Below are 115,343 nucleotides of genomic sequence, written 5' to 3' on the forward strand. Positions count from 1 at the left end.
AACCCGTTCTTTCCGTTCACCGAGACCGGCCAACTCGACCTGCCGTAGGCAATCGTGGACGCCAACCACTACCGGCTGACCTCGGTCTGGCCGCTCCCCGCCGAGCCGGTCCGGGTCTACCGCCTGCTCCGGGACGTCGAGAGCTACCCGCAGTGGTGGCCGCAGGTGCGCTCGGTGCGCCGGCTGACCGACCACAGCGGCGAGCTGGAGATCCGCTCGGTGCTGCCGTACGGGCTCCGGCTGACCGCCACCGAGCGGGAGCAGGACGAGGCGGGCCTGACCCTGGCCGCCGACCTGACCGGCGACCTGGTCGGCTGGTCCCGCTGGACGGTCCATCCGGCGGGTGCCGGCAGCCGGGCGGTCTTCGAGGAGGAAGTCCGCCCGGCGAAGGCCCTGATGCGCCGGCTCGCCCCGGTCGCCCGCCCGCTCTTCCTGGCCAACCACGCGGCCATGATGCGCGGCGGCCACCGGGGGCTCCGACGCCTGCTCAGCTGACCTCGCGTCAGCCGCTCTGCTGCGAGCGCGCCTTGAACGCGGCCTTCCGCGCTTCCTTGGCGACCGTCCGGTTCAGGTGCAGCTCGCCGATCGCCTCCAGCACGTCCCCCGTGTACGGGTGCCTGACCCGCCACAGCTCACCGAAGAAGCTGGCCGGGTTGTCGGTCACCGGCAGCTCGGCGATCAGCCGGTGCAGCACCTCGGCCTCGCCCTCGCTGGTCAGCAGCTGGGCCGCGAAGCCGTCCACCAGCGTCCACAGCACCATGCCGCGCTCCGGCGCCGTCACCTCCTCGCCCTGCCCGCGCAGCCAGGCCCGGGCCGCCCCGCCCAGCTCCGGGTCGTCCAGCACCTCGGCCACGGCCGGGCGGGCCGCCCCGCCGATCGCCTCCAGCGCCTGCATGCTGAGCAGCCGCCGGACCGGGCTGTACGGGTCGGTGCCCCGGGAGGCCGCCAGCAGCTCGCGGGCGGCGGTCTCCGGGTCGCGTCCGGCCAGCCAGACCAGCACCTCGCGCTCGGGCAGCACGTTCGCGGTCTCGGAGACCCCGCGCAGCAGGGCCTCGGCGTCGCCCTGGGCCAACTCGCCCACCAGCGGGGCGTCGTAGCCCTCCTCCAGCAGCCACTGCCGGACGCCGTACTGGCCCAGCGGGGTCAGCCGGACCAGCCCGAACCGGGCCGACTCCTCGTCGCTCAGCTCGCCCTCGCCGACCGGGGAGTCCTCCTCCTCGAACAGCTCGGGGTCGATCGGCTGGTGCTCCAGCAGACCGAGCTCCGCCAGATCGCCGAGCATCGGGTCCAGAGTGATCATCAGATCGGTGATGTCGCCGAGCAGTTCCTCGTCCGGCTCCTCGCCCTCCGGCACCACCAGCAGCGCGGCCAGCACACCCAGCGGCACGGTCTCCTCGCCCGGCTCGGCGAAGGCGGTGGTCTCGTAGAGCACCTGGAGCGCCTCGTCCAGCAGCTCGGCCGCCGCCTTGCGGGACTCCTCCACCGCCGCGAGCCGCTCCTCGTCGTCCTCCTCGGCCTCGGCCTCCTCGTCCGCCAGGTCCAGCGAGTCCGCCTCGGCGGCCAGCTCCCGGACGATCCCGGCGGCGGTCAGCCAGAGCTCCAGGACGGTCTCCTCGTCACCCGCCTCGGCCGGCTCCAGGTCCGGGCCCGGGATCGCCACGTGCTCGCCCGCCTCGGTGGTGCCGATCTCCACCAGGTCCAGGTCGCAGGCCAGCGACCAGGACCGCATCGCCTCGACCTCGGCCTCCTCGCCCTTCCCGAGACCGAGCAGCTCGGCGGCCGGCGCCCGGTCCTCGCCGAGCAGGTCACCGAACTCGTCCACCGGCCGGTGCGGCGCGGCCCAGCGGGCCAGCTTGAGCGCGGCGGCGATCAGCGGCACCGCGAGCGCGGCGTCGGCCAGCTCCCGCTCGGAGGGCAGCTGGATCGGGGGCACCAGCACCGCCGCGTCGTCCTGGTCCTCGTCCTGCCCGTGCGCGGCGAACGCCCCGTACAGGTCGGCCAGGTCGTAGTCGGCGGGCAGCAGGCGCTCGTCAGCAGCGCGGTCCGCACCGGAGCCGGCCGACGGGTTGTCAGGGGTGCTGCTGCTGCGTTCGGACATCGTTGCGAGGTCTCCCGTGGTGGCGGTGGTCACTGCCCGAAGGACCGTCTGGGTGGCGGTCCATCAGCTCAGCGTATCCGTACCGGCCCCGGCCCGCCGGAGCCGCACGCCGGAACGGCCCGCATCGGCGTCGCGAGCTGACGGAGTCCGTCCGGCACCTGCCGACGTGTCGGAGCCGACACCCTGGAGCGCACCTGCGCAGGTCAGTGACCACGTATCCTGCATCAGGAACGGTGCACAACCCTGGTACCGGCCATCGGGCAACGAAGCCCGCCCCGTACATCTCGCCCCACCAGGGCTCTCCGTCCGGCCACCACCCCAGGCCCGGTCCGGCCCACGGTGGTGCCCGGCCACACAGGAGACCCCTGCCATGGCGGACCTCTCCCCCGCCGGCGCCGGACTGTCCACCGCACAGTTCGAAGGACGCCGGCTCTCGGAGGCCCTGCTCCCCCTGGAGCTCGCACCACGCACGCAGCTCCAGCTCGCCGCGATCAGCCGCTGGAACGCGCTGCGCGGCATACGCGTCGGCCTGGTGGCCGCCGCCCTGCTGTTCCTGCTGGTCGGCGCCAATCTGGCGACCCCGATCTACCCGGTGCTCCAGCGTCAGCTCGGCCTGACCGCGCTCGACACCACCGTCCTCTTCACCGTCTACGTCTTCGCCCTGGTCCCGGTGCTGGCCGCGGTCGGCCACTGGTCCGACCACCTCGGGCGGCGCGCGATGATCCTGCCCGCCGTGGCCCTGGCGGCCGGCGGCGACGTCCTGTTCGCCACCGCGGGCAGCTTCTGGCAGCTGGCCCTCGGCCGGGCCGTCCAGGGCATCGCGGTCGGCTTCGCCACCGGCGCCGCCGGTGCCGCACTCGGCGACCTGCTGCCCGACCACCCGACGCTGGCCGCCAAACTCACCCTGGCCTGCTCGGCCGGCGGCGTGGCGCTCGGCCCGATCGTCGGCTCTCTCCTCTCCTCCGGCGAACACCCGCTGCTGACGCCCTTCCTGCTGCACGCCATCGCGCTACTGGCCCTGTGCGTCCCGCTCGCCCTGGTCCACCCCCGGATGCCCGGACGCCAACGGCCGCCCGCCGCCCCGCCGCGCATCACCACCCCCGCCCACCTGCGCCCGCAGCGCCTGCGGCTGCCGCGCACCGGCCGCCGCGAGTTCCTGCTCGCCTCCGCCGCGGGCTTCGTCTCGTACGCGGTCTTCGGGGTCTACCTCAGCCTGGCCCCGGCCTTCTCCGCCAAGCTGCTGGACACCACCTCCTCGCTGACCGGCGCGGTGGTCGCCGCCCTGCTGCTCGGCTCCTCGGCCACCGCCCAGCTGCTGGTGCCGCCCACCGCCGACCGCTTGGTGATCGCCCTCGGCATGGCGGGTCTGGCCGCCGGCCTGGCCCTGGTGGTCACCGCCCTCTACACCGGCACCCCGGCCCTGCTCTTCCTCGGCAGCGTGCTCGGCGGCGCCTGCCAGGGCGTGGCCTTCCGCTCCCTCTTCACCACCGCCGTCGCCGCGATGAACCCCGAACGCCGCGGCAGCGAGCTCTCCACCCTCTGGGTCATCGTCTACCTCGGCTCCTCCCTCCCGATCGTCGCCGTCGGCGCCCTGACCCAGCGGTACGGCCTGCTCCCGGCCGTCAGCGGCTTCGTCTGCGTCGCCGCCCTGGCCTGCCTCGGCCTGGCCGGAGCGGTCCTCCGGAAGCGGTAGCGGGCACGCGAAAGGGCCCGGTTCTCCGCGCGGAGAACCGGGCCCTTTCGGCTGTGTGACGGCTGATCAGACGTTGAAGCCGAGCGCGCGAAGCTGGTCGCGGCCGTCGTCGGTGATCTTGTCCGGGCCCCACGGCGGCATCCAGACCCAGTTGATCCGGAGGTCCTGGACCAGACCGTCGGTGGCGGTCTTGGCCTGGTCCTCGATCACGTCGGTGAGCGGGCAGGCCGCCGAGGTGAGGGTCATGTCGATGGTGGCCACGTCGGACTCGTCGATGTGGATGCCGTAGATCAGGCCCAGGTTGACGACGTCGATGCCCAGCTCGGGGTCGACGACGTCCATCAGGGCCTCGGTCAGGTCCTCGACGGAGACGGTGCCGGCCGTGGTGCCGACGATCACGGTCGGACCCTCGGTCGAGGGCGCCGCCGCCTCGGCCGGCGTACCGGTCTCGGTGTCGCTCATGAGTGCTTCCTTAAAGGTCGTCAGACGGCGGGGTGTTCGGCGAGCGCCTTGGCGGTGGCGTCCTTCCAGGCCATCCAGCTCAGCAGCGCGCACTTGACCCGGGCCGGGAACTTGGAGACACCGGCGAACGCGACCGCGTCCTCCAGCACCTCTTCGTCGCCGACGCCCTGGCCCTTGCTCTGCATGAGCTCCAGGAAGGCCTCCTGGATCGCCTGTGCCTCGCCCACGGACTTGCCGACCACCAGGTCGTTCAGCACCGAGGCGCTGGCCTGGCTGATCGAGCAGCCCTGGGACTCGTAGGAGACGTCCGCCACCACTGCGCCGTCGAGCCGCACCCGCAGGGTGATCTCGTCGCCGCAGGTCGGGTTGACGTGGTGCACCTCGGCGTCGCCGTCCCGCAGCCCCTTGCCGTGGGGGTTCTTGTAGTGCTCCAGGATGATCTCCTGGTACATCGAGTCGAGCTTCATTCCGCGCTCACCCCTCAGCCGAAGAAGTTCCGGACGTGGTGCAGGCCGTCGATCAGTGCGTCGACATCGGCCGGCGTCGAGTACAGGTAGAACGACGCCCGCGTGGTCGCCGGAATTCCGTACCGCAGGCAGACCGGCCGCGCGCAGTGGTGGCCGACCCGGACCGCGATGCCCTGCTCGTCGAGCACCTGGCCGACGTCGTGCGGGTGGATGTCGCCGAGCGTGAAGGAGATCGCCGCGCCGCGGTCGACAGCCGTGCGCGGGCCGATGATCCGCAGGTCGGGGACCTCGAGCAGACGCCGCACCGCGTACTCGGTGATGGTGTGCTCGTGCTGGGCGATCCGCTCCATGCCGATGGCCGACAGGTAGTCGATGGCCGCACCGAGCCCGACCGCCTGGGCGATCGGCGGGGTGCCCGCCTCGAACTTGTGCGGTGCAGGGGCGTAGGTCGAGGCGCCCATGGTGACGGTCTCGATCATCTCGCCGCCACCGAGGAACGGCGGGAGGTCCTCCAGCAGCTCCTGCCGGCCCCACAGCACGCCGATGCCCGTCGGGCCCAGCATCTTGTGGCCGGTGAAGGCGACGAAGTCGGCGCCCAGCTCCTGCACGTCCAGCACCATGTGCGGGGCGGCCTGCGAGGCGTCGATCAGCACCAGCGCGCCGACGTCCTGGGCGCGCCGGACGATCGCCTCGACCGGGTTGACCGTGCCCATCAGGTTGGAGACCAGCGTGAAGGAGACGATCTTCGTCTTCTCGTTGATCAGCTCGTTGATGTTCGACAGGTCGAGCCGGCCCTCGTCGGTCAGGCCGAACCACTTCAGCTTCGCGCCGGTGCGCTGCGAGAGCAGCTGCCACGGCACGATGTTGGAGTGGTGCTCCATCTCGGTGATGACCACCTCCGCGTCGGCGTCGACGCGGTACGGCTCGTCGGCCCAACCCAGCATGTTGGCAACGAGGTTGAGCGACTCCGAAGCGTTCTTGGTGAAGATCACCTCGTCCCGGCTCGGCGCGTTGATGAAGGCCGCGACCTTGTCCCGGGCACCCTCGTACAGCGCCGTGGCCTCTTCGGCCAGCACGTGCACACCGCGGTGCACGTTGGCGTTGTGCCGCTCGTAGTAGCCGTTCAGCGCGTCGAGCACCTGCTGGGGCTTCTGCGAGGTCGCCGCGTTGTCCAGGTAGATCAGGGGCTTCTCGTCGTGCAGCACGCGCTGCAGGATCGGGAAGTCCTTGCGGATCGCGTCGCCGAACTCCTGCGCCTCGGCCAGCGCCGAGTCATGGGTTGTCACTCGGAAGCGCCACCCTTCACATAGGACGCGTAGCCCTCGTTCTCCAGCTTGTCGGCGAGCTCGGCGCCACCGGACTCGACGATCCGGCCGGCCGAGAAGACGTGCACGAAGTCGGGCTTGATGTACTTCAGGATGCGGGTGTAGTGGGTCACCAGCAGGGTGCCCACCTCGCCGGAGGAGGCGACCCGGTTGATGCCCTCGGAGACCTGACGGAGCGCGTCGACGTCGAGGCCGGAGTCGGTCTCGTCGAGGATCGCGATCTTCGGCTTGAGCAGCTCGAGCTGGAGGATCTCGTGGCGCTTCTTCTCGCCGCCGGAGAAGCCCTCGTTCACGTTGCGCTCGGCGAAGGCCGGGTCCATCTGCAGGGCGGCCATCGCCTCCTTGACCTCCTTGACCCACAGCCGCAGCTTGGGGGCCTCGCCGCGGACGGCGGTGGCGGCGGTGCGCAGGAAGTTGGAGACCGAGACGCCGGGGACCTCGACCGGGTACTGCATGGCCAGGAAGACGCCGGCCCGGGCACGCTCGTCGACGGTCATCTCCAGCACGTTCTCGCCGTCCAGCAGCACGCTGCCGCCGGTGACGGTGTACTTGGGGTGCCCGGCCAGCGTGTACGCCAGGGTGGACTTGCCGGAGCCGTTCGGGCCCATGATGGCGTGGGTCTCGCCCTGCTTGACCGTCAGGTCGACGCCCTTGAGGATCTCGCGGGGGCCGTTCTCGGTCTCGACGGAGACGTGCAGGTCACGGATTTCAAGCGTTGCCATATGTACTCAGGACTCCTGGTAGACGGAGACGAGCACATCGTCCCCTTCGATCTTTACGGGGTAGACGGGGACCGGCTTGGTCGCGGGCAGGCCGGAGGGCTTGCCGGTGCGCAGGTCGAAGCTGGAGCCGTGCAGCCAGCACTCGATCGCGCAGTCCTCGACCTCGCCCTCGGAGAGCGACACGTTCGCGTGCGAGCAGATGTCGTTGATCGCGAACACCTCGCCCTCGGTGCGGACGATCGAGACCGGGACACCGTTCAGCTCGACGCGCTTGGGGGTGTCCTCCGCCAAGTCGGCCAGCGAGCAGGCACGGAGAAAACTCATCGGGTCAGACCGTCGCTTCCAGCTCGGCCTCGATCTTCTCCATGAGGTGGTCCTGGATCTCGGCGACGCCGATCTGCTGGACCAGCTCGGCGAAGAAGCCGCGCACCACCAGGCGCCGGGCGTCGTCGGCCGGGATGCCGCGGGACTGCAGGTAGAAGAGCTGCTCGTCGTCGAAGCGGCCGGTCGCGGAGGCGTGGCCGGCGCCGACGATCTCGCCGGTCTCGATCTCCAGGTTCGGGATCGAGTCGACCCGGGCACCGTCGGTGAGCACCAGGTTGCGGTTGTGCTCGTAGGTGTCGGTGCCCTCGGCGGCGGCGCGGATCAGCACGTCGCCGACCCAGACCGCGTGCGCGTCCTTGCCCTGCAGGGCGCCCTTGTAGACCACGTTCGACCGGCAGTGCGGGGTGTCGTGGTCGATCACCAGGCGGTGCTCGAGGTGCTGACCGGCGTCCGCGAAGTACAGGCCGTACAGCTCGGCCTCGCCGCCGGGGCCCGCGTAGTTGACCCGCGGGTGCAGCCGGACCAGGTCGCCGCCGAAGGTGACCACGACGGACTTGAGCGAGGCGTCCCGGCCGATCAGCGCGGTCTGCTGGGCGACGTGCACCGCGTCCCGGTCCCAGTCCTGGACCGAGACGAAGGTGAGCTTGGCGCCGTCGCCGAGCACCAGCTCGACGTTGGCGGCGCGCACGCCGGTGCCGGTGTGGTTGAGCACCACGACCGCCTCGGCGAACGGCTTGACCTCGATCAGCACGTGGGCGAAGGCGACGCCGCCCTCACCGTGCACGTCGATCTTCACCGGCTCGGTGAGCACGGCGTCCTGGGCCACCGTGACGACCAGGGCCTGGGTGAAGGCGCTGAATGCCTGCGCGGCGACCCGGTCGACCGGCTTGCCGGCCTTGCCGAGCCGGGCGTCGTCGCGCCCCACGGTCTCGGCGGTGACGCCCTCGGGCAGCCCGAGCTCGACCTTGTCGGTGCCCGACGCGCCCTCGGCGGCGGTGCCGTCGTGCAGCCCGCGGAGGCGGTGCATCGGCGTGAACCGCCAGTCCTCCTCGCGGCCGTGCGGCACCGGGAAGTCGGTCACGTCGTACGAGGGCTTGACCGCGACGCGGGCGTCGATCGGCTGCTGCACGGTGGCCCGGCCGGTGCCGGGACCGGCCAGCTGCGCGCCTGCGCCGGCGGTGCCGACCTCGATCGAACCGGCGGTCGTGGAGCCGGTGGTGTTCTGAACGTCAGCCATAGCTGTCGTAGTGCTCTCTTTCTGGAAAACGGACTGGACTACGAGCGGCTGGCGTCAGCCGACGGAGCCCTCCATCTGCAGCTCGATCAGCCGGTTGAGCTCGAGCGCGTACTCCATCGGCAGCTCACGCGCGATCGGCTCGACGAAGCCACGGACGATCATCGCCATCGCCTCGAACTCGGTCATGCCACGGCTCATCAGGTAGAAGAGCTGGTCCTCGCTGACCTTGGAGACGGTGGCCTCGTGGCCCATCGACACGTCGTCCTCGCGGACGTCCACGTAGGGGTACGTGTCGGAGCGCGAGATCGTGTCGACCAGCAGCGCGTCGCAGAGCACGTTGGACTTGGCGCCCTTGGAGCCCTCGCCGATCTCGATCAGACCGCGGTAGGAGGTCCGGCCACCGCCACGCGCCACCGACTTGGAGACGATGTTGGAGGAGGTGTTCGGCGCCATGTGCACCATCTTGGCGCCGGCGTCCTGGTGCTGGCCCTCGCCCGCGAAGGCGATCGACAGGGTCTCGCCCTTGGCGTGCTCGCCCATCAGGTAGACGGCCGGGTACTTCATGGTGACCTTGGAGCCGATGTTGCCGTCGACCCACTCCATGGTCGCGCCCTCGTACGCCACGGCGCGCTTGGTGACCAGGTTGTAGACGTTGTTCGACCAGTTCTGGATCGTCGTGTAGCGGCAGCGGCCGCCCTTCTTGACGATGATCTCGACCACGGCGCTGTGCAGCGAGTCCGAGGAGTAGATCGGGGCGGTGCAGCCCTCGACGTAGTGGACGTAGGCGTCCTCGTCGACGATGATCAGCGTCCGCTCGAACTGGCCCATGTTCTCGGTGTTGATCCGGAAGTAGGCCTGCAGCGGGATGTCGACGTGCACGCCCTTCGGCACGTAGATGAACGAGCCGCCGGACCAGACCGCCGTGTTCAGCGCGGCGAACTTGTTGTCGCCGACCGGGATCACGGTGCCGAAGTACTCCTTGAAGATCTCCGGGTGCTCCTTGAGCGCGGTGTCCGTGTCCAGGAAGATCACGCCCTGCTCCTCCAGGTCCTCGCGGATCTGGTGGTACACGACCTCGGACTCGTACTGCGCGGCGACACCGGCGACCAGGCGCTGCTTCTCCGCCTCCGGGATGCCGAGGCGGTCGTACGTCGCCTTGATGTCGGCGGGCAGGTCCTCCCAGGACTCGGCCTGCTTCTCGGTGGAGCGGACGAAGTACTTGATGTTGTCGAAGTCGATGCCGGTGAGGTCGGAGCCCCAGGTCGGCATGGGCTTCTTGCCGAACAGCTTCAGGCCCTTGAGGCGCAGGTTGAGCATCCACTCCGACTCGGACTTCTTCGCCGAGATGTCGCGGACGACCTCCTCGCTCAGCCCGCGCTTGGCGGTGGCACCGGCGGCGTCCGGGTCGGACCAGCCGTACTCGTAGGTGCCGAGACCATCGAGCTCGGGGTGCGAAACGGTGTCAGTCATGCGAGGTTCCTCCGCGCGGACGCAGGTTCGGATGGAGTAGACGTACCGGCAGTCGGCACTGCACCGGGCAGCGGACGGACGCCCGCTGACGATGCGGCACCGGGTGCCGGCACATAGGTGGTGCAGACCCCGTCGCCGTGGGCGATGGTGGCCAGCCTTTGCACATGGGTGCCCAGGAGCTGGGAGAAGACCTCGGTCTCCGCCTCGCAGAGCTGTGGGAACTGCTCGGCGATGTGCGCGACCGGGCAGTGGTGCTGGCAGAGCTGGGCGCCGGCCGGGGCCACCGAAGAGGCTCCCGAGGGCACTCGCCGCACCGTTGCAGCGTACCCGTCGGCACTCAGCGCCTGCGCGAGTGCCTCCGTCCGGGACTCCGTCGTGGCCTGCTCCAGGGCGTCGCGGTAGCGCTCGCCCTGGCGGCCGAACCGGGCCCGGGCGAAGGCGGTGACCGCCTCCTCGCCCGCCTTGCCGCCGCCGACCGCCTCGGAGATCCAGCGCAGCGCGTCGGCCGCGAGCTGGTCGTACGCCTGGTAGAAGGCGTCCCGGCCGGACTCGGTGAGCGCGAAGACCTTGGCCGGACGGCCCCGGCCCCGGCTGCCGTAGACCCGCTGCTCGCGGGCGTCGACCAGACCGGCGGCGGCCAGACCGTCCAGGTGCCGCCGGACGGCGGCGGAGGTCAGGCCGAGCCTGGTGGCCAGGTCGGCGGCCGAGGAGGGACCGTGGTCGAGGATCGACCGGGCGACCCTGTCCCGGGTGGCGCGGTGGCCGTCCCCCTCGGGCGCGGGCAGCACAGAACCGGGGGCCGACTCGGCCTCCGGCAGCTGGGCATACTCGCGCATGTTTTTCACAACACGATTGTTGCGTAATTCATTCCACAGGGACAACCCGTGATCCACGACGCATCGGTGGCGTCAATCACGCAGGCAAGCCTTACCTGACCTGCCGCCTGACCTGCGTAAACGATCAACCCGGCCCACGGCAGGGGTGGTAGGGGTCGGCAAATAGACTCCGGGGCATGCATAGCGAACCTGCGGTCGAGGTGACCGGCCTGGTGAAGCGGTACGGGCCGAAGACGGCGGTGGACGGGCTCGACCTGACCATCGCGCGTGGCACCGTGACCGCCGTGCTCGGTCCGAACGGCGCCGGGAAGACCACCACGATCGAGACCTGCGAGGGCTTCCGCCGCCCGGACGCCGGGACGGTCCGGGTGCTCGGCCTCGACCCGGTCGCCGACGCCCGGGCGCTCCGGCCCCGGGTCGGCGTGATGCTCCAGTCCGGCGGCGTCTACCCCGGCGCCCGCGCGGTCGAGATGCTCCGGCACACCGCGAAGCTGCACGCCCACCCGCTCGACGTGGACGCCCTGGTCGAGCGGCTCGGCCTCGGCTCCTGCGGCCGGACCGCCTACCGGCGGCTCTCCGGCGGCCAGCAGCAGCGGCTGGCCCTGGCGATGGCCGTGGTCGGCCGCCCCGAGCTGGTCTTCCTGGACGAGCCCACCGCCGGGCTCGACCCGCAGGCCCGCCGGGCCACCTGGGAGCTGGTCCGCGACCTGCGCCGGGACGGCGTGACCGTGGTGCTGACCACCCATCACCTGGACGAGGCCGAGCAGCTGGCCGACCGGGTGGCGATCGTGGACGGCGGCAAGGTGATCGCCGAGGGCAGCGTCGAGGAGCTCTGCCGGGGCGGCTCGGAGAGCAGCCTGCACTTCGACGGCCCGCCCGGACTCGACCTCGGCTCACTGCACAAGGTGCTGCCGGACGGGGCCTCGGCCACCGAGCCGAGCCCCGGCTCGTACCGGGTGGAGGCTCCGCTCGACCCGGCCCTGCTCGCCACCGTGACCGCCTGGTGCGCCGAGTCGGGCGTGCTGCCCGAGCGTCTGACGGTGCGTCGGCGCAGCCTCGAAGACGTCTTCCTCGAATTGACCGGACGGGAACTGCGATGACCACCACCTACGAGCCGAGGCCGGGCGCGGCGCCGGTCGGCCGGATGCTGCTGGCGCAGACCGCGTTCGAGACGAAGATGCTGCTGCGCAACGGTGAGCAGCTGCTGCTCACCGTGGTGATCCCGACCGTGCTGCTGGTGCTGTTCAGCGCCGTGGACGTGGTCGACGTGACGGGGCCCGGCAAGCGGGTCGACTTCCTGGCGCCCGGGCTGCTGGCGCTGGCGGTGATGTCCACCGCGTTCACCGGGCAGGCGATCGCCACCGGTTTCGAGCGGCGGTACGGCGTGCTGAAGCGGCTGGGCGCCTCGCCGCTGCCGCGCTGGGCGCTGCTGGCCGCGAAGACCGGCTGCGTGCTGGTCACCGAGGCGCTCCAGGTGGCGCTGCTCTCGGTGATCGCGCTCGGCCTGGGCTGGTCGCCGCAGGGCAGCCCGCTCGCGGTGGTGGCGCTGCTGGTGCTGGGCACGGCCGCGTTCTCCGGCCTCGGCCTGCTGATGGCGGGCACCCTGCGGGCGGAGGCCACGCTGGCCGCCGCCAACCTGGTCTTCGTCCTGCTGCTGCTGGCGGGCGGCGTGGTCGTCCCGCTGTCGAAGTTCCCGGCGGCGGTCCAGCCGGTGCTGGAGCTGCTGCCGATCAGCGCGCTCTCGGACGGCCTGCGGACCGTCCTGCAGGACGGCGCCGGGATGCCCTGGGCGGACCTGGGCATCCTCGGCGCCTGGGCAGCGGTCGGTCTCGGGCTGGCCGCCCGGTTCTTCCGCTGGGAGTGACCGCTGGCTAGCGCGAGCGGCGGCGGGTGAGCAGCACCAGCGCGCCGCCGATGACGACCACGCCGGCCCCGGCCGCCGCGATCACCCCGGCGTTGCTGCCGCCGCCGGTCTCGGCCAGCTGCGGTCCGGTGGGCTTGGGCGAAGGCGCCTTGCTCACCGGGGGCGTCGGGGTGGGGGTGACCACCTTCGGGGGCGGCGTCGGGGACGGCGACGGCGGGCAGGGCGTGACCGTGCCGGTCTTGGTGACCGGCTCCTTCGGCTGCTCGTCGGTGGTGATGATGAGCTCCACCGCCAGGTCCTTGGTGTGCGCCTTCACCGGGAAGTCCTGGCTGAACGAGGCGCCGAACTCCTTCTTGTCCAGCAGCTTCTCGCCATCCACCGTGAGGGTGATCCGGTTGGTGAACTGCGGGTTGTAGCTGGCCACCTTGAGGCTGACCTTGTCGCAGCTCAGCGTCCACTCCGAGGTGTGCGCCGCCGCGCTGCCGGCCAGCAGCAGCGGGGTGAGCGCACCCAGCCCCACCGCGCCCGCGACCAGCGTGCCGGGTATTCCGCGCAGCCGTGCCATCTTGTTCTTCCCTCCCGAACGGCCTTGTCCGACAAGGGTCTTGACCCTCGTACGGACCTTCGGGGGCGGACTCTACCCGCGGCCGCCGGACGACCTGCCGGACTTGACGAAAAACGCACACCCGCCGATCAGGACCGATCGGCGGGTGTGCGTACCGTACTGCCGAAGCGTCAGGCCCGGCGGGCGCCGCGACGGCGGACGGCCACCGCGATGCCGACACCGGCGCCGAGCACCAGCACACCGCCGACGGTCAGCGGCAGCAGGCCGCTCGCGCCGGTGAAGGCCAGGCCGCCACCGGGGGCCGACGGGCTCGGGACGGGCGTGCCGGGCGCCGGGGCGGACGGGCTGCCGCTGCCGCTCGGGGTCGGCGTACCGCTCGGGCTCGGCCTGCCGCTGGTGGACGGGGTGCCGGACGGCGTGCCGTTGGGGCTCGGCGTGGTCGGGACGCTCGGCGGGGTGCTCTCCACCACGGTGGTGGCCGGCAGGCAGCCGGTGAACGGGTAGTGGTGGGTCTCCGCGCCGCCCTTTCCGGTCAGCGACTTGGCGATCACCGAGCCGTTCACCGGGCCGCCGCTGCCCAGGTCGAAGGCCGCGTTCGGGGCGAGCACGCTGCCCGGCCAGGCGTTGCCGCTCTCCTTGACCACCTTGGTGGCGGTCGGGAGGTTCCACAGCAGCTTCTCGCGGATCCGGCCGCCCTCGGCGCTGCTGTTCTTGTCGTCGTGCACGTACGCGTTGGTCTTCGCGTCCCAGAGGTGGAACCCGGTGGTCCTGCCCTTGGTCTGGTCGTACGCGTCGCCGGTCACGGTGACCACCGTGACCGCACCGCTCGGGACCTTGAGGTAGACGTCCCCGGCCTTCTGCAGCAGCTCGGCGGAGACCACGAAGCTGTTCAGCTTGGTGTCGGTACCGGTCAGGGTCAGCTTGGCGCCGTCGGGCTTGACCTCGCCGCCGCCGGCCTTGGCCAGCTCGGCGGAGACCGCGCGCAGCTTGGCGAACTCGGCCGCGAAGTCGATCGGCGAGGGGCCGTGGACGATCTTGCCGGCGTGCGCCTCGGCGATGCCGGTGAGGGTGCCGCCGTAGATGCCGTTGCCCTTGATCACCCGGACCGGACCGGTCAGGTTGCCGCCGACCACCAGGGCGTTCCCGCCGGGGAGCTTCGCGATCTGTTCGGCCGTCAGCTCACTGCCCACCGTGAACGGGGAGAAGACGGCGTTGCCGCCGACCGCCACGGCCCCCTCGGCGTCGGGGGTGTGGGTGTCGTCCCCCTCGATGAACTCGCCGTAGAGGTCGGCCACCCCCAGCGTGGGGCAGGTGGCGGCGGGGACCGCGAGGGCCGTCGGGGCGACCAGCGCACCGAGGGCGAGGGAGCTGCCGAGGGCGAGCGCGGCGGCGGGTACGGATATGCGCATGTGCAGGATCTCCGCTGTGGGTGCGGCAAGACAGGTATGGGTCAGGGCGCACTCTGTCGAGCCGACCGGGCACTGGTCAAGACCAATGTCCGCTCCGCCCCTAACATCCCATTTCCACCAGGCACTCCGGGCGGGCGGCTGAAGGTGTACGTAATTTCAATCCGATTACAAGCTTGGAGCAGACCAGAACAGAACGGACATTGACACCGAATCAGGTCGCCGAGGTCGACTACGGTCGGCCGAGCAGGGCCCTGCTCGTGGTTGTCCCGACGCCTGCACCAGCCGTGAAGGGCCGGACCGCCATGCCTCCCGAGTTGTCCTCGTTCCCGCAGCACACCGAAACCGTCGAGCTGCGCATCCCGCAGCCCCGACTGCCGGAGCAGTACGAGGAGCAGCCCCCGGCCGAGCAGCCGCCCGCCCCGAAGCCCCGCTCCGGCGGCCGGGACCGCTACCTGGACCTGCTGCGCGCCCTGGCGCTGCTGCGCGTGGTGATCTACCACAACTTCAACTGGGCCTGGCTGCCGCTGGTCTTCCCCTCGATGGGCGTGATGTTCGCGCTGGCCGGCTCGCTGATGGCCCGTTCGCTCAGCCGACCCGCGCTCACCGTGATCCGCGGCCGACTGCGCCGACTGCTGCCACCGCTCTGGCTGTTCGGCGTGGTCACGATCGGCCTGAGTGTGCTCGACGGCTGGGGTCCGAACGCCGAGGGCCACCCCGGCTGGTGGTGGGGCAAGCTGGCGTTCTGGGTGCTGCCGCTGAGCACCCCGCCGTTCTCCGAGGGCGAGCTGCCCGGCTTCGGCGGCCTCCTGGAGCACGGCTGGGCCACCCAGGTCGGGGTGCCGCTCTGGTACCTGCGGGCCTACCTCTGGTACGTGCTGCTCTCGCCGCTGATGCTCAAGGCGCTGCGGCGCTTCCCGGTGGTCACCATCCTCACCCCGCTGGCCATGGCGCTCTGCTCCGGCCTGCTGCCGGAGGACGGCCGGATCTGGGAGACCTTCTCCGACTTCACCACCTTCGGCTCCTGCTGGGTCCTCGGCATGGCCCACCAGGAAGGGCTGCTGCGCAAGCTGCCGCAGTACGTCCTGCCCTCGATCGCCCCGCTTGTGATGGTGGCCGGCTTCTGGTGGCTGACCAGCCGTCCGGTGCTCGACCCGACCGAGGTCGGCGACCTGGAGAGCGTGCCGATCGCGCAGGCGGTCTGGTCGTTCGGCTTCGTCCTGCTGCTGCTCCACCTGAGCCCGTCCTGGCAGAACTGGCCCGGCCCGCTGCAGCGCTGGAACGGGCTGATCAGCCTGCTCAACGCCCGGGCGGTGAGCGTCTACCTCTGGCACACCATGGCGCTGGAGCTGTCGGTGCCGATCGTCGATCTGGCCTGGCGCAGCGACTGGGCGTCCGGGCACCTGGCCTGGCTGCTGAACACCCGCTACCCGCAGCTGATCGTGGCCCTGCCACTGATCGCCCTGTTCGTCCTGACCTTCGGCTGGATCGAGGACCTGGCCGCCGGCCGCCCACCCCGCCTCTTCCCCTGGCCCCGCCGCATCAAGGGCCGCCGCCGCGCCGCCGGCTGACCCCAGCCCCCCAGCCCCCGCAGGGGACACAGCGGAGGGGGGTGCGCATTGATCATCTGTCAGGCGAATTACAGTGATTCCCGTGCATACCCCCTCCTCCCTCCTCGCCGCCCGCTGGCAGCCGACCGCCGTGACCGTCCGGCGGGCCGCGCTCGCCGCCCTGGTGATGAGCGTGGTCATCGTGGTCACCGGCGGCGCCGTCCGGCTGACCGCCTCCGGCCTCGGCTGCTCGACCTGGCCGCGCTGCACCGCCGACAGCCTGACCCCGACGACCGAGATGGGCCTGCACGGGATCATCGAGTTCACCAACCGGATGCTCACGTACGTGCTGTGCGCGGCGGTCGCCTGGGTCACCCTGGCCGCCCGCTGTCACGTCCCCTGGCGACGGAGCATCACCAAGCTGGGCTGGGCACAGTTCTGGCTGGTGATGAGCAACGCCGTGCTCGGTGGCATCACCGTGCTGACCGGCCTCAACCCGTACATCGTCGGCGCGCACCTGATCGCCGCCATGGCCCTGGTCTGGGTGGCCCTGCTGACCTGGGAGCGGGCCAAGGAGGGCGACGGGGCGCCGGAGCCGCTGGTGGGCCGGCCGGTGATCCGGCTAGGCAACGTCCTGGTGCTGGTGATCGGTCTGCTGGTGGCGGCCGGGACGCTGGTCACCGGTGCGGGCCACCACCCGGGCGCCTCCAGCTCGGACGGCAAGCCGGTCTACCGGATCCCGATCGACTACGACCGGCTCGCCCAGCTGCACACCGACCTGGCGTTCCTGGCCTTCGGCCTGGCGATCGCGACGGTCTTCGTCCTCGCGGCGGTCAAGGCCCCGGCGGCCGCGAAGGCCCGGGCCAAGGAGCTGCTGATCGTGCTGCTGGCGCAGGGCCTGATCGGCTTCGTCCAGTACTTCACGGACGCGCCCGAGATCCTGGTCGGCCTGCACATGCTCGGCGCCGCCCTGGTCTGGATCGCCGCCCTGCGCGTCCCGCTGGCCCTGCGCACCCGGGCCGAGCTGCCCGCACCGGCCGTCCCGGCCCAGGAGCTGCAGCACGCCTGACCGCACGTCGAAGGCCCGGACCCGTCGCTCGGGTCCGGGCCTTCTCGTGTCGGGTCGTCAGCCGCCGAGCTGGATACCGGCCATCCGCTTCCACTCGTACGAGCTGGTGCGCACCTTGAGCGCCAGCTCGCCCTCGAAGTCCTCGTGCAGCTTGAGCCCGGCCAGCTCGGCCGCGCGCTTGCCGACGGCGTAGCTCGGGGCGACCTGGTCGCCCCAGGAGCCGTCCGCGCCGACCAGCACGATCCGGGTGGCCATGCCACCGACGTACTCGACGACGCCCTCGGCGCTGCCGCCGTGCTGCTTGGCGAAGCTCTCGATGTGCTTGGCGATGCGCTTGGCGCGGCGCTCGGCGCGGGCGTCCGGCGCGGCGGTGGTGGCGGTGTCTGCGCTGCTCATGTCCCGCATGCTACCGATGAGTAGTCGTACTGGCGACGGGAGCGGCGTGTGCAGCAGGCCACATAGGCTGGAGGTGTGACCTTCGAAGGCTGGCCCGCCGAGGCCCTTGAGTTCTACGAGCAGCTGGAGACCGACAACTCCCGGGTCTTCTGGCAAGCCCACAAGCAACGCTACGAGCAGGACGTCCGGGCCCCGATGGAGGCCCTGCTGACCGCCCTGGAGCCGGAGTTCGGCCCCGGCAAGATCTTCCGGCCGAACCGGGACGTCCGGTTCAGCGCCGACAAGTCGCCGTACAAGACGCACGTCGGCGGCTACCTGGAGGGCGGCGGCTACATCCAGCTCTCCGCCGACGGACTGGCCTGCGGCAACGGCATGTACCAGCTGGCCACCGACCAACTCGCCCGCTACCGCGCCGCGGTGGCCGAGGACCTCAGCGGCGCCGAGCTGGAGCGGGTGATCGCCGCGGTCGAGGCCGCCGGGCCCCGGGTGCACGGCCGGGACGCGCTGAAGACCGCCCCGCGCGGCTTCGCCAAGGACCACCCGCGGATCGAACTGCTGCGCAACAAGGGCCTGGTGGCCTGGCAGGAGTGGGAGCCGGCCGCCTGGCTGGGCACCGCGAAGGCGCTGGACCGGGTTGTCGGCTTCCTGCGCGCCTCACAGCCGCTGCGGGCCTGGCTGGACCAGCACGTCGGCCCGAGCGAACTGCCCGGCCGATGAGAAAGGGCCCCTGCCTCGACGAGGCAGGGGCCCTTCTCCGACGTTGCGTCAGGGATGTCAGGGGATGAACGGGTCCACCGCGATGACCACGAAGAGCAGGGTCAGGTAGGTGATCGACCAGTGGAACAGTCGCATCTCCTTGAGCTTGGCCCCGACCAGCCCGGCCTTGGCGCGGGCGTGCAGGCCGTGCGCCTCCTTGAGCCAGAGGGCACCGAGCAGCACCGCCGAGACCGGGTACAGCCAGCTGGTGTGGGCCAGCGGCCAGAGCGCCAGCGAGACCAGCACCATCACCCAGGAGTACGCCACGATCTGCCGGGCCACCGCGAGGTTGCCCTTGAGCACCGGCAGCATCGGGACGCCGGCCCGGGCGTAGTCGTCACGCACCTTCATGGAGAGCGGCCAGTAGTGCGGCGGCGTCCAGAAGAAGATCACCAGGAACAGCACCAGGGCGGACCAGGAGACCGAGTTGGTCACCGCGGCCCAGCCGACGAAGACCGGCATGCAGCCGGCGATGCCGCCCCAGACGATGTTCTGCGCGGTCCGCCGCTTAAGGCCCAGCGTGTAGACGAAGACATAGAAGAGCAGTGCGGTCAGCGCGAGCCCGGCGGCCAGCGGGTTGACCAGCAGCCAGAGCCAGACCGTCGAGGCGATCGCCAGCGCGATGCCGAAGATCAGTGCCTCGGGCGGCGAGACCATGCCGGTCACCAGCGGGCGGCGCTCGGTCCTGGACATCACCGCGTCGATGTCGCGGTCGATGTACATGTTGAGCGCGTTGGCGCCGCCGGCCGAGAGGTAACCGCCGATCACCACCCAGAGCACCAGCAGCAGATCGGGGACACCGCGCTGCGCCAGGAACATCACCGGCACGGTGGTGATCAGCAGCAGCTCGATGATCCGAGGCTTGGTCAGTGCGACGAACGCCCCGACACGGGCCCCGATCGGCCGGCGCGCGGGAGTTGTCCCCACCACCCCGGCAGGGCGGGATTCAACGGCGGTCACGGACACCCCAACTCACGATGAATCTTCACAGGCGTCCTCGGAACCAGATTGCGCCGATCCGTCCGCCATGCGCGTACCACGCCACCTTAGACGCTCCATATACCGCGACCGGCCCCGGGGTCCTCCGGCGAGGCGGAACCGCACACCGCCGGGTGAATCACCGCAAACCGCCCCGTCCCCCGTCTTGGTCCGTGGACGCGCCGGGCGGGCCGATCCGGGTGAGGGTAGGACGGGGCCGCAGGTGACACGGTCTTCGGGAATCCGAGCCGGAAAGTCCTGGTTGTCCCGCCACGCAGGGTGAAGGCCCGGCCGGGCGGTAGGCTCGCACAGAGAAGCGGGATCAACCCTCCGTGACCGGAACCAACGAGACGTCAGGACCACAGCGACGTGGCTGACCCGGTCCCTCACGGGGTCACTCTTCATATATGGAAGGAGCCCTGAGACAGGGTGAGCACCACGCCGAACGTTTTCGAGTGGACCGAGCTGGATCAGCGGACGGTCGACACCGCCCGGGTCCTGGCCATGGACGCGGTCCAGAAGGTCGGCAACGGACACCCGGGGACGGCCATGTCGCTGGCCCCCGCGGCGTACCTGATCTTCCAGCGCTTCCTGCGCCACGACCCCACCGACCCGGCCTGGGCGGGCCGGGACCGCTTCGTGCTCTCCCCCGGGCACACCTCGCTGACGCTCTACACCCAGCTCTACCTGTCCGGTTACGGACTGTCGCTGGACGATCTGAAGGCGTTCCGGGTCGCGGGCAGTCGCACCCCGGGTCACCCGGAGCACGGCCACACCGCCGGGGTCGAGACCACCACCGGGCCGCTCGGCCAGGGCATCGCCAACGCGGTGGGCATGGCGATGGCCGCCCGCTACGAGCGCGGTCTGTTCGACCCGGAGGCCGCCCCGGGCACCTCCCCGTTCGACCACACCATCTGGTCCATCGTCAGCGACGGCGACCTGGAGGAGGGCATCTCCGCCGAGGCGTCCTCGCTGGCCGGGCACCAGAAGCTGGGCAACCTGGTCGCGCTGTACGACGACAACCACATCTCGATCGAGGGCGACACCCACACCGCCTTCTCCGAGGACGTGCTGGCCCGGTACGAGGCGTACGGCTGGCACGTCCAGCGCGTCACCCCGAAGTCGGACGGCGACATCGACGTGCTGGCGCTGGCCAACGCGCTGGACGCGGCCAAGGCCGAGACCTCGCGCCCGTCCATCATCGCGATGCGCACGATCATCGCCTGGCCCGCCCCCGACGCGCAGAACACCGCGAAGGCGCACGGCTCGGCGCTCGGCGACGCCGAGATCGCGGCCACCAAGAAGGTGCTGGGCTTCGACCCGCAGAAGACCTTCGAGGTCACCGACGCGGTGATCAACCACGCCCGCGAGGTCGTGCAGCGCGGCAAGGCCGTCCGGCACGAGTGGGAGAAGGGCTTCCACGCCTGGCGCGAGGCCAACCCGGAGCGGGCCGCCGAGTTCGACCGGATCTCCGCCGGTGAGCTGCCCGACGGCTGGGAGAAGGCCGTCCCGGTCTTCCCGGCCGGCAAGGAGGTCGCCACCCGCAAGGCGTCCGGCGACACCCTCAAGGCGCTCGGCGCGGTGATCCCGGAGCTGTGGGGCGGCTCGGCCGACCTCGCGGAGTCCAACCTCACCACGATCGACGAGGACAGCTCCTTCCTGCCCGAGGGCAACCCGCTGAAGTCGGCCAACCCGTACGGGCGGACCATCCACTTCGGCATCCGCGAGCACGCCATGGGCTCGACCATGAACGGCATCGCGCTGCACGGGAAGACCCGCGTGTTCGGCGGCACCTTCCTGGTCTTCGCCGACTACATGCGCCCGGCGGTCCGGCTGGCCGCGCTGATGAAGATCCCGGTCACCTACGTGTGGACGCACGACTCGATCGGTCTCGGCGAGGACGGCCCGACCCACCAGCCGGTCGAGCACCTGGCCTCGCTGCGCGCCATCCCGGGCCTGGCCATGGTCCGCCCGGCCGACGCCAACGAGACCGCGGTCGCCTGGCACACCATCCTGGAGCGGCAGACCAGCCACCCGGGCCCGGTCGGCCTGGCGCTCACCCGGCAGAACGTGCCGACCTGGGACCGCGAGGTCTTCGGCTCCGCCGAGGGCACCGCCAAGGGCGGCTACGTGCTGGCCGAGGCGAGCGACGCGGCGCCGAAGGTGATCCTGATCGCCACCGGCTCCGAGGTGCAGCTCGCGGTCACCGCGCGCGAGGAGCTGGAGGCCGACGGCATCCCGACCCGCGTCGTGTCGATGCCGTCCATCGAGTGGTTCAACGAGCAGGACCAGGCGTACCGGGACAGCGTGCTGCCGCCGAACGTCCGGGCCCGGGTCTCGGTCGAGGCCGGTATCGCCCAGGGCTGGCGCGAGCTGGTCGGCGACGCCGGTCGGATCATCAGCCTGGAGCACTTCGGTGCTTCGGCCGACTACAAGGTCCTCTTCCGCGAGTTCGGCCTGACCGCCGACGCGGTGGCCAACGCCGCCCGCGCCTCGCTGCGCACCGTCGAGGCCATCTCGCGCTAGTCGTCCCCCGGGGGGTCGGGTGCCTCCGGGCGCCCGGCCCCGTCTGACTGTCCAACCGAAAAAGAGGAAGTAGCACCATGACTGACGCACTGAAGCGCCTCAGCGACGAGGGCGTGGCGATCTGGCTGGACGACCTGAGCCGGGACCGGCTGAACTCCGGGAACCTGGCCGAGCTGGTGCAGAGCAAGCACGTGGTCGGTGTCACCACCAACCCGACCATCTTCCAGAAGGCGATCGGCGGCGGCAGCGCCGCGTACGAGAGCCAGCTGCGCGACCTGGCGGTCCGCAAGGTCACCACCGACGAGGCGATCCGCATGATCACCACCTCGGACGTGCGGGACGCGGCCGACGTGCTGCGCCCGGTCTACGACGCCAGCAACGGCCGCGACGGCCGGGTGTCGATCGAGGTCGACCCGCGCCTGGCGCACCAGACCGCGGCGACCATCGCCGAGGCCAAGCAGCTGTGGTGGCTGGTGGACCGCCCGAACGTGCTCATCAAGATCCCCGCCACCAAGGCCGGCCTGCCCGCCATCGCCGAGGTGCTCGGCAAGGGGATCAGCGTCAACGTCACGCTGATCTTCTCGCTGGAGCGCTACCGCGCGGTGATGGACGCCTACCTGACGGGTCTCGAGACCGCCAAGGCCGGCGGCCTGGACCTGTCCCAGATCGAGTCGGTCGCCTCGTTCTTCGTGTCCCGGGTGGACACCGAGATCGACAAGCGCCTGGACAAGATCGGCGGGGACGCGAAGAACCTCCGCTCCAAGGCCGCGCTGGCCAACGCCCGGCTGGCGTACCAGGCGTACGAGGAGGTGTTCGGCTCTGCCGACCGATCGACCAAGCCCTCCGACCGCTGGAAGGCGCTGGAGGCCGCCGGTGCCAAGCCGCAGCGTCCGCTCTGGGCCTCCACCGGTGTCAAGGACCCGAACCTCCCGGACACCCTGTACGTCACCGAGCTGGTCGCCCCCGGCACCGTGAACACCATGCCCGAGGGCACCCTGGACGCCACCGGCGACCACGGTGTGGTCACCGGTGACACCATCACCCCCAACTACGCCGACGCGCAGGCCGTGATGGACGCCATCGCGGCGGCCGGCGTGGACTACGACGACGTGGTCCAGGTACTGGAGGACGAGGGCGTGGAGAAGTTCGAGCAGTCCTGGATCGAGCTGCTCGACACCGTCACCGCCTCGCTGGCTTCCTTCGCCGACGAGAACTGACACCTGCTCACAAGCACGTCCACGGAAGCGGAGCCCCAACAGTGAGCAACGAATACCCGGAGGTCGAGCAGGGCGATCCCCCGCTCATCCCCTCCAATCCGCTACGTGACCCCGCAGACCGACGGCTCCCGCGCATCGCGGGGCCGTCGGGCCTGGTCATCTTCGGGGTCACCGGCGACCTGTCCCGCAAGAAGCTGATGCCCGCCATCTACGACCTGGCGAACCGGGGCCTGCTGCCGCCGGGCTTCTCGCTGGTCGGCTTCGCCCGCCGCGAGTGGGAGGACGAGGACTTCGCCAAGGAGGTCCACGACGCGGTCAAGCAGCACGCCCGCACCCCCTTCCGCGAGGAGGTCTGGCAGCAGCTGGCCAAGGGCATGCGGTTCGTCCAGGGCACCTTCGACGACGACGACGCCTTCGACACCCTGCGCAAGACCATCGAGGAACTCGACCAGGCCCAGGGCACCGGCGGCAACTTCGCCTTCTACCTCTCGGTGCCGCCGAAGTTCTTCCCCAACGTCGTCCAGCAGCTCAAGAAGCACGGCCTGGCCGACCCGCCGCAGGGCTCCTGGCGGCGCGCGGTGATCGAGAAGCCGTTCGGTCACAACCTGGAGAGCGCCCAGGAGTTGAACCGGATCGTGCACGAGGTCTTCCCCCGTGACGAGGTCTTCCGGATCGACCACTACCTCGGCAAGGAGACCGTCCAGAACATCCTGGCGCTCCGCTTCGCCAACACCATGTTCGAGCCGATCTGGAACCGGTCCTATGTCGACCACGTGCAGATCACCATGGCCGAGGACATCGGCATCGGCGGCCGGGCCGGGTACTACGACGGCATCGGCTCCGCCCGTGACGTGATCCAGAACCACCTGCTCCAGCTGATGGCGCTGACCGCCATCGAGGAGCCCGCCTCGTTCCACCCCAAGGCGCTGGTGGCCGAGAAGCTCAAGGTGCTCAGCGCCGTCCAGCTCCCCGAGGACCTGGGCAAGCACACCGTGCGCGGCCAGTACGCGGCCGGCTGGCAGGGCGGCGAGGAGGTGGTCGGGTACCTGGACGAGGACGGCATCGACCCCAACTCCAAGACCGACACCTACGCGGCCATCAAGCTGGAGATCAACAACCGCCGCTGGGCGGGTGTGCCGTTCTACCTGCGCACCGGCAAGCGGCTGGGCCGCCGGGTCACCGAGATCGCGGTGGTCTTCCAGCGCGCCCCGTACCTGCCGTTCGACTCCTACGCCACCGAGGAGCTGGGGCAGAACGCCCTGGTGATCCGGGTGCAGCCGGACGAGGGCGTCACGGTGCGGTTCGGCTCCAAGGTGCCCGGCACCTCCTTCGAGGTCCGGGACGTCACGATGGACTTCGCCTACGGCGAGTCCTTCACCGAGTCCAGCCCCGAGGCGTACGAGCGGCTCATCCTCGATGTGCTGCTCGGCGACGCCAACCTGTTCCCCCGTCACCAGGAGGTCGAGCTGTCCTGGGACATCCTCGACCCGATCGAGCAGTACTGGGACACCCACGGCAAGCCCGCCCAGTACTCCTCCGGCACCTGGGGTCCGGCCGAGGCCGACGAGATGCTCGCACGAGACGGCAGGAGCTGGCGTCGCCCATGAAGATCGACCTGACCGACACCACGTCCAGCAAGATCAACTCCGCGCTGATGGACGCCCGCCGGGCCAGCGGCTCGACCGCCGCCGGCATGGTGCTCACCCTGGTGATCGTGACCGACGAGGGCAGCGCGTACGACGCCCTCAAGGCCGCCAACGACGCCTCCCGCGAGCACCCCTCGCGCACCCTGGCGGTCATCAAGCGGGCCGGGCGCTCACCCCGGGCCCGGGCCGAGACCAAGCTCGACGCCGAGATCCTGGCCGGCTCCGACGCGGGCTCGGGCGAGACCGTCATCCTCCGGATGCACGGTGAACTCGTCGCCCACGCCCAGTCGGTGGTGCTGCCGCTGCTGCTGCCCGACGCCCCCGTGGTGGTCTGGTGGCCGGAGAACGCCCCGCAGCACCCGGCGCAGGACCCGCTCGGCGCGATCGCCCAGCGCCGGATCACCGACGCGGTCACCGCCGAGTCCCCGGTCGGCCAGCTCGCCCAGCGGGCGGCCAGCTACACCCCCGGCGACACCGACCTCGCCTGGACCAGGATCACCGGCTGGCGCTCGATGCTGGCGGCTGCCCTGGACCAGCGTCCGGTCAAGATCACCTCGGCCGTGGTCGAGGGCGAGTCGTACAACCCGAGCGTCGAGCTGCTCGGCCTCTGGCTGACGACCCGTCTGCACATCCCGGTCGAACGGGTCGTCACCGGCGGCCCCGGCATCACCTCGGTCACCCTGCGGACCAAGGACGGCGACATCGTCCTGGACCGCCCGGACGGGCTGATGGGCACCCTCTCGATGCCCGGTGCGCCGGACCGTCAGGTCGCGCTCAAGCGGCGGGAGACCTCGGAGCTGATCGCCGAGGAGCTGCGCCGGCTCGACCCGGACGACATCTACGCGGCTGCCGTCCGGACCCCGGTGGAGCGGCTCAAGGAGCCTGCCTCGGAGACCGCCCCCGTGGTGGTCGAGGCGGCCGTGGCCGCACCGGCCCGGGTCACCGCGAAGGTGTCGGCCACCGGCGCTGCCACCGGCGCCGCCGCTGCGAAGAAGGCCGCACCGGCCAAGAAGGCGGTGGCGAAGAAGGCTCCGGCCAAGCGCGCCACCAAGAAGGCGGGCTCGTGACCGCCGTCCCGCAGCTCGTCGTCCACCGGGACAAGGAGCTGATGGCGCAGGCCGCCGCAGCCCGGCTGATCACCCGGATCGTGGACGCCCAGGCCGCCCGCGGCACCGCCTCGGTGGTGCTGACGGGCGGTCGGAACGGCAACGCCCTGCTCGCCGCGATCGCCGCCTCCCCGGCCCGCGACGCGGTGGACTGGGCGCGGCTCGACCTCTGGTGGGGCGACGAGCGCTTCGTCGCCGCCGACGACCCGGACCGCAACGCGGTCCAGGCCAGGGCCGAACTGCTCGACGCCGTCCCGCTCGACCCGGCCCGGGTGCACGAGATGCCCGCCTCCGACGGGGTGGACGGCTCGGACGTGGAGGCCGCCGCGGCCCGCTACGCCGAGGAGCTCGCCAAGGCCGCCGAACGCGGCCCGGTGCCCGCCTTCGACGTCCTGCTGCTCGGCGTCGGCCCGGACACCCACGTCGCCTCGCTCTTCCCCGGCCACCCCGGCGTCCGGGAGACCGAGCTGACCGTGGTCGGCGTCCGGGGCGCCCCCAAGCCCCCGCCCACCCGGATCTCGCTCACCCTCCCGGCCATCCGGGCGGCCCGCGAGGTCTGGCTGCTGGCCGCCGGCGAGGACAAGGCCGACGCGGTCGCCCTTGCCCTCACCGGCCCCGGCGAGATCCAGGCCCCCGCCTCCGGCGCATACGGCACCGCCCGCACGCTCTGGCTGCTCGACCGCGCGGCCGCCGCGAAGATCCCGCCCCAGCTCTACCCGCCCGCCTCCGCCTGAGGCAGCGCCAGGAAGGGCCCGGTTCCGCCTCGCGGGGCCGGGCCCTTTTGGTAGAACTCCCGGTATGGGGAACAGCATCAACGGCGGCGAGTTCGAGACGGTGATCCAGGGTCACACCGTCAACCTGGTCAACTCCCGCCGCCACCCCACCCCTTCGGGCCTGCCGGCACGCTCCCTCTTCGTCGGGCGCTCCGAACTGCTGGCCGAGATCACCGCCGCCTCTGGCACCTGTCTGCTCGCCGGTCTGGGCGGCATCGGCAAGACCGCCCTCGCCGTGGAGGCTGCGTACCGGCTGCGCGAGCAATTCCCCGGCGGCACCCTCTTCGTCGACCTACACGGCTACGACAACGCCCGGCTCACCCCGGAACAGGCGCTGGACACCCTGCTCCCCGCCCTCACCGACCTGCCTGCTCCCCCTGGCCTTGGTGCCAAACAGCAGCTCTACCGCTCCTTGCTGGCCACCCGCGAACCGGCCCTGATCGTCGCCGACAACGCGGCCACCCCCGACCAGGTCACCCCACTACTGCCGAACGACCCCCGCCACCGGCTGCTCATCACCAGTCGTCACCTGCTCACCGACCGCACCCTGACGCCCCGTCACTTCCCCGTCGACGTTCTGCCCGAGTCGGTCGCCCTGCTCACCGAGTTGGCCGGGCCTTCGGACCGCCACCCGGCGCTGGCCGAGCTCTGTGGCCACCTGCCGCTGGCCCTGCGAATCGCCGGCGCACTCCTCACCGAGCGCTCCCCCGAGGAGCTGGTCGATGACCTGACGAATACCCAGGAACGCCTCACCGAACTCGACTACGGCCCGGACCTCGCCGTCCGCGCCACCTTCGACCTCTCCCACCGCCAGCTCACCGATCCCGAGGCTCGCCTGTTCGCCCTGCTCGGCCGCAACCCCGGCCCGGACATCGGCCTCCCCGCCGCAGCCGCCCTCGCCGACCTCCCAGAACGCGAAACGACCCGCCTGCTGCGCACCCTAACCCGCGCCCACCTGGTCACCACCGAGCACAAGCGCTACCAACTGCACGACCTGGTCCGGCTGTACGCCGCCGAACTCCCTTGCGAGGAAGGCGGACTGGACCGGCTGATCGACCACTACCGAGAGCTCAGGACGACCGGCGCCGAGCACCCGAACCTGCTGGCCGTCGCCGAGGCCGCGCTGGCGACGGGCCGTCACCTGGACGCCGCGTACCTCGCACACACGGTGGTACAAGAAGGCCTGCTGCACCGGCGGCTGAACCCTGCAGCCGAGCAACTCTTCAATGCTGTCAGCGAGGCGTTGGGAATCCCAACGGACACGGCAGCTCCCACCTTCATCCCGTACAAGGAGGCATTGGCGGCGGCCAGGACACCCGAGGAGCAGCGAGCGGCGAACGAGCTCGGGCTTGAGGTGCTCCGCATGGAGTACGGCCGAAGCCAGGACTACTCCGATGGCTACCGGCGGGTCGTGCTCTTCCACATCGCCCTCGTGCTGGGCTGGCTGGAGCGCTTCGACGAGTCCCGGGCCACCCTGGAGGAGTGCCTGACGCTCAGCCTGGAGTTCGACGACGCCTTCCACCAGGGCCAGGTGCTGCTCCTACTGGAGCGCCCCGAAGAAGCGCTGGCCGCCTTCGAACGGGCCGACGCCACCGCCGAGGCCGCCGAGCTCCGGGCCCACCTGTACGGGCCCTGAGCCCGTTCCGCCCCAAGGAGCCGGGCCCGTTTGGTAGAACTCCTCTGTGGGCAACACCATCAACGGCGGCGAGTTCGAATCGGTGATCCAGGCCGACACCGTCAACCTGGTCAACCCCCGCCGCCACGTACGCCCCTGGGGCCTGCCCCCGCGCTCGCTCTTCGTCGGCCGGACGGACCTGCTCCGCGAGGTCATGGCCGCCGAGGGGGTCGTGCTGCTCGCCGGGCTCGGCGGCATCGGCAAGACCGCCTTGGCCGTCGAGGCCGCGCACCGGATGGCCGACCGCTTCCCGGGCGGGGTGCTCTTCGTCGACCTGCACGGCTACGACAACGCTCGACTGTCGCCGGAACAGGCCCTGGACGCCTTGCTGGCCGCCCTCGGCCAGGAGCACCCGCTCACCGGATTCGCCGCCAAACAACAGCGCTACCGTTCCCTGCTGGCCGCGCTCCCCGGCCCGGCGCTGATCATCCCTGACAACGCCGCTACCCCCGATCAGGTCAGTGCTCTGCTCCCTGGTGACCCCCGCCACCTGGTGCTGGCGACCAGCCGCCACCTACTCACCGACCGCGTCCTGACACCCCGCCACCTCCCGGTCGACGTCCTCCCCGAGTCGGTCGCCCTGCTCACCGAACTGGCCGGCCCCTCCGAACACCACTCTGCCCTGGCAGACCTCTGCGGCCACCTCCCACTCGCCCTGCGGATCGCCGCCGCCCTGCTCACCGAACGCTCCCCCGCCGAACTGATCGCCGACCTGACCGACGCCCAGGAACGCCTCACCGAACTCGACTACGGCCCCGACCTCGCCATCCGCGCCGCCTTCGACCTCTCCTACCGGCACCTGTCCGCGCCGGAAGCGCGCCTGTTCGCCCTCCTCGGGCAGAACCCCGGTCCGGACATCGGCCTCCCCGCCGCAGCCGCCCTCGCCGACTGCCCGGAACGCGAAACGGCCCGCCTGCTCCGCTTGTTGGCACGTGCGCACCTGGTGGTCATCGAGCAGAAGCGCTACCGGATGCACGACCTGGTCCGCCTGTACGCCGCCGAGCTCCCGAGCGACAGGGCCGCCTTCCACCGACTGCTGGAGCACTTCAAGGCCTACATGCTGGACACCTTCCGGAGCGGTGACCACCGCTCCCAGGCTGTCATCCGCTGGCAGGACCAGGAGGAGCGGAACCTGCTCGCCGTCGCGCGGTCGGCGGCGCAGGAGGCCCGGTACTCGGATGCGCTGCTGATGCTGTCGGCCGTCCATGACGTGCTGCTCCGCCATCGTCGACTGACCGAACTGGTGACCATCAGCGAACTGGCCGTCGAGACCGCCTGCCGACTGGACGATCCGAGGTTCACCAGCGAGGCCCACTACCGGCTCGGCTTCGCACTGGCCGAGAACGGGCAGTGCGCTGAAGCCGAGGCGGCCCTGCACAGGTCGCTGGCCCTTGACCGGGAGCGGGCCAACCAGGAGCACCAGGTCTCCGTGCTGGTGGCGCTGAGCGCCGTTCAACTCCGACTTGGCCGCACCGAGTCGGGCAGGCTGCATCTCCGGGAGGCCCTGCGCCTCGGCCCCACTGCGGTGAACGACGGCACGGTCGTGGCCCTCGTCAACGCGAGTCAGCTCGCGGTCGATACGGATCCCGGCCTGGCCCGGCAACTCTGCCGGGAAGCCTGCCGGGTGACGGCGGGGCGGGGCGACCAGGCAGAGCGTATGGCGCTCCGTGGACTGGGCCGGATCCTGCTGAAGCTACGGGAGTTCACCGCGGCGGTCGCACCGCTGCAGGCCAGTGTCGCTCTCAGCCGCGAACTGGGCGAGGCCTACCAGGAGGGTGTCACCGTCGAACTGCTCGGCCGGGCCTTCGCCGAGCTGGGGGACGACACCTCGGCACTGGACTGTGTGAGGCAGGCGGAGGCGCTCCTCCGGGAGAGCGATCCCGACCGAGCCGGGACCCTGCGATCCCTGATCGCGGCCGTCGAGGGCGCGGCACAGGGCGCCACCGGCACGCGGTGACGCCCTGTCGGAGCGGCTTGCGGTCAGATCTCGCCGCGGAGCTTGGCGAGCGCCTCGGCGAGGATCGCCTCGCCGTCGGCGTCGGTGCGCCGCTCGCGGACGTACGCGAGGTGGGTCTTGTAGGGCTCGTTGCGCGAGGGGGCGGGCGGGTTGTGCTCGTCCTGGCCGGCCGGGAAGCCGCAGCGGGGGCAGTCCCAGGTGTCCGGGATGACCGCCTCGGCGGCGAAACTCGGCTTGGTCTCGTGCTTGTTGGCACACCAGAAGGAGATCCGGTTTCGGGGGGCGGACTCGCCGCGCTCCGCCTCACCCATCGGCCCGGCGCCGACTCTGCTGCCACGGATGGCGTTGCCACTTGCCACGGTCTGACTCCCTGCGTGCTGGTGCGATGCGATCTCGGCCGCTGCCCGGAGAGGGCCGTTCACCCGTGCCCGGTGTCTGACGGCAGGACGGCAGCCGATATCCACTGCCGCCCGGCCGAGAGCCGGCGGACGGTGGCGAAGTCGTCCTAGTGTAAGCAGCGGTTAAGGATCTGTCCGCACCACCTCTGGCACTTCACCGTTCCGAGCATAAGCGGCGAAACGACGGAGCGTCAGATGTGTGCGAAAGCTTGACCTGTGGGCCGGGGCTCAGCTCTTGTACTTGAGCACCAGACCGAGCACCACGATGCAGGCGAACCAGCCGAGCGCGACGATGATCGTGATGCGGTCGAGGTTGCGCTCGGCCACGGCCGAGCCGCCGCCGGTGGACATCGCGCCGCCACCGAACATGTCGGAGAGACCGCCGCCCTTCCCCTTGTGCAGCAGCACCAGGAGGATCATCAGCAGGCTGAAGACGATCAGGGCAATCGTGAACCCGAGAACCACAGCGGGACCAATCTCTCGTATCTTCGGCGAAGGGGCCGGGCCGCTCCAAGCGGTCCGGCCCCAAAGACTACGTTGCCGGTGCGGCGTTAGCCTACTGCCTGCTCGCGGTAACGCACGATCTTGACGAACTCGTCGGCGTCCAGCGAGGCACCACCGATCAGCGCACCGTCCACGTCCGGCTTGGCCATCAGGCCGGCCGCGCTCGAGGACTTGACCGAACCGCCGTACAGGACACGGACCTTGTCGGCCAGCTCGGCCGAGTACAGCTCGCCGAGGCGGACCCGGATCGCGGCGCAGACCTCCTGCGCGTCCTCGGGGGTGGCCACCTCGCCGGTGCCGATCGCCCAGACCGGCTCGTACGCGACCACGATGCTCTCGGCCTGCTCCGCCGACACCTCGAGAAGCGCGCCGTCGAGCTGGGCCAGGGTGTGCTCGACGTGGGTGCCCGCCTTGCGGACCTCGAGCGGCTCGCCGATGCACAGGATCGGGGTGATCCCGTTGCGGTAGGCGGCCTTCACCTTGGCGTTGACGATCTCCTCGTTCTCGCCGTGGTACTGGCGGCGCTCCGAGTGGCCGATCGCCACGAAGGTGCACTTCAGCTTGGCGAGCATCGGGCCCGAGATCTCACCGGTGTAGGCACCGGAGTCCTGCGCCGAGAGGTCCTGGGCGCCGTACTTGATCTTCAGCTTGTCGCCGTCCACCAGGGTCTGCACGGAGCGCAGGTCGGTGAACGGGACCAGGACGGCGACCTCGACGGCCTCGTAGTCCTTGTCGGCCAGCGCGAAGGCCAGCTTCTGGGTGTGCTGGATGGCCTCAAGGTGGTTGAGGTTCATCTTCCAGTTGCCCGCCATCAGCGGGAGACGCTCGGTCATGTGCTCAGCCTTCCAGGGCGGCGAGACCGGGAAGGGTCTTGCCCTCCAGGTACTCGAGGCTCGCGCCACCGCCGGTCGAGATGTGCCCGAACTTCTTCTCGTCGAAGCCCAGGATGCGGACGGCCGCGGCGGAGTCGCCGCCACCGACCACGGTGAACGCGTCGCTGTCGAGCAGCGCCTGCGCGACGGCCTTGGTGCCCTCGGCGAAGGTCGGGTGCTCGAAGACGCCGACCGGGCCGTTCCAGAACACGGTCTTCGCGTCGGCCAGCTTCGAGGCGAACAGCTCCCGGGTCTTCGGGCCGATGTCCAGGCCCTCCTTGTCCGCGGGGATCTTGTCCGCGTCGACGACCTCGAAGTCCTCGACCGGCTTGTGCGTCTTGGTGTCCGGGAAGCTCGCGGAGATCGCGACGTCGACCGGGATGACGAACTCGACGCCGTTGGCCTTGCCGCGCTCCAGGTACTCCAGGACGACCGGGATCTGGTCCTTCTGCAGCAGCGAGATGCCGACCTCGTGGCCCAGGGCCGCGAGGAAGGTGTACGCCATGCCGCCGCCGATCAGGATGCGGTCGGCCTTGCCCAGCAGGTTGTCGATCACGCCGACCTTGTCGGAGACCTTGGAGCCGCCGAGCACCACCACGTACGGGCGCTCCACCTCCTCGGTCAGGCGCTTGAGCACGCCGACCTCGGTGGCGATCAGGTCGCCGACCGCGTGCGGCAGCCGGGCCGGGAGGTCGAAGACCGAGGCGTGCTTGCGGTGCACCGCACCGAAGCCGTCGCCGACGTAGAGGTCGGCCAGCTCGGCCAGCTGATCGGCGAAGGCGCCGCGCTCGGCGTCGTCCTTGGCGGTCTCGCCGGCGTTGAAGCGCAGGTTCTCCAGCAGCGTGACCTCGCCGTTCGCCAGGGCGGCGACGGTGGCCTTCGCGCTCTCGCCCACGGTGTCGGTCGCGAAGGACACGGACCGGCCGAGGATCTCGCCGAGGCGGGCCGCGACGGGGGCGAGCGAGTACTGCGGGTCGGGCTCACCCTTGGGGCGGCCCAGGTGGGAGGCGACGATCACCTTGGCGCCGGCCGCGACCAGCTTGGCGATGGTCGGCGCGACGGCGCGGATCCGGCCGTCGTCGGTGATCCGGCCGTCCGAGAGCGGCACGTTCAGGTCGGCGCGGACGAACACCCGCTGGCCGTTGACCTGGAGGTCTTCGATGGTCTTCACGGTCTTCGAATCTCCTGGGGAGAAAGAGTGGCGGAGGCACGGCGGCGGGCCACCGATGAAGCGAGAGGGAACGCAGAGCGAGGGCCCGAACGGTCGTCGTCCGGGCCCTCCCTCACATCACGTCAGCTTCCGCTGGGTTCAGAGCTGGCCACCGACGAGGGTGGTCAGGTTCACCAGGCGGTTGGAGTAGCCCCACTCGTTGTCGTACCAGCCGAAGATCTTGACCTGGTTGCCCTGAACCATGGTCATCAGCGAGTCGAAGATCGTGGAGAACGGCGAGTTCACGATGTCGGAGGAGACGATCGGGTCCTCGGTGTACTGCAGGATGCCCTTGAGGGAGCCCTCGGACGCCTTCTGGAAGGCGGCGTTGACCTCCTCGACGGTGACCTCGCGCTCGAGGGTGACGACCAGGTCGGTGATCGAACCGGTCGGGACCGGGACGCGCAGCGAGGTGCCGTCCAGCTTGCCCTTGAGCTCCGGCAGGACCAGCGCGGTGGCCTTGGCGGCACCGGTCGAGGTCGGGATGATGTTGATGGACGCGGCGCGGGCGCGACGCAGGTCCTTGTGCGGGAAGTCCAGGGTGACCTGGTCGTTGGTGAACGCGTGCACCGTCGTCATCAGGCCCTTGACGATGCCGAAGTTCTCCTGGAGAACCTTGGCCATCGGCGCCACGCAGTTGGTGGTGCAGGAGGCGTTGGAGATGACGGTGTGGTTCGCCGCGTCGTACTTCTCGTCGTTGACGCCCATCACGATGGTGACGTCTTCGTCGGTCGCGGGGGCCGAGATGATGACCTTCTTGGCACCGGCGGTGACGTGCTTCTTCGCAGCGTCGGCCTTGGTGAAGATGCCGGTGGACTCGATCACGATGTCCACGCCCAGCTCGCCCCAGGGCAGGTTGGCCGGGTCGCGCTCGGCGATCACCTTGAAGGTGTGGCCGTCGACGGTGATGCTGTCGGCGGTGTGGCTGACCTCGCCCTGGAGGGTGCCCAGGATGGAGTCGTACTTGAGCAGGTGAGCCAGGGTCTTGGTGTCGGTCAGGTCGTTGACACCGACGATCTCGATGTCCGCGCCCTGGGACTTAACCGCACGGAAGAAGTTGCGGCCAATGCGGCCGAATCCGTTGATGCCTACCCGGATCGTCACGAACCGATCTCCTCGTTAGGTGCGCCGGACTGTGCCGACGGGGTGGAAATGGGATGTCCCCGACCACCCATGACCCTACCCCTCCGACGGTGGCCTGGGCACATCGCCTCACCGTCGGCGGCTTGCCCCGGCGGCTCGAACACCCACGTTCGGGGCTTCGGTCCCTGCGCCGCAGGGGAGTTGGTCCCGCAGCCCGAATGGCCTACGGACGGGTAGCTCGAGCCGTTCGAACACGGAACGGCCGGTGCCCGCGATGCGGACACCGGCCGTTCGTCAGGTGAGACCCCGTCAGCTCATCGCCATCTCGTCGGTCAGGTTGGCCTCGGTGCTCGGCAGGCCGAGCTCGGAGGCGCGCTTGTCGGCCATCGCCAGCAGACGCCTGATCCGGCCGGCCACCGCGTCCTTGGTGAGCGGCGGGTCGGCCAGCGCGCCCAGCTCCTCCAGCGAGGCCTGCTTGTGCTGCATCCGGAGCTGGCCGGCCGCCGCCAGGTGCTCCGGCACCTCCTCGCCGAGGATCTCCAGCGCCCGCTGCACCCGGGCGCCGGCCGCGACCGCCGCGCGGGCCGAGCGGCGCAGGTTCGCGTCGTCGAAGTTGGCCAGCCGGTTGGCGGTGGCCCGGACCTCGCGCCGCATCCGGCGCTCCTCCCAGGCCAGCACCGACTCGTGCGCGCCGAGCCGGGTGAGCAGCGCGCCGATCGCGTCACCGTCCCGGATCACCACCCGGTCCACCCCGCGGACCTCGCGGGCCTTGGCCGGGATGCCCAGCCTGCGGGCCGCGCCGACCAGGGCCAGCGCCGCCTCGGAGCCCGGGCAGGTGATCTCCAGGGAGGAGGACCGCCCCGGCTCCGTGAGCGAACCGTGCGCCAGGAAGGCCCCGCGCCAGGCGGCCTCCGCGTCACAGGTCGCGCCCGAGACCACGGCCGGGGGCAGGCCCCTGATCGGCCGTCCTCGTCCGTCCACCAGCCCGGTCTGCCGGGCCAGCAACTCGCCGTCCTTCACCACCCGCACCACGTACCGGCTGCCGCGTCGCAGCCCGCCGGGGGCCATCACCACCAGATCCGAGGAGTGTCCGAAGATCTCCAGCAGGTCCTTGCGCAGCCGCCGGGCCGCAATGCCGGTGTCCAGCTCCGCCTCGATCACGATCCGGCCGCTCACAATGTGCAGCCCGCCCGCGAATCGGAGGATCGCCGAAACCTCAGCCTTGCGGCAGCAGGCCCGGGTGACGGGGAGCCGGCTGATTTCGTCCTTCACCGCTGCCGTCATCGCCATGGGCCGATCCTTCCATGTGTCCGGAAAATCCGGTCGTACGCAGCCGCCAGAAGCTCCCGGTCGTGTCGCGGCGTGCCGTCCGCGGCGGCGACCCGGTCGAGCACCAGGGCGGCACCCATCCGTTCGGCGGCCTTCTCGAGGCCGGCCAGGTCGGCCTGGCCGAAGGCGCCGCCGGTGACGGCGCGCTCGTCCACCAGGATCGCATCCACCGCGAGCTCCGGAGCGTGGTCGGCGACCACCTCCAGGTGACGCTGGGGGGTGAAGCCCTCGGTCTCGCCCGGCTGTGGGGCCAGGTTGAGGGTGAGCAGCCGGCGGGCCCGGGTCCGCACCAGGGCGTCGGCCAGCTCGGGGACCAGCAGGTGCGGCAGCACGCTGGTGAACCAGGAGCCGGGGCCGAGCACCACCCAGTCCGCCTCCAGGACGGCCTCGACGGCCTCCGGGACGGCCGGCGGCTGCTCCGGCAGCAGCCGGATGGACTGCACCGTGCCGGGGGTGACGGCCACGTTCGCCTGGCCCCGGACCGCGCTCAACTCGCCCGGCAGCGCCGGGTCGTGGCCGCGGACCATGGCCTCGATGTCCAGCGGGACGGCCGACATCGGCAGCACCCGGCCGTGCACGTTGAGCAGCCGGCCGACCCAGTTGAGCGCCTCCACCGGGTCGCCGAGCTTCTCCCAGAGCGCCACGATCAGCAGGTTGCCGACCGCGTGGCCGCCGAGCTCGCCGTCGCCGGTGAAGCGCAGCTGGAGCACCTCGGACCACGTCCGGCCCCAGTCGTCGTCCCCGCACAGCGCGGCCAGCGCCTTACGCAGGTCACCCGGCGGCAGGACGCCCAGCTCGGCACGGAGCCGGCCGCTGGAGCCGCCGTCGTCGGCGACGGTGACCACGGCGGTCAGCTCGGTGGTGAGCCGGCGCAGCGCGGAGAGCGAGGCGGACAGCCCCTGGCCGCCGCCGAGCGCAGTGATCCGCGGCGCGCCTCTGGTCCGGCCGTTGGCGTTCTGGGCCCGGTCGACGGTCTTGTGCTGCCGCGTTGGCGAGTATGCCGTCACACCGACCCCACGTTCTGCTCATCGGCGCCGCCCTGGATCGGCGGCGCCCCTTGTCTCTGTAAGAGCGACCGCCGGAGCTCCGCCGTCACTCCCCCCGGGTCACTCCCTGCCCATGTCGCGGTGGACCAGCACCGTCTCGACGCCGTCCGCGATCAGACGCTTCGTCAGCCGCTCCGACATCGCCACGCTGCGGTGCTTCCCACCGGTGCAGCCTACGGCAAGTGTCATGTACCGCTTGCCCTCCCGGCGGTAACCCTCGGTGATGATCCTGAGCAGCTCGGTGTAGCCGTCCAGGAACTCGTTCGCACCCGGTTGCTCGAAGACGTAACCGGCCACGTCGGGGTCGGTGCCGGTGCGGGCGCGCAGCTCGGGGACCCAGTGCGGGTTCGGCAGGAACCGGCAGTCCACCACCAGGTCGGCGTCGACCGGCAGGCCGTACTTGAAGCCGAAGGACATCACGGTGGCGCGCAGCTCGGGCTCGTCGTGGTCGGCGAACGCGGCGTCCAGCTTGGCCCGGAGCTGGTGCACGTTCAGGTCGGAGGTGTCGATCACCAGGTCGGCCTCGCCGCGCAGCTCGCGGAGCAGGTCGCGCTCGCGCTCGATGCCGTCCACGATCCGGTCGGCGGCCTGCAGCGGGTGCGGGCGGCGGACCGACTCGAAGCGGCGCACCAGGGCGTCGTCCGAGGACTCCAGGAAGACCACCCGGAGCCGGACGCCGCGCTTCTCCAGCTCGTCCAGCGAGGTCAGCAGGTCGTCGAAGAACTTCCGGCCGCGGACGTCGACCACCACCCCGATCCGGGGCACCGCGCCCTGCGAACGGGCGCCGAGGTCGACCATGGTCGGGATCAGGGCGGGCGGCAGGTTGTCCACCACGAACCAGCCCAGGTCCTCCAGGCACTTGGCCGCGGTGCTGCGGCCGGCTCCGGACATACCGGAGATGATCACCAGCTCCGGGGCACTCTCTCCCACGTCGGCCACTGTCACTTCTGATCCCCGTTCTCGGTGATTCCGCCGGAGCGCGGGACGGGCGGCGTCGACCGTCACGGCGTCTCCTCAGTACTGTCCTCAATGATCTCGCCGGTGGCGGTGTTCACCGCGGGAGCGACCGGTGTACGGGCAGCCAACGCCGCGACAACAGTCTCCGCCGTACGCAGGCCGATCCCCGGTACCTCGCAGATCTCCGCCACCGTGGCCGCCCGCAGCTTCTTCAGCGAACCGAAGTGCTTGAGCAACGCCTGGCGGCGAGTCTCGCCGAGGCCGGGGACCGAGTCCAGCTCCCCCGCCGTGAGCCGTTTGGCGCGCTTGGTCCGCTGGTACGTGATGGCGAACCGGTGCGCCTCGTCGCGGACCCGCTGGAGCAGGTACAGGCCCTCGCTGGAGCGCGGCAGCACCACCGGGTCGGTCGCGCCGGGCAGCCAGACCTCCTCAAGTCGCTTGGCCAGCCCGCAGAGTGCGACGTCGTCGATGCCGAGCTCGTCCAGCGCGCGGCGGGCGGCGGCGACCTGCGGCTGGCCGCCGTCGACCACCAGCAGCTGCGGCGGGTAGGCGAACCGCTTCGGGCGGCCGTCCTCTTCTCGGGGACCTGAGTCCTCCTCCTCGACCGCCCACTCGCCGGTCTGCTCGCGCTCCTGGAGGTAGCGGCGGAACCGGCGGGTGATCACCTCGTGCATCGACCGGACGTCGTCCTGACCGGCGAACCCCTTGATCTGGAACCGGCGGTACTCGCTCTTCCGGGCCAGGCCGTCCTCGAACACCACCATCGAGGCGACCACGTCCTCGCCCTGCAGGTGCGAGATGTCGAAGCACTCGATCCGCAGCGGCACCGAATCCAGCTCCAGCGCGTCGGCGATCTCCTGGAGCGCCCGGCTACGGGTCGTCAGGTCGGAGGCGCGCTTGGTCTTGTGCAGCACCAGCGACTGCTGGGCGTTCCGCTGGACCGTGGTCATCAGGTCCTTCTTGTCCCCGCGCTGCGGCACCCGCAGGTCCACCTGGGCACCGCGCAGGCCGGTCAGCCAATCCTGCACGGGGGCCAGCGGCTCCGGCAGCGCGGGCACCAGGACCTCGCGCGGGACGGACTCGGTGCCGCCGCCGTACAGCTGCTGGAGCGCGTGCTCGACCAGCCCCGCGGTGTCCACGTCCTCGACCTTGTCGGTGACCCAGCCGCGCTGGCCGCGCACCCGGCCGCCACGGACGTGGAAGATCTGCACGGCCGCCTCCAACTCGTCCTCGGCGAGGGCGAACAGGTCGGCGTCGGTGCCGTCGCCGAGCACCACCGCGTTCTTCTCCATCGCGCTGCGGAGCGCCCCGAGGTCGTCGCGCAGCCTGGCGGCCTTCTCGTACTCCATGTCGGCGGCGGCCTGCTGCATCTCCTGCTCCAGCCGGCGCAGGTGGTTGCCCGTCCGCCCGGCCATGAAGTCGCAGAACTCCTCGGCCAGTTCGACGTGGTCGGCCTGCGAGATCTTGCCGACGCAGGGCGCGGCGCACTTGCCGATGTACCCGAGCAGGCAGGGGCGGCCGATCTGCCGGGCGCGCTTGAAGACGCCGTTGGAGCACGTCCGGACCGGGAACACCCGGAGCATCAGGTCCACCGTCTCGCGGATCGCCCAGGCCTGCCCGTACGGCCCGAAGTAGCGGACGCCCTTCTTGTGCGCCCCGCGCATCACCTGGACCCTGGGGTACTCCTCGTTGAGGGTGACCGCCAGCTCCGGATAGCTCTTGTCGTCCCGGTACTTGACGTTGAACCGCGGGTCGAACTCCTTGATCCAGGAGTACTCCAGCTGCAGCGCCTCGACCTCGGTGGCCACCACCGTCCACTCGACGGCGGCGGCCGTGGTCACCATGGTCGCCGTCCGGGGGTGCAGGTTGGCCACGTCCTGGAAGTACGAGGACAGCCGGGGCCGCAGGCTCTTGGCCTTCCCCACGTAGATGACCCGCCCGTGCGCGTCACGGAACTTGTAGACCCCGGGCGAGGTCGGGATGGCCCCGGGTGCGGGCCGGTAGGTGGATGGGTCTGCCATGCCCCTACCGTACCGATCTGCCCTGACACCCGGGGCCGACGTGTCAGTTACGCCCGCTCCCGGCTACGCCCCGATCGCGGTCAGCACCTCCTTGGCCGCGCGGGCGCCTTCGGTGGCGCCGCCCTCCATGTAGCCCTGGAAGTCGTAGGAGGTGTGCTCGCCGGCGAAGTGCAGCCGGCCCTGGGCGGTGCCCTCGTAGCCGGCTGCCGTGGTGAGGTAGCCGACCGGCCAGCAGGAGTAGGCGCCGAGGGTGTTCGGGTTGAGGTGCCAGGCGGAGAGGGTGGCCCTTCCGGTCCAGGCGGCCTTGGTGCCGGGCCAGAGGCGGTCGATCTGGGTCAGGTAGCTGGTGGCCAGGTTGCGGGTGTAGCTGTTGGTGGCGTCGGTGAACGGGGCGCCCGGGGCGAGCGACCTGGCGGGGGTGCCGCCGTGGTACTGGATCAGCAGGCCGTTGGAGCCGGGCTGACCCTTCGTCACATCCCAGGCCTGCTGGAACGGCTGGTCGCTGAAGCACTCGCCGCCGGAGACGCCGGGCCAGGGTCCGGTGCCGGTCCACGGGCGGCTGCTGAACTGCATGTTGAGCTTGGTGCAGGCGCCCATCGTCATGTCGGTGAGCACCTTGCGCATCATCGGGTCGAGACCGGCGCCGGTCAGGTCCACCCGCTGCTGGAGCACCGGGAGCGGCAGCGCCAGGATGGTGTGGTCGGCGGTGACGGTCCTCGTCCCGCCGCCGTCCAGCTTGAAGGTGAGGGTCTGACTGCCGTCGGCGTTGCGGACCACCGCCGCCAGGGTGTGGCCGGGCTGGACGGTGCCGGCCGGGAGCGCCGCCGCGATGGCGCGCGGGACCTGGTCGTTGCCGCCGGTGACGTGGTAGCGCTCGTCGCTGCCGCCCCAGATGTTGAAGTTCCCCGGGTTGGCCTGCCAGGAGAGCATCAGCAGCAGCGCGTACGCGGACTGGGCGGTGGTGTCGGCGCCGTACTCGACCGCGTAGGCGACGTCGAGCAGCGCGCCGAGCCGGCTGGACGTGCCACCGGGGACCCGGGTGTTGATCCAGTCCCGGACCGACATCCGGTCCAGGGTGACGGCGGCCTGGTTGTGGTCGTTCCAGGTCGGCCCCGAGCCGCCGGCCTGGATGTCGTTCTTGATGGTCTGCCAGATCTGCTTGAACTCGGCGTCGGCGGTGGCGCGCGGGTAGTAGCCGCCCTGGAAGTGCAGGGTCTGCTCGCCCTCGGAGAAGTGCCGGATCGAGGTGGTGGAGAGGCCGAAGCGCTGACAGAGCTGGAGCATGGTGTGGTGGCCGGTGTCGATCAACTCGGCGCCGTACTCGGAGACCTGGCCCTGGGCCCAGTCGGCCTTGGAGTACATCCGGCCGCCGACCCGGGCGGGCTCGGCCTCGTAGACGGTGGCGGTGATGCCCTTGTCGGCCAGGGTGAGGGCGGCGTTCAGGCCGGAGATGCCGGCGCCGATGATCGCGATCCGGGGCATCGGGCCGGTGAACCTCTGCACCACGGCCGCCCGGGCCTTGGGGGCGGCCGAGATCCCGGCCAGGCCGACGCCGAGACCGAGGGCGGCGGCCCGGCCGAGCAGGGCGCGACGGGAGGGGCCGTCGGGCTCGGCGCGGGCGGCGTCGCGGAGGCCGGTGTACTCGTCGACGGGCAGCCGGAGCCGTTCGGCGGTGGCCTGGTCGGCGAGGGCGGAGCGGAGCAGGCGGGTGTACGGGGAGCGGGACATGTGGGGGTTCCCTTCCGGTTCTTGCGGGGGGCTCAGACGGCGGCGGGGGTGGGCTCTTCGGTGCGTTCCTGGGCGTCCTCGACCACCAGCCGGCCCATCACCTCGTAGCGGTCCGGGTGGCGGGCCCGCATGTAGAGCGCCAGGCCGATGCCGCCGAGGAAGACCGCGCCGACGATCCACGGGATCAGCTTGAAGAAGAAGATCTCGGAGGCGGCCCCGGCGGCGGTGTCCAGGTTGACCACCAGCAGCACGATCGCGGCGAACATGCCGAGCCCGCCGAGCAGCGGAGCGACCAGGGTGCGGAACCAGTGCCTGGACTCGGGGTGGTTGCGGCGGAAGTATGCGATCACCGCGAACGAGCAGAGCGTCTGCACCACCAGCAGCGCGAGCGTGCCGAGGATCGCGGTCAGCGTGTACAGACCGACGTACGGGTCCTGCCCGGTGAACCAGAAGCCGCCGACCACGAGCAGCGCGATGCCGGTCTGGGTGAACGAGGCGACGTACGGCGAACCGTGCTTCGGGTGGGTGCGGCCGAGCGCCGGGTGCAGGAAGCCCTCCCGGCCGATCGCGTAGAGGTAACGCGCGGCGCACTGGTGGAAGGCCATCCCGCAGGCGAAGGCGCTGGTGACCATCAGCCACTGGAACGCGGTGACCGCCCAGTCGCCCAGGTAGGTCTTGGCCGGGACCAGGAACAGGTCGAGCGGGGTGGAGCCGGTGGCGAGGCCGACGGCGGCGTCCGGGGTGTCGGCGGCCAGCACCATCCAGGTGACGAAGGTGTACAGCACGCCCAGGATGAGCACCGCGAGCAGGGTGGCGCGCGGGATGATCCGGCGCGGGTTGCGGGACTCCTCGCCGTACATCGCGGTGGACTCGAAGCCGATCCAGGACCAGAAGCAGAAGAACAGCCCGACGCCCGCGTTCACCCCGGCGAAGGCGCCGGTCGGGTTGAGCGTGCCCCAGTGCAGGCCGGTCGGGCCGCCGCCGTGCGCCAGCACCGAACCGGCCAGCAGCACCAGCATCACCACCTCACCGACCAGGAAGACGGCCAGCACCTTGGAGGCCACCTCCAGGTCGAAGTAGGACAGCACGGCGGTGATCGCCAGCATCACCAACGCGAAGACCTGCCACGGCAGATCGAGCCCGAACTGGGCCTCGAAGGCCTGCTGCGAGAAGTACGCGAAGATGCCCACGATGGAGGCCTCGAAGACCACGTAGGCGAGCACCGCGAGCAGCCCCGAGGCCATCCCGACCACCCGGCCGAGACCCTGCGAGACGAAGCCGTAGAACGCCCCGGCGGTGGTGATGTGCTTGGCCATCGACACGTAGCCGACGGTGAAGACGGTCAGCACCACGGTGACGAACAGGAATCCGGCCGGCGCGTGCACACCGTTGCCGCCGCCGACCACCACCGGAAGGTTGCCGGTCATCGCGGTGATCGGGGCCGCGGTGGCCAGCGCCATGAAGACCACACCGGCCAGGCCGACCGAGTTGGCTCTCAGTCGCTGCACCGGGGGCGGGGACTGCTGATCGGTTGGGGACACCGTGAACTCCCAGAGGGCACAAGGGGGATGGAGCGCCCAGTGTGCTGGCGGGCGCGGCTCCGGTGGGATGAGCAGGGTGTAGCCGGGACTGTTAAAGGATTGACGGCCTGTCATCTGTACGAAGGCCCGTTCGGTACGCGCCATTGACCGCGGGCGCGGCCGCCCCCACGCTGTGACCCGTCCGGGGACCCCACTCGTCCAGGAGGCGTACATGCGCGTTCCGTTCGACCGGCTCAGAACGCTCGGCACCACGGCGGCCCTGTTGGCCGCCGCCCTCGTCCCGTCCGCCCCGCCGGCCGTCGCCGCTGCTCCCCCGATGGAGGTGTACGGCGCCTGGCAGTGCAGCAACGACGCCTGCACCTGGGGCACCGTGCGGGACCTGACCGACTTCGACCACGCCAACCACTGGCTGGTGGACCGGGGCGACGGCCGCCCCTCGGTCAACCTGGTGGTGCTCAGCTTCGTCCACCCGCTCCGGCTGCTGGACGGCACCACCGACGCCCAGACCGTGGACGGCGTGCCGATCGGCATCAACCAGGCCGTCGTCGACTACTTCACCTCCCGGGGCATCCGGGTGATGCTCTCGATCGGCGGCATCACCTACACCGACGCCTGGAACCAGGCGCTGGCCGAGAACCCGGCCCTGTTCGGCCAGCGGGCCGCCGCGCTCGCCACCCGGCTCGGGGTCGGCATCGAGATCGACTACGAGGAGAACACCAGCCCGAACCTGACCGGCCTGCAGACCTTCGTGGACGCCTACCGCGCCGTGCACCCGTACGACGCGAGCGGCGCGGACCCGGCCGCCCGGCTCACCATCGACGTGGCGGCGGGCGACCGCTGGCTGATCGGCCTCAACCAGTACGCCACCGCGAACTGGCTGCGCACCGACCGGCCGGTGCTCGACTACGCCAACGCGATGGTGCCCGCCCGGCAGCCAGCCACCAGCGGCGCGATCGCCAACTGGCAGGAGCACCTGACCGGCAAGCCCACCTACAACCCGCCGGTCGGACCGCTGGCCCCGGCCAAGTTCACCGCGGGGCTGTACGTGGCGGAGGGCTCGAAGGTCCGCCCCGAGTGCAACAACTTCGCCGCCTCGCTGCAGAGTTCGACCGGCAGCTGGCTGCGGAGCGCCGCCCCCGACGGCGCCGGGACCAGCTCCGGCCTGCTCGGCTACATGTTCTGGGCGGCCGAGCGGCCCTCGGTGCGCGGTGTCACCACCGTGCCGCCGAACAGCTGTGAGGCCGGCGTGGGCGTGGGCGCGACCGCGCACTCGGTGGCGATCCCGATGCCGCCGCTGCGCCAGAGCTAGGGCCGGGAGCTAACCGGCCAGGTGTGCCCCGCCCGACCCGGGGCCGCCCGCCGTCCGGTTGAGCAGATCGATGCCGAGCGGGGTGATGGTGTGCAGCACCGCGCCGCCCCGGCGCTGAGTGGTGATCAGGTGCGCGTTGCGCAGCACCGTGGCGTGCTGACTGGCCGAGGCCGGGGAGACGTTGAGGCGCCGGGCCAGTTCGGTGGTGGTGCAGCCCTCGGTGACGATGTCCAGGGCGGCCGCCCTGGTGCGGCCGAGCAGCGCGGTGAGCGACTGCCGGGCCGTCGGGTCCTCGCTCCACAGCCGGGCACCGGCCAGCGGGTCCCGGACGGTGGGGAAGGCGAGCACCGCGGGGGCGTCCGGGTCCAGCGAGTCGGTCAGCAGCACCGGCGGATCGGCCAGGAAGACCATCGGGGCCAACACCAGCCCCCGGCCGCCGAGGTGGACGTCCACCGAGCGCGGGTAGCGGATCTCCAGCACCGGCGACCGCCAGCGGATCGTCGGGGCGCAGAAGGTGCCGAGCAGCTGCTCCACCCCGCCGGCCATCAGCGTACGGGCCAGGTCGGCCCTGACCGCGTCCAGGTGGGCCAGGATCCGGCCCCAGTACGGGCCGACGGTGAAGCGGTGACAGGCCGCCACCGAGTCGGCCAGCCGCTGACGGGCGGTCAGGTCACCCTCCATCAGGGCCCGGACCCAGCGCGGGTCGGCCCGGGGCGTGGAGACGTGGGCGAGCTCCAGCCGGACCAGCTCGTCCGGGGCGCCCAGCAGCTGCTCCAGGCCCGCCTCGACGGACTGACCGGTGCCGGTCAGCGCCCCCAGGTCGAAGCACGGGCCGGGGCCCGGGATCAGCGAGGCGAGCGGGCGGATCTCCTCGGCCAGCGGGCCACCGCCGAACTTCTGCCGCCAGGGCCGGAACTGGGCGCAGCCGCCGGGCCCGGTCAGCGCCTCCAGGCTGTGGTACGCCTCGGCCAGCGGCCCGACGGTGGGCGCCACCCGTACCCGGAGCAGGTCTTCGGTGGTCAGATGGACACGTAACACGGCTTCCCCCTGTCCGTTTCAGGCTGCACCTTTAAGCCACCCCTGAAACCCCTGTCCCCACCCCGTGCCCACCCCTCAGGATGATCCTCAGTGCCGGTGCCCGGTACGGGGGTCCGGGCACCGGAAAGACACTTCCGCTGCTACTTCGTCACCTCGAAGGCACCGTCCTTGACGGTGACCCGGTAGGCCGGCAGCGGGCTCGGGGCCGGGCCGTCCTTGACCGAACCGTCGGCAACGGCGAACTTGCTGTAGTGGCACGGGCAGTTGACGGTGCCGTCCTTGACCTCGTCCACCACGCAGCCCGCGTGGGTGCACTTGGCGCTGAACGCCTTGTACTCGCCGGCCGTCGGCTGGGTGACGACGATCTTCGCCTCCCGGTACACCTTGCCGCCGCCGACCGGCACGTCGGCCACCGCGCCGACCGTCACCGGGGCGGCGGCGGCACCGCCGGACCCGCTGTCGGAGGAGGTGGACGAGCCGCAGCCGGTCACCGCGACGGCCGCGCCGCCGGCGGCCAGCGCGGCGCCGCAGCAGAGCAGGGTCCGGCGGCTGGGGGCGGGCGTGGTGTCGGTCATCGGTGACGCTCCCTCGACGGGTACGGGCGGTCGGCCCCGCAGTCTACGTCGGAGTGCCGAAGGGCCGTCGTACCGGGATTGCCCGCCACGACGGCCCTTCCGATGCTGCTACTTCTTCTTCGCCGCCGCGCGCTTCTTCGGTGCCGGGGCGGCCGGGAGCAGGATGTCCCGGAGGAACTTGCCGGTGTGACTGGCCGTCACGGCCGCCACCTCCTCGGGGGTGCCCTCGGCGACCACCGTGCCGCCACCGTTGCCGCCCTCGGGGCCCATGTCGACCACCCAGTCGGCGGTCTTGATCACGTCGAGGTTGTGCTCGATGACGATGACCGTGTTGCCCTTCTCCACCAGGCCGTCCAGCACCTTGATCAGCTTGCTGATGTCCTCGAAGTGCAGGCCGGTGGTGGGCTCGTCGAGCACGTAGACCGTCCGCCCGGTGGAACGCTTCTGCAGCTCGGAGGCGAGCTTCACGCGCTGCGCCTCACCGCCGGAGAGGGTCGGCGCGGACTGGCCGAGCCGGACGTAGCCGAGGCCGACCTCGTTCAGCGTCTTCAGATGCCGGTGGATCGCCGGGACGGCCTCGAAGAAGTGCATGCCTTCTTCGATCGGCATGTCCAGCACGTCGGAGATGGATTTGCCCTTGTAGTGGACCTCCAGCGTCTCCCGGTTGTAGCGGGCGCCGTGGCAGACCTCGCAGGGGACGTAGACGTCGGGCAGGAAGTTCATCTCGATCTTGATGGTGCCGTCACCCGAGCAGTGCTCGCAGCGACCGCCCTTGACGTTGAACGAGAACCGGCCGGGCAGGTAGCCCCGGACCTTGGCCTCCTGGGTCTCCGCGAACAGCTTGCGGACGTTGTCGAAGACGCCGGTGTACGTCGCCGGGTTGGACCGCGGGGTACGGCCGATCGGCGACTGGTCCACGTGCACGACCTTGTCGACCAGGTCGGTGCCGGTGACCCGGGTGTGCCGGCCGGGGACGCTGCGCGCCCCGTTCAGCTCGCGGGCGAGGTGGGTGTAGAGGATGTCGTTGACCAGCGTGGACTTGCCGGACCCGGACACCCCGGTGATCGCGGTGAAGGTGCCGAGCGGGAAGGCGACCGTGACGTCCTGCAGGTTGTGCTCGCGGGCGCCGTGCACGATGATCTGCCGCTTCTTGTCGCGCGGGCGGCGGATCTCGGGCGTCGGGATGGCGCGGCGGCCCGACAGGTACTGGCCGGTGATCGACTCCTCGTTGGTGAGCAGCTCCTTGAGCGAACCGGAGTGCACCACCTTGCCGCCGTGCTCGCCCGCACCGGGGCCGATGTCGACCACCCAGTCCGCGGTCTTGATGGTGTCCTCGTCGTGCTCGACCACGATCAGCGTGTTGCCGATGTCGCGGAGCCGGACCAGGGTCTCGATCAGCCGGTGGTTGTCGCGCTGGTGCAGCCCGATCGAGGGCTCGTCCAGCACGTACAGCACGCCGACCAGGCCGGAGCCGATCTGGGTGGCGAGCCGGATCCGCTGCGCCTCGCCGCCGGACAGGGTGCCTGCCGCGCGGTTCAGCGAGAGGTAGTCCAGGCCGACGTCGACCAGGAAGCGGAGCCGCTCGTTGACCTCCTTGAGCACCCGCTCGGCGATCTGCTTGTCCCGCGCGTTGAGCTTCATCGCACCGAGGAACTCGGCGCAGTCCGCGATCGACATCGCGGAGACGTCGGCGATCGACTTGTCGAGAATCGTGACCGCCAGGATCACCGGCTTGAGCCGGGTGCCCCGACAGGTCGGGCAGGGCACCTCGCGCATGTAGCCCTCGAAGCGCTCGCGGCTGCTGTCGCTCTCCGACTCGGAGTGCCGGCGCGTCACGAACGGGATCGCGCCCTCGAACGGCGCGGTGTACGAACGCTCGCGCCCGTAGCGGTTGTTGTAGCGGACCTCGACCTGGGTCTTGTGCCCGTACAGCAGCGCCTTCTTGGCCCGCGCGGGCAGCCCGGCCCAGGGGATGTCGGTCCGGAAGCCGAGCTCGCCGGAGAGCGCGTCGGTGAGGCGCTGGAAGTACTCCTTGGTGTGGCCCTGGGACCACGGGTGGATGGCGCCCTCGTCGAGCGACTTCTCCTCGTCCGGGATCACCAGCTCCGGGTCGACCTCCATCCGGTTGCCGAGGCCCGAGCAGTCGGGGCAGGCGCCGAACGGGGAGTTGAAGGAGAACGAACGCGGCTCCAACTCCTCGAAGGAGACGTCGTCGTACGGGCAGTACAGGTGCTCGGAGTACATCCGCTCGCGCTCCGGATCCTCCTCCGGGAGGTCGACGAAGTCGAGCACCACCATGCCGCCGGCCAGCTTGAGCGCGGTCTCCACCGAGTCGGTCAGGCGGCGCTTGGCGCTCTCCTTGACCGTCAGGCGGTCGATGACCACCTCGATGGTGTGCTTCTCCTGCTTCTTCAGCGTCGGAGGCTCGGTCAGCTGGACCGTCACGCCGTCCACCCGGGCGCGCGCGTACCCCTTGGACTGCAGGTCGGCGAAGAGGTCGACGAACTCGCCCTTGCGCTCCCGGACCACCGGGCTGAGCACCTGGAAGCGGGTGCCCTCCTTGAGCTCCAGCACCCGGTCGACGATCGCCTGCGGGGACTGCTTGGCGATCGGGCGGGCGCAGTGCGGGCAGTGCGGCTTGCCGATCCGGGCGAACAGCAGGCGGAGGTAGTCGTAGACCTCGGTGATGGTGCCGACGGTGGAGCGCGGATTGCGGTTGGTGGACTTCTGGTCGATCGAGACGGCCGGCGAGAGGCCCTCGATGAAGTCGACGTCGGGCTTGTCCATCTGGCCGAGGAACTGGCGCGCGTAGGAGGACAGCGACTCGACGTAGCGGCGCTGGCCCTCCGCGAAGATCGTGTCGAAGGCGAGCGAGGACTTGCCGGAGCCGGAGAGGCCGGTGAAGACGATGAGGGAGTCGCGCGGGAGGTCGAGCGAGACGTTCTTGAGGTTGTGCTCGCGAGCACCGCGGACGATGAGGCGGTCGGCCACTGCTTCTGGCGCCTTTCTCCGGGGGAGGTGGCTGGGAAGGGCTGCGTGGCCCACTGCTGGGACCAACAAGCGCAATCGGATGAATTCTTCCAGTGTGCGCCCGTCAGCCTACTAGCTCAGGCGTTCGAATATCGAGCCTGTCCAGCCGAGTCCACCCGAACGGGTGACGACCGGCTCGATCCCGACCCGAAACCAGCCGGAAAACCCCCTGCTCAGCCCCGGGCACCCCGGTACCGTCACGGTGTCAACGAGCCACGCCCCGTCGGGGCAACGCCCGAGTGCACAACGAATCGGAGGCCGCAACATGACCGACTCCCACACCGACTCCGGCACGGCCGCCCACAGCGCGGCGGCGATCGCGGCCGCCCGCCTGCGGGCCGTCGAGGAGTCCACCGCGACCCTGCTGCGGGAGACCGGCGGGCTGACCCCGCAGGCCGTCACCGAACCCTCCGCCCTGCCGGGCTGGACCAAGGGCCACGTACTGACCCACATCGCCCGGAACGCCGACTCGCTGGTCAACCTGCTGAACGGCGCCCGGACCGGCGAGGACATCCCGCAGTACGCCTCCCCCACCGCCCGGGACGAGGACATCGCGCTCGGCGCGCCGCGCCCGCTGGCCGAGCAGCTGGCCGACCTGGCGGCCAGCCACGAGCGCTTCATGGCCGCCGCCGCCCAGCTGCCCGACGAGGCCTGGACAGTGCAGATCCGGCACCGCTCCGGCTACCTCTTCCCGGCCTACGAGCTGCCACTGAAGCGGCAGATGGAGATCGAGTACCACCTGGTCGACCTCGGCGCCGACTACACCCCCGGCCAGTGGCCCACCGGCTTCGCCGAGGAGGAACTCCCGCGGCTGGCCGAGCAGTTCGAGAAGACCGAAGGACTGCCGACGCTCACCCTGGCGGCCACCGACACCGACCAGCGGGCCGCCCTGGGCACCGGCCCGGAGCAGCTCACCGTCCAGGGCCCGGTCCGCGCCCTGGCCGCCTGGCTGTCCGGCCGCTCGGACGGCCACGGTCTGCTGGTCCACCGGGACGGTACGGAGCTGGACCACACCGCCCTGCCGCAGCTCCCGCCGATGGGCTGACCCGGCATGATGGCGGTTCAGGTTCAGGTTCAGGTCCAGTGCGAGCGAGGAGCAGCGGCGCGATGACGTACCACGGAGCAGTGAAGGTCGGCGGCCCGCCGGACGTGCGGGAGTTGGCCCATCTGATCATCACCAAGATCGCGGTCGGCCCGTACGAGAACAACGCCTACCTGCTGCGCTGCCGCGCCACCGACGAGCAGCTGCTGATCGACGCGGCGGCGGACGCCCCGGTGCTGCTGGAGTCGGTCGGCTCCCAGCTGGCCACCGTGGTCACCACCCACCAGCACGGCGACCACTGGGGCGCCCTCGCCGAGGTGGTCGCCGCCACCGGCGCCCGGACCGCCGCCGGCCGGATCGACGCGCCCGGCATCGCGGTACCGACCGACCTCCTGCTGGACGACGGCGACACCGTCCGGGTCGGCCAGGTCGACCTGACCGTCCGCCAGCTGACCGGGCACACCCCGGGCGCGATCGTGCTCAGCTACGACGACCCGCAGGGCCACCCGCACCTGTTCACCGGCGACTGCCTCTTCCCCGGCGGGGTCGGCAACACCTGGAAGGACCCGGCCGCCTTCGACAGCCTCTACCGGGACGTCACCGAGAAGCTCTTCGTCCTCCCCGACGAGACCTGGGTCTACCCGGGCCACGGCAACGACACCACCCTCGGCACCGAGCGCCCCCACCTGCCGGAATGGCGCGAACGCGGCTGGTGACCGTCGACTCCGAAGGCCCGTTCCCCCACCGGGGAGGGGGCCTTCGGTGTCGATCGGGAGATTTCATGCCGCCGCAACACCGCTGCCAGACCGGTGCGGGACGATGAACGCAATTCGAACCGCGTCACGAGAGACGAGAGAGGGGAAGACGATGACCCGTCGCTGTCCGCTTCCCCGCACGAGCTGCTGTTGTCGCCGCAGCCCGTTCGCCGTCTGACGTCTCGTTCGCTCGTTTCCCCCCACCCGCCCGGGCCGAATTCTCCTGCCCGGGGCGGGAGTTCTGCCGCACCCTGTTCTGGAGGACAGCCATGACCACCGTCGCCACCGAACTCCGTCTCACCCCCGCTGCCGGCCGGATCGGCGCCGTCGTGCACGACCTCGAGCTGAGCGGGTCGCTCGGTCCGGAGACCGTGGCCGCGATCGAGAGCGCGCTGTACCGGCACAAGGTGCTGTTCTTCCGGGGGCAGCAGCACCTGGACGACGCCGGGCACGAGGCGTTCGCGCGGCTGCTCGGCCACCCGGTGGGGCACCCGACGGTGCCGAGCGCGGACGGGCGGTACATCTTCGAGCTGGACGCCACCAAGGGGGTCCGGGCCAACAACTGGCACACCGACGTGACCTTCGTGCCGTCCTACCCGAAGGCGTCCATCCTGCGTTCGCTGGAGCTCCCGGAGGCGGGCGGCTCCACGGTCTGGGCGAACACCGCCGCCGCGTACGACGACCTGCCCGCGCCGCTGAAGGTGCTGGCCGAGAGCCTGCGCGCGGTGCACACCAACGACTACGACTACGCGGCCACCCTGGCGCTCACCCCCGAGCTGGCGGAGAACCGGGAGATCGCCGCGCTGTTCCGGCAGGTGTTCGTCTCCACCGCCTTCAAGACCGAGCACCCGGTGGTCCGGGTGCACCCGGTGACCGGCGAGAAGAGCCTGCTGCTGGGCGCCTTCGCGCAGCGCGTCCAGGGTGTCTCGGGCGCCGACAGCCGGGCGCTGCTGGAGCTGTTCCAGCGCTATGTGGAGCGGCTGGAGAACACCGTCCGCTGGGACTGGCAGGTCGGCGACGTGGCGATCTGGGACAACCGGGCCACCCAGCACTACGCCGTCAACGACTACGGCGACCAGCCCCGGCTGGTCCGTCGGATCACCCTGGACGGCGACCTGCCGGTCGGCGTGGACGGCACCCCGAGCCGGCTGCTCGAGCCCACCGAGCCCCCGGCGGTGGCCGGACTGGTCCCGGCCGAGCAGCTGGAGGCGTCGGCACTGAGCGCCGGCTGAGCATGCGGAAGGGGCGCCCCGTTCCGCCGGGGCGCCCCTCGCACTGAACGAACGTCAGGCGTCGATCTCGTCCTTCTGGGCCTTCTCGGCGGCCTCGGCCGCCTCCTGCTTCTTCGAGGCCATCAGGCTGGTGATGGTGGTGATCACCAGCACGCCGCCGATCACGCCGAGCGAGAGCGGGATGCCGATCTCGGGGACGTGCACGCCGCTCTCGTGCAGCGCGTGCAGCACCAGCTTCACGCCGATGAAGCCGAGGATCACCGACAGGCCGTAGCTGAGGTGGACCAGCTTCTTCAGCAGGCCGCCGATCAGGAAGTACAGCTGGCGCAGACCCATCAGGGCGAAGGCGTTGGCGGTGAACACGATGTACGGGTCCTGGGTCAGACCGAAGATCGCCGGGATCGAGTCCAGTGCGAACAGCACGTCGGTGGTGCCGATCGCGAGCATCACGATCAGCATCGGCGTCATCAGCCGCTTGCCGTTCTGCTTGATCGTCAGCTTGGTGCCGTGGTACTTGTCCGTCGACGGGAAGCGCTGCTCGATCGACTTGAGCAGGCGGTTCTCCTCGAACTCCTCCTCCTCGTCGCCACCCATCGCCTCCTTGACCAGCTTGTACGCCGTCCAGATCAGGAAGGCGCCGAAGATGTAGAAGACCCAGGAGAACTCGGCGACCAGCGCGGCACCACCGGCGATGAAGACCGCCCGGAGCACCAGCGCGATGATCACACCGACCATCAGCACGCGCTGCTGGTAGATCCGGGGCACCGCGAACTTGCCCATGATCAGGATGAAGACGAAGAGGTTGTCGACACTCAGCGACTTCTCGGTGATGTACCCGGCGAAGAACTCACCGGCCGGCTGCGAACCGCCGTACCACCAGAGGAAACCGCCGAAGAGCAAGGCCAGCGCGACCCAGACCGCGGTCCAGATCCCGGCCTCCTTGATGGAGACCTCGTGCGGCTTTCGGCCACCGATGAAGAAGTCGGCGACGACCAGGGCGATCAGAACCCCGATCGTGCCGACCCAAAGGCTTACGGAAACGTCCACTAGCTGCTCCTCCGGCAGGTAGGCGAGACAGACATCGTCACTGCCGGAGGTCTCTTCCGCCCGTCGGCCACGCTCGGCCGGACCGGACCAGCGCCCCGGGGCGCCGTGGAAGGGCACCCGTGATGACGGGAACGCTGCGGGGGAATACTCCCCTCCGCTGTTGTCGAGCCTAACAGAAAACCCAAGAGAAGGTAAAGAAGGTAAAGAGCCCGCCAGGGCCCGGCGTCAGAGGTACGGCTCGATCGCGGGCAGCATGTCCTGGAACGTCCGCGCCTTCGCCGGGGCGCCGATCGCCTGCATGCCCCAGCCGCCCGCGCCGTCCCGGTAGACCTTGGCCATGATCTGCCCGGTGTGCGGACCGCCGCCGGTCAGCTCGTAGCGGGCCAGCTCCTGGTCGGTGCCCGCGTCGACCAGCCGGCAGTGCGCCTGCTGGACCTCGGCGAAGCTCTGCCCGGTGTACGAGCTGACCGTGAACACCACCTGGGTGATGTGCGCGGGCACCTGCGCCAGGTCGACCAGAATCGATTCGTCATCCTCCGAACCCGCGCCGCCGACCAGGTTGTCACCGGTGTGCCGGACCGAGCCGTCGTTGCTGACGAGGTGTTGGAAGAACACCACGTCCGACGGGGTCTTCTCGGCGTACAACAGGGCCGAGGCGTCCAGGTCGATCTGCCTCGTCCGGGAGCCGAACAGCCCGCGCTTGGGCGCGGCCTTCCAGCCCAGGCCCATCCGGACCACCGTGAGCGACTCCCCCGAACTCTTCTGAAGACTGACCCGCTGTCCCTTGGCCAGATTCACCGACACGGTACTGCCCTCTCTCCTCAACCCCGGCCCTCACCAGGACCGGTGCAACGGCGGAACACCCCCTTGCCGTCCCCCGGCTGAGGCCCCCTGCACGGGCTTTGCCCACAGACCACCCTAGAGCCTGCGGGCACTCGCCCCACGCAAAGGACTACCCCGTGGCGCGGATCATGACTCCGGCCACGGGGCGTCCCCGCCTTGTGCTAGGTGTACTCGAACCGCCTGAAGACCGACCGGCCTAAGCCATGCCTGCTTCCCGCATCTGCCGGAGCTCCTTCTTGAGCTCGCCGATCTCGTCGCGCAGCCGGGCCGCGAGCTCGAACTGGAGGTCGGCCGCGGCCGCGTGCATCCGGTCGGTGAACTGCTGGATCAGGTCGGCCAGCTCGGCCGCGGGCAGGCTCTTGGCCGGCTTCCGGCCGGCGCCCAGCGCCGGGACGGCGGCCTTGCCCTTGCCGGTGTTCCGGTACCCGGTGGCGAGCAGCTCCTCGGTGTCCATGTCCTCCCGGGAGAGGGTGTCGAGGATGTCGCCGATCTTCTTCCGGAGCGGCTGCGGGTCGATCCCGTGCTTGGTGTTGTACTCCTGCTGGACGATCCGGCGCCGGTTGGTCTCGCCGATCGCCAGCTCCATCGAGGGGGTGATCCGGTCCGCGTACATGTGCACCTGGCCCGAGACGTTACGGGCGGCGCGGCCGATGGTCTGGATCAGCGAGGTGCCGGAGCGCAGGAAGCCCTCCTTGTCCGCGTCCAGGATCGCGACCAGCGAGACCTCGGGCAGGTCGAGGCCCTCGCGGAGCAGGTTGATGCCCACCAGCACGTCGAACTTGCCCGCCCGCAGCTCGCGCAGCAGCTCGATCCGGCGCAGCGTGTCGACGTCGCTGTGCAGGTACTGAACCTTGATGTCCAGGCCGAGCAGGTAGTCGGTCAGGTCCTCGGACATCTTCTTGGTGAGGGTGGTGACCAGGATCCGCTCGTCCTTCTCGATCCGCTTGCGGATCTCGTGCACCAGGTCGTCGATCTGACCCTCCGTCGGCTTGACGATCACCTCGGGGTCGATCAGGCCGGTCGGACGGATGATCTGCTGCACCGTGCCCTCGCCCCGGGCCAGCTCGAACTTGCCCGGGGTGGCCGACAGGTAGACCGTCTGCCCGACCCGCTCCAGGAACTCCTCCCACTTGAGCGGGCGGTTGTCCAGCGCGGACGGCAGCCGGAAGCCGTGGTCCACCAGCGAGCGCTTGCGGGAGGCGTCACCCTCGTACATCGCGCCGATCTGCGGGACGGTCACGTGCGACTCGTCGATCACCAGGAGGAAGTCCTCCGGGAAGTAGTCCAGCAGCGTGTTCGGCGGGGAGCCGGGCGAGCGGCCGTCGAAGTGCATCGAGTAGTTCTCGATGCCCGAGCAGCTGCCGATCTGACGGAGCATCTCCAGGTCGTACGTGGTGCGCATGCGCAGCCGCTGGGCCTCCAGCAGCTTGCCCTGCTTCTCCAGCACGGCGAGCCGCTCCTCCAGCTCCTTCTCGATGTCGTTGACCGAGCGCTCCAGCCGCTCCGGGCCCGCCACGTAGTGCGAGGCCGGGAAGACGTAGATCGACTTGTCCTGGCTGATGATCTCGCCGGTCAGCGGGTGCAGCGTGTAGAGCGCCTCGATCTCGTCGCCGAACATCTCGATCCGGACCGCGAGCTCCTCGTAGACCGGGAAGATCTCGATCGTGTCGCCCCGGACCCGGAAGGTGCCCCGGCTGAACGCGATGTCGTTGCGGGTGTACTGCATGTCGACGAAGCGGCGCAGCAGCGCGTCCCGGTCGACCTCCTCGCCGACGTGCAGCTGGGCCATCCGGTCGACGTACTCCTGCGGGGTGCCGAGGCCGTAGATGCAGGAGACCGAGGCGACCACGATCACGTCGCGGCGGGTGAGCAGGCTGTTGGTCGCGGAGTGCCGCAGCCGCTCGACCTCCTCGTTGATCGAGGAGTCCTTCTCGATGTAGGTGTCCGTCTGCGGGACGTACGCCTCGGGCTGGTAGTAGTCGTAGTACGAGACGAAGTACTCGACCGCGTTGTTCGGCAGCAGCTCGCGGAACTCGTTGGCGAGCTGGGCGGCCAGCGTCTTGTTCGGCGCCATCACCAGGGTGGGGCGTTGCAGCTTCTCGATCATCCAGGCGGTGGTCGCCGACTTGCCGGTGCCGGTGGCACCCAGCAGGACGACGTCCTTCTCACCTGCACGGATACGGCGCTCCAGCTCGGCGATGGCCGCCGGCTGGTCACCGCTGGGCTGGTAGGGGCTGACGACCTCGAAGGGCGCCACGGACCGCTCGATACTCGTGATGGGACGCACGAGTCCACCGTACGACTCCGCACTGACAACGCAGGCCTGCTTTTGCAGGGCGCTCAGTTGCACTATCCAGGGGCTCGGGGAACGGCGACGGTTCGTGGCTGGCGGGTATCACTGCAAAAGTGCCTGACCACCTACGCGACGATCACCTTTTTCGAGGTCGGCGTCGCAGTTCCCCGAGCCCCTGACCGTAAAGAGTGAGCCCTGCCAAAAGGTCGGCGTCGCCCACGCTGCGGAGCCGCACATCAGCAGAGCCCCGAGCCCCTGGTGGCTGAGCTCTAGCCGCCGGAGGGGAGCAGGTGGGTGGCGAGGTTGCGGGTGCGGAGGCCCCTGCTGGTGCGGGGCACCAGCAGGGCTGCGGCGCGGAGGACGTTGCGCTGGCGGGGGTCGACGAGGCGGCGGTGGGTGGTTTCGTAGTGGTGCAGGGCGGTGGTCGGTTCGGTGTGGTCGGCCAGGGCGGTGGCGAGGGTGTGGGCGCCGGCCAGGGCCAGGCTGGAGCCGTCGCCGAACAGCGAGACGGCTGACGCGGCGTCACCGAGCAGGCCGATCCGGCCGTGTGACCAGGTGTCCAGGCGGACCTGGGCGACCGCGTCGAAGTAGAACTCGTCGGCGGTGCGGGCCCGGTCGAGCAGTTCGGGCAGCCGCCAGGCGCCGGTGCGCTCGTCCTCGGCGTACGCCGCGCCGAGCAGGCGGCGCTGCCCGGCCAGGTCGCGGTGGTGGAGATCGGTCACCTCGGGGTGCCGGAAGGCGAAGAAGCCGAGCGAGCGGCCCCGGCCGGGGTGGACGGCGGCGGCCCGGCCGGGGGCGTTGTACATCCGGACGCCGTCGGCGGGGTCGTCCGGACCCGACAGCAGCGGCACGGTGGCGACGTACATCCCCAGGTGGCGGACGTGCACCCGCTCCGGGCCGAAGGCCAGCCGGCGGACCCGGGAGTGCAGGCCGTCGGCGCCGATCACCAGGTCGAAGCGCCGGGGCGGGGCGTGCTCGAAGGTGACGTCCACGCCGTCGGCGTCCTGGGCCAGCGTGCTGATGGAGTCGCCGAACAGGAACTCGGCGTGCTCCCGGGCGGCTTCGGACAGGAGGGCGGCGAGGTCACCGCGCGGCAGTTCGACCTCGCCGGCGCCCCGGCGGCCGCCGGTGGCGACCCGGCCGACCTGGCGGCCCGCGGCGTCGACGAAGCGCAGGCTGGTCACCCCCGTCCCGGCGGCCCGGAGCTGCGGGAGGACGCCCATCCGCTCGGCCACCCGGAGCGCCGGGCCGCGGACGTCCACCGGGCTGCCGCCCGGGCGCGCCGCCGGAGCGGGCTCCACCACCGTCGGCCGGAAGCCGTGCCGGGCCAGCCAGTACGCCAGCGTCGGCCCGGCGATCCCGGCCCCGGAAATCAGGACGTTCCTCATGCCCTTGCCCCCCATCGACTGACCATCGGTCAGTCGTGACCATAAGCTCCTGACCGTCGGTCAGGCAAGGACTAGACTCCGGCCATGACCGACCCCACCCCGGACACCCGGGCCCGGATCCTGCGGACCGCACTCGCCGAGTTCTCCGCCCGCGGCTACCACGCGACCTCGGTGCGGGAGATCGCCGAGCTGGTCGGGGTGACCAAGGCGGCCGTGCTCTACCACTTCCCGGCCAAGGCCGATCTGCTCGCCGCACTGGCCGAGCCGATGCTGGACAGCCTGGAAGCGACGCTCGCGGCGGCCGAGCTGCGGGCCGACTCGGAGGAGGCCCGGTGGGCGGCGGTGGAGGGCATGCTGCAGGTCTGGCTGACGCACCGTTACCTGCTCAGGATCAACCTGCACGATCTCGCACTGGCCGCTCCGGGCCCGGGATTCGACCGCTTCACCGCCGCCATGCTGAAGGCCGGGGCACTGGTCGCCGGCCCCGCCCCGGACTTCGCCGGACAGGTCAGGGCGGCCCAGGCGATCGCCATGCTGGCCGACCCGGTGGTGCTGTTCGCGGAGGCTCCGACGGCGGAGCTGCAGGCGGCGGTGCTGGACGGCGTGCGCCGCCTGCTGGGCCCGGCCGAGCGGCCGCCCACCGCCCGGCGCGGCCGGGGCCGCCCGAGTGCGGTCGGCCCGGAGATGGCCGCCACCGCCCGGCGGCTGTTCGAGGCCGGTCGGACCGCCGAGGAGGTCGCCGCCGAGCTCGGTGTCTCCCGGGCCACCGTGTACCGCAGGTTCGGCGGCACCGGGCAATAGTGAGACATTTTTGCGTCAATAGTGAGACGCGCTCGGTCGGTGCCCCCGGCCGTCACCGCCGCGGGCCCACCACGGCGTACAGCAGGGTGCCGACCGCCAGTAGCGCCCACGCGGTCCCGGTCGACACCGTGGTGGCGGGGGTCAGGGTCATCCAGCCGGCCGCCTCCCCGAGGGTGCCGGGCAGCGGCGGGGTGAAGAAGACCAACGCGAGCCAGCCGGTCGGCAGGGTCCACGCGTACTGCGCCCCGCACAGCGTGGCCCCGAGCGCGGCCAGGCCGACCAGACCCGCACAGGCCCGGACCACCAGCCCCGTGGTGGCGAGCTCCGGCCCCACCGCCTGGACCGCCAGCAGCGCCGCACCGGCGAACACGCCGACCAGCAGCACGTGCGCCGCCCGCCGGGGCACCCACCGGATCGCGGCCGTCCGGTCGAGCGCGGAATCCTGCCCGACCAGCCCGACGGTGGCCGCCGCCACGCTCGCGGTGAGCACCAGCAGCGCGACCGGCTGGTCCCCCGAACCGTCGACGCCACCGTCGACGAGGAACCGGACCAGCAGGGTGACGAGCGCGACCAGGGCGGCCGAGAGCGGTACCTGCCGTGAACGGGCGTACAGCGTCAGCCACCTCATCGGGACTCCTCCCCGGTCAGAACCGCCAGCCGCTGGTAGTGCGCGCAGGAGAGGGCGGCGGCGCGCACCTCGGCGATCCGCGTACGCTGCTCGGCCGGCGGCAGTGCCGTCAGCTTCGTCCAGGCGGCTTCGGCGTCCGCCCAGAGCTTGACCGAGTAGCTGTCGCTGCCCTTCTGTTCCAGCGGCTGGATCCGCGGATCGTGCAGCGCCCAGCTCGCGGCGATGCTCTGCAGGGCGACGTCGCCGCTCCCCCCACCCTCGCGGTCGTTGTTCCCGCCGCAGTTCGGTGCCAGCCCCTGGGCGATCAGCGCGCGGGTCAGGTCCTTGCCGGTCGCGGTGGCGAGCTGCCGTTCGTCGAAGTCGACCAGCACCATGTCGGCGGCGAGCAGGCGTTCGCCGCCCAGCACCCGCAGCGTGGTGTCCTCCCGCACCGACGTCGGCGCCTGGTCGCCCAGGACCTCGTGCAGCACGCGCAGCGCCTCCCGGCCGCTCGACGCGAGCTCGGGCAGACGGGACCGGTTCGCCTCCGTCACGCACACCGGACCGTCGCAGACCGGACTCGCGGCGGCCCGGTCGACCACATAGGTGTCGCGCGGGGCGGCCGGAAGAATCAGCATGGCCAGCGCCGCACCGGCCAGGACGGGCACCACCGCGAGCAGCCGGGCCCGTCGGGACACGGCCACCAGCAGCGCGAAGCCGGTGGCGAGCAGGCCGAGCAGCCAGAGCGTCTGGCCGAGGTGCACCGAGCCGGACAGGGTCAGCAGCATCTCCCTGGGCTCCACGGTCGTCGGCGACAGCAGACCGAGCCGGTTCGATCCGTGACCCGACGGCTGCAGTCCCTCGTTGTTCTGCCGCAGCAGGGCGCCCGTCATCGCCAGGAAGAACACCGCCAGGCCCGGCGGGGTGAGAACCGAGGGCAGAGCCCGCGCCACACCCATCCCGAGCAGGGCACCGGCGACCAGGGACAGCGCCGCCACCAGCGAGATCGGCAGCCAGCCCAGCGGCAGGTAGCTGGTGGCGCCGAGGCCCACCTGGACCCCGCCCACCAGAACCAGCAGACCGAAGCCCGCCACCAGCGAGACCGCCATCGCACCGGCGGGCAGCGCCGCACGGCGCCAGGCCGGCCGTGGTGTGGTCGACAGCAGTTCGGTCATCCGCGAGCGGGAGTCGCGCAGCCCGTACACCGCTCCGAGACCCACCACGAGGGGCCACCAGAAGCCCAGCAGGCTCCTGGTCCACAGCGCCATCGAGGTCCACTGCGCCGTCCACCCCGCGGTGCCCCGCCACCAGATCCCGTCGATCAGGCAGAACACCGCCAGGCTGCCGGCCAGCACCAGGACCCCGGGCCACGGGGCGGCCGAGCGCCTCAGCTCGATACCCAGTACGCGTCCGTTCACCAGGTCCCCCCGGGCTGCTCGGAGTGGCTGAGCAGCGCCGAGTAGCCGCGCTCCAGCGGGCTGTCGCCGGGGTGCTCGGGGCCGCCCGCCGCGGCCAGCACCTCCGGGGTGCCCTGGTAGACCAGGCGGCCGTCGGCGAACAGCACCACGTCGGAGCAGGCCGCCGCGACGTCCTCGACCAGGTGGGTGGAGACGATCACGCAAGCCTCCCGGCCCAGTTCCTGGAGCAGTTCGCGGAACCGGAGCCGCTGCGCCGGGTCCAGCCCGGCCGTCGGCTCGTCCAGCAGCAGCAGGTCGGGGTCGTTGACGATGGCCTGGGCGATGCCCGCCCGCCGCACCATGCCGCCGGACAGGGTCTTCATCCGGTGGTCGGCGCGGTCCGCCAGGCCCACCCGTTCCACGGCGCGCTGCACGGCCCCGGGGATGTCCGCCTTCGGAACCTCCTTCAACCAGGCCATGTACTCGACGAACTCACGCACCGTGAAGCGCTTGTAGTAGCCGAACTCCTGCGGCAGGTAACCGATCCGGCGGCGCAGCGCCCGGAGGTCGCCGAGGCCGCTCATCGACTTGCCGAGCAGCTCCAGTTCGCCCCCGGCCGGGCGCAGCACGGTGGCCAGCGCCCGGATCAGGGTGGTCTTGCCGGCCCCGTTGGGCCCCAGCAGGCCGTGGGCACCGATGCCCAGCGAGAGGTCGAGCCCGTCGACGGCCATCTTCTTCCGTCCGGCCCGCACCTGCAGGCCGCTGGCCCGGATCTCCCAGGCATAGGTCCTCGGCGCGAGGTCGGTCGCGCCCGTCGTGCGTGTCATACGAAGGTCCCTTTCGAAGGGCGGAGGGTCAACGAAGATTTCGCGGCACCGCGTACGCGCCCCTGCGGGCGATCACGGCGCCGCAGCCGAGCGCGAGGACCAGCCCCCACAGGGGCAGCTGCTCGGACCGCAGGGTGAGCGGAGCACTGCCGCCGGCCCAGACGGACACCGCGAGGACTGCACCCCAGGCGGCCACCAGCGCGGCGGCGGCCCGGGTCACCCCGATCACGCTGCCCAGCGCCAGGGCCGCCGAGGTGAACGCCAGCGAGGGCAGCAGCCACTGCGCGGCCGTCATGGCCCCGGTCAGCCGGCCCGCCACCAGCAGCAGCGGCAGGACGGTGACCAGGACCGCCGTGGTCCGTCTGAGCAGCAGCGGCAGCCCGGCCCGGGCGGTCGAGGCGGTGATTTCGTACGCCGGGTCCAGACCGCGCGACCAGGAGGCGGCCACGGCGCAGAGCGGCAGTACGGGGGCGGTCAGCAGCAGGAGCGGGGTGCCACCGAAGAGATCCAGTGGCCCGGCTTCGTCCAGCAGCAGCGCCAGCAGGGTGACGCCGACGGTCATCGCCAGCCACGGGGCCGGCACCGGTGTCAGCCAGGCCGACACCCATCGCGGACGCCGGCGCCGCGAGGGCGCCTGGACTGCCGCGGCCAGCTGCGGTTCCAGACCGGCCCGGACGGTGTCGAGCAGGGTGGCCAGGCCGGGTGCCTCGGTGGCCGCCAGACGGGCTCGGCACTGCGCGCACCCTTCCAGGTGGGCTTCCAGGGCCCACAGGGTGTCCGCGGGCAGCTCCGCCTCGCCGCGTACGTAGTCGCCGATCAGCTGCGCCGACGCGTGTTCCACGCTCATGCCAGTGCCTCCCGCATCGCGATCCTGGCCCGGCGGGCGCGGGTCTTGACCGTGCCCTCGGGGAGTCTGAGCAGGACGGCGGTCTCCCGGACGGAGAGCCCGTCGAGCACCGTGGCCTGCAGTACCTGCCGGAGCTCCGGCGCCAGCCGCCGCAGGGCGTCGCCGACGTCCCCGCCGACCGTCCCGGCCAGGGCTTCTTCCTCGGCCGCGGGCACCACGGCCCGTTCGGCGGCGGCGACCGGCGGCTCGGCGTGGTGGGCGCGGCGGCGGAACGCGTCGACGAGGCGGCGGGCCGCGATCGTCCACAGCCATCCGACGGCGCTCCCGCCGACCGCGCTGCCGGCGAACGCCCCGGCCGCGCGCCACACCGCCAGGTAGGTCTCCTGCATGACCTCGGCGACGACCTGCTCGTCCGCGCAGCGGCGGCGCAGCCGAACCGCCAGCCACGGCGACGTACGGCGGTACAGCTCGTCGAACGCCGCGCGGTCGCCTTTCGCGACCAGCCGGAGGAGGCGTTCCTCGTCCAGCTCGTCCAGTGCTCTCCTGCGTGTTCTCACACCAGCCAGACGCCCGATCCGAGCTGCGGGTTCTCGGTTCGTGGTGACGTACGTCACACCGCTGCGCCTGCGCAGGGCGCCCAAGCATCTACGGTCCAGGGGCTCGGGGAACTGCGAGGAGATCTGGCGTGCGGGTCACTGCGAAAGTGCCTGACCCGCTACGCATGGATCACCTTGCAAGGGTCGGCGTCGCAGTTCCCCGAGCCCTGCCTTCCGAAGCGTGTGCCTAGGCGGCACTGTCGCGGGCCAGGGCGACCAGGCGGGAGACGGCGCGGAGGTACTTCTTGCGGTAGCCGCCCTTGAGCAGCTCCTCGGGGAAGACCTGGTCGAACGGCAGGCCCGACGCGGTGATCGGCAGCTCTCGGTCGTACATCCGGTCGGCCAGGACCACCAGGCGCAGCGCCGTCGACTGGTCGTCGACCTGGTGGACGCCGCGCAGGAAGACGGCCTGGACGTCGTCCAGCAGCGCTCCGTAGCGGCTGGGGTGGACGGCCTTCAGGTGCTCAAGGAGCGCGCCGAAGTCGTCCAGGGCCGCTCCCGGGGTGGCGGCCGCCCGCTCATCCACGAAGGCGTCGGTGTACGGCGGCGGGGCGGCCGGGAGGCCGCGGTGGCGGTAGTCCTGGCCGTCGATCCGGAGCGGGCGGAAGTGGGAGGACAGGCCCTGGATCTCGCGCAGGAAGTCGGCGGCGGCGAACCGGCCCTCGCCGAGCTTCTCGGGCAGCGTGTTGGAGGTGGCGCAGAGCTTCACGCCGTTCTCGACCAGACGGCCGAGCAGGGTGGAGACCAGCACGGTGTCGCCCGGGTCGTCGAGCTCGAACTCGTCGATGCAGAGCAGCCGGTGGCCGGAGAGGGTCTGCACGGCCTGCTGGAAGCCGAGCGCGCCGACCAGGTTGGTCAGCTCGACGAAGGTGCCGAACGCCTTCGGCCCGGGGGTGGCGTGCCAGAGCGAGGCGAGCAGGTGGGTCTTGCCGACGCCGTACCCACCGTCCAGGTACACCCCGGCGGGGCCGGACGGGGCGGGGGCCGAACGGCGGAACCAGCCCTTCTTCGCCGGAACGGCCGCCGCCGAGATCCCGGCCGCGAACTCCTCCAGGACCTGGACCGCCTCGTACTGGCTGGGCTGGGTCGGGTCGGGCAGGTAACTGCCGAAGCTGACCCCGGCGAAGCGCGGCGGCGGGACCATCTCGGCGACCAGGCGTTCGGCCGGGACGACCGGCCGGCGGTCGGTGAGCGCGAGAGGGGACGCGGAAGGCGTCGCGGTCGCTATGGCATCGGGGCGGGAGGCTGCGGGCACGTTAGTAGAGGGTACTTGCCGTGGAAGACTCGAACTCATGCAGCAGCTGATCAGCCCGTCCGGCAACCGGCACGACGATCTCCACTCCCTGGAGGCGCTCGCCGAGGTCTACGCGTACCCCGACCAGGTGAACCACGGCCGACCGTGGCTGCGGGCCAACATGGTGTCCGGGCTGGACGGCGCGGCCCGGCTGGAGGGGCTCTCCGAGGGGCTCTCAGGGGACGCCGACAAGCGGATCTTTGGTGTTCTGCGGGCGCTCAGCGACGTGGTGCTGGTGGGGGCCGAGACGGTCCGGGCCGAGGGGTACCGGCCCGCGCGGGCGCGGGCCGAGTTCGCGGCGGCCCGGGCGGCGGCCGGGCAGCGGCCCGCCCCGGCGATCGCGGTGGTCAGCCGGAGTCTCGGGCTGGCGCTGACCACGCCGTTGTTCACCGATCCGCTGGTCCGGACGGTGGTGATCACCACCGAGGACTCGCCCGCCGAGGCCCGCCGGGAGGTGGCGAAGGTGGCCGACCTGATCGTCGCGGGCGAGCGGTCGGTGGACCTGCCGGCCGCGCTGGCGGCGCTCGCCGAGCGGGGCTGGACCAGGCAGTTGACGGAGGGTGGGCCGCGGCTGCTCGGGCAGCTGACGGCGGCCGGGCTGCTGGACGAACTCTGCCTCTCGCTGGCCCCGTTGCTCACCGGGGGCGACGCGCCACGAATCCTCCATAATGCGGAAATGTCTGACACGCAGTCGATGCGACTGGTCTCATTGATCGAGCAGAAAGGTTTCCTCTTCACCCGCTACCTGCGGCCGGCCGGACCGTCCCCCTCTTCCCAGTGACCAGTGATCCGACGCGCACGTGGCCCATGTGGCGCGTGCGCAGCGTGAGGAAAGCATCCTCCGGGCACTATGGGAAGGGACACCGGACCCGGGGGCCTGCAACTGCGAAGGGACTCACGTGTTCAAGACCGTACTGATGATCGAAAAGGCACTCTCCGACGCCGACGTGGAGCTGGTCACCACGCTCCACGGCGAGGAGAAGGTCTCCTTCGTCGTCCTGATGCAACCGCGCGGCAAGCAGGACGAGTTGCTCCGCGCACTCGACGACGTGGCACTCGGCCATCTCGACAAGGCGGTGCACGAGCACGACGAGACGGAACACCCGACCCTGGCGAGCGAGTCACTGGAGCACAGCCTGCGCCACCTGCGCGAGGCGGGTGCCGAGGCGGTCGGCGAGCTGGTCGAGGAGCACCCGTTGGACAAGCTGCGGGCCGTGGTCGAGGCGACCGGCGCGGACGAGGTGCTGGTGCTGACCTCGCCGCACTTCGTGGAGGAGTTCTTCCACCGTGACTGGGCCTCCCGGGCCCGGCACAAGGTGGGTGTCCCGGTGCTCAAGCTGTTCGCCAGCGACTCCTGAGCCACCTCGCCGGTAGTGCAGAATCGTCCTTGCGGAACGCCCGCGAGGACGATTCGTCCTTGCCCCCGAATCCCTCAGGTACGGAGACCTCCTTGAACGACGCCGCCCACGACCTGCACGCCCCGCACTTCATCGGCATCGGTGGCGCGGGCATGTCCGGACTGGCGAAGATCCTCGCGGTGCGCGGCGCCCGGGTCTCCGGCAGCGACGCCAAGGAGTCCGAGACGGTGCTCGCGCTGCGGGCGCTCGGCGCGCAGGTCGCGGTCGGCCACGCCGCCGAGAACGTGCCGGCCGGGGTGAGCAGCGTGGTGGTCTCCAGCGCGATCCGGGCCGACAACCCGGAGCTGGCCGCCGCCCGCGAGCGCGGCATCCCGGTGGTGCACCGTTCGGACGCGCTGGCCGCGCTGATGGGCGGCCGCCGGGCGCTGGCGGTGGCCGGTACGCACGGCAAGACCACCACCACCTCGATGCTCGCGGTCAGCCTGGCCGAGCTGGGCCTTGAGCCCTCGTACGCGATCGGCGGCGACCTGGACGCGCCGGGCTCGAACGCCCACCACGGCACGGGCGAGATCTTCGTGGCGGAGGCGGACGAGAGCGACCGCAGCTTCCACAAGTACGCGCCCGAGGTGGCGATCATCCTCAACGTGGAGCTGGACCACCACGCCAACTACGCCTCGATGGACGAGATCCACGAGTCGTTCGAGACCTTCGTCGGCCGGATCGTGCCCGGCGGCACCCTGGTGGTCTCGGCCGACCAGGAGGGCGCCCGGGAGCTGACCGGCCGGGTGCGCGGACTGGACGGGCTCCGGGTGGTGACCTACGGCGCGGCCGAGGACGCCGACGTCCGGGTGCTCGCGGTGCGCCCGCACGGGATGACCAGCGAGGTCACCGTGCTGATCGGCGGCACCGAGCTGACCTTCACCGTCTCGGTGCCCGGGCGGCACTACGCGCACAACGCGGTGGCCGCGCTGGCCGCCGGGGTCGCGCTCGGCGTCCCGGCGGACGACCTGGCCAAGGCGCTCGGCGCCTACACCGGGGTCCGCCGGCGGCTGCAGCTCAAGGGCGAGGCGGGCGGCGTCCAGGTGATCGACTCCTACGCGCACCACCCGACCGAGATGGTGGCCGACCTGGAGGCGATCCGGGAGGCGACCGAGGGCCGGGTGCTGGTGGTCTTCCAGCCGCACCTGTTCAGCCGGACCCAGCAGCTGGCCGAGGAGATGGGCCAGGCGCTGGCGCTGGCCGACGCCTCGGTGGTGCTGGACATCTACCCCGCCCGGGAGGACCCGGTCCCCGGCGTCACCAGCGAGCTGATCATCGACGCGGCCCGCCGGGCCGGGGCCGACGTCCGGGCCGAGCACACCTTCGCCGCCGCTCCCGGGGTGCTGGCCGGGCTGGCCCGTCCGGGCGATCTGCTGCTCACCATGGGCGCCGGTGACGTGACCAACCTGGGGCCGGAAATCGTGGCGTGCCTCGCGGGCGTTGCACCCTCTGCCTGACCATCTGGAGGAGCGACCGTGAGCTACGAGATCGAGAAGACCGACGCCGAGTGGCGCGAGCAGCTCAGCCCCGCCGAGTACCACGTACTGCGCGAGGCCGGGACGGAGCGTCCGTTCGTCGGTGAGTACACCGACACCAAGACGGTCGGCGTGTACAGCTGCCGGGCCTGCGGGTCCGAGCTGTTCAGCAGCGAGACCAAGTTCGACAGCCACTGCGGCTGGCCGTCCTACTACTCGCCGCTGGCCGAGGACCGGGTCCAGTACATCGAGGACAGCACGCTCGGCATGCGCCGGGTCGAGGTCCGCTGTGCCCGCTGCGGCGGTCACCTGGGCCACGTCTTCGAGGGCGAGGGCTACGACACCCCGACCGACCAGCGGTACTGCATCAACAGCATCTCGCTGACGCTGCGTCCGGCGGAGTAGGACGGTCCGAAGGCCCGGGGCGCAACGGCCCCGGGCCTTCTGCGTACCCGCACTCCCGTGCCAGACTTGATCATCAGTCAGTCGGGGAGGGGTACAAGATGGCCGGGCGGCACAACTCCGGGGTGCTGGCGATGATCGCGGAGGCCCAGCGGCAGCAGGGCCGGCAGCAGGAGGCCCAGCGGCGGGCGGCGGTCGACGCGCAGCGGCAGTACGAACGGGCCCAGCGCGAGGCCCAGCGGGCGGCCGCGCAGGGTGAGAAGGAGGCGCTGCGGGCCTACCAGCAGGGCCGGGAGGCCGATGCCGCCCGCCGGACGGCGGAGCTGGACGAGCGGGTCGCGGAGCTGCGCGGGGTGCTGGCCGCCGGGCTGGCGGGGCGGCCGTTCCGGCTGACCGACCTTCAGGGGTCGTTCCAGCCCGCGCCGTTCGACCCGGGGCAGCTCGGCCGGCCGGTGCCGATGCCGGACCAGAACTGGTACCTGATCCCCCCGCTGACCGGCGTGCAGGCGCTCAACCCGGCCGCCCGGCGGCAGTACGACGAGCAGGCGGCGCACGCCAGGGCCCGGTTCGAGCACGACTGGCACGCGGCGCAGTCCGCCGAGCAGGAGCGGCTCCGGCGGCTCGCCGACTACCGGGCGCAGTACGACGCCTGGGCCGCCGAGCACCACCGGCTGGCCGCCGACCGGGCCGGCCAGGGAGCCAGGCTGGCGGCCGAGCTGGCGAGCGGGAGCGCCGGTGCGATGGCCGAGCTGTTCGAGACCGCGCTGCAGAGCGGGACGGACTGGCCGGAGGACTTCCCGCGCGGCGGCACGGTCGGCTGGGACGCGGCGGCCCGGCAGCTGGTGGTGGACTGGGAGCTGCCCGGCTTCGAGGTGGTCCCGGCGGTGACCCGGGTGCGGTACGTCAAGAACGACGACCGGGAGGCCGAGGTCGCCCGGCCCGCGACCGAGCGGAAGGCGCTCTACCGCGAGCTGCTCGCGCAGTGCGCGCTGCGGGTGCTCGCCGAGCTGTACCGGACCGACGACGGGCAGCGGGTCGAGTCGGTGGTGTTGAACGGGTACGTCGAGGGCACCGATCCGGCCAGCGGCCGGGAGGAGCAGCGGTACCTGGTCGCGCTGACGGTCCGTCGGGAGGACTTCCGGGCGGTCGCGCTGGACCGGGTGGCGCCGGTGGACTGCCTGCTGGACGGCCTGCACGGGCGGCTGTCCGCCCGTCCGGAGAAGCTGGAGCCGGTGAAGACGGACCGGCTGGCCGAGGAGGTCGGCAGCTGGCAGCCACCGGCCGCCGAGGCGGAGGAGCCGGACCTCTTCGAGATGGACCCGATCGCCTTCGAGGAGCTGATCGCCGAACTGTTCCGGCGGCGTGGCTTCCGCACCAGCACCACCGCCCGCAGCGGCGACCAGGGCGTGGACGTGATCGCCGAGGACCCCGACCCGGTGACGGGCGGACGGATCGTCATCCAGGCCAAGCGGTACCGCCGTACGGTCGACCCGACGGCCGTCCGCGACCTGGACGCCACCCGGGTCCACCACGGGGCGACCAAGGGCATCCTGGTCACCACGGCCGGCTTCGGCCCGGACTCGCACCGCTGGGTCAAGGGCAAGCCGCTGACCCTGGTGGACGGGCCGATGCTGATCGGACTGCTGCACGAGCACGGCCTGGCCGGCCGGCTCGGCGGCACGCCCGGGCCCGCGCAGCGCCCGGACCCGGCCGAGCCGACCGTACTGCTGCCGAGGGAGGGCCTCGAGCCGTCGGGGCAGGAGCCGACCGTGCTCCTCCCCCGGCCGGAGCCGGTCAACCTGCTGCCCGGGCAGAACGTGCTGCTGCCGGCCGGCGGCCTCGCCGAGCTGTCGGTCCGCTTCGACGCGGGCGGCCCCGAAGCCGATCTGACGCTGCTGCTGCTCACCGGGGCGGGCGTGGTCCGCAACGACGAGGACTTCGTCTTCTACCACCAGCCGACCGACCCGGACGGCGCCGTGACGCTGCGTCCGAAGGAGCCGGCCGACGGGCGGCGGAGCGAGACGGCGACGGTCCGGCTGCCCGGCCTCCCGGCCGGGATCGAGCGGGTCGCGGTCTCGGTGAACATGGACGCCGACTCCACCGCCACCTGCGCCGAGCTGCTGACACCGGAGCTGACGGTCCGTGCGGCGGACGGCTCCGCCTGGGCGTTCCGGCCGCCCGCCGACCCGGAGGTCGCGGCCATGCTGGTCGCCGAGCTCTACCGCCACCAGGGCAGTTGGAAGCTCCGCGCCGTCGGCCAGGGCTGGTCCGACGGCCTGGCGGGCCTGGCCCGCGCCCACGGGGTGCAGATCGCCTGAGCCGTGAGTCCTGAACCCGGGCACACGGAAGGGGCCGCCCCCGGCAGCCCCTTCCGATCCGGCGTCAGATCTCCTTGGTGTACGCCCACTCGCTCGCGCAACGCCGGTAGCCGAGCCAGTCGTTGATGGCCAGCATCGGGGCGTTGGTGGCGTCGTTGCTGGTGTACGCGTCGGTGCAGCCGCGGGCCACCGCCCGGTGCAGGGAGTCGGTCTTGGCCAGCTTGGCCAGGCCGCGGCCGCGGAACTGGGCCGAGGTGGTGGTGAAGGCGGACCAGTAGCGGGTGCCGCCGTCGCTGTGCACCGCGCTGAAGGCGGCCGCCCGGCCGTCCACCACCACGACGGTGGTGAGCTCGCGGTCGAGGTCGGGGCGCTCCCAGACCTCCTCCAGCCACTCCTCGTAGCCGAGGTCGGACAGGTCGACGTCGCCCGGCTCGTCCTGGGTGCCCTCGACGTCGACCACGTAGAGCGGGCGCGGGTCGTCGAGGTAGTCGGCGGCGGTGCGCAGCTCGACCCCGGCGGGCAGCTCGGGCACCGGGCGCAGACCCGCCGTCAGGTCCAGGTGGGCGAAGTGGGCGCTGCGGCCGCGCACATAGCCGTGCCGCTCCGCGAAGGCGACCGAGTCGGGCACGTCGTCCACCCAGGCCCGGATCACGGACACCCCGTGCTCGGCCAGGTGCCGCTCGGCGGCGGCCAGCATGGCCGTCGCGACGCCCTTGCCCCGGGCCTCCGGGTTGACGCTCAGGTTGGCGAAGCCCTGGCCCTTGGTGCTGCTGAACGCGTGCACACCGACCCGTCCGGAGCCAACCACCTCGCCGTCCAACTCGCCCACCAGCAGCCGGTAGTGCTGCTCGGGGGTGGCACTGGCGACCAGGTGGAGGACGGCCTCCGGGGTCATCAGCAGATGCGGGCGGCCGGCGCTGTAGGAGGCCGAGGCGGCCTGGGCGTCGGAGGGGCGGAAGTCACGGATGATCATAGTCATATGCGGTTCACGGTAATGTGCCGTCCGCCCACCGGCCACTGAATATTCGGGTGAGCTGAAGAAAGCTCAAGTTCAGCTCTGAGAATGCCTTTCCCGGGTTGGCAACGGACGCCCGGGGATACACCCTCTAGCAACGGGACGGCGCGCGAGGACGCCGCCGCTCCCCACAAATCTGACGTCACGCCGGATCTCGGCGAGCCCTCCGAAGGGGGCGGAACACATGACAGCCATTTCGCTCGGCGTCGGCATCGGCTGGCGCTCCGAGATCGACACCGTGGTCGAGCGGCTGCCCGGCCTGGACTGGGTCGAGGTGGTCGCCGAGAACCTCTGCCCGGACGAGCTCCGGGACGGCCGGCTGCCCGAGTCGCTGCGGGTGCTGCGCGAGCGCGGCGTCCAGGTGGTCCCGCACGGGGTCGCGCTCGGCCTCGGCGGGGCCGAACTCCCGGACCGGGCACGGCTGGAGCGGCTCGCGCTGACCGCCGGGGCACTGGGTTCGCCGCTGGTCACCGAGCACCTGGCGTTCGTCCGGGCCGGTGGCCGGGAGGCCGGGCACCTGCTGCCGGTGCCGCGCTCCCGGGACGCCCTGCGGGTGATCGCGGAGAACGTCCGGATCGCCCAGCAGGAGCTGCCCGTGCCGCTCGCGCTGGAGAACATCGCGGCCCACTTCGCCTGGCCCGAGGACGAGTTGACCGAGGGCGAGTTCCTGGCCGAGCTGGTCGAGCGGACCGGCGTCCGGCTGCTGATCGACGTGGCCAACCTGCACACCAACCGGGTCAACCTCGGCCTGGACGTGGCCGCCGAGCTGGACCGTCTCCCGCTGGAGGCGCTCGCCTACGTGCACGTCGCGGGCGGCGTCGAGCGGGACGGCGTCTGGCACGACACCCACGCCCACCCGGTCACCGAACCGGTGCTGGCCGTACTGGCCGAACTGCGCGCCCGGGCCGTGCCGCCCGGCGTACTGCTGGAGCGGGACGACAACTACCCGCCGCCCGCCGAGCTGGCGGGCGAACTGGACGCGATCCGCCGGGTCCTGGAAGGGGCGCCGCACCATGTCTGAGCACGACGAGTACCTGATCAGGGCCGGCGAACCGGACCTGGCGCCGGCCCGCGCCCGGCTGGCCGGGCGACAGAGCGAACTGCTCGCCGCCCTGGTGGCCGGCGGACCGGTCCCGGCCGGGTTCGACGAACGGCAGATCCGGATCCAGATCCACGGCCTGGCCACCAAGCGCCGCGACACCGTGGCCCGGGTCGACCCGGCACTGGAACGGATCCTCGGTCACGAGTACGGCCCGCTCTTCCTCCGCTACGCCGCCGCCCACCCGATGACCGACGGCTACCGCACCGACGCCCGCACCTTCGCCACCTGGGCCCTCACCGCCGACCCCACCGCCACCTGGCGCCCCGCCCTGGAACGCCACCTCCACCCCAAGCGCCACTGGTGGCGACGCTGACCGCTCTCCGGGCATCAACCACCAGGGGCTCGGGGAACTGCGACGCCGACCTCGGAAAAGGTGATCGTCGCGTAGGTGGTCAGGCACTTTCGCCTTTTTCCGGGCACCCACAAAAGCTGAGCACTGAAAGAACTGAGACACGGGGGAAAGTCCATGTGGTACACCGAATACGCCTTCGCGGCCGCCGCCCTGCTGCCGGCCGGCCTCAATGCGTCGCGCGCGCTGCGCCGCCTGCGCCACGTTCCGCAGCCCCAGGGCCTGCCCGGCCGCGGGCTGCCGCTGCTGGAGACCGCCTTCCTGGCCGGCGGACCGGCCCGGGTGGCCGACACCGTGGTGGTCCGGATGCAGCAGGAGGGGCGGCTGATCGTCTCCCGGTCCGGCCAGGTCACGGTGACCGATCGGAACGCCCGGGACGTCGTCGAGGCGGTGCTGATCACCGCGGCGGGTGCGTCCGGCCGGGTCGAACTGTCCACCCTGCGGCGGACGGTGAGCCGCAGTGAGCACGTCCAGCGGATCGGCGACGGCCTGGCCGCCCGAGGGCTGATGCGGCGGCCCGACCTGTACCGGAAGGCGGTGAACGCCCGGAAGCTGCTCTGGTTCGCCGAGTTCGCGGTGATCGTCCTCGGGGTGGTGTCCGCGTTCCAGTGGTTCGGGGCGTCCGTCAGTGAGCAGGGCACCGAGGTCGCGCCGTTCTTCCCGTTCCTCGGCCTGCTGCTGCTCGGCCTGTTCTGGCTGGCCGCCACCCGGCCCGAGCGGAGCCGGATCACCCCGGCGGGGGTCCGGCAGCTGGAGCTGATGCGGACCGGTTCCCGCCCGTGGGAGCCGCACGACCTGGCGCTGATCGGCGGCGCCGCGGTGGTCGGTGCCCTGGCGCTGGAGGGCGTGGGTGCACTGGAGGACGAGGAGCTCCGGGCCACGCTGATGGCCCGTCAGACCGCAGGATCGTCCTCCTCGAACTCGTCCTCAAGCGACTCCGGCAGCGCGACCACCTGGTGCTCCTCCGGCGACCCGGGCAGCAGCTCCGGCGACTCCGGTTCCTCCTCCAGCTGCGGTTCCTCGAGCAGCAACAGCTGTGGCTCGTCCAGCAGCTCCTCCAGCTGCGGATCCTCCAGCAGCTCCAGCTGCGGTTCGTCGAGCAGCTGCGGGGGCGGCAGCAGCTGCGGCGGCTGACCGGCCGACACCAACGGGGGGACGATCCGCATGGAGTACGTCGAACTCAGCGTCGCAGCAGGGCTGGTGGCCGTCACCGGCCTCTGGTCCACGGTCACCACCCGGCGGCTCAGGCGCCCCGGGAACCCGCCGCGCCGACCGCAGAACGGGCTGCCGCTGCTGGAGGCCGCCTACCTGGCCGGCGGACCGGCCCGGGTGGCCGACACCGTGATCGCCCGGATGGAGCAGGAGGGGCGGCTGATCGTGCCCCGCTCCGGCCAGGCCACCCTGACCGACCGCACCTCGCACGAACCGATCGAGGCCGACCTGATCCGGGTGGTCGGCCCGACCGGACGGGCCCACCTGGCCACCCTGCGGCGGGCCGTGCTGACCAGCCGTCATCTGCACCGGATCGACCGACGGCTGACCGACCGGGGCCTGCTCCACCAGCCCCGGCAGCAGCGGTCGGCACTCCGGGCGAACCGGCTGCTGCTCGGCGCCCTCGGCGTCGGGGCCGCGCTCGGGGCAGTCGCCGTGACCCGGCGGCTGCTCACCCCCGGTGACGGCCTGCTGCCCCTGCTCGCCTTCCTGGTGCTGCTGCCCGCCGGCCTGCTCTGGCAGTGCCGCACCGCCCCCGGCCGGGGGCGGATCACCCGGGCCGGACACCGGCAACTGGACCACCTGCGCACCGGCACCGCCCGCCCGAGCACCCCACCGCTCGGCTCGGCGCCGAACGCGGGCGAGCAACTGGGCGTCGCCCTCGCCGAGTTGGTCCTGTACGGCACCCTGGCGGACGACCCCGCCGACTGGTCGGCCGACCTCGGCGGGGCCGGGACGGCGTACGGCGACGTCGGCTCACCGGACCCGGGCGGCGCCGACGGCTGCGGTTCGAGCTGCGGCGCCGGCGGGGGCTCCGGCGGGGGCGGCGACTGACCCGGCGGCGGGCCGTCCACGGACCGAACGGACAGTCACAGTTCGGTACCGCAGTCCGGGAATCCTTTCCACCGACCCGGGTACCGGTCTAGAACAAGGCCATGTGGTTGCTCCTGCTCGTCCCTGCCCTGCTCGCGGCCGTACTCTCCTGCTTGCGGCTGGTCCGGGCCGCAGCCACCGCGGACTCGCTGGCCGGGTCGGCCCGTTCGCACCCCGTGGACCCGGTCGGGGTGGGCCTCTACGAGACCGCCTATCTGGCCGGCGGCCCGGTCCGGGTGGTCGAGCTGGCCCTGGTGCTGATGACCGGCCGGGGACGGCTGCACCTGGCCCACACCGGCTGGACCTCGGTGGTCGATCCGCACGGCCGGAGCCGGCTGGAGCGGGCCCTGATCACCGCGATCGGCCCGGAGGGGCAGTGCCGCACCGGCGAGCTCCGGGACCGGCTGGCGGAGCACCCGATCGTGCTGGAGATCGGCGGACGCCTGGTGCAGGCCGGGCTGGCCACCCCGCCGATGGTCCGGGAGAACACCTCCCTGGCGGTCCGTCAGGTCCGGCAGGCGCTGCTGCTGTCGGTCGCCCTGCTCGGCGCCGCGCTGGCCGTGGCGGCCCCCGGCACCGGTGACGCCGGGTCGGCGGTGGCCTGGTTCTCGCTTCCGATCATCCTGACCAGCGGCACCCTGCTGATGGCCCGGGTGGACGTCCGCCCGTACACCCGCTGGGCCACCCCGGCCGGCCAGGACCTGCTGACCGCCGCCCGGCTCCCCCAGCAGGCCGGCCCGAGCGAACCGCCGCCGGGCCTGCCCGACGCGGCCGAACGCGAACTCCTCACCGCCGTCGCCGTGGTGGGCCCGGCCGCCCTGCCGGACGCCCGCCTGCGGGCGGCGCTGCGGAACTGAGCCCGCCGCTCCCAAGGGAACGGCGGGCTGTGGCTCAGGCCAGGCCGTTGAGCAGGTCCGCGATCGGCTTGCGCTTGCCGGTGTAGAACGGGACCTCCTCGCGGACGTGCAGCCGGGCCCGGGACGGGCGCAGGTCGCGCATCAGGTCGACGATCCGGTGCAGCTCGTCCGCCTCGAAGGCGAGCAGCCACTCGTAGTCGCCGAGCGCGAACGAGGCCACCGTGTTGGCCCGCACGTCGGGGTATCCCCGGGCCATCTTGCCGTGCTCGGCGAGCATCGCGCGGCGCTCGTCGTCCGGCAGCAGGTACCACTCGTAGGAGCGCACGAACGGGTACACGCAGACGTACTCGCGCGGCTCCTCGTCGGCGAGGAACGCCGGGATGTGCGACTTGTTGAACTCGGCCGGGCGGTGCAGCGCCATGTTCGACCAGACCGGCTCCAGCGTGCGGCCGAGCGCGGTGCGGCGGAAGCGGTTGTACGCCTCCTGGAGGTCGTCCGAGTCCTCGGCGTGCCACCAGATCATCAGGTCCGCGTCGGCCCGCAGACCGGAGACGTCGTAGCTGCCGCGCACCGTGACGTCCTTGGCGGCGAGCTGCGCGAACAGCTCGTCGACCTCGGCGGCCAGCGCGGTCCGGTCCTCGGGCAGCTCGCTCTTGAGCTTGAACACCGACCACATGGTGTAGCGGATGACCTGGTTGAGGTCGCGGGCCTTCTTCTTCGCGGGCTGCTGTTCAGTGGACTCAGTCATGCGCCCATTCTCCCTTCCGTGACGGGCGCACCGGCGCCCGGGGTCAACACCTCGTTGACGGCGCGGCGGGCACTGGCGACACAGGCCGGGATGCCGACCCCGTCGTACGCCGCCCCGCAGACCGCCAGCCCGCCGATCCCGGCCACCGCCGCCCGGATCCGGGCCACCCGGTCCAGGTGCCCGACCGGGTACTGCGGCAGGCCGCCGGCCCACCGGGTCACCGCGCTGTCGTACGGCTTCGCGTGCAGGCCGACCGCGTCGGCCAGCGCGGCCCGTGAACGGGCCACCAGCTCCTCGTCCGGGAGGCCGAGCGCGGCCTCCTCCCGGTGCCGTCCGAGCGAGGTCCGGAGCAGGAAGCTGTCCGGCGCCGAACGCTCCAGCCAGCCCCACTTGTTGGAGGAGAAGGTGGACGCCTTGATCGCCCGGCCGTCCACCGGCGGCACCAGGAAGCCACTGCCGGACAGCACCGTGTCCAGGTCGGCCCGGCGGAAGGCCATCGTCACCAGCGCCATGCCCGCGTACTCCACCGTGTCCAACTCGGCGGCCGCAGCGGGGACTTCGGCCGCCAGCAGGCTCGCCGCCTGCGGGGCGGGCACCGCCAGGATCACCGCGTCGGCGTGCAGCACCTCACCGTTGCTGACGACCCGCCAGCCCTCGGGGGTGCGGTGCAGCTCCTGCACCGGGCTGTCGGTGCGCAGCTCGGCGCCGTTCTTCCGGCAGGCCGCGGCGACCGCCTCCGGGAGGGTGCCCAGACCGCCGCGCAGGCCCTGGAAGACCGGGCCGCCGCTGCCCGGACGGGCGATCAGCTCGCGCACCCCGGCGGCCAGCGAACCGCCCCGCTGCGCGATCGGCAGCAGCGCCGGGACGGCGGCGCGCAAGGAGATCTCGTCCGCGTGCCCCGCGTACACCCCGCCGAGCAGCGGCTCCACCAGCCGGTCCACCACCTCACGGCCCAGCTTCGCCGCCACGTACGCCCCGATCGAGACGTCCGCCCCGACCTCGGCCTCGCCCTCCTGCCCGGCCCGCGCCACCCCTTCGGCGGTGAGCACCCCGGAGGCCGCCAGCGCCGTCAGGTCCCCCGGCACGCCCATCAACTGCCCGCTGGGCAGCGGCCGCAGAGCCCCCCTGGTCCAGATCGCCGCCTGCGCCGTGCTCGGCGGCTCCAGCTCCTCCGCCAGCCCGACCTCGCGGGCCAGCTCCACCGCCTCCGGCCGCCGCGCGAGCATCGACTCGGCCCCCAGGTCCACCCGGACCCCACCGACCTCGCCGCCGCACAGTTTGCCGCCGAACCGGCCACTCGCCTCCAGCAGGGTGACCTTCGCCGCCCCGCTCGCCAGCCACGCAGCGGTCAGCCCCGCGATACCGCCACCGATCACCACGACCCGCGTCTCTGCCATGCCTGGCAGTCTCGCAGAGCCGCCGCAAAACCCATCAATCAGGGCGTCGCCCGGTCACCAGTGCGGCGAGGTCGACGGTCACCGGGAACGGCACCGGCCGGGCCAGCGTCCCGCGGAAGATGCCCACGGGCACGTAGTCGCCGGTCGGCACGTCGAGCTCGTGGACATGGGCCACCGGCAGGTCGTTCTCCCGCTCGATCAGCCAGTAGTGGCCGATCCCGGCCTCGGCGTACTTGCGGAGCTTCACCGTACGGTCCCGGTGCGCCGACTCCGGCGACTCCACCTCGACCACCAGCAGGACGTCGGACGGCGCGAACCAGGTACGGTCCGGATCGAACTCGGCCGTGGTGACCAGCAGGTCCGGCTCCAGCCGGTTCCGCCGGTCCAGGTGGATCGTCATCTCGCGCTCGACGCTGACCCCCTCCGGCGCCAGGTCGCCCAGAGTGACCGTCAGGGCCGTCACGATCCGTCCGTGCCAGGCCCGCTGTGGGGACGTCATGAAGACCAGCGCTCCGTCGATCAGTTCGGTGTGCCGAGGCGCCTCGGCCAGGCTGTCGAGGTCCTCCGCGAACCAGCCCTCTTCGCGCGGTGGGTGCATCCAGTCCGGCAACACGCTCATGGGTTCAGCCTGGCACAGAACCGCCACGCTGAGCGGACGCGGCTCGCCGGTCGCTGACCACAACGCGACCGCCCTGTGACCGAGTTGCGATCACCGGAGCGGATCCCGGCCGGAGCACCGTGCGTCCAAGGCAGGACGACAGCGGCTCGGGGAGGGATTCGGACCATGGCAGGCACGGGGTACGGAAGACGGCGGGCGGCACTGGCGATGGCGGGGGCGGCCACCACGGCGGCGGTCCTGCTGAGCGGGTGCGGCGCGAGCGGGGGCGACGGCAAGGCCGGCTCGGCGGACATGGCCGCGCCGCAGGCACAGACCCAGAAGGTGGCCGAGGGCGCGGCCCCGGCCGCCGCGGGGGACGCCAAGCCGGGCGCGGGCGGGGCCTCCGTCGCGCCCGAGGGGAGCACGGCGGCGACGGCCCCCCGGCTGATCGCGTACACGGCCCAGCTCACGCTGCGCAGCAAGGAGATGGCCAGGACGCTGGAGCAGGCCCGCACGCTGGCCACGACGGCCGGCGGCTACGTCGCGGGCGAGCAGCTCGGCGGGGGCAAGGGCGGGAGCGGCACGGCGGGGGACGGCGTCCCGACCGACGCGCGGCTGACGCTCAAGGTGCCGTCGGCGGCGTACCAGCAGAGTCTGGACCGGCTGGCCGGGCTGGGCGAGGTGCTGTCACGAAGCAGCCAGGCGGACGACCTGACCCAGCAGGTGGCCGACGTGGAGAGCCGGCTGAAGACCCAGCAGGCCAGCGTGGACCGGGTCAGGAAACTGATGGCGGAAGCCAAGACGCTGGCCGAGGTGGTCTCGCTGGAGAGCGAACTGAGCCGCCGTGAGGCCGAGTTGGAGTCGCTGCAGCAGCGTCAGCAGGGGCTTGCGGCGCGTACCTCGCTGTCCACCATCACGCTCCAGGTGTACGCCGAGTCCGGCCCGGCGCCGACGACCGGGAAGAAGGAGGAGCAGGGCTTCTGGGGCTCGGTCGGCGGCGCGCTGGGCGGCGGCTGGAACGTGCTGGTGGCGATCGTCCGCGGCCTGCTGATCGCGATCGCGGCGTGCGCGCCGTTCCTGCTGGTGCTGGCGCCGGTCGGCGGGCTGCTCTGGTGGCTGCGCCGCCGCGCCGGGGCCCGGCCGGCCGCGCCCGCTGTGCCGGTCACCGAGGCCGACCCGTGGGCCACGCCGGAGGAGCCTGCGGAGTGAGCGAAGCCCGGCCGACGATCCGTCAGGGCGACGGGCCGTCGGCCGGGCCGGTGGTTCAGCGCGCGCTGGCCTCGTGGACGAACGCGACCAGGCGGCTGAGCGCGTCCGGGTCCATGCTCGGCATCACGCCGTGGCCGAGGTTGAAGATGTGGCCGGTGTCGCCCACGGCCGCGGCGGCGTCCAGCACCTCGCGGGCCTTGGCCTCCACCACCTCGGTGGGGGCGAACAGCACCGCCGGGTCGAGGTTGCCCTGCAGCGCCTTGCCGGGGCCGACCCGCTCGGCGGCCACGTCCAGCGGCACCCGCCAGTCGACGCCGACCACGTCGGCACCGGCCTCGCCGAGCAGGCCGAGCAGCTCGCCGGTGCCGACCCCGAAGTGGATCCGCGGCACGCCGTACCCGGCGACCGCGTCGAACACCTTGGTGCTGGCGGGCATCACCGAGCGGCGGTAGTCCGCAGGGGCGAGCGCGCCGACCCAGGAGTCGAACAGCTGGACCGCAGAGGCGCCCGCCTCGATCTGGATCTTCAGGAACATCGAGGTGATGTCGGCGAGCCGGTCGACCAGCGCGGCCCACAGCTCGGGGGCGCCGTACATCATCGCCTTGGTCTTCTCGTGGCTCTTCGACGGGCCGCCCTCGACCAGGTAGCTGGCCAGCGTGAACGGGGCACCGGCGAAGCCGATCAGCGGGGTCGAGCCGAGCTCGTCCACCAGCAGGCCGACCGCCTCGGTGATGTACGGCATGTCGGCCGGCTCCAGCGGGCGCAGCCGCTCCAGGTCCGCGAAGCTGCGGATCGGGTCGGCGATCACCGGGCCGACGCCGGGCTTGATGTCGACGTCGATGCCGACCGCCTTGAGCGGCACCACGATGTCGCTGAAGAAGATCGCCGCGTCCACCTTGTGCCGGCGGACCGGCTGCAGGGTGATCTCCTTGACCAGCTCGGGCCGCATGCAGGAGTCGAGCATCGGAATGCCCTCGCGCACCTTGAGGTACTCGGGGAGGGAGCGGCCGGCCTGGCGCATGAACCAGACCGGGGTGTGCGGCACCGGCTCCCGGCGGGCGGCGCGCAGGAACGCGGAGTCGTACGCGGCGCCACGGCGCGCGGCGGGCTGCTGACCGGACTGGGCTGCGGTTGTCTCACTCACGCCCAAATCTTCGCACGCGCCCCCGGCCCGGCCGTCACCAGCCGGTCGTGGGTTCCTCCAGGACCAACCTCAGGGCACGATCGGACAACCGTCACGCCACACCGGCGGAAATTACTCGGAATGCGGGCCCGGCCGACCTAGGCTCTCGGTCATGGCAGCGGTCGGCGGGCACCCCGCACAAGGTGGCGGAACAGGTAAGGAGTCGGCGCCGATCGAGTTCCGCGATGCGGTCGAGGCGCTGGCGGGGGCGAGACTGCGCCCCGAGATCGAGCTCTCCCCTGCTCCGGCACCCCGGCGGATGGCTCCGTTCGCGTACGCGCTCACCGCGACGGTCGAGGTGGACGGCGAGGAGCTGGCCGACGGCCGGCTGGTGCTGCTCTACGACCCGGCCGGGCAGGACGCCTGGAACGGCGAGTTCCGGCTGGTCTCGATGACCCGGGCCGAGCTGGAGCCGGAGATGGCGGGCGACCCGATGCTCTCGGACGTCGGCTGGGCCTGGCTGACCGACGCACTGGACGCGCACGGCGCCGGGTACGTCGAACCGAGCGGCACCGTGACCCGGTGCGCCTCCCAGTACTTCGGCGGCCTCGGCGAGCGCGAGCCGTCCACCGAGATCGAGATCCGGGCCTCCTGGACCCCGGCCGACGGCCGGTTCGACCGGCACCTGTCCGCCTGGGCCGACCTGCTCTGCGTCTGCGCCGGACTGCCGCCGACCACACCGGCGCCGCTCTCGCTGCCCGACGCGCCGTCACTCGGCGGAGTGGTCCCGATGCCCGCGCGGCGCCGTCCGCGCTCCCACTGACACCTCGCGCTCTCCCCTGCAGGGGTGTTTCGGGCCGTGGAGCGGCCGAACACCACCCCCAAGGCTGACAGGGCGTGACTTGTGCTGCGCGCACTGTCAATTGACTGCCCGAAGCCGGTCGTCCGGGTACCGAACATGACCGATTTCGTTCGATTTCCGGGCATGTCGTATCAGTCACCTGCGCGATTTGTCCGTATTGTTACTCACCAGATCGTGATCTTTCGCTAAAGCCGGGCACTGATGATGCCGAAGGTGTCTGTGACCCTTTCCAAACGCGGAACACTCCGACCGCCCCCATCGGGGTTCCGTCCGCCACTCCCCCCAGGAGGCACGGTGTCGGTCCTTCTCGAACACCCCGCTAGCGTGGTCGCCTACCGTCCGACGAAGCCCACCGCCATGGTGGTCATCGCTGATCCCCGCGTCCGAAACACCGTCACCCGGCACCTCTGGGCGCTCGGTGTCCGGGACGTCATCGAGGTCTCCTCCATCGCCGAGGCCCGCCCCCGGGTCTCGACCCCGCGTGACATCTGCGTCGCCGACGTCCACCTCCCGGACGGCTCCGGCCTGACCATCCTGGCCGAGACCCGGGCCGCGGGCTGGCCCAACGGCCTGGCCCTGTCGGCCGCCGACGACATCGGCGCGGTGCGCAGCGCGCTCGCCGGTGGCGTCAAGGGCTACGTGGTCACCGGTACCCGGACCAACGTGGCCATGCCCGGCCGCCCCGGTCTGCCGATCGGCGCCGGCGGCCTGGCCGGCCGGATGCGGCGGCCCGGCATGCCGGGGATGCCCGGTGCGGCCGGAGCTCCGGGCGCGCCCGGTGCCCCCGGGGCGCCGGGAGTCCAGCCCACCACCTACCGGGAGCTCTCCGGCCGCGAGGTCGAGGTGCTCCGGCTGGTCGCCGAGGGCCAGTCCAACAAGGCGATCGGCGTGGCCATGGGCCTCTCCGCACTCACCGTGAAGAGCCACCTGGCCCGGATCGCCCGCAAGCTGGGCACCGGTGACCGGGCGGGCATGGTGGCGGTGGCGCTGCGCACCGGCATCATCCACTGAGCCCTGGCCCCTGAGCCCTGGTCAGCCGACACTCCGTCAGCCGGTCCCCGGCCCGGAAGCATCGCAGGTGGTGGCCCGGAGGAACGTTTCCTCCGGGCCCCTGCCTTTTTGCAGGTCCTCGAGCATCTACGGTCCAGGGGCTCGGGGCTCTGCTGATGTGCGGCTCCGCCGCGTGGGCGAGGATGTCTGGCGTTCGAGTCACCACGAAAGTGCCTGGCCAGCTACGCACGGATCACCTTGTACGAGGTCGGCGTCGCAGTTCCCCGAGCCCCTGGCGTGTGCCCTGGCATATGTCGGGAAGGTAGCTGACCAGTCCGAGGACCTTCCGGTGTGCGGGTGCCGTCGTACCCTTGGTGGGTGACCGACGCCGTAGCCATCCCAGAAGAGACAGCCCCGGTTCCGCTCCTCGAACCGAGGGAGGGGCTCCCGCCCGTCGTGGTGGACGAGACCGCGCTCGCCGCGACCATCGCCGCCTTCGCGGCGGGTACCGGCCCGGTTGCTGTCGACGCCGAGCGGGCCTCCGGCTACCGCTACGGCCAGCGTGCCTATCTCATCCAGCTCCGCCGGGCCGGTGCGGGCACCGCGCTGATCGACCCGATCGCCTGCCCCGACCTCTCCGAGCTCGGCGAGGCACTGGCCGACGCCGAGTGGGTGGTGCACGCCGCGTCCCAGGACCTCCCGTGCCTGGCCGAGGTCGGCATGAAGCCCCGGGAGCTGTTCGACACCGAGCTGGCCGGACGAATCGCGGGCTTCCCCCGGGTCGGCCTGGGCCCGATGACCGAGAACGTGCTCGGCCTGTCGCTGGCCAAGGAGCACTCGGCGGTGGACTGGTCCACCCGCCCGCTGCCCGAGCCGTGGCTGCGCTACGCCGCCCTGGACGTCGAGGTGCTGGTCGAGCTGCGCGACGCACTCGAACAGGAGCTGGACGCCCAGGGCAAGCTCGGCTGGGCGAAGGAGGAGTTCGCGTCGATCGTCGCGGCCCCCAAGCCCGCTCCCAGGACCGACCCGTGGCGCCGCACCTCCCAGCTGCACAAGGTCCGCCGCCGTCGGCAGCTGGTCGCGGTCCGCGAGCTCTGGCTCGCCCGCGACCGGATCGCCCGCGAGCGGGACGTCTCGCCCGGGCGGGTGCTCTCCGACGTGGCGATCGTGAACGCCGCGCTGGCGATGCCGCTGAACGTCCCGGCGCTGCAGGCCGTCCAGGGCTTCGGCCCGCGGGTGAACCGTCGTCAGCTGGACCAGTGGATGGCCGCGTTGCAGCGGGCCCGGGAGATCCCGGAGGCCGAGCTGCCGCCGTCCACCGCGCCGCACGAGGGTCCGCCGCCGCCGCGCGCCTGGGCCGAGAAGGACCCGCTGGCGGCGGCCCGGCTCTCCGGGGCCCGGGCGGCGGTCTCCGAGCTCGCCGAGACGCACAGCCTGCCGGCCGAGAACCTGATCACCCCCGACCTGGTCCGCCGGGTCTCCTGGGAGCCGCCGGTCGCGCCTGACGCAGCGTCGGTCGGCGCGGCCCTGCGGGGGCTGGGCGCCCGCCAGTGGCAGGTCGACCTGGTCGCGCCGGTGATCGCGGAGGCGTTCGTGAACGCGCGGGTTCCGGTGGCTCCGCAGGAGTAGCCGCGAGCGTTACGAAAGGGCAGCACGTGCAACTGGGTCGTCGAGCCCGGGTGCAGGTGCTGCCCTTCCGTATTCGCGCAGTTCCCCGCGCCCCTGTTGGGATGCCCGATCCCGCAGAAGAAGTGGTGACGGGAGACACATGGGGTGGCGGCTATGGGCAAGGTAGTTACCGGCGGGTAGCATGGCGGGTGAAGCAGAGCCGCTCCGTCATGGGACGTGGTCTGCCACCCAACGTCATGTCCCCTGGGAGGAGAGCCCCGTGCCTCGTACCTCGAGGGATGTCGTCTTCGTTGACGGCGTCCGCACCCCGTTCGGCAAGGCCGGCCCGAAGGGCATCTACCACGAGACCCGCGCCGACGACCTGGTCGTCAAGTGCATCCGTGAGCTGGTGCGCCGCAACCCGAGCCTGCCGACCGACCGGATCGACGAGGTCGCCATCGCGGCCACGACCCAGATCGGCGACCAGGGCCTGACCATCGGCCGGACCGCCGCGCTGCTGGCCGGTCTGCCGAAGTCGGTCCCCGGCTACTCCATCGACCGGATGTGCGCCGGTGCGCTGACCGCCGTCACCGCGACCGCGGGCGGCATCGCCTTCGGCGCGTACGACATCGTGGTCGCCGGTGGCGTCGAGCACATGGGCCGGCACCCGATGGGCGAGGGCGTGGACCCGAACCCGCGCTTCGTCTCGGAGAAGCTGGTCGACGAGTCCGCCCTGTTCATGGGGATGACCGCGGAGAACCTGCACGACCGGTTCCCGCACATCACCAAGGAGCGTTGCGACGCGTACGCGGTCCGCTCGCAGGAGAAGGCCGCCAAGGCGTACGCCAACGGCGACATCCAGCCGGACCTGGTGCCGATCACGATCCGCAACACCAACCCCGAGGCCGGCGAGACCGGCTGGGGTCTGGCGACCACGGACGAGCCGATGCGCCCGGGCACCTCGATGGAGTCGCTGGCCGGTCTGAAGACCCCGTTCCGCCCGCACGGCAACATCACCGCGGGCAACTCGGCCGGTCTGAACGACGGTGCGACCGCCTCGCTGCTCGCGGCCGAGGACGTCGCCGAGGAGCTCGGTCTCCCGGTCAAGATGCGTCTGGTCTCGTACGCCTTCGCGGGTGTCGAGCCCGAGGTCATGGGCATCGGCCCGGTGCCGGCGACCGAGAAGGCGCTGGCCAAGGCCGGTCTGACGATCGATGACATCCAGGCCTTCGAGGTCAACGAGGCGTTCGCGGTCCAGGTGCTCGCGTTCCTCGACCACTACGGCATCGCCGACGACGACCCGCGGGTCAACCCGTACGGTGGCGCGATCGCGTTCGGCCACCCGCTGGCCTCCTCGGGCGTGCGCCTGATGAACCAGCTGGCGCGCAGCTTCGAGCAGCGCACCGACGTCCGCTACGGCCTGACCACCATGTGTGTCGGCTTCGGCATGGGCGCCACCGTCATCTGGGAAAATCCTCACTTTCAGGGCCAGCACTTCGAGGGTGGTAAGTGACCATGAGCACCACTGAGCTGCTGAAGCGCGCCGCCGAGCTGTTCCCCGGCGAGGTCGTCACCACCGCGCACGTGCGTCACCTGGACCTGCCGCTCGGCGCGGGCCGGCTGGCGCTGATCACCCTGGACAACGGCTTCGACCACACCAAGCCGACCACCTTCGGCCCGGGTTCGCTGGCCAAGCTGTCCGAGGCGCTGGACCAGGTCGAGGCCGAGGCCGCCGCCGGTGACATCGTCGCCGTGGCGATCACCGGCAAGCCGTTCATCTTCGCGGTCGGCGCCGACCTCAAGGGTGTCGAGGTGCTCAAGGAGCACAGCGACGCGCTGGCCATCGGCAAGGGCGGCCACGACGTCTTCAAGCGGATCGCCGCGCTGCCCGTCCCGAGCTTCGCGTTCTACAACGGCGCGGCGATGGGCGGCGGCGTCGAGGTCGGCCTGCACGCGAGCTACCGCACCGTCAGCTCCGGCGTCCCGGCGTTCTCGCTGCCCGAGGTCTTCCTCGGCCTGGTCCCCGGCTGGGGCGGCTGCACCATCCTGCCGAACCTGATCGGCCCCTCGAAGGCGATCAAGGTCATCATCGAGAACTCGATGAGCCAGAACAAGCAGCTCAAGGGCCAGGACGTCTTCGAGCTCGGCATCGCGGACGCGATCTTCGAGCCGGCCGACTTCCTGGAGCAGTCGATCCTGTGGGCCGCCAAGGTGCTCACCGGCGCGACCGTGGTCGAGCGCGAGGAGATCGACCGGGGCAAGGCCTGGGACGACGCCGTCGCCTGGGGCCGCCTGGTCGCCGACGCCAAGGTGCACGGGGCCGCTCCGGCCGCGTACAAGGCGCTCGACATCATCGCGCAGGTCAAGGACCAGGACTTCCAGGCGGGCTTCGACGCCGAGGACGTGGCGCTGGCCGACCTGATCATGACCGGCGAGCTGCGCGCGGGCCTGTACGCCTTCAACCTGGTGCAGCGTCGGGCCAAGCGTCCGTTCGGTGCGCCGGACAAGGCGCTGGCCCGTCCGGTCACCAAGGTCGGCGTCGTGGGTGCCGGTCTGATGGCCTCTCAGCTGGCGCTGCTGTTCGCCCGCCGCCTCCAGGTGCCGGTGGTCCTCACCGACATCGACCAGGAGCGCGTCGACAAGGGTGTCGGCTACGTGCACGCCGAGATCGACAAGCTGCTGGCCAAGGGCCGGGTCAACCCGGACAACGCCAACCGCCTCAAGGGCCTGGTCACCGGTTCGCTGGACAAGGCCGCGGCCTTCGGCGACGCCGACTTCGTGATCGAGGCGGTGTTCGAGGAGATGGGCGTCAAGCAGACCGTCTTCGCGGACCTGGAGGCCGTGGTCTCGCCGACCTGCGTGCTGGCGACCAACACCTCCTCCCTCTCGGTCTCCGAGATGGCCTCGAAGCTCAAGCACCCCGAGCGGGTCGTCGGCTTCCACTTCTTCAACCCGGTCGCCATCCTGCCGCTGCTGGAGATCGTCCGCGGCGAGCAGACCGACGACGCCTCGCTGGCCACCGCCTTCGGTGTGGCGAAGAAGCTCAAGAAGACCGCCGTGCTGGTCAAGGACGCCCCGGCGTTCGTGGTCAACCGGATCCTGACCCGCTTCATGGGCGAGATCCAGGCGATCATCGACGAGGGCACTCCGATCGAGACGGTCGAGAAGGGCGTGCTCCCGCTCGGCCTGCCGATGTCCCCGATCGTCCTGCTCGAGCTGGTCGGCCCGGCCATCGCGCAGCACGTCTCGGAGACCCTGAACCGGGCCTTCCCAGAGCGCTTCGGCGTCTCCGAGAACCTCGGCAAGGTGGTCAAGGCCGGCAAGCGCGGCTTCTACATCTGGGTGGACGGCCAGCAGGTCCTCGACCCCGAGGTGCTGGCGCTGCTGACCTTCGGCGACACCGTGCTGACCGAGCAGCAGGTCCTGGACCGCTCGCTCGACGCGGTGGCCCAGGAGATCGGCCTGATGCTGGACGAGGGCGTCGTGGGCGAGGCCCAGGACATCGACCTCTGCATGATCACCGGCGCCGGCTGGCCCTTCCACCTGGGCGGGATCACCCCGTACCTGGACCGGGCGGGCGTCTCGGAGCGGGTGAACGGCAAGAAGTTCCTGGCCCCGGGTCTGGCCTCCGTCCCGGAGTGAGCCTGATCTGACACACCGTCGGGCGGTACCCCTGGAGACAGGGGTACCGCCCGACGGGCGTTTCAGGGGAGCTGCAGGTTGCGGAACTCGACGTGCGCGTCCTCGGTGTAGAGGCCGACGCTGCCGCTCAGGTACGGGCGCTCCTGGTCGGTGAAGGTCACCACCGGCTGGTCGTCGACCTCGACGGTCATGGCCGGGCCGGTCTGGTGGATCTCCACCCGGTGCCAGCGGCCGATCGGGTAGACCGGGAAACCGGTGGCGAGGAAGCGCTGGGCGCCCGGGTACGCCGGGTCCTCCTTGCCCAGCTCCCAGCCGGTGGGCTTGAGGGCCAGGTAGTAGAAGTGCAGCGGGTCGCTGTAGTGCCAGACCACCCAGGCCACCTCCCAGGCGTTCGGCTCGGGCTTGCGGAGCTGGTCGGTGGTGCGGGCCTGGAGCCGGAAGTCGACCTGCTGGTAGGTCGCGTCGGAGACCACCAGGGCGGCGTGCGTCTCGTCCGGCCGGAGCGAGCGGCGGGGTTCGAGGACCAGGATGTCGCCCCGGTTCCCGGTGTAGCCCTCCCCGTTGAAGACCGAGCGCCAGGGCCCGTGCGTGCTGCCCTCCGGCCAGCGCTGCAGGGAGGCGCCGGGGCTCAGGGTGACCACCACCAGGATCAGCGCCAGCACCGGGAGGACGATCGCCGCGAGGATCCACCACCGCCGTCTGTGGGCGGGCCCGGGCGAGTCCGTGACGGTCCGCTGCGGGCACACCGGCGGACCTCCCGTGATCGCGGACGGATCACCAGTCTGCCAGGGAGATCGCATGGGGCACCGTAGGAAAGGCCGGTGCGGAGACCGGCGTGGCGGCGGAGTCCTCGGCCAGCCGGGTGACGATCCGCCGGGCGGCGTAGCCGTCGCCGAAGGGGCTGGGGGCCTCCGCCATGCTCTGGTAGAGGGCCGGGTCGTCCAGCAGGTTGTTGGCCTCGGTATGGATGTGCTCGGGGTCCACGCCGACCAGCCGGGCCGCGCCGGTGGTGACCACCTCGGGGCGCTCGGTGGTGGTGCGCAGCACCAGGACGGGCTTGTCCAGGCTGGGCGCCTCCTCCTGCACGCCGCCGGAGTCGGTGAGGACGAGTTCGCAGGCGGCGAGCGAGGCGGTGAAGTCGAAGTAGTCCAGCGGCTCGGTCAGGGTGATGTGCGGGTCGTGGCCGAGCGCGCCCTCCAGCACGTCGCGGACGGCGGGGCTGCGGTGCACCGGCAGCAGGATCTCGACGTCGCCGCGCCGGGCCAGCCGCAGCAGGGTGGCGGCCATCGCCCGCATCCGGTCCCCCTGGTTCTCCCGCCGGTGCAGGGTGACCAGGACACCCCGGCGGCCGGTCCGGAAGGCCGACCGGCCGACGCCCCGGTGCCGGACCCAGAGCAGGTTGTCGATGACGGTGTTCCCGGTGACGTGGACGTTGTCGGCCGGTATCCCCTCGGCCCTGAGCTCGGCCCCGGCCCGCTCGGTGGGGGCGAAGTGCCAGCGGGTCAGCTTGCTGACCAGCCGTCGGTTGAGCTCCTCGGGGAAGGGGTTGTCGAGGACGCCGCTGCGCAGGCCGGCCTCCACGTGGGCCACCGGGATCCGCTCGTAGAAGGCGGCGAGCGCCCCGCACAGGGTGCTGCTGGTGTCGCCCTGGACCATCACCAGGTCGGGCTCCTCGTAGCGCAGCACCTCCCCCAGCCCCTCGATCAGACGGGCCGTCAGGGCGGAGAGCTCCTGCCGGTCGCGCATCACCTCGAGGCTGTGGTGGGTCGTCAGCTGCAGCCGGTGCAGCATCGGGTCGAGCATCTCGCGGTGCTGGCCGGTGTTGATCACCAGCGACTCGAATCCGGGGGCGGCGTCCAGGGCCCGTACGACGGGGGCGAGTTTGACGGCCTCGGGGCGGGTGCCGAGCACCACCGCGACCCGCAGGGGACGGGACGAGCCGGTGCCGACCGGGTCGGGAAAGGGCAGAGGGGACATGACGGCCTTCTTCGGCAGCGGGACATGACGGGCCCGGGAAGGACTCCGGGCGGAGCGCGGAGCGCGACGGGACAGGAACCCCCCGGGGCCCGGCCGGTGACGGGCCGTCAGGTCCGGGCGGTCTTCAGCTCCGGGCGGTCTTCAGCCAGGAGGTGCGGCCGCTGACCGTGCGGCCGATGGCCCACCAGCCGGCCGCGAACCACAGGTAGCCGTAGGCCACGAACAGGTGCGCCAGCAGCAGGCAGCGCAGGAACCCCAACTCGCTCTCCCGCTGCCGGTACACGTAGGCGTAGGCATAGGCGGGGGCGAACGCGAGGGCGTACAGCGGGACCAGCCAGATCGGCGAGAAGGTGCTGTGCCCGGCCGAGATCGACTCGGTGAGGAACCCGAAGGCCCCGGCGAGGAAGGCGAGCGGCAGGAAGGAGGTGAGCAGCAGCAGCGCCGGGCTGGACAGGTGGTAGATCAGGTCGGCCGCGGCCCGGCCGGGGATCTCCCGGAGGACGAGCGGCACCAGCCGGGAGGCCTGGATGTGGCCCTGGAACCAGCGGGAGCGCTGGCGGACCAAGGGGCGGACCTTGAGCACGGCCTGCTGGTGGACGGCGGCGGTCGGGCAGAACTCGTTCTGCCAGCCGGCCGCGATCAGCCGGATGCCCAGGTCGAGGTCCTCGGTCAGCCGGTGACTCCACGGCTCGGGACCCAGCGAGCGCAGCGCGCTCAGCCGCATGAACTGCCCGTTGCCGCCCATCCCGACGCTGCCGAGGTGCCGCCGGCCGGTCTGGAAGATGTCGGTGTAGACGACGAACTCCATGTCCTGCATCCGGGCCAGCAGACAGTCCTGCCGGTTGTACATCCGGACGCCGATCTGGACCGCTCCGGTGGCCGGGTCGGCGAAGTACCGGTCGGCCTGGTCGATCGCGCCGGGTTCGAGCCGGCCGTCGGCGTCGAGGACGCAGATGATGACGTCGCGGGGGTTGCGGCCGCGCAGGGCGCCGCAGTCGGCGAGGTGCCGCAGGCCGTCGTTGAGGGCGGCCCCCTTGCCCCGTCGCGCGTCCGGCAGCCGCCGCTGGTGCAGCAGGACCCGGTGCGGGTCCGCCGCGCGGGCGATCTCGGCGGTGCGGTCGTCCGACGCGTCGTCAACCACCAGCGCCAGACAGTCCTTCCGCGGCAGCGCCATCAGGCGGCGCAGGCTCTCGGCGAGGACGCGGTCCTCGTTGAGGCAGGCCAGCACGAAGACGTAGAACCGCTCCTCGCCGCCGGGCTCCGCCAGTTGGATGCGACGGCGGGACAGGGCGAACATGCCGCTGTTGTAGAGCAGGGCCGTCGCGATGACGGCCGTGCTCAGCCAGAGCAGGACGGTGGTCACCATGACGAACCCCGGCGGACCGCGGTCGCGCCGGCCGAGTGCGCCGTCGCGTCCGGTTCGGGCGGCCGACGCCGGTCCCGGCGGTGGCGCACCACCAGGCCGAAGACCAGCAGACCGAGACACACCACGGTGTACAGACCGAAGCCCGCGCCCGCGACCTGGAGCAGGAAACGGGCGATACCGGCTCCGGACATACCGGAGGGCATCACGGATGCCGCGCTGAAGCAGAGCCCACTGGTGGCTCCGCAGTTCCCGTACACGGGGACTCAACCCCAATGATGCGAGTGGATGCCGGACATGACACAGCTCTCGCGGTTCGTGGTGGAGGGGGCCGGTCTCGCCACTCACTCCCCGAGCCAGGAAAGGCGACCGTCTAGCCGACTCGGATCATCACGCGCCCCATCGGACCAATCACCGTCAACGTACCACAGCACCGGGAGTCGTTCAACGAATCCGAATATCCCGGGAATTACCGCTCGGAGCACCGGCCGAGGATACCGAGAGTGACGCCGGAGTACATCCGGTGATACCCCGTCAGCGGGCATTGACACTCCGCAAGGCGAGTGACAATGTCGTTTATATCGCCTGTACTGCGGCTGGTGGGCAGCGTTGACCGCTGCACCGAAGCGACTCCAGGCCCGTTGCGAGACGCCGTTCCCGAGCGCCGCGTGGGCCCTCTGTGCGAGACGCCGGGAAAAACGGCCGCCGGGCACCGATCAAGGGTGGGAAGACAACGGTCGGGAGACAGGTGCGGGATATTCACCTGCGCGCCGTTCCCGCTTCCGGGCACCCGTGGCCCACACCCATGTCGTGACGTGAATCCGCAATTCACCCAAGGGGCTACCATGCCTTCGCATATCAAGAATCGGAGTTGGCGCCGACCGACAATCGTGGGGACTGCGCTCGCTCTGATTCTCAGCGTGGGGGTCGTACCGCCGTCCACCGTCTCCGCGAAGCCGCCTCCTGAGCAGAACCACGCTCAGGAGGCGCTCCAGCAGGGCCAGAACCCCGGCGACCTCTCCGCCTCCTTCGGCGCCAAGCACAAGGCGGCGGACCAGAACCGGAAGCAGAACCCGCACAAGAAGATCAAGCCCGCGAGCACGCTGAACGTGCTGCCCACGGCGCTGAACCTGCTGCCCAGCAACCCCGCCCCGGCGACCGGGAAGAGCACGCTCGTGCTCTACGACACCACCGGGCCGTACGGGTTCCTCGGCGAGCTGTACGCGATGACCACCGCCAACCTGGCCGGCCACTTCGGGACGGTGACACCCAAGCCGGTCTCCTCGTACCAGCCCGGTGAGGTCAACAACTACACCGCCACCATCTACTTCGGCTCCACCTACTACGGGGTCAACGACAACAACGGCCAGCCGATCCCGGACGCCGTACCGGCCTCGTTCTACAGCGACGTGACCACCACGACGCACCCCGTCGTCTGGCTCTACGACAACATCTGGAACCTGGCCAACAACGTCGGCCCGGCCCAGTTCTCCGCCACCTACGGGTGGGACCCGACCAACTCCTACTTCAACTACAACCCGATCACCTCGGTCAACTACAAGGGCCAAGCCCTCAGCCGTGACCCGCTGAACGGCGGCGGCGTGCTGGGCGACACCATCACGGACCCCACCAAGGTCACCGTGCTCGCCTCCTCGACCGACAGCACCGGGGCCAGCGTCCCCTGGGCGATCCGCTCGAACAACCTCACCTACATCGGTGACGTCCCGTTCTCCTACGTGAGCGCCAACGACCGGGTGATGATCTTCAGCGACCTGCTCTTCGACGCACTCGCCCCCGGCGCCCCGACCCGGCACCGGGCCATGGTCCGGCTGGAGGACATCAGCCCCGCCGACGACCCGGTCCAGCTGATCAACACCGGCAACTACCTGAAGTCCCAGAACATCCCGTTCAGCTTCGGCGTCATCCCGGTCTACACCGACCCCAAGGGCACCTACAACAACGGCCGCCCGGAGACCCTCCGGCTGTCGCAGACGCCGCTGATGGTCCTCGCGATCAGGTCGCTGATCGCCAACGGCGGCACCATGCTGATGCACGGTTACACGCACCAGTTCAGCAACATCGCCAACCCGTACAACGGTGTGAGCGGCGACGACTTCGAGTTCTACCGGGCCCAGTGCTCGGTCACCCGGACCCCGCCGTACCAGTTCCGGGCACCCTGCCAGAACACCGACTGGGTGATCCACCAGGGCCCGGTCCCCGGTGACTCCGCCACCTATGCGCTGGGCCGGATCACCGCCGCCAGCAACGAGTTCAAGGCTGCCGGCCTCCCGGTGCCGACGATCTTCGAGTTCCCGCACTACGCGGGCTCGGCCGTCGACTACAAGGCCCTGGAACCCGGCTTCGCCGCCCGCTACGAGCGCTCGCTGTACTTCGGCGGCGTGCTCAACGGAGGCCCGATCGACTACAGCATGCTGATCGGTCAGTTCTTCCCCTACCCCGTGCACGACGTCTACGGCGAGACCGTACTGCCCGAGAACCTGGGCAACTACGAGCCCCAGATGTCCAACAACAACCCGCCGCGACTGCCGGCCGACATGGTCAATTCGGCCAAGCTGAACCTCGTGGTCAGGGACGGCTACGCCAGCTTCTTCTACCACCCGTCCTACGGGCTGAACCCGCTGCGGCAGACCGTCAACGGCATCAAGGCACTCGGCTACACCTTCATCTCCCCCGCCACGGCCCTCGCGCCCTGACAGCACATCACCCCTGCTGCCGGCTCGCCCGCTTGGGGCCGGCAGCAGGAACCCATCCCGAGAGGTACTGGTCCCCATGTGCGGAATCGTGGGATACGTGGGGTGCGAGGCCGCCCTGGACGTCGTGATCGAGGGGCTCGAACGACTGGAGTACCGGGGCTACGACTCCGCCGGGGTCACCGTCCTGAACGGCGGCGGCCTGGCCACCGAGAAACGGGCCGGCAAGCTGGCCAACCTCAAGAAGACCCTGACCGACTTCCCGCTGCCGACCGCGTCCGTCGGCATCGGGCACACCCGTTGGGCCACCCACGGTGGTCCGACCGACGCGAACGCCCACCCTCACCTGGACGACGCGCGGCGGGTCGCGGTGGTGCACAACGGCATCATCGAGAACTTCGCGCAGCTGCGGGCCGAGCTCGCCGAGCGCGGCCACACGCTCCGTTCGGAGACCGACACCGAGGTGGTCGCCCACCTGCTCGGCGAAGCCTTCACCGGTGACCTGGCCGAGGCCATGCGCGGTGTCTGCCGCCGGCTCGACGGCGCCTTCACCCTGGTCGCCGTGCACTCCGACTCCCCCGGTGTGGTGGTCGGTGCCCGGCGGAACTCCCCGTTGGTGGTCGGCCGCGGCGACGGCGAGAACTTCCTCGCCTCGGACGTCGCCGCCTTCATCGCCCACACCCGGGACGCCGTCGAGCTCGGCCAGGACCAGGTGGTCGAACTGCGCCGCGAGGGCGTCACGGTGACCAACTTCGACGGCACCCCCGCCACCGTCCGCGAGTACCACGTGGACTGGGACGCGTCGGCCGCCGAGAAGGGCGGTTACGACTACTTCATGCTGAAGGAGATCGCCGAGCAGCCGAAGGCGGTAGCCGACACCCTGCTCGGGCGGATCGGCGCCGACGGTCAGCTGACGCTCGATGAGCTGCGGATCTCCGACGCGCAGTTGCGGCAGGTGGACAAGGTGGTGATCGTCGCCTGCGGCACCGCGTTCCACGCCGGGATGATCGCCAAGTACGCGATCGAGCACTGGACGCGGATCCCGTGCGAGGTCGAGGTGGCGTCGGAGTTCCGCTACCGCGACCCGATCCTGGACGACCGGACGCTGGTGATCGCGATCTCGCAGTCCGGCGAGACCATGGACACCCTGATGGCACTGCGCCACGCCCGCGAGCAGGGCGCGAAGGTGCTGGCGATCTGCAACACCAACGGGTCCACCATTCCGCGGGAGTCGGACGCGGTGCTGTACACGCACGCCGGGCCTGAGGTCGCGGTCGCCTCGACCAAGGCGTTCCTGACCCAGCTGGTCGCCTGCTACCTGGTCTCGCTCTACCTGGGCCAGGTGCGCGGCACCAAGTGGGACCGTGAGACCTTCGGCGTCATCGAGCTGCTGGGCCACGCTCCGCACCAGGTCGAACAGGTCCTGCGGACCATGGAGCCGGTCCGCGAGCTGGCCCGCTCCCTGGCCGACGCCCACGCCGTGCTCTTCCTCGGCCGGCACGTCGGCTACCCCGTCGCCCTGGAGGGCGCGCTCAAGCTCAAGGAGCTCGCGTACATGCACGCCGAGGGCTTCGCGGCGGGCGAGCTCAAGCACGGCCCGATCGCGCTGATCGAGCACGGGCTGCCGGTCGTCATCGTCGTCCCGTCCCCGCGCGGCCGGGCGGTCCTGCACGACAAGATCGTCTCCAACATCCAGGAGATCCGCGCCCGCGGCGCCCGGACCATCGTGATCGCGGAGGAAGGTGACGAAGCGGTCGCCCCATACGCCGACCACCTGATCCGGATCCCGGCCACCCCCGCGCTGCTGCAGCCGCTGGTCGCCACCGTGCCGCTCCAGGTCTTCGCCTGCGAGCTGGCCACCGCCAAGGGCCACGAGGTCGACCAGCCGCGCAATCTCGCCAAGTCGGTCACCGTCGAATAGCCGAGCATGGGTCTCAGGACCCCCGGCGGCTGAAAGGCAATCCGATGGCCACTCGTACTCCCCGCACCGTGCCGGTCCTGGCGGCAGCCTGGCTGCTGGTGTGTGCCCTGGCCTCCTGCGCGGCCTCGGACCCACCTCCCCCGCCGCCTCCCGTCTCGGCCACCCGCCCGCTGCCGGACCTGTTCAACGGCGTGACGCTGGACGACGTGACCGAGCTCCCCGAGCTCGTCGCCTCCCTGGGGGCCCTGCCGCAGCGGCCCACCGAGCGGATCGTCTTCGACGCGGACACCGAACCCTCCGCCTACCGGGCGGCGGTGGCCGCGCTGCACCCGATCAGCTATCTGATGGGTCTGCCGATGGACTCCTTCGAGGTGGCCGACGCCTCCCTGACGGAGTATCACGACCGGACGGCCGCGCTGCTGGCCGAGTTCGGCGGGCAGATCGACGTCTGGGAGGTCGGCAACGAGATCAACGGGGAGTGGCTGGGCCCCGCCCCCGAGGTCACCGAAAAGGTGACCGACGCGTACCGGCAGGTGGTCGCGGCCGGCGGGCGGACCGCGCTCACCCTCTACTACAACCCGGGCTGTGCCGAGGATCCGGAGCATCAGATGCTGCCCTGGACCAAGGAGAACGTGCCCCAGGAGATCAGGGACGGGCTGGACTACGTCCTGGTGTCCTACTACGAGGACGCCTGCAACGACTACCGCCCGCCGCTCGAGGAGTGGAACGCCGTCTTCACCGAGCTGGCCGACCTCTTCCCGCACGCCCGGGTGGGCTTCGGCGAGAACGGCACCGACGAGCACGCCTCCCTCGACGCGAAGCTGGAGCAGCTCACCCACTACTACACCCTGCCGGTCACCGCCCCCCGCTACCTGGGCGGTCACTTCTGGTGGTACTACGCCGAGGACATGCTGCCGTACCCGCCGGCCAACCAGCTGTGGACGGCCCTGTCCGAGGCGCTGACACCACCACCGGCGTAACACCCTCCGCACCCGAGGACGAGACGATGAGCACCCCGACGACGACCAGCCCGCCCGCCACCCCGCAGCTGGGCACCCCCTCGTTCGCGGCCGTGCGGGCCATCATCACCGCCTTCGCCCCCTACCGGCTCCTCGAACTGGAGCGGGAGCGGGAACAGGCCTTCGCCCAGGCACTGGGGACCGACAGCCTCGGCCCGGTGCACCTCTTCCTCCGCCGCTGGGGCGCGGTCGCGGCCACCGAGCGCGAGCTGGCCACCGCGACCCGGCTGCACCTCTCCGAGTGCTCCGCCCACTCCGGTCTCGACCCCGAGGAGCGCCGGGAGAGCGCGCTGGAGCTCGCCGCGGTCCTGCTGACGGTGGCCGCCGAGCTGACCGCTCCGCAGGAGCGGCTCTAGCGCTTCAGCCGGTAGATCACGGTGTCGGCGTTGACCGCGACCACCTCGTAGCGGGTCTCCAGCAGGCTCTCTATCCGGGGGATGTGCACCGGCTGGTACGGGGCCAGGCCCGAGTCGTCCACCACGATCTCCGGAAAGCCCTTGTCGGCCAGCTCCTTGTCGAAGGTCTGCCAGGCGTTCGCCATGCTGAACTGCTCGCCGACGTCCTTGCCGTCCTTGCCGCCGCTGAAGTTCGTCAGGAAACCCGCCGTCAGATAGCGGGTGACGGGGCGTCGGTCGGACAGCCAGTACAGCTCCGGGTGCATGCCCCAGACCAGCACGGTGTCCTTGGCCGTGGTCTGCTCGGCGATCGTGCTGGCCACCTCGCTGGAGTGGTCGAGCCGCTGGCCCGGCCAGAACACCGCGAGGCCCCAGAACGCCGTGGCCGCGACCGTGCTGTACACCAGCACCGGCCGCCAGCGGATCGACGAGGTGGACACCGCGCCGACCCCGAGCAGCACCAGCGGGGGCATCAGCTGGAGGTAGTAGTGGCCGAAGAAGTGGAAGCCGGTGCTGACCGCCACCACCGAGGAGAGCAGCCAGACCCAGAGGTCGGAGGTGGCGCCGTACTCCTCACCCCGGACGGTGGGCAGCGCGCCGTGCCGCAGCCGCAGCCAGAGCCGGTGGCCCAGCGGGGCCAGGAAGCCGAGGCAGGCCGCCAGCAGGATCGCCGAGTTGCCCAGCGCCCGTCCTGACATCTGCAGCCAGGCGCCGCCCATCGAGGCGTAGTCGCCGCTGCCGGTGACCACCCAGAACAGGAAGCCCTTGGGCTTGGTGAGGATCACCGCGACCAGCGCTATCGGCAGCGCGAAGCCGAAGCAGACCTTGAACAGCGCGGGCTGCCAGCGCACCCCGCGCAGCCGGACGTCCTGGAACAGCATCCAGAGCACCGGCAGCATCACCGCGCCGCCGGTCTGCTTGGTCAGTGAGCAGAGCGCCACCGCGATCCCGGCTGCCAGCCAGCGGCGGCGCTCGGCGTAGCGGAACGCCGCCACCATCGCGGGCAGCATGAAGACCTCGAAGGTCGCCGCCTGGGTGTCCTCGGGGGACAGTCCGATCGAGACCAGCAGGTAGAGCCCGCCGGCCACCGCGCCCGCCCGGTTGCCCCAGCGGCCGCGGGCGATCGAGGCCAGCAGGATCGCGGTGGCCAGGTGCGCCACGATCGCCAGGGTGCGCAGCGGCCAGAGCGAGGTGGAGCCGAACAGCGCGAAACACGCCTCGTACAGCCAGGGCAGCAGCGGGGGCTTGCGGTCCACCACGGTGTCGTACAGCACGCCGCCGTCGGCCAGCATCCGCGCCTGGGTGGCGAGATAGCCCTCGTCGGGGCTCCACACCGGGCGGAGGAAGGAGGGGAGGTGGGTGACGGTCGCGAGGACCGCCAGCACCGGCACGACTCTGGTCCAGTACCCCGTCCGGACGCGCTCGGGCAGCCGCCCGGTCAGGGCGGCGAGTGGTCGTGAGACGGCGTTGGGCACGGTGACAACCTACCGGGCGGGGCCGTGGGCCAACGCCCGGGTCCGGCCATTCGATGTGACGATCGGACAGAAGTGTGGCGCGGTGGGCCGGTGGCAGCGACGGATTATTTCCGGCCACGGCTCGTGAACGGCGCTCATGAACGGAAACGGAGCGCGGGGCCGTGCATGCGCACGGCCCCGCGCCCCTGCGGTGTGACCGGGGATCAGACCCGGGCCGCGGCCGTCCGGGCCACCAGCTTGGCGACCTGCTCGGCGACGGCCGGGGCGGTGAGACCGATCTCGTTCAGGATCTGGTCCCGGGTGGCGTGGTCCAGGAACTGCTGGGGGATGCCGAAGTCGCGCAGCGGCAGGTCCACCCCGGCGTCCCGCAGGGCCTGGGAGACCGCCGAGCCGACGCCGCCCGCGCGGCCGTTGTCCTCGACCGTGACGACCACCCGGTGCTCGGCGGCCAGGCCGGGCAGCGCCGGGTCGACCGGCTTGACCCAGCGCGGGTCGACCACGGTGGCGGTGATGCCCTGGGCGGCCAGCAGGTCGGCCACCTCCAGGCACATCGGGGCCATCGCGCCGACCGAGACGATCAGCACCTCGCCCTCGCCCTCGGGTGCGGCCCGCAGCACGTCCATCCCACCGATCCGGCCGACCGCCGGGACGGCGGGACCGACGGTGCCCTTGGAGTAGCGGACCACGGTCGGGGCGTCGTCCACCTCGACCGCCTCGCGCAGCTGGGCGCGGAGCTGGTCGGCGTCGCGCGGGGCGGCCAGCCGCAGCCCGGGGACGACCTGAAGGATCGACATGTCCCACATGCCGTTGTGCGACGCACCGTCAGTTCCGGTGACGCCCGCGCGGTCGAGCACGAAGGTGACGCCCAGCTTGTGCAGCGCGACGTCCATCAGGACCTGGTCGAAGGCCCGGTTCAGGAAGGTCGCGTAGACCGCGAAGACCGGGTGCAGGCCGTTGGTGGCCAGGCCGGCCGCGCTGGTGACGGCGTGCTGCTCGGCGATGCCGACGTCGAAGGTCCGCTCCGGGAAGGCCTTGGCGAACGGGGCCAGGCCGACCGGGTGCAGCATCGCGGCGGTGATGCCGACGATGTCCTTGCGCTCCCGGCCGAGGGCGACCATCTCCTCGGCGAAGACCGAGGTCCAGTCCTTGCCCGAGGTCTTGATCGGCAGGCCGGTCTCCGGGTGGATCACGCCGACCGCGTGGAAGCGGTCCTCGTCGTTGTTCTCGGCGGCGTGGTAGCCGCGGCCCTTCTCGGTCAGGCAGTGCACGATCACCGGGCCGCCGAAGCCGCGCGCCTTGGTGAGGGCGGACTCCAGCGCGGTCAGGTCGTGGCCGTCGATCGGGCCGATGTACTTCAGGCCGAGGTCCTCGAACATGCCCTGCGGCGCGATGAAGTCCTTCAGACCCTTCTTGGCGCCGTGCAGGGTCTCGAACAGCTGCTGGCCGACCACGGGAGTGCGCTGCAGCGCGTCCTTGCCCCAGGACAGGAAGCGCTCGTAGCCCTGGGTGGTGCGCAGCGTGGCGAGGTGGTTGGCCAGGCCGCCGATGGTGGGCGAGTAGGAACGCTCGTTGTCGTTCACCACGATCACCAGCGGGCGGTCCTTGGCGTCGGCGATGTTGTTCAGCGCCTCCCAGGCCATCCCGCCGGTCAGCGCGCCGTCGCCGATCACCGCGACCACCGGACGGTCGTGGTGGCCCTGCAGCTGGTTGGCCTTGGCCAGGCCGTCCGCGTAGCCGAGCACGGTCGAGGCGTGCGAGTTCTCGATCACGTCGTGCTCGGACTCGGCGCGGGACGGGTAGCCGGACAGGCCGCCCTTCATCCGCAGCTGCGAGAAGTCCTGCCGGCCGGTGAGCAGCTTGTGCACGTAGCTCTGGTGGCCGGTGTCGAAGAGGATCCGGTCGCGCGGGGAGTCGAAGACCCGGTGCAGCGCGATGGTCAGCTCGACCACGCCCAGGTTCGGCCCGAGGTGGCCGCCCGTCTTGGAGACCTCCTCGACCAGGAAGGTACGGATCTCCTCGGCCAGCGCGGCCAGCTGCGCCGGGGTGAGCCGGTCGAGATCACGCGGTCCCCGAATGCGGGTCAGCAGCGCCACCCGTTCCTCCTCGTTCAAAGTTCTCGGGCCGCGGACGGCCTGGCGGGCCTCGCTGCCCCTGGAGTCGAACCGCACCGGCCGTCGGTCGGGCGGGCTCGACTGCCCGAGTCTAATGTCCGCCTGCCGGACACCGCGCAGCGCGCCTGGGGTTGACCGGTGTTGACCGACATGACGAGGCTCGGCACCCGATTGGTTCGAGTGCCGAGCCTCACATGGGCGGAAGAGGTCAACCTCGCCCGGACGACTTCTGGGTCCGGCGGGAGACCGAGTCGAGCACCACGGCGGCGAGCAGCACCGCGCCGGTGATCATGTACTGGATCGACTGGTTGACGTGCACCAGGTCGAGGCCGGTGATGATGGACTGGATCACCAGGATGCCGAGCAGCGCCGACCAGGTCTTGCCCCGGCCGCCGAACAGGCTGGTGCCGCCGATGACGGCCGCGGCGATCGAGTTCATCAGCACGTTGCCACTGCCGAGCGCCTTGTCGGCGGAACCCTGCTGGCTCATGATGAACAGCCCGCCGAGCGCGGCCATGCCGGCCGAGATCATGAAGACCGAGATCCGCACCCAGGCCACGTTGATGCCGGCCCGGCGGGCGGCCTCGATGCCACCGCCGACCGCGAAGATCTGCCGGCCGTAGGAGGTGCGGCGGAGCACGAAGTCGGTGATCACCACGATGCCGAGGAAGATCACCAGCGGCAGCGGCAGGCCCTGGCTCTGGTTCAGGGTGGACGCGGCGGCGACCGCGATCAAGCCGATCACGCCGGTGCGCAGGGCGATCTCGCTGACCGGGCGGGCAGGCAGCCCGGCGGCCGTACGGCGGCGGCGGTCCAGCAGCTGACCGGCCAGGAAGAGGCCGACCCCGGCCAGCGCGAAGATCCAGGTGACCGCGATGTCGCCGTCGCCGACGAAGTAGTGGTCGAGGTCGGCGATCACGCCGTCGTTGAGCACGTTGGCGGTGCCCTTGTCCCCGAGCACGAACTGCTGCAGACCGCTCCAGGCCAGCAGACCGGCCAGCGTGACCACGAAGGCCGGCACGCCGATCTTGGCGAAGAAGAAGCCGTGCAGGGCGCCCATCGCGACACCGGCGGCCAGCGCGATCAGGATCGACAGCCACTCGTTGACGCCGGAGCGGGCCGACAGCACACCGGCGATGGCCGCGGAGACGCCGGCGATCGAGCCGAGCGAGAGGTCGATCTCACCGAGCAGCAGGACGAACACGATGCCGACCGCGATCAGGCCGGGGCCCGCGATCCAGAGCGTGATGTTGGTGAGGTTGTCGGCGTTCAGGAAGTCGCCGGTCAGGCCCTGGAAGATGGCCGCGATCAGGATCAGGCCGAGCACGACCGGGACGGAGCCCAGTTCGCCGGTCTTCATCTTCCGCTTGAACTCGCCGAGGTAGCCGGCGAAGCCCTCCTCACGGACCATCAGGCGGGGGTCGATCGCGGGCGCGGGCGCCTCGGTGGTCTGGTTGGTGCTCACTTCGCTTCCTCCGCGATGCGTGCCTGACGCCGGGTCACGGCGTTCTCGGTGGCTCCGGTGATGGCGGAGATGATCTCTTCGTGGGTGGTGCCGGCCACCGGGAAGGACCCGTTGTTGCGGCCCAGGCGGAGCACCGCGACGGTGTCCGCGACGGCCTTGACGTCCGCCATGTTGTGGCTGATCAGGATGACCCCGAGGCCCCGCTCGCGGAGCCGCTCGACCAGGTCGAGGACCTGGGCGGTCTGCTCCACGCCGAGCGCGGCGGTGGGCTCGTCCAGGATGACGATCTTCGGGTCGCCGACCAGGGCGCGGGCGATCGCGACCACCTGGCGCTGGCCGCCGGAGAGCGCGGCGATCGGGATCCGGACGCTGGGGATGCGGATCGACAGGGTGTCGAGCAGCTCCTTGGCGCGCTTCTCCATCGCGACCTCGTCGAGCGCGCCGTACTTCTTCAGCTCGCGGCCGAGGAAGAGGTTGCCGACCACGTCGAGGTTGTCGCAGAGCGCGAGGTCCTGGTAGACCGTCGCGACGCCCAGGCCCTGGGCGTCCTGCGGGCGGTTGATCCGGACCTCGCGGCCCTCCCACTCGATCGAACCCTCGTCGATCGGGTGGACGCCGGCGATGGTCTTCACCAGCGTCGACTTGCCGGCGCCGTTGTCGCCGACCAGGGCGACCACCTCTCCGGCGTGGACCTCCAAGTGGACGTCGGTGAGCGCCTGGACGGCACCGAAGCGCTTGGAGACTCCGCGCAACGCCAGTACGGGTGCGCCTGTCACGTGAACCATCTCCTTCATTCCGTGCCACCGGCTCCTGACGAGGGGTGACACGGCCTGCCGCGCGCCGACCCGGGCGCGAAGGGGTAGTACGAGAAACGATGAGGGGGCGCGGCGGTCTGGAAACACGCCGCGGGGGCCGACGCTCCGTCAGGAGCGCCGGCCCGTGCCGGGGTTACTTCAGGCCGGCCGCGGTGCAGGCGGCGGCGTAGTCGGCGGTGCAGATGTCGGCGGCCTTGTAGAGGCCGTCGGCGATCACGGTGTCCTGGATGTTCGCCTTGGTGACGACCTTCGGGGACAGCAGCTTGGCCGGGATGCCCTTGTCGGTCGGGCTGTCCACGGTCGCCGAGGCGACGGACTTGATGTCCTTGTTCTGGAGCAGGTTGACCGCGAGCTCGGCGGCCGAGTCGGCGAGCGGCTTGTACGCCTTGTAGATGGTGTACGCCTGGTCGCCCGCGACGATGCGCTGGATGGCGTCCACGCCGGCGTCCTGGCCACCGACCGGGACGTTGATCCCGGCGGCCTTCAGCTGGGTGATGATCGCCGCGGCCATGCCGTCGTTGGCGGAGTAGACGGCCTGGAAGCCGTCCTTGCCCAGGCTGGTGATCGCGGTGCCGATCTTCTGGCCGGCCACGGTGGGCTTCCACTCACCGGAGGCCTCGTAGACGACCTTCTTGACCTTGCCCTCGAGGGCCTTCTTCGCGCCGGACTTGAAGTACGCGGCGTTCGGGTCGGCCTCGTCACCGTTGATCATGACCACGTTGGCGTCGGCGGCCTTGGCGCCCAGCGCGGTGACCAGCGCCTCGCCCTGGAGCTCGCCGACCTTCTCGTTGTCGAAGGAGACGTACGCGGAGACCGGGCCGGTGGCCAGGCGGTCGTACGCGACGACCTTGACACCCTTGGCAGCCGCCTCCTTGACCCAGGACGCGGTCGAGGTCGCGTCGAAGGCGTCCAGGATGATCACCTTGACGCCCTGCGCGATCAGGGTGTCGAACTGCTGCTTCTGCTTCGACGCGGAGCCCTCGGCGTTGCTGTACTTGACGTTGCAGTCACCGCACAGTGCCTTGACCTTGGCCTCGATGAACGGCTTGTCGAAGGACTCGTACCGGGTGGACGAGGCGTTCTCCGGGAGCAGCAGGCCGATCGACTTGGTGTCACCGGACGCGGCGCTGTCCTTCTTGTCGTCACCGGCCTTGCCACAGGCGGCCATCGAGATGGCCATGGTGACCGCAGCGGTACCGATGACTGCGCGACGCATCATTGCATTCATGGTGGGGGGTGCCTCCCTGACGGAGCCGCAACGTTGCGGCGAGGTGAGGTGGAGTCAACCCTCGGGGCTCGCTTGTCGTCAATAAGTAAAACCAGCTGGACGCCGATCCGAACCCTTTCGTTATCTTCCTGAAGGCGAAGCCGAGACCAAACGGCCTCGGCTTCGTCTTTTCCGGACGCGGGAGAGCGATTTCCGGTGTCAGGCACCGACCGCCGAGGTCTGCCGGATTGCGCCGGATTCACCCATCTCACTCATCACCAGGGCGAGCGCCCCGAGCACCTCGGCCCGGCCACCCAGCGTGCCCGGGACGATCGAGAGCTGCCGCGCCGCGGACGGGATGGCGTACCGCGCCACCGAGTCCCGGATCGGGGAAAGCACCAGGTCACCGGCCTCGGCGAGGTCTCCGCCGAGGATCACCCGACGGGGGTTCAGCAGGTTGCACAGGGTGGCCACTCCGCTGCCGATCTGGCGGCCCGCGTCCGCGATCACCCGGCGGCAGCCCAGGTCACCCTGCTGGGCCAGCTGCACCACCTTGGTCAGGGTGAGCTCCCCCGGGTGGTTGGCGTTCAAGAGATTGAGCAGGTAGCGGGAGCCGACGAAGGTCTCCAGGCAGCCCCGGTTGCCGCAGCGGCAGACCGGCCCCGCCTCGTCCAGCGTGATGTGGCCGATCTCGCCGGCCGTACCGCCGGGGCCGCGGTAGATCTGGCCGTTGATCACCAGGCCGGCGCCGACGCCGCTCGCCACCTTGATGTACGCCAGGTCGGTCAGCCCGCGGCCCGCGCCCCAGACCAGCTCGCCGAGCGCGCCGAGGTTGGCGTCGTTGTCGACGTGCACGTCCATGCCGAGCCGCTGCGAGAGCTCCCGGCCGGGCGCGATGCCCGTCCAGCCCGGCAGGATCGCGGTGGAGCCGAGCGCGCCGGTCTCCTGGTCGATCGGGCCCGGCACGCCGAGGCCGACCCCGACCACCTTGTCCGGCTTGAACCCGGCCTGCGCCAGCAGCCGGGCGACCAGCGCCTCGGCGCGGTCGAAGCCCTGCTTGGCCGAGACGTCCACGTCGATCGGCTCGCTCTCCTCGGCGAGCACCCGGTGCGCCAGGTTGCCCACCGCCACCCGCAGGTGGGTGTGGCCGAAGTCGACCCCGACCACGATCCCGGCGTCCCCGCTGAGCGAGACCGAACGCGCCCGACGGCCGCCCGAGGAGGTGTCGGCCACCACGACGGTGCCGCTCTCCTTCAGCTCCCGGACGATGTTGGACACCGTGGCCGCGGAGAGCCCGGTGGACCGGGCGATCTCCGCCTGGGTCAGCGAGCCCGCCATCCGGACCGCGCGCAACACCCGTTCGAGATTTGCCCGGTGCAGCGAGGACTGCGATCCCGGTGTGTCCATCGACATGATTCACCCTTCCTGGGCACGGGTACTCGACCGTCCCCGCCCCAGCCGCGCCGTTGCGGCGGTGCCCAAATGTTCACCTTCAACTTCTGAACTCTATGGTCGGCACTCCGGCCGCGCCCGCGTCAAGGGCCAACCGGTGCTGAACGGTGATCGAACACGGATCGTTGCCGGACCATCCGCAAGGAATCGGCGGGCACCGGGGCGGCACACCTGATATGCCCTGGACGCTGCGGACCCGTCGCGTGGGAGGATGCCAGGCATCCATGCCTGACGAAGGAGTCCTGCGAGTGCCTGGCACCAACTTGACCCGTGAGGAGGCCCGAACCCGGGCCGCGCTCCTGCACGTGGAGTCGTACGACATCGAGCTCGATCTGAGCTCGGCCCGCGACGGCGGCACCTTCCGTTCCACCACGGTGGTCCGGTTCGCTGCCACCGCTCCGGGCAGCGCGAGCTTCATCGACCTGGTCGCGCCGAGCGTGTCCGAGCTGGTGCTGAACGGCGTGGCGCTGCCGCTCGACAGCTTCGCCGACAGCCGGATCGCGCTGCCGGACCTGGCCGCCGAGAACGAGCTGAAGGTCGTCGCCGACTGCGCGTACACCAACACCGGCGAGGGCCTGCACCGCTTCGTCGACCCGGTCGACGGCGAGACCTACCTCTACACGCAGTTCGAGGTGCCCGACGCCCGCCGGGTGTTCGCCTCCTTCGAGCAGCCCGACCTGAAGGCCGCCTTCACCTTCACGGTGACCGCCCCCAAGGGCTGGGTCGTGGTCTCCAACTCCCCCACCCCGGCCCCGGTCGGCGACGGGGACACCCAGGTCTGGCGGTTCACCCCGACCGGCCGGATCTCCACCTACATCACCGCGCTGATCGCCGGACCGTACGTCGGCGTCTTCGACGAGTACCGCAGCGGCGAGCAGGTCGTCCCGCTCGGTGTCTACTGCCGTCCGTCGCTGCGCGAGTTCCTGGACGCCGACGCGATCTTCGACATCACCCGGCAGGGCTTCGACTTCTTCCAGGAGAAGTTCGACTGCGCCTACCCGTTCGAGAAGTACGACCAGCTCTTCGTGCCGGAGTTCAACGCCGGGGCGATGGAGAACGCGGGCGCCGTGACCTTCCGGGACCAGTACGTGTTCCGGTCCAAGGTGACCGACGCCGCGTACGAGTCGCGGGCCGCCACCATCCTGCACGAGCTGGCCCACATGTGGTTCGGCAACCTGGTCACCATGGAGTGGTGGAACGACCTCTGGCTGAACGAGTCGTTCGCCACCTACGCCGAGGCGGTCTGCCTGGCCGAGGCGCCCGGCTCCAAGTGGCCGGACTCCTGGACCACCTTCGCCAACGAGATGAAGACCTGGGCGTACCGGCAGGACCAGCTGCCGTCCACCCACCCGATCATGGCCGAGATCAACGATCTCGAGGACGTCATGGTCAACTTCGACGGCATCACCTACGCCAAGGGCGCCTCGGTGCTCAAGCAGCTGGTGGCGTACGTCGGCCAGGACGAGTTCTTCAAGGGCGTGCAGGCCTACTTCAAGGCGCACGCCTGGGGCAACACCCGGCTGAGCGACCTGCTCGGCGCGCTGGAGGAGACCAGCGGCCGCGACCTCAAGACCTGGTCGAAGGCCTGGCTCGAGACGGCCGGCATCAACGTGCTGCGCCCCTCGGTCACGCTGGCCGAGGACGGCACCGTCGCCGCCTTCTCGGTGCTCCAGGAGGCCCCCGCGCTGCCCGCCGGCGCCAAGGGCGAGGCCGTGCTCCGGCCGCACCGGATCGCCATCGGCTGCTACGACCTGAAGGACGGTCAGCTGGTCCGCACCGAGCGGATCGAGCTGGACGTGGACGGCGCCGAGACCCCGGTGCCGCAGCTGACCGGCCGTCAGCGCCCCGCCGTGCTGCTGCTCAACGACGACGACCTGTCGTACGCCAAGGTCCGCCTGGACGAGGCCTCGCTGGCCGTGGTCACCGAGCACCTCGGCGGCTTCACCGCCTCGCTCCCGCGCGCGCTCTGCTGGGCCTCCGCCTGGGACATGACCCGCGACGGCGAGCTGGCCACCCGCGACTACCTGGCGCTGGCGCTCTCCGGCCTGGCCCAGGAGAGCGAGATCGGCGTGGTCCAGTCGGTCCAGCGGCAGGTCAAGCTGGCGCTCGACGTGTACACCGACCCGGCCTGGCGCGAGCAGGGCCTGCTGCGCTGGTCCACCGCCGCCGAGGAGCGGCTGCGCGCCGCCGCCCCCGGCAGCGACCACCAGCTGGCCTGGGCCCGCACGCTGGCCGCCGCCGCCCGGACGGAGGGTCAGCTCGCGCTGCTGGCCGGTCTGCTGGACGGCAGCGAGGTGATCGAGGGCCTGGCCGTCGACACCGAGCTGCGCTGGGTGCTGCTCGCCCGGCTGGCCGCCACCGGGCGTGCCGACGCCGAGGCGATCGACGCCGAGCTGGCGCGGGACAACACCGCGGCCGGCCAGGAGCACGCGGCCGCCTGCCGCGCGTCCCGGCCGACCGCCGAGGCCAAGGCCGCGGCCTGGGCCTCCGTGGTGGAGTCGGACGAGCTGACCAACTACGTCCAGGAGGCCGTGATCAGCGGCTTCGGTCAGCCCGACCAGCAGGAGCTGCTCGCCCCGTACACGGCGAAGTACTTCGCCGCGATCAAGGGCATCTACGAGACCCGCAGCCACGAGATCTCGCAGCAGATCGTGGTCGGCCTCTACCCGGCCCGCCAGGTCGGACAGGCCACCCTGGACACCACCGACGCCTGGCTGGCCTCGGCCGAGCCCGCCCCGGCGCTGCGCCGGATGGTGGTCGAGGCCCGCGCGGCCGTCGAGCGCGCGATCCGGGCCCAGGCCGCGGACCGGGCGGCCGGCGCCCGGGAGCTCGGCCACTGACGCACCGTCACCCGGAGGGGGCGCCGAACCGCGTGCGGTTCGGCGCCCCCTCGGGCGTTCGTCAGGGTGTCCCCGGTGACGCCGGTGGTGGCCGGAACAGCACTGAGCACCGCCGGACCTGACGGTCCGACGGTGCTCAGGTGCGTTCGGCTACTTCTTCTTGCCCAGCGCGGGCAGCATGACCAGGGCGGCGATGATCGCGAACAGCACCAGCGGGGCCGCCACGAACAGGGCCAGGGTGTCGACCGTGCTCAGGCCCTTGCCCGGGTCGTCGCCGTCGTCCCGGGTGGCCGCCAGGGCCGCGGGCGACGTCATCAGCATCATCAGCGTCGCCACCGCGGAGACCGCGCCGACTCGCAAAGCGTTCCTCTTGTCCACGTTTCCCAAGGTACCGGCCGCCTACCGCTCGCCGCTCCCCGGGGTCCGCCTTCCGAGCACGGTGCTCAGCCGCCTGGTCCCCTCCGCCGCCGCGAGCGCCTCCAGGGTGACCGGGCGTCCGGTCCGGTCGGCCACCGGCAGGCGCCAGTTGGGGTACTGGTCCCAGGTGCCCGGCAGGTTCTGCGGGCGCGGGTCGCCGACCGTGTCGGGCAGCCAGACCCCGACCAGCTCGGCGGGGGTGGCCAGCAGGAAGGCGTACAGCGCCTCGGCGGTCAGCTCGGCGCCCTCGGGCAGCAGCCCGGCCCGGGTCAGTTCGGTCCGCCAGTCGGCGAGTTCGGCGGCCGCCTCGGCCTGCTCCTCGGCCAGCGGGCGGGCCAGCAGGCCGAGCCGGTGCCGCAGCTCGACGTGCTCGCCGGAGAGCCGGGCCGCGGTGCTCGGCAGGTCGTGGGTGGTCAGGGTGGCCAGGCAGGCGGCCCGCCAGCGCTCCGGCGGGAGGATCGCGGCGTCCGCCCGCCAGTCCCGCTCGAACCAGAGCACCGAGGTGCCGAGCACCCCACGCGCCGTCAGCTCCTCCCGCACACCCGGCTCCACCGTGCCCAGGTCCTCGCCGATCACGTACCCGCCGGCCCGGTGCGCCTCCAGCGCCAGCACCCCGAGCATCGCCTCCGCGTCGTAGCGGACGTACGCGCCCTGGGTCGGCGGGAGCCCGGCCGGCACCCACCAGAGCCGGAACAGGCCCATCACGTGGTCGATCCGGAGCGCCCCGGTGTGCCGCAGCGCGGCCCGCAGCAGCTCCGCGTACGGGGCGTAGCCGGCGGCGGCCAGCGCGTCCGGGCGCCAGGGCGGCAGGCCCCAGTCCTGGCCGTGCGCGTTGAAGGCGTCCGGCGGGGCGCCCACCGAGATGCCCTCGGCCAGCACCTCCTGGAGCACCCAGGCGTCCGCGCCGTCCGGGTGCGCGCCGACCGCCAGGTCGTGGATCAGGCCGACCGGCATCCCGGCGTCCTTCGCCGCCTGCTGGGCGGCTCCGAGCTGCTGGTCCGTCAGCCAGGCCAGCCAGCGGTGGAACTCCACCCGGTCGGCCAGGTCCTGGGCCGCCTTGGTGACGTGCGGGCTGTCCGGGTGGCGCAGGCCCTTGGGCCAGTGCCGCCAGTTGTCGCCGTGCCGCTCGGCCAGCGCGGACCAGACCGCGTACTGCTCCAGCCAGCGGCCCTCCCGCTCGACGAACGCCCGGTACGCCGCCTCCCGGCCGGGGCCGCGCGCCACCCGGTGCAGGATCTCCAGCGCCTCCAGCTTCACCGCGCGGACCGCGTCCCGGTCCACCAGCCCGTCGTGGGCCAGCACCTCCTGGCTCAACCTGCGTCCGCGCTCGGGGAGTTCCCCCAGATCGGCGTACGGGTACTCGGGCACCGCCTCGATCCGCAGGTGCACCGGGTCGGCGAACCGGCGGGAGGAGGGCCGGTACGGCGAGGGGTCGGAGGGCGCACCCGGCAGTGCCGCGTGCAGCGGGTTGATCTGCAGGAAGCCCGCCCCGAGCCCGTGCCCGGCCCACTGCGCCAGCTCGGCCAGGTCACCGAGGTCGCCCATCCCCCAGGAGCGCTCCGAGAGCACCGAGTAGAGCTGGGCCAGGAAGCCCCAGGAGCGCTGCTCGATCTCCGGCAGCCGCTGCGGCGCGACGATCAGCGGGGTCGACTCGGCGCGGTCGCCCGTACGGACCGTCAGGCGGTGCCGGCCGAGCGGGAGGTCAGCGGGCAGCCAGTGCGACCGGCCCGCCGGCAGGCCCCAGGTGCCGCCGTCCTCCAGCTCCACGTCGAGCCGGGCCCCGGCCGGGACGTCCAGCGCCGTCCGCCGCCCGGCCCGCACCACGATGCACGGCGGCAGCAGCCGGGCCGCCTGCTCGGCCCGGTGCCGCTCCATCGCGTCCCGCACCGCCGCCGGACTCCCCGCGTCCACCCCAAGCGTGGCCAGCACCGCCACCAGCGTGTGCGGCGCCACCTGCACCGGCCCCGAGCCCGGGTCGTACGTACTGTCCACCCCGTGCGCGTGCGCCAGCGCCACCAGCTCGGGAGAGGGCGGCGGATCCTCGGCGGGAGCCTGCGGACTGCCGGTTGCACGGTCGAGGTATGCGGCCACTCTTGGGCTCCTGCGGTCAGTGAAGCCGTACGGGACCCCCCAGTCCTACCCGCGCCCACCCCACCCGACCCCGGCACCCACACGGCGGAGTCACCCGAATGGACGGTCAGGACACCGCAAAGGGTGCGGGGTGACGGTGCGGACAGCCGGTCATTTGGGGCATAGCAGGCAATCCGCGCATGGGCGTTGACACCTGCACGGCTTGCTGATGGGCTGTCCGCCGGGGGCTTGGACCGGACGTTTTTCAGGTTGAGGAGGGTCCTGTGCAGGCTCGGGTTTCGGCGGCCGCCGGTCGGCGGCTGCGGCAGCAGATCGAGCAGAGCGCGGCCCTCCGTGAGGTGCTCTGGCACCCGGCCGCGCTGGCGGCCCGCCGGGCCACGGCGCGGACGGCGCGTCAGCTGGCGCCCAAGGTGGCGGACCGGCTGATCGCGGATCTCAAGGGGACCGAACCGCTGCTCGCCTCGGTCCGGGCCGAGCGCCGCCGGGGACGCCGGCGGGCCACCCTGCAGCTGGCCGCGACGCTCTCGGCCGCCGCCGTGGTCGGCGGCCTGATGGTCGGGATCCCGGGCACCGCGTACGCCGAGACGCCGGTCGGACGGCCCGTCAGCAGTGCGCCCCGGACGCCGCTCGGCACGCTGGCCGACCCGCGGGTGTACCCGAGGCCGCAGCAGCTGACCGCGGTCGGACGACCCGTCAGCGTGCCGCCCACGGTGAACCTGGTGAGCGCCGACCAGGCCGACGGACCGGCCCTGGACGCCGTCCGGGAGCTGCTCGGGACGGCCGGGGCGACCACCGTCACCCCACTGCCCGACCTGCCCGCCGAGCCCGCTCCGGGCAGCCTGACCGTGTACGTCGGGGGGCCCAGGGAGGCGGCCGGCGGGGCGATCGACCGGGCGCTGCGCGGCCTCGCGGCGGCGGGCGGCCAGCAGCTCTCGTTCGAGGGCCTGCCCGCCGGGGGCTACCTGCTGGCGGCCGGTCAGCTGCCGACCACCGGCGGCACGTACGGCGCGGTGGTGCTGGCCGGGGTGGACGCCGCCGGGACGTTCAACGCCGCGCAGAGCCTGCGACAGCTGCTCGCCCCCGTCCAGCCGGGCCAGGGGCAGGGCCCCGGCGCGCTCGGCTTCCCGGGCGTGCTGGTCCGGGACTGGCCGAGCGGCGCGGCCGTCCGGGGCATCGCCGAGTCCTTCCAGGGCACGCCCTGGAGCGCCGAACAGCGGCTGGCCCAGCTCGACTTCCTCGGCCGGACCAAGCAGAACTTCTACCTCTACGCCCCCGGCGGCGACCCGTACCGGCTCTCCCGCTGGCGCGACGCCTACCCTGCCGCCCAGGCCGCCGAGCTGCGCGAACTGGCCGACCGGGCCCGGCAGAACCACGTCACGCTCGGGTACTCGATCTCGCCGGGGCAGTCGTTCTGCTACAGCTCAGGCAAGGACCTGGACGCGCTGCTGGGCAAGCTGGACGGGCTGCGCAAGCTCGGCTTCGAGGCGTTCCAGCTGGAGTTCCTGGACGTCAGCTACGACGAGTGGCACTGCTCCACCGACCGCCGCAGCTTCGGCACAGGACCCGAGGCGGCCGCCAAGGCGCAGGCCGCCCTGGCCGGCAAGGTCAGGGAGCGGCTGACCAAGGGCAAGCTCCCGCTCACCGTGGTGCCGACGGACTATCAGAAGGCGGCCGCCTCGCCGTACCGGACCGTGCTGGCCGCCGGGCTGCCGAAGGACGTCCAGGTGGCCTGGAGCGGCGGGTCGGTGATCCCGGCGAAGATCACGGGCAGTCAGGTCGCCGAGGCGGCCAAGGCAGCCGGGCACCCGCTGGTCACCCTGGACAGCTACCCCGTCAACGACTCCGCGCCCGACCGGCTCTACCTCGGCGCCTACCAGGGCCGCGACCCCGAGCTGGCCACCGGTTCGGCCGCGCTGGTGACCGCCGCGATGGCCCAGCCGGTGCTCTCCCGGATCCCGCTGGCCACCGCTGCGGACTTCGCCTGGAACCCGGCCGGCTACCAGCCCGCCGAGTCCTGGCGGGCCGCGCTGCGCCCGCTGGCCGGGACGGACACCGGCCTGGCCGCGGTCACCGCGCTGGCGGGCAACAGCTCCTCCTCGCCGCTGGCCCGGGCCGAGTCCGGCTATCTGGCCCCGCTCGCCGAACGGTTCTGGGCCGCCCTGGAGCCCACCGGCGGCAGCACCCCCGACCCGGCCCGGCTGACCGAGGCCGCCGCCCCGCTGCGGGACGCCTTCGCCACCATGGCGGGGGCCCGGCAGGCGCTGGCCACCGAGGCGCTCGGCGCGGAGGCCGACCCGTGGCTCGCCCAGCTGGCCGGCTACGGCCGGGCCGGGGTCGCGGCGGTCGACATGCTGCTGGCCCAGCGCGGCGGTGACGGCACGGCCGCCTGGCAGCACCGGGTCACCCTGCGCAGCGAGCGCGACCAGCTGGCCCAGGGCGGCGCGGTGGTCGGTGCCGGTGTGCTGGACCCGTTCCTGGACCGGGCCGCGAAGGCCGCCGACAGCTGGTCCGGCGTCCGGGCCGGGGCGATCGGCGCGACCACCACGCTCGGCACCGCGCACGACCACCGGCCCGCGCTGATGACCGACGACGCCGCCGACACCTTCTACTGGACCTCGGCCCCGCCGCAGCCCGGCGACGCGATCGGCCTCGACCTCGGCCCCGGCCGCGCACTCGGCACCGTGACGGTGCTGATGGGCAGTTGGGGCGACGGCCCGGACGCCCGCAGCGCGGCCGGCGACTTCCTGCACGAAGGCGTCCTGGAGTACACCACCGGCGAGGGCGGCTGGAAGGAGCTGGCCAAGGTCCGCGGCCGGCAGGACATCACCGCGACGGCGCCCGCCGGCGTGGTGGCCAAGGCCGTCCGGCTGCGCGCCACCGCCGGCCAGAAGACGGCCGTCGCGGTCCGCGAGTTCAGCATCACGGCCCCCGGCGAGACCCCGGCCACCGTGACCGGCGGCCCGGTCGCCGCCCCCGGCTCCTCGGCCGCCGCCGTACTGGACGGCAACCCCGACACCGCCTACCGGGCCGCCAGCGCCCCCGGCGGCAACGACACCCCCCTCACCGTCGAACTCGGCGCACCCCGGCCGCTGGACCGGGTCACCGTCCTCACCGACCCGACCGTCCGGGCGACCGGCACCGTGGAGATCCAGCAGGCCGACGGCAGCTGGGCGGCGATCGGCGCCGTCCGCCCCGGCTGGAACGAACTGCCCGCGCAGGGCCGCCCGGTCGGCGCGATCCGGCTGCGCTGGGCCGCGGGCGGCGAGCCGCCGGTGGTGAACCAGATCATCCCCTGGTACGCCGACACCCCCGCCGCCCGGCTCAGCCTGGCCTCGCCCGTGCTGGACGTGATCACCGCGGCCACCATTCCGGCGCAGACCAGGGCCGTGGTCGAGTCCGGCCGGCCCGATGTCATCACCGGTGAGCTGAAGGCCGAGGTCCCGCTGGTGGCCAAGGGTCTGACGGTCGCTCCGATACCCGCTCTGGCGGTGCCGCGCGGCGGCCGGGTCGGCGCCCCGCTCCAGGTCACCGCGACGGCCGAGACGCCCACCGGCACGTACCAGGTGCCGGTCAGCTTCACGGCGGGCGGGGTGACGGTCCGCCAGGTGCTCCAGGTACGGGTGGTCCCGCCGACGGCCGGCCCCGACCTGGCCCCCGGCGCGGTCGCCTCCTCCTCCGGCGACGACTCCGCCAAGACGCCCGCCGGGGCCGTGAACGACCGGGACCCGAAGACCCGCTGGACCGCACCGGCGAAGGACGACGCCTGGGTCCAGCTGCGACTGCCGGCCGCCGGCCGGCTGGGCTCGGCGGTGCTCTCCTGGCAGCCCGCCTACGCCTCCGCCTACCGGCTCGAGACCTCCCCCGACGGGGTGCACTGGACCACCGCGGCCACGGTCGAGGACGGGCGGGGTGGCACCGAGACGATCCGCTTCGACGCGCCCGACGCCCAGTACCTCCGGGTCCAGGGCGTCACCCGGGCGACGCCGTACGGCTACTCGCTCTCGGGGATCGAGGTCTACGGGGTCGCGGGTTAGGTAGGCAGGGCGCTCGCTCGCACCTCACTGCGAAAGTGCCTGACCGGCTACGTACGGATCACCTTTTTCGAGGTCGGCGTCGCAGTTCCCCGAGCCCCTGGTGGTGCATGGCTGAGCGCCTGCGAAAACGGCGGGCCGCCGGCGCTCCCCCGAAGGAGGTGGCGGCGGCGGCCCATGAGGCGTACCGAGGTATTGGCTGGCAGGCCCTGTCTGTCAGGCGGAGAGCGGTTCGGGCTCGCCGCGGTGGGTCCGGCCGTGCGGGGCCGGGAAGGCGCCGTGGTCGGTATGGTCGTGGTGTTCGTACTCGCGGAACTGTTCGGTCGCGCCGTACGGCTCCAGGTAGGGCCGCCAGCGCGGGTCCTTGATGCCGGTGCCGATGATCCGCCAGGCGAGGCCGCTGGGCGGGGCGGGCGGACGTTTCATCCGCCAGCCGAGGTCGGCGAGATGGCGGTCGGCCTTGGTGTGGTTGCAGCGGCGGCAGGCCGCCACCACGTTGTCCCAGCGGTGCTGGCCGCCCCTACTGCGCGGGATGACGTGGTCGACGCTGGTTGCGGCGGCCCCGCAGTAGACGCAACGGCCCTGGTCGCGAGCGAACAGGGCGCGGCGGGTGAGCGGGACGGGTCCGCAGAAGGGGACCCGGACGAAGCGGGTGAGCCGGACGACGGACGGCGCCGAGACGGCGCTGGTGGCGCTGTGCAGAGTGATTCCGGAATCCTCCAGGCTGACCGCCTTGTGGTTGAGGACCAGGATGAGAGCGCGGCGCATCGAGACGACACCGAGTGGTTCGTACGACGCGTTGAGGACCAGGACATGCGGCACGGAGGCCTCCTTGGACGCCTGCGGCGCGTGGCTCGCGCCGGGACGAGCGGGTGAGCGCGTGGGGTGTATGCCCGACACGATCTCCACCAGTGTCGCCTTACGCCGTTGTAGGGCGCCACCAATCCTGCGAAACGGACCTGATGTGGGTTCCGTCATATCCGATATGCCCCGTGGGTGGCCGACCTGCACCATTCGACGCTGGTAACCGGCCCCTTCGGCCCATTCCGGGGGGCTGACGGGTCGTCCGTCCGGGTGGTGCGCGGCCGCTAGGGTGGCAGTTCGTCCTGATCAGTGGCCCGCAGGCGGTCAGTGGTCCCCCAGCAGGA

At 71.6% G+C, this 115,343-nt stretch carries 95 protein-coding genes and 1 pseudogene (1 of these 96 only partly in view); 41 read left to right on the plus strand and 55 right to left on the minus strand.

The genetic code is table 11. The features are described 5' to 3' along the window. Positions 1–48 carry the final stretch of a VOC family protein gene (locus tag F4556_RS09285; protein ID WP_184913303.1) on the plus strand. The gene continues 399 nt to the left of window position 1, outside the view, so the window shows 48 of its 447 coding nt (coding positions 400–447); its start codon lies off the left edge, out of view; its stop codon occupies positions 46–48. 6 nt (positions 49–54) lie between these two features. Further along, positions 55–495, plus strand: coding sequence for an SRPBCC family protein (locus F4556_RS09290; RefSeq protein ID WP_184913305.1), 441 nt, complete (start codon positions 55–57; stop codon positions 493–495). A 7-nt stretch (positions 496–502) separates the two neighbouring features. Here the strand turns inward: F4556_RS09290 and F4556_RS09295 are convergent, their stop codons facing one another. Further along, positions 503–2,098, minus strand: coding sequence for a hypothetical protein (locus tag F4556_RS09295; protein ID WP_184913307.1), 1,596 nt, complete (start codon positions 2,096–2,098; stop codon positions 503–505). Positions 2,099–2,468: 370 nt separating this feature from the next. Here F4556_RS09295 and F4556_RS09300 point away from each other — a divergent pair, with 370 nt between their 5' ends. Then, positions 2,469–3,791, plus strand: a complete 1,323-nt coding sequence (locus F4556_RS09300) for an MFS transporter (RefSeq protein WP_184913309.1) — start codon at positions 2,469–2,471, stop codon at positions 3,789–3,791. Between the two features lie 66 nt (positions 3,792–3,857). Here F4556_RS09300 and F4556_RS09305 read toward each other — a convergent pair whose 3' ends face one another. Genes F4556_RS09305 through F4556_RS09340 form a run of 8 tightly spaced genes read right to left on the minus strand, consistent with a single transcriptional unit; the run spans position 3,858 to position 10,634 of the window. After that, complete coding sequence (locus F4556_RS09305; RefSeq protein ID WP_255359311.1) at positions 3,858–4,253, minus strand: metal-sulfur cluster assembly factor; 396 nt, start codon at positions 4,251–4,253, stop codon at positions 3,858–3,860. 20 nt (positions 4,254–4,273) lie between these two features. Further along, a complete protein-coding gene (sufU, locus tag F4556_RS09310; protein WP_184913311.1) occupies positions 4,274–4,720 on the minus strand; it encodes a Fe-S cluster assembly sulfur transfer protein SufU in 447 nt (148 codons plus the stop codon). Between the two features lie 14 nt (positions 4,721–4,734). After that, on the minus strand, positions 4,735–6,006 hold the full coding sequence (locus tag F4556_RS09315; RefSeq protein WP_313068222.1) for a cysteine desulfurase: 1,272 nt from the start codon (positions 6,004–6,006) through the stop codon (positions 4,735–4,737). Then, the gene (gene sufC, locus F4556_RS09320; RefSeq protein ID WP_184913313.1) at positions 6,003–6,767 is read right to left on the minus strand and encodes a Fe-S cluster assembly ATPase SufC; all 765 of its coding nucleotides are present in this window, start codon (positions 6,765–6,767) and stop codon (positions 6,003–6,005) included. The genes F4556_RS09315 and sufC overlap by 4 nt, the downstream gene beginning before the upstream one ends. 6 nt (positions 6,768–6,773) lie before the next feature. Next, positions 6,774–7,091, minus strand: a complete 318-nt coding sequence (locus F4556_RS09325) for a bifunctional 3-phenylpropionate/cinnamic acid dioxygenase ferredoxin subunit (protein WP_184913315.1) — start codon at positions 7,089–7,091, stop codon at positions 6,774–6,776. 4 nt (positions 7,092–7,095) lie between these two features. After that, on the minus strand, positions 7,096–8,328 hold the full coding sequence (sufD, locus tag F4556_RS09330; RefSeq protein WP_184913317.1) for a Fe-S cluster assembly protein SufD: 1,233 nt from the start codon (positions 8,326–8,328) through the stop codon (positions 7,096–7,098). Between the two features lie 54 nt (positions 8,329–8,382). Further along, positions 8,383–9,798, minus strand: coding sequence for a Fe-S cluster assembly protein SufB (sufB, locus tag F4556_RS09335; RefSeq protein ID WP_184913319.1), 1,416 nt, complete (start codon positions 9,796–9,798; stop codon positions 8,383–8,385). Next, positions 9,795–10,634 carry a helix-turn-helix transcriptional regulator gene (locus F4556_RS09340; protein WP_184913320.1) on the minus strand — a complete coding sequence of 280 codons (840 nt, stop codon included), beginning with the start codon at positions 10,632–10,634 and terminating at the stop codon, positions 9,795–9,797. The genes sufB and F4556_RS09340 overlap by 4 nt, the downstream gene beginning before the upstream one ends. 176 nt (positions 10,635–10,810) lie before the next feature. On the opposite strand from F4556_RS09340, the gene F4556_RS09345 reads away from it, so the two are divergent. Both F4556_RS09345 and F4556_RS09350 read left to right on the plus strand, forming a co-directional pair. Further along, a complete protein-coding gene (locus F4556_RS09345) occupies positions 10,811–11,734 on the plus strand; it encodes an ABC transporter ATP-binding protein (RefSeq protein WP_184913322.1) in 924 nt (307 codons plus the stop codon). Beyond that, the gene (locus F4556_RS09350) at positions 11,731–12,498 is read left to right on the plus strand and encodes an ABC transporter permease (protein WP_184913324.1); all 768 of its coding nucleotides are present in this window, start codon (positions 11,731–11,733) and stop codon (positions 12,496–12,498) included. The genes F4556_RS09345 and F4556_RS09350 overlap by 4 nt, the downstream gene beginning before the upstream one ends. Before the next feature lie 7 nt (positions 12,499–12,505). Here F4556_RS09350 and F4556_RS09355 read toward each other — a convergent pair whose 3' ends face one another. After that, positions 12,506–13,063: an LAETG motif-containing sortase-dependent surface protein gene (locus tag F4556_RS09355; protein WP_184913326.1), complete on the minus strand. Its 558-nt coding sequence runs from the start codon at positions 13,061–13,063 to the stop codon at positions 12,506–12,508. A gap of 170 nt (positions 13,064–13,233) precedes the next feature. Beyond that, positions 13,234–14,472, minus strand: a complete 1,239-nt coding sequence (locus tag F4556_RS09360; RefSeq protein WP_184913328.1) for a choice-of-anchor A family protein — start codon at positions 14,470–14,472, stop codon at positions 13,234–13,236. 302 nt (positions 14,473–14,774) lie between these two features. Here F4556_RS09360 and F4556_RS09365 point away from each other — a divergent pair, with 302 nt between their 5' ends. Further along, positions 14,775–16,040 carry an acyltransferase family protein gene (locus F4556_RS09365; protein WP_184913330.1) on the plus strand — a complete coding sequence of 422 codons (1,266 nt, stop codon included), beginning with the start codon at positions 14,775–14,777 and terminating at the stop codon, positions 16,038–16,040. An 82-nt stretch (positions 16,041–16,122) separates the two neighbouring features. Then, positions 16,123–17,088, plus strand: a complete 966-nt coding sequence (locus tag F4556_RS09370; protein WP_313068223.1) for a COX15/CtaA family protein — start codon at positions 16,123–16,125, stop codon at positions 17,086–17,088. Positions 17,089–17,145: 57 nt separating this feature from the next. On the opposite strand, the gene F4556_RS09375 is transcribed toward F4556_RS09370, so the two are convergent. Then, positions 17,146–17,484, minus strand: a complete 339-nt coding sequence (locus F4556_RS09375) for a hypothetical protein (RefSeq protein WP_376775672.1) — start codon at positions 17,482–17,484, stop codon at positions 17,146–17,148. A 75-nt stretch (positions 17,485–17,559) separates the two neighbouring features. Here F4556_RS09375 and F4556_RS09380 point away from each other — a divergent pair, with 75 nt between their 5' ends. After that, a complete protein-coding gene (locus tag F4556_RS09380; RefSeq protein WP_184913334.1) occupies positions 17,560–18,201 on the plus strand; it encodes a DUF2461 domain-containing protein in 642 nt (213 codons plus the stop codon). Positions 18,202–18,258: 57 nt separating this feature from the next. Here F4556_RS09380 and F4556_RS09385 read toward each other — a convergent pair whose 3' ends face one another. Further along, positions 18,259–19,200 carry a heme o synthase gene (locus tag F4556_RS09385; RefSeq protein ID WP_184913335.1) on the minus strand — a complete coding sequence of 314 codons (942 nt, stop codon included), beginning with the start codon at positions 19,198–19,200 and terminating at the stop codon, positions 18,259–18,261. A gap of 447 nt (positions 19,201–19,647) precedes the next feature. Here F4556_RS09385 and tkt point away from each other — a divergent pair, with 447 nt between their 5' ends. The 7 genes from tkt (at position 19,648) to F4556_RS09420 (ending at position 30,118) form a co-directional block, all read left to right on the plus strand. After that, a complete protein-coding gene (tkt, locus tag F4556_RS09390) occupies positions 19,648–21,744 on the plus strand; it encodes a transketolase (protein WP_184913337.1) in 2,097 nt (698 codons plus the stop codon). Positions 21,745–21,821: 77 nt separating this feature from the next. Further along, entirely contained in the window at positions 21,822–22,961 is a 1,140-nt protein-coding gene (tal, locus tag F4556_RS09395) for a transaldolase (RefSeq protein WP_184913339.1), read from the plus strand. Positions 22,962–23,047: 86 nt separating this feature from the next. Further along, positions 23,048–24,568 (plus strand): glucose-6-phosphate dehydrogenase, encoded by a 1,521-nt coding sequence (zwf, locus tag F4556_RS09400; protein ID WP_184924444.1) that lies wholly within the window; start codon positions 23,048–23,050, stop codon positions 24,566–24,568. Then, positions 24,565–25,674, plus strand: coding sequence for a glucose-6-phosphate dehydrogenase assembly protein OpcA (opcA, locus tag F4556_RS09405; RefSeq protein ID WP_184913341.1), 1,110 nt, complete (start codon positions 24,565–24,567; stop codon positions 25,672–25,674). The genes zwf and opcA overlap by 4 nt, the downstream gene beginning before the upstream one ends. Continuing rightward, on the plus strand, positions 25,671–26,447 hold the full coding sequence (gene pgl, locus F4556_RS09410) for a 6-phosphogluconolactonase (protein WP_184913343.1): 777 nt from the start codon (positions 25,671–25,673) through the stop codon (positions 26,445–26,447). The genes opcA and pgl overlap by 4 nt, the downstream gene beginning before the upstream one ends. A 64-nt stretch (positions 26,448–26,511) precedes the next feature. Beyond that, a complete protein-coding gene (locus tag F4556_RS09415; protein WP_184913345.1) occupies positions 26,512–28,122 on the plus strand; it encodes a hypothetical protein in 1,611 nt (536 codons plus the stop codon). A gap of 46 nt (positions 28,123–28,168) precedes the next feature. Next, positions 28,169–30,118 carry a hypothetical protein gene (locus F4556_RS09420; RefSeq protein WP_184913347.1) on the plus strand — a complete coding sequence of 650 codons (1,950 nt, stop codon included), beginning with the start codon at positions 28,169–28,171 and terminating at the stop codon, positions 30,116–30,118. Positions 30,119–30,141: 23 nt separating this feature from the next. Here F4556_RS09420 and F4556_RS09425 read toward each other — a convergent pair whose 3' ends face one another. The 11 genes from F4556_RS09425 to F4556_RS09475 form a co-directional block, all read right to left on the minus strand. Then, positions 30,142–30,477 carry an RNA polymerase-binding protein RbpA gene (locus F4556_RS09425; protein WP_082598926.1) on the minus strand — a complete coding sequence of 112 codons (336 nt, stop codon included), beginning with the start codon at positions 30,475–30,477 and terminating at the stop codon, positions 30,142–30,144. Positions 30,478–30,744: 267 nt separating this feature from the next. Further along, positions 30,745–30,981, minus strand: a complete 237-nt coding sequence (gene secG, locus F4556_RS09430) for a preprotein translocase subunit SecG (RefSeq protein WP_184913349.1) — start codon at positions 30,979–30,981, stop codon at positions 30,745–30,747. An 86-nt stretch (positions 30,982–31,067) separates the two neighbouring features. Next, positions 31,068–31,853 (minus strand): triose-phosphate isomerase, encoded by a 786-nt coding sequence (gene tpiA, locus F4556_RS09435; protein ID WP_184913351.1) that lies wholly within the window; start codon positions 31,851–31,853, stop codon positions 31,068–31,070. A 4-nt stretch (positions 31,854–31,857) separates the two neighbouring features. After that, complete coding sequence (locus F4556_RS09440) at positions 31,858–33,063, minus strand: phosphoglycerate kinase (protein WP_184913353.1); 1,206 nt, start codon at positions 33,061–33,063, stop codon at positions 31,858–31,860. A 138-nt stretch (positions 33,064–33,201) separates the two neighbouring features. After that, positions 33,202–34,206, minus strand: a complete 1,005-nt coding sequence (gene gap / locus F4556_RS09445) for a type I glyceraldehyde-3-phosphate dehydrogenase (RefSeq protein WP_057240355.1) — start codon at positions 34,204–34,206, stop codon at positions 33,202–33,204. A 288-nt stretch (positions 34,207–34,494) separates the two neighbouring features. Then, positions 34,495–35,475, minus strand: a complete 981-nt coding sequence (gene whiA / locus F4556_RS09450) for a DNA-binding protein WhiA (RefSeq protein WP_057240357.1) — start codon at positions 35,473–35,475, stop codon at positions 34,495–34,497. Further along, the gene (locus F4556_RS09455) at positions 35,466–36,437 is read right to left on the minus strand and encodes a gluconeogenesis factor YvcK family protein (protein WP_184924446.1); all 972 of its coding nucleotides are present in this window, start codon (positions 36,435–36,437) and stop codon (positions 35,466–35,468) included. The genes whiA and F4556_RS09455 overlap by 10 nt, the downstream gene beginning before the upstream one ends. 183 nt (positions 36,438–36,620) lie before the next feature. After that, a complete protein-coding gene (rapZ, locus tag F4556_RS09460) occupies positions 36,621–37,505 on the minus strand; it encodes an RNase adapter RapZ (protein WP_376775673.1) in 885 nt (294 codons plus the stop codon). 56 nt (positions 37,506–37,561) lie between these two features. After that, positions 37,562–39,538, minus strand: a complete 1,977-nt coding sequence (uvrC, locus tag F4556_RS09465) for an excinuclease ABC subunit UvrC (RefSeq protein WP_184913357.1) — start codon at positions 39,536–39,538, stop codon at positions 37,562–37,564. A gap of 63 nt (positions 39,539–39,601) precedes the next feature. Then, the gene (locus F4556_RS09470) at positions 39,602–41,266 is read right to left on the minus strand and encodes a flavin monoamine oxidase family protein (protein ID WP_184913358.1); all 1,665 of its coding nucleotides are present in this window, start codon (positions 41,264–41,266) and stop codon (positions 39,602–39,604) included. Positions 41,267–41,298: 32 nt separating this feature from the next. Beyond that, positions 41,299–42,726, minus strand: a complete 1,428-nt coding sequence (locus F4556_RS09475) for an APC family permease (RefSeq protein WP_246511415.1) — start codon at positions 42,724–42,726, stop codon at positions 41,299–41,301. 292 nt (positions 42,727–43,018) lie between these two features. On the opposite strand from F4556_RS09475, the gene F4556_RS09480 reads away from it, so the two are divergent. Next, positions 43,019–44,116, plus strand: a complete 1,098-nt coding sequence (locus tag F4556_RS09480; protein WP_184913359.1) for a glycoside hydrolase family 18 protein — start codon at positions 43,019–43,021, stop codon at positions 44,114–44,116. Positions 44,117–44,125: 9 nt separating this feature from the next. Here F4556_RS09480 and F4556_RS09485 read toward each other — a convergent pair whose 3' ends face one another. From F4556_RS09485 to uvrA, 3 genes are all read right to left on the minus strand, one after another. Beyond that, the gene (locus F4556_RS09485; RefSeq protein ID WP_313068224.1) at positions 44,126–45,154 is read right to left on the minus strand and encodes an ArsR/SmtB family transcription factor; all 1,029 of its coding nucleotides are present in this window, start codon (positions 45,152–45,154) and stop codon (positions 44,126–44,128) included. Between the two features lie 140 nt (positions 45,155–45,294). Next, positions 45,295–45,729, minus strand: a complete 435-nt coding sequence (locus F4556_RS09490) for a Rieske (2Fe-2S) protein (RefSeq protein ID WP_184913360.1) — start codon at positions 45,727–45,729, stop codon at positions 45,295–45,297. A gap of 108 nt (positions 45,730–45,837) precedes the next feature. Beyond that, positions 45,838–48,720 carry an excinuclease ABC subunit UvrA gene (gene uvrA, locus F4556_RS09495; RefSeq protein ID WP_184913361.1) on the minus strand — a complete coding sequence of 961 codons (2,883 nt, stop codon included), beginning with the start codon at positions 48,718–48,720 and terminating at the stop codon, positions 45,838–45,840. A gap of 304 nt (positions 48,721–49,024) precedes the next feature. Between uvrA and F4556_RS09500 the strand changes: the two genes are divergently transcribed. The 3 genes from F4556_RS09500 (at position 49,025) to F4556_RS09510 (ending at position 51,788) form a co-directional block, all read left to right on the plus strand. After that, positions 49,025–49,804, plus strand: coding sequence for a maleylpyruvate isomerase family mycothiol-dependent enzyme (locus F4556_RS09500; RefSeq protein WP_184913363.1), 780 nt, complete (start codon positions 49,025–49,027; stop codon positions 49,802–49,804). A gap of 62 nt (positions 49,805–49,866) precedes the next feature. Then, a complete protein-coding gene (locus tag F4556_RS09505; protein WP_184913365.1) occupies positions 49,867–50,517 on the plus strand; it encodes an MBL fold metallo-hydrolase in 651 nt (216 codons plus the stop codon). 308 nt (positions 50,518–50,825) lie between these two features. Then, entirely contained in the window at positions 50,826–51,788 is a 963-nt protein-coding gene (locus tag F4556_RS09510) for a TauD/TfdA dioxygenase family protein (RefSeq protein ID WP_184913366.1), read from the plus strand. Between the two features lie 54 nt (positions 51,789–51,842). On the opposite strand, the gene F4556_RS09515 is transcribed toward F4556_RS09510, so the two are convergent. The 4 genes from F4556_RS09515 to F4556_RS09530 all read right to left on the minus strand — a co-directional run bounded on the left by F4556_RS09515 (position 51,843) and on the right by F4556_RS09530 (position 57,359). Beyond that, on the minus strand, positions 51,843–52,835 hold the full coding sequence (locus F4556_RS09515; RefSeq protein ID WP_184913368.1) for a TerC family protein: 993 nt from the start codon (positions 52,833–52,835) through the stop codon (positions 51,843–51,845). A gap of 225 nt (positions 52,836–53,060) precedes the next feature. Beyond that, positions 53,061–53,639 carry a TerD family protein gene (locus tag F4556_RS09520; protein ID WP_184913370.1) on the minus strand — a complete coding sequence of 193 codons (579 nt, stop codon included), beginning with the start codon at positions 53,637–53,639 and terminating at the stop codon, positions 53,061–53,063. A gap of 235 nt (positions 53,640–53,874) precedes the next feature. Continuing rightward, positions 53,875–55,965, minus strand: coding sequence for an excinuclease ABC subunit UvrB (gene uvrB, locus F4556_RS09525; protein ID WP_184913372.1), 2,091 nt, complete (start codon positions 55,963–55,965; stop codon positions 53,875–53,877). 275 nt (positions 55,966–56,240) lie between these two features. Further along, entirely contained in the window at positions 56,241–57,359 is a 1,119-nt protein-coding gene (locus F4556_RS09530; protein WP_184913373.1) for an FAD-dependent monooxygenase, read from the minus strand. Between the two features lie 84 nt (positions 57,360–57,443). Here F4556_RS09530 and F4556_RS09535 point away from each other — a divergent pair, with 84 nt between their 5' ends. Next, a complete protein-coding gene (locus tag F4556_RS09535; RefSeq protein WP_184913375.1) occupies positions 57,444–58,160 on the plus strand; it encodes a TetR family transcriptional regulator in 717 nt (238 codons plus the stop codon). A 52-nt stretch (positions 58,161–58,212) separates the two neighbouring features. Here the strand turns inward: F4556_RS09535 and F4556_RS09540 are convergent, their stop codons facing one another. The 6 genes from F4556_RS09540 to zapE form a co-directional block, all read right to left on the minus strand. Then, the gene (locus F4556_RS09540) at positions 58,213–58,788 is read right to left on the minus strand and encodes a hypothetical protein (protein WP_184913377.1); all 576 of its coding nucleotides are present in this window, start codon (positions 58,786–58,788) and stop codon (positions 58,213–58,215) included. Continuing rightward, positions 58,785–60,185, minus strand: coding sequence for a hypothetical protein (locus F4556_RS09545; RefSeq protein WP_184913379.1), 1,401 nt, complete (start codon positions 60,183–60,185; stop codon positions 58,785–58,787). The genes F4556_RS09540 and F4556_RS09545 overlap by 4 nt, the downstream gene beginning before the upstream one ends. Further along, positions 60,182–60,991, minus strand: a complete 810-nt coding sequence (locus F4556_RS09550) for an ABC transporter ATP-binding protein (RefSeq protein WP_184913380.1) — start codon at positions 60,989–60,991, stop codon at positions 60,182–60,184. Before F4556_RS09550 ends, F4556_RS09545 begins: the two co-directional genes overlap by 4 nt. A gap of 28 nt (positions 60,992–61,019) precedes the next feature. Continuing rightward, a complete protein-coding gene (locus F4556_RS09555) occupies positions 61,020–61,838 on the minus strand; it encodes a zf-HC2 domain-containing protein (RefSeq protein WP_184913382.1) in 819 nt (272 codons plus the stop codon). After that, positions 61,835–62,395, minus strand: coding sequence for an RNA polymerase sigma factor (locus tag F4556_RS09560; RefSeq protein WP_184913384.1), 561 nt, complete (start codon positions 62,393–62,395; stop codon positions 61,835–61,837). Before F4556_RS09560 ends, F4556_RS09555 begins: the two co-directional genes overlap by 4 nt. Positions 62,396–62,621: 226 nt before the next feature. Further along, entirely contained in the window at positions 62,622–63,728 is a 1,107-nt protein-coding gene (gene zapE / locus F4556_RS09565; RefSeq protein WP_184913386.1) for a cell division protein ZapE, read from the minus strand. Here zapE and F4556_RS09570 point away from each other — a divergent pair. The 5 genes from F4556_RS09570 to F4556_RS39025 all read left to right on the plus strand — a co-directional run bounded on the left by F4556_RS09570 (position 63,727) and on the right by F4556_RS39025 (position 69,320). Continuing rightward, on the plus strand, positions 63,727–64,509 hold the full coding sequence (locus F4556_RS09570) for a pyrimidine reductase family protein (protein WP_184913388.1): 783 nt from the start codon (positions 63,727–63,729) through the stop codon (positions 64,507–64,509). The two genes, zapE and F4556_RS09570, sit on opposite strands and share 2 nt — an antisense overlap. A 118-nt stretch (positions 64,510–64,627) precedes the next feature. Beyond that, positions 64,628–65,086, plus strand: a complete 459-nt coding sequence (locus F4556_RS09575; protein WP_184913389.1) for an indole-3-glycerol phosphate synthase — start codon at positions 64,628–64,630, stop codon at positions 65,084–65,086. A gap of 92 nt (positions 65,087–65,178) precedes the next feature. After that, positions 65,179–66,582 carry a UDP-N-acetylmuramate--L-alanine ligase gene (gene murC / locus F4556_RS09580; protein WP_281403643.1) on the plus strand — a complete coding sequence of 468 codons (1,404 nt, stop codon included), beginning with the start codon at positions 65,179–65,181 and terminating at the stop codon, positions 66,580–66,582. An 18-nt stretch (positions 66,583–66,600) separates the two neighbouring features. After that, a complete protein-coding gene (msrB, locus tag F4556_RS09585) occupies positions 66,601–67,005 on the plus strand; it encodes a peptide-methionine (R)-S-oxide reductase MsrB (protein ID WP_184913391.1) in 405 nt (134 codons plus the stop codon). Positions 67,006–67,103: 98 nt separating this feature from the next. Further along, positions 67,104–69,320, plus strand: a complete 2,217-nt coding sequence (locus F4556_RS39025; RefSeq protein ID WP_184913393.1) for a restriction endonuclease — start codon at positions 67,104–67,106, stop codon at positions 69,318–69,320. A 64-nt stretch (positions 69,321–69,384) separates the two neighbouring features. On the opposite strand, the gene F4556_RS09595 is transcribed toward F4556_RS39025, so the two are convergent. After that, positions 69,385–70,299: a GNAT family N-acetyltransferase gene (locus F4556_RS09595; protein ID WP_184913395.1), complete on the minus strand. Its 915-nt coding sequence runs from the start codon at positions 70,297–70,299 to the stop codon at positions 69,385–69,387. A gap of 220 nt (positions 70,300–70,519) precedes the next feature. Here F4556_RS09595 and F4556_RS09600 point away from each other — a divergent pair. The 4 genes and pseudogenes from F4556_RS09600 to F4556_RS09615 all read left to right on the plus strand — a co-directional run. Next, a pseudogene (locus F4556_RS09600) lies at positions 70,520–71,741 on the plus strand (MbnB/TglH/ChrH family RiPP precursor modification enzyme); the annotation flags it as partial. 162 nt (positions 71,742–71,903) lie between these two features. Then, positions 71,904–72,920: a TIGR04222 domain-containing membrane protein gene (locus F4556_RS09605; RefSeq protein ID WP_184913396.1), complete on the plus strand. Its 1,017-nt coding sequence runs from the start codon at positions 71,904–71,906 to the stop codon at positions 72,918–72,920. Between the two features lie 30 nt (positions 72,921–72,950). Next, the gene (locus tag F4556_RS09610; RefSeq protein ID WP_184913398.1) at positions 72,951–73,832 is read left to right on the plus strand and encodes a TIGR04222 domain-containing membrane protein; all 882 of its coding nucleotides are present in this window, start codon (positions 72,951–72,953) and stop codon (positions 73,830–73,832) included. A 101-nt stretch (positions 73,833–73,933) separates the two neighbouring features. Continuing rightward, positions 73,934–74,728: a TIGR04222 domain-containing membrane protein gene (locus tag F4556_RS09615; protein ID WP_184913400.1), complete on the plus strand. Its 795-nt coding sequence runs from the start codon at positions 73,934–73,936 to the stop codon at positions 74,726–74,728. 34 nt (positions 74,729–74,762) lie between these two features. Here the strand turns inward: F4556_RS09615 and hemQ are convergent, their stop codons facing one another. From hemQ to F4556_RS09630, 3 genes are read right to left on the minus strand one after another with little or no spacing between them, the layout of a single operon-like run. Beyond that, on the minus strand, positions 74,763–75,476 hold the full coding sequence (gene hemQ, locus F4556_RS09620) for a hydrogen peroxide-dependent heme synthase (RefSeq protein ID WP_184913402.1): 714 nt from the start codon (positions 75,474–75,476) through the stop codon (positions 74,763–74,765). Then, positions 75,473–76,873: a protoporphyrinogen oxidase gene (hemG, locus tag F4556_RS09625; protein ID WP_184913404.1), complete on the minus strand. Its 1,401-nt coding sequence runs from the start codon at positions 76,871–76,873 to the stop codon at positions 75,473–75,475. Before hemG ends, hemQ begins: the two co-directional genes overlap by 4 nt. Before the next feature lie 34 nt (positions 76,874–76,907). Then, entirely contained in the window at positions 76,908–77,492 is a 585-nt protein-coding gene (locus tag F4556_RS09630) for a Uma2 family endonuclease (RefSeq protein WP_184913406.1), read from the minus strand. Between the two features lie 165 nt (positions 77,493–77,657). On the opposite strand from F4556_RS09630, the gene F4556_RS09635 reads away from it, so the two are divergent. Further along, positions 77,658–78,680: a DUF4349 domain-containing protein gene (locus tag F4556_RS09635; RefSeq protein ID WP_184913408.1), complete on the plus strand. Its 1,023-nt coding sequence runs from the start codon at positions 77,658–77,660 to the stop codon at positions 78,678–78,680. 55 nt (positions 78,681–78,735) lie between these two features. Here the strand turns inward: F4556_RS09635 and hemE are convergent, their stop codons facing one another. Continuing rightward, positions 78,736–79,824 carry a uroporphyrinogen decarboxylase gene (hemE, locus tag F4556_RS09640; protein WP_184913410.1) on the minus strand — a complete coding sequence of 363 codons (1,089 nt, stop codon included), beginning with the start codon at positions 79,822–79,824 and terminating at the stop codon, positions 78,736–78,738. A 151-nt stretch (positions 79,825–79,975) separates the two neighbouring features. Between hemE and F4556_RS09645 the strand changes: the two genes are divergently transcribed. The 5 genes from F4556_RS09645 (at position 79,976) to F4556_RS09665 (ending at position 86,905) form a co-directional block, all read left to right on the plus strand. Next, positions 79,976–80,626 carry a DUF3000 domain-containing protein gene (locus F4556_RS09645; protein WP_184913412.1) on the plus strand — a complete coding sequence of 217 codons (651 nt, stop codon included), beginning with the start codon at positions 79,976–79,978 and terminating at the stop codon, positions 80,624–80,626. A gap of 333 nt (positions 80,627–80,959) precedes the next feature. Further along, positions 80,960–81,676, plus strand: a complete 717-nt coding sequence (locus F4556_RS09650) for a response regulator transcription factor (protein WP_057229902.1) — start codon at positions 80,960–80,962, stop codon at positions 81,674–81,676. A gap of 357 nt (positions 81,677–82,033) precedes the next feature. Next, positions 82,034–83,284, plus strand: coding sequence for an HRDC domain-containing protein (locus F4556_RS09655; RefSeq protein WP_184913414.1), 1,251 nt, complete (start codon positions 82,034–82,036; stop codon positions 83,282–83,284). 259 nt (positions 83,285–83,543) lie between these two features. After that, entirely contained in the window at positions 83,544–84,776 is a 1,233-nt protein-coding gene (locus F4556_RS09660) for a thiolase family protein (RefSeq protein WP_184913416.1), read from the plus strand. Positions 84,777–84,778: 2 nt separating this feature from the next. Next, positions 84,779–86,905, plus strand: a complete 2,127-nt coding sequence (locus tag F4556_RS09665; protein ID WP_184913418.1) for a 3-hydroxyacyl-CoA dehydrogenase NAD-binding domain-containing protein — start codon at positions 84,779–84,781, stop codon at positions 86,903–86,905. A 62-nt stretch (positions 86,906–86,967) separates the two neighbouring features. On the opposite strand, the gene F4556_RS09670 is transcribed toward F4556_RS09665, so the two are convergent. The 4 genes from F4556_RS09670 to F4556_RS09685 form a co-directional block, all read right to left on the minus strand. Then, complete coding sequence (locus tag F4556_RS09670; RefSeq protein ID WP_184913420.1) at positions 86,968–87,651, minus strand: 3-keto-alpha-glucoside-1,2-lyase-like domain-containing protein; 684 nt, start codon at positions 87,649–87,651, stop codon at positions 86,968–86,970. Positions 87,652–87,679: 28 nt separating this feature from the next. Continuing rightward, positions 87,680–88,882, minus strand: a complete 1,203-nt coding sequence (gene wecB, locus F4556_RS09675; RefSeq protein ID WP_184913421.1) for a non-hydrolyzing UDP-N-acetylglucosamine 2-epimerase — start codon at positions 88,880–88,882, stop codon at positions 87,680–87,682. A gap of 124 nt (positions 88,883–89,006) precedes the next feature. Further along, positions 89,007–90,248 (minus strand): glycosyltransferase, encoded by a 1,242-nt coding sequence (locus tag F4556_RS09680; RefSeq protein WP_184913422.1) that lies wholly within the window; start codon positions 90,246–90,248, stop codon positions 89,007–89,009. Continuing rightward, on the minus strand, positions 90,242–90,439 hold the full coding sequence (locus F4556_RS09685) for a hypothetical protein (RefSeq protein ID WP_184913424.1): 198 nt from the start codon (positions 90,437–90,439) through the stop codon (positions 90,242–90,244). Before F4556_RS09685 ends, F4556_RS09680 begins: the two co-directional genes overlap by 7 nt. Positions 90,440–91,165: 726 nt before the next feature. On the opposite strand from F4556_RS09685, the gene F4556_RS39400 reads away from it, so the two are divergent. The 4 genes from F4556_RS39400 (at position 91,166) to F4556_RS09705 (ending at position 96,252) form a co-directional block, all read left to right on the plus strand. Beyond that, a complete protein-coding gene (locus F4556_RS39400) occupies positions 91,166–92,959 on the plus strand; it encodes a DUF2334 domain-containing protein (protein WP_313068225.1) in 1,794 nt (597 codons plus the stop codon). A gap of 76 nt (positions 92,960–93,035) precedes the next feature. Beyond that, positions 93,036–94,877, plus strand: coding sequence for a glutamine--fructose-6-phosphate transaminase (isomerizing) (glmS, locus tag F4556_RS09695; RefSeq protein ID WP_184913428.1), 1,842 nt, complete (start codon positions 93,036–93,038; stop codon positions 94,875–94,877). Positions 94,878–94,921: 44 nt separating this feature from the next. Further along, complete coding sequence (locus F4556_RS09700) at positions 94,922–95,857, plus strand: hypothetical protein (RefSeq protein ID WP_184913430.1); 936 nt, start codon at positions 94,922–94,924, stop codon at positions 95,855–95,857. A gap of 26 nt (positions 95,858–95,883) precedes the next feature. After that, positions 95,884–96,252, plus strand: coding sequence for a hypothetical protein (locus F4556_RS09705; protein ID WP_184913431.1), 369 nt, complete (start codon positions 95,884–95,886; stop codon positions 96,250–96,252). Here the strand turns inward: F4556_RS09705 and F4556_RS09710 are convergent. The 6 genes from F4556_RS09710 to rok7B7 form a co-directional block, all read right to left on the minus strand. Next, positions 96,249–97,766, minus strand: a complete 1,518-nt coding sequence (locus F4556_RS09710; RefSeq protein WP_184913433.1) for an ArnT family glycosyltransferase — start codon at positions 97,764–97,766, stop codon at positions 96,249–96,251. The genes F4556_RS09705 and F4556_RS09710 overlap by 4 nt on opposite strands. A 203-nt stretch (positions 97,767–97,969) precedes the next feature. Beyond that, positions 97,970–99,859, minus strand: coding sequence for a 1-deoxy-D-xylulose-5-phosphate synthase (dxs, locus tag F4556_RS09715; protein ID WP_184913435.1), 1,890 nt, complete (start codon positions 99,857–99,859; stop codon positions 97,970–97,972). A gap of 226 nt (positions 99,860–100,085) precedes the next feature. Then, the gene (locus F4556_RS09720; RefSeq protein WP_376775675.1) at positions 100,086–101,342 is read right to left on the minus strand and encodes a sugar ABC transporter permease; all 1,257 of its coding nucleotides are present in this window, start codon (positions 101,340–101,342) and stop codon (positions 100,086–100,088) included. Beyond that, the gene (locus F4556_RS09725) at positions 101,339–102,127 is read right to left on the minus strand and encodes an ATP-binding cassette domain-containing protein (protein WP_184913436.1); all 789 of its coding nucleotides are present in this window, start codon (positions 102,125–102,127) and stop codon (positions 101,339–101,341) included. The genes F4556_RS09720 and F4556_RS09725 overlap by 4 nt, the downstream gene beginning before the upstream one ends. Positions 102,128–102,290: 163 nt before the next feature. Further along, positions 102,291–103,385 carry a sugar ABC transporter substrate-binding protein gene (locus F4556_RS09730; protein ID WP_184913438.1) on the minus strand — a complete coding sequence of 365 codons (1,095 nt, stop codon included), beginning with the start codon at positions 103,383–103,385 and terminating at the stop codon, positions 102,291–102,293. A 198-nt stretch (positions 103,386–103,583) separates the two neighbouring features. After that, complete coding sequence (gene rok7B7, locus F4556_RS09735; protein WP_184924456.1) at positions 103,584–104,771, minus strand: ROK family transcriptional regulator; 1,188 nt, start codon at positions 104,769–104,771, stop codon at positions 103,584–103,586. 293 nt (positions 104,772–105,064) lie between these two features. Between rok7B7 and pepN the strand changes: the two genes are divergently transcribed. Continuing rightward, the gene (gene pepN, locus F4556_RS09740) at positions 105,065–107,656 is read left to right on the plus strand and encodes an aminopeptidase N (protein WP_184913440.1); all 2,592 of its coding nucleotides are present in this window, start codon (positions 105,065–105,067) and stop codon (positions 107,654–107,656) included. A gap of 150 nt (positions 107,657–107,806) precedes the next feature. Here pepN and F4556_RS09745 read toward each other — a convergent pair whose 3' ends face one another. Together F4556_RS09745 and malQ are read right to left on the minus strand one after the other, a co-directional pair. Beyond that, entirely contained in the window at positions 107,807–108,034 is a 228-nt protein-coding gene (locus F4556_RS09745; protein ID WP_184913443.1) for a hypothetical protein, read from the minus strand. Positions 108,035–108,055: 21 nt separating this feature from the next. Next, the gene (gene malQ / locus F4556_RS09750) at positions 108,056–110,164 is read right to left on the minus strand and encodes a 4-alpha-glucanotransferase (protein WP_184913445.1); all 2,109 of its coding nucleotides are present in this window, start codon (positions 110,162–110,164) and stop codon (positions 108,056–108,058) included. A gap of 263 nt (positions 110,165–110,427) precedes the next feature. Here malQ and F4556_RS09755 point away from each other — a divergent pair, with 263 nt between their 5' ends. Continuing rightward, positions 110,428–114,198 carry a beta-N-acetylglucosaminidase domain-containing protein gene (locus F4556_RS09755; RefSeq protein WP_313068226.1) on the plus strand — a complete coding sequence of 1,257 codons (3,771 nt, stop codon included), beginning with the start codon at positions 110,428–110,430 and terminating at the stop codon, positions 114,196–114,198. A gap of 213 nt (positions 114,199–114,411) precedes the next feature. Here the strand turns inward: F4556_RS09755 and F4556_RS09760 are convergent, their stop codons facing one another. Then, entirely contained in the window at positions 114,412–115,017 is a 606-nt protein-coding gene (locus tag F4556_RS09760) for an HNH endonuclease (protein ID WP_313068227.1), read from the minus strand. Positions 115,018–115,343 lie beyond the last annotated feature (326 nt).

It is taken from the genome of Kitasatospora gansuensis (assembly GCF_014203705.1).
Lineage (GTDB): Bacteria > Actinomycetota > Actinomycetes > Streptomycetales > Streptomycetaceae > Kitasatospora > Kitasatospora gansuensis.

Excerpts from the sequence above, each read along its gene's own strand:
- F4556_RS09355 (WP_184913326.1), bottom strand. The coding sequence starts at position 13,063 with ATGGCACGGCTGCGCGGAATACCCGGCACGCTGGTCGCGGGCGCGGTG.
- F4556_RS09550 (WP_184913380.1), bottom strand. The coding sequence starts at position 60,991 with ATGACACGCACGACGGGCGCGACCGACCTCGCGCCGAGGACCTATGCC.
- F4556_RS09535 (WP_184913375.1), top strand. The coding sequence starts at position 57,444 with ATGACCGACCCCACCCCGGACACCCGGGCCCGGATCCTGCGGACCGCA.
- hemG (WP_184913404.1), bottom strand. The coding sequence starts at position 76,873 with ATGGCAGAGACGCGGGTCGTGGTGATCGGTGGCGGTATCGCGGGGCTG.
- F4556_RS09490 (WP_184913360.1), bottom strand. The coding sequence starts at position 45,729 with ATGACCGACACCACGCCCGCCCCCAGCCGCCGGACCCTGCTCTGCTGC.
- F4556_RS09645 (WP_184913412.1), top strand. The coding sequence starts at position 79,976 with ATGGCAGCGGTCGGCGGGCACCCCGCACAAGGTGGCGGAACAGGTAAG.
- F4556_RS09360 (WP_184913328.1), bottom strand. The coding sequence starts at position 14,472 with ATGCGCATATCCGTACCCGCCGCCGCGCTCGCCCTCGGCAGCTCCCTC.
- F4556_RS09475 (WP_246511415.1), bottom strand. The coding sequence starts at position 42,726 with ATGGCGCTGGCCACCGCGGCCCCGATCACCGCGATGACCGGCAACCTT.
- F4556_RS09605 (WP_184913396.1), top strand. The coding sequence starts at position 71,904 with ATGTGGTACACCGAATACGCCTTCGCGGCCGCCGCCCTGCTGCCGGCC.
- sufC (WP_184913313.1), bottom strand. The coding sequence starts at position 6,767 with ATGGCAACGCTTGAAATCCGTGACCTGCACGTCTCCGTCGAGACCGAG.
- F4556_RS09635 (WP_184913408.1), top strand. The coding sequence starts at position 77,658 with ATGGCAGGCACGGGGTACGGAAGACGGCGGGCGGCACTGGCGATGGCG.
- F4556_RS09340 (WP_184913320.1), bottom strand. The coding sequence starts at position 10,634 with ATGCGCGAGTATGCCCAGCTGCCGGAGGCCGAGTCGGCCCCCGGTTCT.
- F4556_RS09345 (WP_184913322.1), top strand. The coding sequence starts at position 10,811 with ATGCATAGCGAACCTGCGGTCGAGGTGACCGGCCTGGTGAAGCGGTAC.
- F4556_RS09665 (WP_184913418.1), top strand. The coding sequence starts at position 84,779 with ATGAGCACCACTGAGCTGCTGAAGCGCGCCGCCGAGCTGTTCCCCGGC.
- tpiA (WP_184913351.1), bottom strand. The coding sequence starts at position 31,853 with ATGACCGAGCGTCTCCCGCTGATGGCGGGCAACTGGAAGATGAACCTC.
- uvrC (WP_184913357.1), bottom strand. The coding sequence starts at position 39,538 with ATGGCAGACCCATCCACCTACCGGCCCGCACCCGGGGCCATCCCGACC.
- F4556_RS09570 (WP_184913388.1), top strand. The coding sequence starts at position 63,727 with ATGCAGCAGCTGATCAGCCCGTCCGGCAACCGGCACGACGATCTCCAC.
- F4556_RS09505 (WP_184913365.1), top strand. The coding sequence starts at position 49,867 with ATGACGTACCACGGAGCAGTGAAGGTCGGCGGCCCGCCGGACGTGCGG.
- F4556_RS09480 (WP_184913359.1), top strand. The coding sequence starts at position 43,019 with ATGCGCGTTCCGTTCGACCGGCTCAGAACGCTCGGCACCACGGCGGCC.
- F4556_RS09325 (WP_184913315.1), bottom strand. The coding sequence starts at position 7,091 with ATGAGTTTTCTCCGTGCCTGCTCGCTGGCCGACTTGGCGGAGGACACC.
- sufB (WP_184913319.1), bottom strand. The coding sequence starts at position 9,798 with ATGACTGACACCGTTTCGCACCCCGAGCTCGATGGTCTCGGCACCTAC.
- F4556_RS09295 (WP_184913307.1), bottom strand. The coding sequence starts at position 2,098 with ATGTCCGAACGCAGCAGCAGCACCCCTGACAACCCGTCGGCCGGCTCC.
- F4556_RS09610 (WP_184913398.1), top strand. The coding sequence starts at position 72,951 with ATGGAGTACGTCGAACTCAGCGTCGCAGCAGGGCTGGTGGCCGTCACC.
- glmS (WP_184913428.1), top strand. The coding sequence starts at position 93,036 with ATGTGCGGAATCGTGGGATACGTGGGGTGCGAGGCCGCCCTGGACGTC.
- F4556_RS09530 (WP_184913373.1), bottom strand. The coding sequence starts at position 57,359 with ATGAGGAACGTCCTGATTTCCGGGGCCGGGATCGCCGGGCCGACGCTG.
- F4556_RS09510 (WP_184913366.1), top strand. The coding sequence starts at position 50,826 with ATGACCACCGTCGCCACCGAACTCCGTCTCACCCCCGCTGCCGGCCGG.
- zapE (WP_184913386.1), bottom strand. The coding sequence starts at position 63,728 with ATGAGTTCGAGTCTTCCACGGCAAGTACCCTCTACTAACGTGCCCGCA.
- F4556_RS09375 (WP_376775672.1), bottom strand. The coding sequence starts at position 17,484 with ATGAGCAGCGCAGACACCGCCACCACCGCCGCGCCGGACGCCCGCGCC.
- F4556_RS09725 (WP_184913436.1), bottom strand. The coding sequence starts at position 102,127 with ATGGTTCACGTGACAGGCGCACCCGTACTGGCGTTGCGCGGAGTCTCC.
- F4556_RS09730 (WP_184913438.1), bottom strand. The coding sequence starts at position 103,385 with ATGAATGCAATGATGCGTCGCGCAGTCATCGGTACCGCTGCGGTCACC.
- F4556_RS09305 (WP_255359311.1), bottom strand. The coding sequence starts at position 4,253 with ATGAGCGACACCGAGACCGGTACGCCGGCCGAGGCGGCGGCGCCCTCG.
- F4556_RS09350 (WP_184913324.1), top strand. The coding sequence starts at position 11,731 with ATGACCACCACCTACGAGCCGAGGCCGGGCGCGGCGCCGGTCGGCCGG.
- hemQ (WP_184913402.1), bottom strand. The coding sequence starts at position 75,476 with ATGACTGAGTCCACTGAACAGCAGCCCGCGAAGAAGAAGGCCCGCGAC.
- sufU (WP_184913311.1), bottom strand. The coding sequence starts at position 4,720 with ATGAAGCTCGACTCGATGTACCAGGAGATCATCCTGGAGCACTACAAG.
- F4556_RS09500 (WP_184913363.1), top strand. The coding sequence starts at position 49,025 with ATGACCGACTCCCACACCGACTCCGGCACGGCCGCCCACAGCGCGGCG.
- F4556_RS09540 (WP_184913377.1), bottom strand. The coding sequence starts at position 58,788 with ATGAGGTGGCTGACGCTGTACGCCCGTTCACGGCAGGTACCGCTCTCG.
- F4556_RS09365 (WP_184913330.1), top strand. The coding sequence starts at position 14,775 with ATGCCTCCCGAGTTGTCCTCGTTCCCGCAGCACACCGAAACCGTCGAG.
- opcA (WP_184913341.1), top strand. The coding sequence starts at position 24,565 with ATGAAGATCGACCTGACCGACACCACGTCCAGCAAGATCAACTCCGCG.
- F4556_RS09685 (WP_184913424.1), bottom strand. The coding sequence starts at position 90,439 with ATGTCCGGAGCCGGTATCGCCCGTTTCCTGCTCCAGGTCGCGGGCGCG.
- rok7B7 (WP_184924456.1), bottom strand. The coding sequence starts at position 104,771 with ATGGACACACCGGGATCGCAGTCCTCGCTGCACCGGGCAAATCTCGAA.
- F4556_RS09470 (WP_184913358.1), bottom strand. The coding sequence starts at position 41,266 with ATGTCCCGCTCCCCGTACACCCGCCTGCTCCGCTCCGCCCTCGCCGAC.
- F4556_RS09680 (WP_184913422.1), bottom strand. The coding sequence starts at position 90,248 with ATGGTGACCACCGTCCTGCTCTGGCTGAGCACGGCCGTCATCGCGACG.
- F4556_RS09415 (WP_184913345.1), top strand. The coding sequence starts at position 26,512 with ATGGGGAACAGCATCAACGGCGGCGAGTTCGAGACGGTGATCCAGGGT.
- F4556_RS09630 (WP_184913406.1), bottom strand. The coding sequence starts at position 77,492 with ATGAGCGTGTTGCCGGACTGGATGCACCCACCGCGCGAAGAGGGCTGG.
- F4556_RS39025 (WP_184913393.1), top strand. The coding sequence starts at position 67,104 with ATGGCCGGGCGGCACAACTCCGGGGTGCTGGCGATGATCGCGGAGGCC.
- F4556_RS09700 (WP_184913430.1), top strand. The coding sequence starts at position 94,922 with ATGGCCACTCGTACTCCCCGCACCGTGCCGGTCCTGGCGGCAGCCTGG.
- F4556_RS09555 (WP_184913382.1), bottom strand. The coding sequence starts at position 61,838 with ATGAGCGTGGAACACGCGTCGGCGCAGCTGATCGGCGACTACGTACGC.
- F4556_RS09595 (WP_184913395.1), bottom strand. The coding sequence starts at position 70,299 with ATGACTATGATCATCCGTGACTTCCGCCCCTCCGACGCCCAGGCCGCC.
- sufD (WP_184913317.1), bottom strand. The coding sequence starts at position 8,328 with ATGGCTGACGTTCAGAACACCACCGGCTCCACGACCGCCGGTTCGATC.
- wecB (WP_184913421.1), bottom strand. The coding sequence starts at position 88,882 with ATGTCCCCTCTGCCCTTTCCCGACCCGGTCGGCACCGGCTCGTCCCGT.
- F4556_RS09705 (WP_184913431.1), top strand. The coding sequence starts at position 95,884 with ATGAGCACCCCGACGACGACCAGCCCGCCCGCCACCCCGCAGCTGGGC.
- F4556_RS09300 (WP_184913309.1), top strand. The coding sequence starts at position 2,469 with ATGGCGGACCTCTCCCCCGCCGGCGCCGGACTGTCCACCGCACAGTTC.
- whiA (WP_057240357.1), bottom strand. The coding sequence starts at position 35,475 with ATGGCGATGACGGCAGCGGTGAAGGACGAAATCAGCCGGCTCCCCGTC.
- F4556_RS09615 (WP_184913400.1), top strand. The coding sequence starts at position 73,934 with ATGTGGTTGCTCCTGCTCGTCCCTGCCCTGCTCGCGGCCGTACTCTCC.
- tal (WP_184913339.1), top strand. The coding sequence starts at position 21,822 with ATGACTGACGCACTGAAGCGCCTCAGCGACGAGGGCGTGGCGATCTGG.